The organism is Pseudomonas sp. A2 (genome assembly GCF_023100865.1).
Lineage (GTDB): Bacteria > Pseudomonadota > Gammaproteobacteria > Pseudomonadales > Pseudomonadaceae > Aquipseudomonas > Aquipseudomonas asiatica.
Window position 1 is genome coordinate 4,280,161 of record NZ_CP039127.1, and the last position, 113,757, is coordinate 4,393,917.

Annotated in this window: 106 protein-coding genes, 5 tRNA genes and 2 pseudogenes (1 of these 113 only partly in view); 25 read left to right on the plus strand and 88 right to left on the minus strand. The window is 62.0% G+C overall.

Annotated features, from left to right (window positions below; translation table 11 throughout):
- The 28 genes from flhA to E5221_RS19940 all read right to left on the minus strand — a co-directional run.
- Positions 1 to 874 carry the 5' portion of a flagellar biosynthesis protein FlhA gene (flhA, locus tag E5221_RS19805; RefSeq protein WP_013973588.1) on the minus strand. 1,256 nt of this gene lie to the left of the window's left edge, so the window shows 874 of its 2,130 coding nt (coding positions 1-874); its start codon is at positions 872 to 874; the stop codon falls past the left edge of the window.
- A gap of 218 nt (positions 875 to 1,092) precedes the next feature.
- Positions 1,093 to 2,235, minus strand: a complete 1,143-nt coding sequence (flhB, locus tag E5221_RS19810) for a flagellar biosynthesis protein FlhB (protein ID WP_015271208.1) — start codon at positions 2,233 to 2,235, stop codon at positions 1,093 to 1,095.
- A gap of 2 nt (positions 2,236 to 2,237) precedes the next feature.
- Positions 2,238 to 3,014 (minus strand): flagellar biosynthetic protein FliR, encoded by a 777-nt coding sequence (fliR, locus tag E5221_RS19815; RefSeq protein ID WP_015271209.1) that lies wholly within the window; start codon positions 3,012 to 3,014, stop codon positions 2,238 to 2,240.
- Positions 3,015 to 3,021: 7 nt separating this feature from the next.
- Positions 3,022 to 3,291 (minus strand): flagellar biosynthesis protein FliQ, encoded by a 270-nt coding sequence (fliQ, locus tag E5221_RS19820; RefSeq protein WP_003257294.1) that lies wholly within the window; start codon positions 3,289 to 3,291, stop codon positions 3,022 to 3,024.
- A 21-nt stretch (positions 3,292 to 3,312) separates the two neighbouring features.
- Positions 3,313 to 4,068 carry a flagellar type III secretion system pore protein FliP gene (gene fliP / locus E5221_RS19825; protein WP_038410037.1) on the minus strand — a complete coding sequence of 252 codons (756 nt, stop codon included), beginning with the start codon at positions 4,066 to 4,068 and terminating at the stop codon, positions 3,313 to 3,315.
- The gene (gene fliO, locus E5221_RS19830; RefSeq protein WP_043936227.1) at positions 4,068 to 4,502 is read right to left on the minus strand and encodes a flagellar biosynthetic protein FliO; all 435 of its coding nucleotides are present in this window, start codon (positions 4,500 to 4,502) and stop codon (positions 4,068 to 4,070) included. The genes fliP and fliO overlap by 1 nt, the downstream gene beginning before the upstream one ends.
- A gap of 12 nt (positions 4,503 to 4,514) precedes the next feature.
- Complete coding sequence (gene fliN, locus E5221_RS19835) at positions 4,515 to 4,985, minus strand: flagellar motor switch protein FliN (protein WP_189121289.1); 471 nt, start codon at positions 4,983 to 4,985, stop codon at positions 4,515 to 4,517.
- A gap of 47 nt (positions 4,986 to 5,032) precedes the next feature.
- The gene (gene fliM, locus E5221_RS19840; RefSeq protein ID WP_013973595.1) at positions 5,033 to 6,001 is read right to left on the minus strand and encodes a flagellar motor switch protein FliM; all 969 of its coding nucleotides are present in this window, start codon (positions 5,999 to 6,001) and stop codon (positions 5,033 to 5,035) included.
- Between the two features lie 9 nt (positions 6,002 to 6,010).
- Positions 6,011 to 6,508, minus strand: coding sequence for a flagellar basal body-associated protein FliL (gene fliL / locus E5221_RS19845; RefSeq protein ID WP_015271211.1), 498 nt, complete (start codon positions 6,506 to 6,508; stop codon positions 6,011 to 6,013).
- A gap of 188 nt (positions 6,509 to 6,696) precedes the next feature.
- Positions 6,697 to 7,959, minus strand: a complete 1,263-nt coding sequence (locus tag E5221_RS19850; protein ID WP_247846303.1) for a flagellar hook-length control protein FliK — start codon at positions 7,957 to 7,959, stop codon at positions 6,697 to 6,699.
- A 72-nt stretch (positions 7,960 to 8,031) separates the two neighbouring features.
- The gene (locus E5221_RS19855) at positions 8,032 to 8,379 is read right to left on the minus strand and encodes an Hpt domain-containing protein (protein ID WP_025340080.1); all 348 of its coding nucleotides are present in this window, start codon (positions 8,377 to 8,379) and stop codon (positions 8,032 to 8,034) included.
- A gap of 48 nt (positions 8,380 to 8,427) precedes the next feature.
- The gene (locus E5221_RS19860; protein WP_247846304.1) at positions 8,428 to 10,119 is read right to left on the minus strand and encodes a fused response regulator/phosphatase; all 1,692 of its coding nucleotides are present in this window, start codon (positions 10,117 to 10,119) and stop codon (positions 8,428 to 8,430) included.
- Between the two features lie 8 nt (positions 10,120 to 10,127).
- Positions 10,128 to 10,433 carry an STAS domain-containing protein gene (locus tag E5221_RS19865; RefSeq protein ID WP_061551802.1) on the minus strand — a complete coding sequence of 102 codons (306 nt, stop codon included), beginning with the start codon at positions 10,431 to 10,433 and terminating at the stop codon, positions 10,128 to 10,130.
- A gap of 191 nt (positions 10,434 to 10,624) precedes the next feature.
- Entirely contained in the window at positions 10,625 to 11,077 is a 453-nt protein-coding gene (gene fliJ / locus E5221_RS19870) for a flagellar export protein FliJ (RefSeq protein WP_039612694.1), read from the minus strand.
- A gap of 6 nt (positions 11,078 to 11,083) precedes the next feature.
- Entirely contained in the window at positions 11,084 to 12,442 is a 1,359-nt protein-coding gene (gene fliI / locus E5221_RS19875) for a flagellar protein export ATPase FliI (protein WP_247846305.1), read from the minus strand.
- A complete protein-coding gene (fliH, locus tag E5221_RS19880) occupies positions 12,432 to 13,226 on the minus strand; it encodes a flagellar assembly protein FliH (RefSeq protein WP_247846306.1) in 795 nt (264 codons plus the stop codon). The genes fliI and fliH overlap by 11 nt, the downstream gene beginning before the upstream one ends.
- A 161-nt stretch (positions 13,227 to 13,387) precedes the next feature.
- Complete coding sequence (gene fliG, locus E5221_RS19885) at positions 13,388 to 14,407, minus strand: flagellar motor switch protein FliG (RefSeq protein ID WP_003257289.1); 1,020 nt, start codon at positions 14,405 to 14,407, stop codon at positions 13,388 to 13,390.
- Positions 14,400 to 16,178, minus strand: coding sequence for a flagellar basal-body MS-ring/collar protein FliF (gene fliF / locus E5221_RS19890; RefSeq protein WP_247846307.1), 1,779 nt, complete (start codon positions 16,176 to 16,178; stop codon positions 14,400 to 14,402). Before fliF ends, fliG begins: the two co-directional genes overlap by 8 nt.
- A 15-nt stretch (positions 16,179 to 16,193) precedes the next feature.
- A complete protein-coding gene (fliE, locus tag E5221_RS19895; protein ID WP_013973606.1) occupies positions 16,194 to 16,526 on the minus strand; it encodes a flagellar hook-basal body complex protein FliE in 333 nt (110 codons plus the stop codon).
- A gap of 224 nt (positions 16,527 to 16,750) precedes the next feature.
- Positions 16,751 to 18,106: a sigma-54 dependent transcriptional regulator gene (locus tag E5221_RS19900; protein WP_047595711.1), complete on the minus strand. Its 1,356-nt coding sequence runs from the start codon at positions 18,104 to 18,106 to the stop codon at positions 16,751 to 16,753.
- Positions 18,106 to 19,323: an ATP-binding protein gene (locus tag E5221_RS19905; RefSeq protein WP_047595712.1), complete on the minus strand. Its 1,218-nt coding sequence runs from the start codon at positions 19,321 to 19,323 to the stop codon at positions 18,106 to 18,108. The genes E5221_RS19900 and E5221_RS19905 overlap by 1 nt, the downstream gene beginning before the upstream one ends.
- 265 nt (positions 19,324 to 19,588) lie before the next feature.
- On the minus strand, positions 19,589 to 20,044 hold the full coding sequence (locus E5221_RS19910) for a transposase (RefSeq protein ID WP_081951406.1): 456 nt from the start codon (positions 20,042 to 20,044) through the stop codon (positions 19,589 to 19,591).
- Between the two features lie 388 nt (positions 20,045 to 20,432).
- Positions 20,433 to 21,908: a transcriptional regulator FleQ gene (fleQ, locus tag E5221_RS19915; RefSeq protein ID WP_247846308.1), complete on the minus strand. Its 1,476-nt coding sequence runs from the start codon at positions 21,906 to 21,908 to the stop codon at positions 20,433 to 20,435.
- A 166-nt stretch (positions 21,909 to 22,074) separates the two neighbouring features.
- Positions 22,075 to 22,371 (minus strand): flagellar protein FliT, encoded by a 297-nt coding sequence (locus tag E5221_RS19920; protein WP_061305947.1) that lies wholly within the window; start codon positions 22,369 to 22,371, stop codon positions 22,075 to 22,077.
- Between the two features lie 14 nt (positions 22,372 to 22,385).
- On the minus strand, positions 22,386 to 22,781 hold the full coding sequence (gene fliS, locus E5221_RS19925; RefSeq protein ID WP_054573108.1) for a flagellar export chaperone FliS: 396 nt from the start codon (positions 22,779 to 22,781) through the stop codon (positions 22,386 to 22,388).
- A gap of 133 nt (positions 22,782 to 22,914) precedes the next feature.
- Positions 22,915 to 24,333 carry a flagellar filament capping protein FliD gene (gene fliD / locus E5221_RS19930; RefSeq protein ID WP_061551809.1) on the minus strand — a complete coding sequence of 473 codons (1,419 nt, stop codon included), beginning with the start codon at positions 24,331 to 24,333 and terminating at the stop codon, positions 22,915 to 22,917.
- 77 nt (positions 24,334 to 24,410) lie between these two features.
- The gene (locus E5221_RS19935; protein ID WP_061551810.1) at positions 24,411 to 24,773 is read right to left on the minus strand and encodes a flagellar protein FlaG; all 363 of its coding nucleotides are present in this window, start codon (positions 24,771 to 24,773) and stop codon (positions 24,411 to 24,413) included.
- Positions 24,774 to 24,842: 69 nt separating this feature from the next.
- Complete coding sequence (locus E5221_RS19940; protein ID WP_054573105.1) at positions 24,843 to 25,685, minus strand: flagellin domain-containing protein; 843 nt, start codon at positions 25,683 to 25,685, stop codon at positions 24,843 to 24,845.
- Between the two features lie 412 nt (positions 25,686 to 26,097).
- On the opposite strand from E5221_RS19940, the pseudogene E5221_RS19945 reads away from it, so the two are divergent.
- Positions 26,098 to 26,964 (plus strand): annotated as a pseudogene (locus E5221_RS19945) (hypothetical protein).
- Positions 26,961 to 27,683 (plus strand): TylF/MycF/NovP-related O-methyltransferase, encoded by a 723-nt coding sequence (locus E5221_RS19950; RefSeq protein ID WP_061305655.1) that lies wholly within the window; start codon positions 26,961 to 26,963, stop codon positions 27,681 to 27,683. The pseudogene E5221_RS19945 and the gene E5221_RS19950 overlap by 4 nt, the downstream one beginning before the upstream one ends.
- A gap of 57 nt (positions 27,684 to 27,740) precedes the next feature.
- On the opposite strand, the gene E5221_RS19955 is transcribed toward E5221_RS19950, so the two are convergent.
- The 23 genes from E5221_RS19955 to E5221_RS20065 all read right to left on the minus strand — a co-directional run bounded on the left by E5221_RS19955 (position 27,741) and on the right by E5221_RS20065 (position 55,010).
- Positions 27,741 to 28,679 (minus strand): ketoacyl-ACP synthase III, encoded by a 939-nt coding sequence (locus tag E5221_RS19955; protein ID WP_054573102.1) that lies wholly within the window; start codon positions 28,677 to 28,679, stop codon positions 27,741 to 27,743.
- A 264-nt stretch (positions 28,680 to 28,943) separates the two neighbouring features.
- Entirely contained in the window at positions 28,944 to 31,874 is a 2,931-nt protein-coding gene (locus E5221_RS19960; RefSeq protein WP_182330057.1) for a TIGR00180 family glycosyltransferase, read from the minus strand.
- Between the two features lie 24 nt (positions 31,875 to 31,898).
- Positions 31,899 to 32,636, minus strand: a complete 738-nt coding sequence (locus tag E5221_RS19965) for a cephalosporin hydroxylase family protein (RefSeq protein ID WP_054573100.1) — start codon at positions 32,634 to 32,636, stop codon at positions 31,899 to 31,901.
- 34 nt (positions 32,637 to 32,670) lie between these two features.
- Positions 32,671 to 33,549 (minus strand): NAD(P)-dependent oxidoreductase, encoded by an 879-nt coding sequence (locus tag E5221_RS19970; RefSeq protein ID WP_061551254.1) that lies wholly within the window; start codon positions 33,547 to 33,549, stop codon positions 32,671 to 32,673.
- On the minus strand, positions 33,546 to 34,772 hold the full coding sequence (locus tag E5221_RS19975) for a class I SAM-dependent methyltransferase (protein ID WP_123083739.1): 1,227 nt from the start codon (positions 34,770 to 34,772) through the stop codon (positions 33,546 to 33,548). Before E5221_RS19975 ends, E5221_RS19970 begins: the two co-directional genes overlap by 4 nt.
- A complete protein-coding gene (locus E5221_RS19980; RefSeq protein ID WP_061551256.1) occupies positions 34,769 to 35,329 on the minus strand; it encodes a dTDP-4-dehydrorhamnose 3,5-epimerase family protein in 561 nt (186 codons plus the stop codon). The genes E5221_RS19975 and E5221_RS19980 overlap by 4 nt, the downstream gene beginning before the upstream one ends.
- Positions 35,326 to 36,408, minus strand: coding sequence for a CDP-glucose 4,6-dehydratase (gene rfbG / locus E5221_RS19985; RefSeq protein WP_061551257.1), 1,083 nt, complete (start codon positions 36,406 to 36,408; stop codon positions 35,326 to 35,328). Before rfbG ends, E5221_RS19980 begins: the two co-directional genes overlap by 4 nt.
- The gene (gene rfbF, locus E5221_RS19990; protein ID WP_054573095.1) at positions 36,390 to 37,163 is read right to left on the minus strand and encodes a glucose-1-phosphate cytidylyltransferase; all 774 of its coding nucleotides are present in this window, start codon (positions 37,161 to 37,163) and stop codon (positions 36,390 to 36,392) included. Before rfbF ends, rfbG begins: the two co-directional genes overlap by 19 nt.
- Positions 37,164 to 37,442: 279 nt before the next feature.
- Positions 37,443 to 41,009, minus strand: a complete 3,567-nt coding sequence (locus tag E5221_RS19995) for a glycosyltransferase (protein WP_123083740.1) — start codon at positions 41,007 to 41,009, stop codon at positions 37,443 to 37,445.
- A 76-nt stretch (positions 41,010 to 41,085) separates the two neighbouring features.
- Complete coding sequence (locus E5221_RS20000; protein WP_123083741.1) at positions 41,086 to 42,669, minus strand: flagellar hook-associated protein 3; 1,584 nt, start codon at positions 42,667 to 42,669, stop codon at positions 41,086 to 41,088.
- A gap of 13 nt (positions 42,670 to 42,682) precedes the next feature.
- Entirely contained in the window at positions 42,683 to 44,716 is a 2,034-nt protein-coding gene (flgK, locus tag E5221_RS20005; protein ID WP_123083742.1) for a flagellar hook-associated protein FlgK, read from the minus strand.
- A gap of 12 nt (positions 44,717 to 44,728) precedes the next feature.
- Positions 44,729 to 45,883 carry a flagellar assembly peptidoglycan hydrolase FlgJ gene (gene flgJ, locus E5221_RS20010; protein WP_247846310.1) on the minus strand — a complete coding sequence of 385 codons (1,155 nt, stop codon included), beginning with the start codon at positions 45,881 to 45,883 and terminating at the stop codon, positions 44,729 to 44,731.
- A gap of 11 nt (positions 45,884 to 45,894) precedes the next feature.
- Complete coding sequence (locus tag E5221_RS20015; RefSeq protein WP_013973619.1) at positions 45,895 to 47,010, minus strand: flagellar basal body P-ring protein FlgI; 1,116 nt, start codon at positions 47,008 to 47,010, stop codon at positions 45,895 to 45,897.
- A gap of 6 nt (positions 47,011 to 47,016) precedes the next feature.
- A complete protein-coding gene (gene flgH / locus E5221_RS20020; RefSeq protein WP_015271238.1) occupies positions 47,017 to 47,712 on the minus strand; it encodes a flagellar basal body L-ring protein FlgH in 696 nt (231 codons plus the stop codon).
- Between the two features lie 50 nt (positions 47,713 to 47,762).
- Positions 47,763 to 48,548: a flagellar basal-body rod protein FlgG gene (gene flgG / locus E5221_RS20025; RefSeq protein ID WP_015271239.1), complete on the minus strand. Its 786-nt coding sequence runs from the start codon at positions 48,546 to 48,548 to the stop codon at positions 47,763 to 47,765.
- Positions 48,549 to 48,595: 47 nt separating this feature from the next.
- Positions 48,596 to 49,336 carry a flagellar basal body rod protein FlgF gene (locus E5221_RS20030; RefSeq protein ID WP_247846311.1) on the minus strand — a complete coding sequence of 247 codons (741 nt, stop codon included), beginning with the start codon at positions 49,334 to 49,336 and terminating at the stop codon, positions 48,596 to 48,598.
- Positions 49,337 to 49,610: 274 nt separating this feature from the next.
- The gene (locus tag E5221_RS20035) at positions 49,611 to 49,796 is read right to left on the minus strand and encodes a hypothetical protein (protein ID WP_015271241.1); all 186 of its coding nucleotides are present in this window, start codon (positions 49,794 to 49,796) and stop codon (positions 49,611 to 49,613) included.
- A gap of 72 nt (positions 49,797 to 49,868) precedes the next feature.
- Positions 49,869 to 51,224: a flagellar hook protein FlgE gene (flgE, locus tag E5221_RS20040; protein ID WP_015271242.1), complete on the minus strand. Its 1,356-nt coding sequence runs from the start codon at positions 51,222 to 51,224 to the stop codon at positions 49,869 to 49,871.
- 31 nt (positions 51,225 to 51,255) lie between these two features.
- The gene (gene flgD, locus E5221_RS20045) at positions 51,256 to 51,960 is read right to left on the minus strand and encodes a flagellar hook assembly protein FlgD (protein WP_003257261.1); all 705 of its coding nucleotides are present in this window, start codon (positions 51,958 to 51,960) and stop codon (positions 51,256 to 51,258) included.
- A 15-nt stretch (positions 51,961 to 51,975) separates the two neighbouring features.
- Positions 51,976 to 52,419: a flagellar basal body rod protein FlgC gene (gene flgC / locus E5221_RS20050; RefSeq protein ID WP_247846312.1), complete on the minus strand. Its 444-nt coding sequence runs from the start codon at positions 52,417 to 52,419 to the stop codon at positions 51,976 to 51,978.
- Positions 52,420 to 52,421: 2 nt separating this feature from the next.
- A complete protein-coding gene (gene flgB / locus E5221_RS20055) occupies positions 52,422 to 52,832 on the minus strand; it encodes a flagellar basal body rod protein FlgB (protein WP_061551262.1) in 411 nt (136 codons plus the stop codon).
- A gap of 368 nt (positions 52,833 to 53,200) precedes the next feature.
- A complete protein-coding gene (gene cheR, locus E5221_RS20060; RefSeq protein WP_015271244.1) occupies positions 53,201 to 54,028 on the minus strand; it encodes a protein-glutamate O-methyltransferase CheR in 828 nt (275 codons plus the stop codon).
- Positions 54,029 to 54,080: 52 nt separating this feature from the next.
- Positions 54,081 to 55,010 (minus strand): chemotaxis protein CheV, encoded by a 930-nt coding sequence (locus tag E5221_RS20065; RefSeq protein ID WP_039612677.1) that lies wholly within the window; start codon positions 55,008 to 55,010, stop codon positions 54,081 to 54,083.
- A 77-nt stretch (positions 55,011 to 55,087) separates the two neighbouring features.
- On the opposite strand from E5221_RS20065, the gene flgA reads away from it, so the two are divergent.
- The 5 genes from flgA to E5221_RS20090 all read left to right on the plus strand — a co-directional run bounded on the left by flgA (position 55,088) and on the right by E5221_RS20090 (position 58,358).
- Positions 55,088 to 55,840, plus strand: coding sequence for a flagellar basal body P-ring formation chaperone FlgA (flgA, locus tag E5221_RS20070; RefSeq protein WP_015271246.1), 753 nt, complete (start codon positions 55,088 to 55,090; stop codon positions 55,838 to 55,840).
- Positions 55,841 to 56,004: 164 nt separating this feature from the next.
- Positions 56,005 to 56,319, plus strand: coding sequence for a flagellar biosynthesis anti-sigma factor FlgM (gene flgM / locus E5221_RS20075; RefSeq protein WP_025340104.1), 315 nt, complete (start codon positions 56,005 to 56,007; stop codon positions 56,317 to 56,319).
- 49 nt (positions 56,320 to 56,368) lie between these two features.
- Positions 56,369 to 56,836: a flagellar protein FlgN gene (locus E5221_RS20080; RefSeq protein WP_061551264.1), complete on the plus strand. Its 468-nt coding sequence runs from the start codon at positions 56,369 to 56,371 to the stop codon at positions 56,834 to 56,836.
- An 80-nt stretch (positions 56,837 to 56,916) separates the two neighbouring features.
- Positions 56,917 to 57,660: a flagellar brake protein gene (locus tag E5221_RS20085; RefSeq protein ID WP_003257255.1), complete on the plus strand. Its 744-nt coding sequence runs from the start codon at positions 56,917 to 56,919 to the stop codon at positions 57,658 to 57,660.
- 119 nt (positions 57,661 to 57,779) lie between these two features.
- Positions 57,780 to 58,358 carry a hypothetical protein gene (locus tag E5221_RS20090; RefSeq protein WP_015271250.1) on the plus strand — a complete coding sequence of 193 codons (579 nt, stop codon included), beginning with the start codon at positions 57,780 to 57,782 and terminating at the stop codon, positions 58,356 to 58,358.
- A 56-nt stretch (positions 58,359 to 58,414) separates the two neighbouring features.
- Here E5221_RS20090 and E5221_RS20095 read toward each other — a convergent pair whose 3' ends face one another.
- A complete protein-coding gene (locus tag E5221_RS20095) occupies positions 58,415 to 59,755 on the minus strand; it encodes an MFS transporter (RefSeq protein WP_061551265.1) in 1,341 nt (446 codons plus the stop codon).
- A gap of 250 nt (positions 59,756 to 60,005) precedes the next feature.
- Here E5221_RS20095 and E5221_RS20100 point away from each other — a divergent pair, with 250 nt between their 5' ends.
- A complete protein-coding gene (locus tag E5221_RS20100; protein ID WP_247846313.1) occupies positions 60,006 to 60,590 on the plus strand; it encodes a hypothetical protein in 585 nt (194 codons plus the stop codon).
- Positions 60,591 to 60,614: 24 nt separating this feature from the next.
- Here the strand turns inward: E5221_RS20100 and bkdR are convergent, their stop codons facing one another.
- Entirely contained in the window at positions 60,615 to 61,100 is a 486-nt protein-coding gene (gene bkdR, locus E5221_RS20105; RefSeq protein WP_012273540.1) for a Bkd operon transcriptional regulator BkdR, read from the minus strand.
- A gap of 198 nt (positions 61,101 to 61,298) precedes the next feature.
- Between bkdR and E5221_RS20110 the strand changes: the two genes are divergently transcribed.
- Genes E5221_RS20110 through lpdA form a run of 4 tightly spaced genes read left to right on the plus strand, consistent with a single transcriptional unit; the run spans position 61,299 to position 66,260 of the window.
- Complete coding sequence (locus E5221_RS20110) at positions 61,299 to 62,531, plus strand: 3-methyl-2-oxobutanoate dehydrogenase (2-methylpropanoyl-transferring) subunit alpha (RefSeq protein WP_013973636.1); 1,233 nt, start codon at positions 61,299 to 61,301, stop codon at positions 62,529 to 62,531.
- Position 62,532: 1 nt separating this feature from the next.
- Positions 62,533 to 63,591, plus strand: coding sequence for an alpha-ketoacid dehydrogenase subunit beta (locus E5221_RS20115; protein WP_015271253.1), 1,059 nt, complete (start codon positions 62,533 to 62,535; stop codon positions 63,589 to 63,591).
- On the plus strand, positions 63,592 to 64,878 hold the full coding sequence (locus E5221_RS20120; protein WP_061551266.1) for a dihydrolipoamide acetyltransferase family protein: 1,287 nt from the start codon (positions 63,592 to 63,594) through the stop codon (positions 64,876 to 64,878).
- Positions 64,879 to 64,880: 2 nt separating this feature from the next.
- Positions 64,881 to 66,260 carry a dihydrolipoyl dehydrogenase gene (gene lpdA, locus E5221_RS20125; RefSeq protein WP_038410063.1) on the plus strand — a complete coding sequence of 460 codons (1,380 nt, stop codon included), beginning with the start codon at positions 64,881 to 64,883 and terminating at the stop codon, positions 66,258 to 66,260.
- A 179-nt stretch (positions 66,261 to 66,439) separates the two neighbouring features.
- Here lpdA and E5221_RS20130 read toward each other — a convergent pair whose 3' ends face one another.
- A complete protein-coding gene (locus E5221_RS20130) occupies positions 66,440 to 67,438 on the minus strand; it encodes a diguanylate cyclase (protein ID WP_061551267.1) in 999 nt (332 codons plus the stop codon).
- Between the two features lie 93 nt (positions 67,439 to 67,531).
- The gene (locus E5221_RS20135) at positions 67,532 to 68,410 is read right to left on the minus strand and encodes a LysR family transcriptional regulator (RefSeq protein ID WP_123083748.1); all 879 of its coding nucleotides are present in this window, start codon (positions 68,408 to 68,410) and stop codon (positions 67,532 to 67,534) included.
- A 115-nt stretch (positions 68,411 to 68,525) separates the two neighbouring features.
- Between E5221_RS20135 and E5221_RS20140 the strand changes: the two genes are divergently transcribed.
- Positions 68,526 to 69,260, plus strand: coding sequence for an AzlC family ABC transporter permease (locus E5221_RS20140; protein ID WP_247846315.1), 735 nt, complete (start codon positions 68,526 to 68,528; stop codon positions 69,258 to 69,260).
- Positions 69,257 to 69,583, plus strand: coding sequence for an AzlD domain-containing protein (locus E5221_RS20145; protein ID WP_003257245.1), 327 nt, complete (start codon positions 69,257 to 69,259; stop codon positions 69,581 to 69,583). The genes E5221_RS20140 and E5221_RS20145 overlap by 4 nt, the downstream gene beginning before the upstream one ends.
- 242 nt (positions 69,584 to 69,825) lie before the next feature.
- On the opposite strand, the gene E5221_RS20150 is transcribed toward E5221_RS20145, so the two are convergent.
- Positions 69,826 to 69,960: a hypothetical protein gene (locus E5221_RS20150; protein ID WP_311133369.1), complete on the minus strand. Its 135-nt coding sequence runs from the start codon at positions 69,958 to 69,960 to the stop codon at positions 69,826 to 69,828.
- Between the two features lie 157 nt (positions 69,961 to 70,117).
- Between E5221_RS20150 and E5221_RS20155 the strand changes: the two are divergent.
- Positions 70,118 to 70,219, plus strand: a pseudogene (locus E5221_RS20155) (serine recombinase); the annotation flags it as partial.
- A gap of 19 nt (positions 70,220 to 70,238) precedes the next feature.
- On the opposite strand, the gene E5221_RS20160 reads toward E5221_RS20155, so the two are convergent.
- The 3 genes from E5221_RS20160 to phnN form a co-directional block, all read right to left on the minus strand.
- Positions 70,239 to 71,024: a hypothetical protein gene (locus E5221_RS20160; protein WP_061551271.1), complete on the minus strand. Its 786-nt coding sequence runs from the start codon at positions 71,022 to 71,024 to the stop codon at positions 70,239 to 70,241.
- A 168-nt stretch (positions 71,025 to 71,192) separates the two neighbouring features.
- Positions 71,193 to 71,269, minus strand: a tRNA-Arg gene (locus tag E5221_RS20165).
- A gap of 111 nt (positions 71,270 to 71,380) precedes the next feature.
- On the minus strand, positions 71,381 to 71,974 hold the full coding sequence (gene phnN, locus E5221_RS20170) for a phosphonate metabolism protein/1,5-bisphosphokinase (PRPP-forming) PhnN (RefSeq protein ID WP_247846316.1): 594 nt from the start codon (positions 71,972 to 71,974) through the stop codon (positions 71,381 to 71,383).
- 345 nt (positions 71,975 to 72,319) lie between these two features.
- Here phnN and E5221_RS20175 point away from each other — a divergent pair, with 345 nt between their 5' ends.
- Positions 72,320 to 72,646 carry an Arc family DNA-binding protein gene (locus E5221_RS20175; RefSeq protein ID WP_015271261.1) on the plus strand — a complete coding sequence of 109 codons (327 nt, stop codon included), beginning with the start codon at positions 72,320 to 72,322 and terminating at the stop codon, positions 72,644 to 72,646.
- 81 nt (positions 72,647 to 72,727) lie between these two features.
- Here the strand turns inward: E5221_RS20175 and mgtE are convergent, their stop codons facing one another.
- The 8 genes from mgtE to alaS all read right to left on the minus strand — a co-directional run bounded on the left by mgtE (position 72,728) and on the right by alaS (position 79,730).
- Positions 72,728 to 74,170, minus strand: coding sequence for a magnesium transporter (gene mgtE, locus E5221_RS20180; protein WP_015271262.1), 1,443 nt, complete (start codon positions 74,168 to 74,170; stop codon positions 72,728 to 72,730).
- A 457-nt stretch (positions 74,171 to 74,627) separates the two neighbouring features.
- Positions 74,628 to 74,704: transfer RNA gene (locus tag E5221_RS20185), tRNA-Arg, on the minus strand.
- A 72-nt stretch (positions 74,705 to 74,776) separates the two neighbouring features.
- A tRNA-Arg gene (locus E5221_RS20190) sits at positions 74,777 to 74,853 on the minus strand.
- Between the two features lie 71 nt (positions 74,854 to 74,924).
- Positions 74,925 to 75,001 (minus strand) — tRNA-Arg (locus E5221_RS20195).
- Between the two features lie 106 nt (positions 75,002 to 75,107).
- Positions 75,108 to 75,198 (minus strand) — tRNA-Ser (locus E5221_RS20200).
- A gap of 72 nt (positions 75,199 to 75,270) precedes the next feature.
- A complete protein-coding gene (gene csrA, locus E5221_RS20205) occupies positions 75,271 to 75,459 on the minus strand; it encodes a carbon storage regulator CsrA (protein WP_003254503.1) in 189 nt (62 codons plus the stop codon).
- A 165-nt stretch (positions 75,460 to 75,624) separates the two neighbouring features.
- Positions 75,625 to 76,860: an aspartate kinase gene (locus tag E5221_RS20210; protein WP_013973645.1), complete on the minus strand. Its 1,236-nt coding sequence runs from the start codon at positions 76,858 to 76,860 to the stop codon at positions 75,625 to 75,627.
- A gap of 245 nt (positions 76,861 to 77,105) precedes the next feature.
- Positions 77,106 to 79,730, minus strand: coding sequence for an alanine--tRNA ligase (gene alaS, locus E5221_RS20215; RefSeq protein WP_015271263.1), 2,625 nt, complete (start codon positions 79,728 to 79,730; stop codon positions 77,106 to 77,108).
- 265 nt (positions 79,731 to 79,995) lie between these two features.
- On the opposite strand from alaS, the gene E5221_RS20220 reads away from it, so the two are divergent.
- Positions 79,996 to 81,276 (plus strand): M91 family zinc metallopeptidase, encoded by a 1,281-nt coding sequence (locus E5221_RS20220; protein WP_247846317.1) that lies wholly within the window; start codon positions 79,996 to 79,998, stop codon positions 81,274 to 81,276.
- Positions 81,277 to 81,297: 21 nt separating this feature from the next.
- On the opposite strand, the gene astE is transcribed toward E5221_RS20220, so the two are convergent.
- The 13 genes from astE to acs all read right to left on the minus strand — a co-directional run bounded on the left by astE (position 81,298) and on the right by acs (position 96,207).
- Positions 81,298 to 82,305, minus strand: coding sequence for a succinylglutamate desuccinylase (astE, locus tag E5221_RS20225; protein WP_039612612.1), 1,008 nt, complete (start codon positions 82,303 to 82,305; stop codon positions 81,298 to 81,300).
- 10 nt (positions 82,306 to 82,315) lie between these two features.
- On the minus strand, positions 82,316 to 82,606 hold the full coding sequence (locus E5221_RS20230) for a hypothetical protein (RefSeq protein WP_061551274.1): 291 nt from the start codon (positions 82,604 to 82,606) through the stop codon (positions 82,316 to 82,318).
- A gap of 14 nt (positions 82,607 to 82,620) precedes the next feature.
- On the minus strand, positions 82,621 to 83,970 hold the full coding sequence (astB, locus tag E5221_RS20235; protein ID WP_061551275.1) for an N-succinylarginine dihydrolase: 1,350 nt from the start codon (positions 83,968 to 83,970) through the stop codon (positions 82,621 to 82,623).
- Positions 83,971 to 83,993: 23 nt separating this feature from the next.
- Positions 83,994 to 85,457, minus strand: a complete 1,464-nt coding sequence (gene astD / locus E5221_RS20240) for a succinylglutamate-semialdehyde dehydrogenase (protein WP_024087500.1) — start codon at positions 85,455 to 85,457, stop codon at positions 83,994 to 83,996.
- Positions 85,458 to 86,486 (minus strand): arginine N-succinyltransferase, encoded by a 1,029-nt coding sequence (gene astA, locus E5221_RS20245; protein ID WP_013973651.1) that lies wholly within the window; start codon positions 86,484 to 86,486, stop codon positions 85,458 to 85,460. It lies immediately after the preceding gene.
- Between the two features lie 78 nt (positions 86,487 to 86,564).
- A complete protein-coding gene (gene aruF, locus E5221_RS20250; protein ID WP_013973652.1) occupies positions 86,565 to 87,584 on the minus strand; it encodes an arginine/ornithine succinyltransferase subunit alpha in 1,020 nt (339 codons plus the stop codon).
- 146 nt (positions 87,585 to 87,730) lie between these two features.
- Positions 87,731 to 88,951, minus strand: a complete 1,221-nt coding sequence (locus E5221_RS20255) for an aspartate aminotransferase family protein (protein WP_013973653.1) — start codon at positions 88,949 to 88,951, stop codon at positions 87,731 to 87,733.
- Between the two features lie 547 nt (positions 88,952 to 89,498).
- The gene (gene argR / locus E5221_RS20260; RefSeq protein ID WP_182329163.1) at positions 89,499 to 90,479 is read right to left on the minus strand and encodes a transcriptional regulator ArgR; all 981 of its coding nucleotides are present in this window, start codon (positions 90,477 to 90,479) and stop codon (positions 89,499 to 89,501) included.
- Between the two features lie 97 nt (positions 90,480 to 90,576).
- Positions 90,577 to 91,341 carry an ABC transporter ATP-binding protein gene (locus E5221_RS20265; RefSeq protein WP_025340127.1) on the minus strand — a complete coding sequence of 255 codons (765 nt, stop codon included), beginning with the start codon at positions 91,339 to 91,341 and terminating at the stop codon, positions 90,577 to 90,579.
- A 22-nt stretch (positions 91,342 to 91,363) separates the two neighbouring features.
- Positions 91,364 to 92,062 carry an ABC transporter permease gene (locus E5221_RS20270; protein WP_003260115.1) on the minus strand — a complete coding sequence of 233 codons (699 nt, stop codon included), beginning with the start codon at positions 92,060 to 92,062 and terminating at the stop codon, positions 91,364 to 91,366.
- On the minus strand, positions 92,059 to 92,748 hold the full coding sequence (locus E5221_RS20275) for an ABC transporter permease (protein ID WP_003260113.1): 690 nt from the start codon (positions 92,746 to 92,748) through the stop codon (positions 92,059 to 92,061). Before E5221_RS20275 ends, E5221_RS20270 begins: the two co-directional genes overlap by 4 nt.
- 88 nt (positions 92,749 to 92,836) lie before the next feature.
- A complete protein-coding gene (locus E5221_RS20280) occupies positions 92,837 to 93,622 on the minus strand; it encodes an ABC transporter substrate-binding protein (protein ID WP_023661364.1) in 786 nt (261 codons plus the stop codon).
- 623 nt (positions 93,623 to 94,245) lie between these two features.
- Positions 94,246 to 96,207, minus strand: coding sequence for an acetate--CoA ligase (acs, locus tag E5221_RS20285; protein WP_015271271.1), 1,962 nt, complete (start codon positions 96,205 to 96,207; stop codon positions 94,246 to 94,248).
- 398 nt (positions 96,208 to 96,605) lie between these two features.
- On the opposite strand from acs, the gene E5221_RS20290 reads away from it, so the two are divergent.
- Positions 96,606 to 96,860, plus strand: coding sequence for a DUF2790 domain-containing protein (locus tag E5221_RS20290; RefSeq protein WP_003260110.1), 255 nt, complete (start codon positions 96,606 to 96,608; stop codon positions 96,858 to 96,860).
- Positions 96,861 to 97,001: 141 nt separating this feature from the next.
- Here the strand turns inward: E5221_RS20290 and E5221_RS20295 are convergent, their stop codons facing one another.
- A complete protein-coding gene (locus E5221_RS20295) occupies positions 97,002 to 98,561 on the minus strand; it encodes a sigma-54-dependent phenylalanine hydroxylase transcriptional regulator PhhR (RefSeq protein ID WP_025340129.1) in 1,560 nt (519 codons plus the stop codon).
- Positions 98,562 to 98,817: 256 nt separating this feature from the next.
- Here E5221_RS20295 and phhA point away from each other — a divergent pair, with 256 nt between their 5' ends.
- From phhA to E5221_RS20310, 4 genes are all read left to right on the plus strand, one after another.
- A complete protein-coding gene (gene phhA, locus E5221_RS20300) occupies positions 98,818 to 99,606 on the plus strand; it encodes a phenylalanine 4-monooxygenase (RefSeq protein WP_003260109.1) in 789 nt (262 codons plus the stop codon).
- A 39-nt stretch (positions 99,607 to 99,645) separates the two neighbouring features.
- Positions 99,646 to 100,002, plus strand: a complete 357-nt coding sequence (locus tag E5221_RS20305) for a 4a-hydroxytetrahydrobiopterin dehydratase (protein WP_003254532.1) — start codon at positions 99,646 to 99,648, stop codon at positions 100,000 to 100,002.
- Positions 100,003 to 100,193: 191 nt separating this feature from the next.
- The gene (locus E5221_RS28830) at positions 100,194 to 100,322 is read left to right on the plus strand and encodes a hypothetical protein (protein WP_015271274.1); all 129 of its coding nucleotides are present in this window, start codon (positions 100,194 to 100,196) and stop codon (positions 100,320 to 100,322) included.
- 91 nt (positions 100,323 to 100,413) lie between these two features.
- The gene (locus E5221_RS20310; RefSeq protein WP_085721185.1) at positions 100,414 to 101,610 is read left to right on the plus strand and encodes an MFS transporter; all 1,197 of its coding nucleotides are present in this window, start codon (positions 100,414 to 100,416) and stop codon (positions 101,608 to 101,610) included.
- Positions 101,611 to 101,748: 138 nt separating this feature from the next.
- Here E5221_RS20310 and E5221_RS20315 read toward each other — a convergent pair whose 3' ends face one another.
- Positions 101,749 to 104,769, minus strand: a complete 3,021-nt coding sequence (locus tag E5221_RS20315) for an FAD-binding and (Fe-S)-binding domain-containing protein (protein ID WP_247846318.1) — start codon at positions 104,767 to 104,769, stop codon at positions 101,749 to 101,751.
- Between the two features lie 152 nt (positions 104,770 to 104,921).
- Between E5221_RS20315 and E5221_RS20320 the strand changes: the two genes are divergently transcribed.
- The gene (locus tag E5221_RS20320) at positions 104,922 to 105,806 is read left to right on the plus strand and encodes a LysR substrate-binding domain-containing protein (protein WP_247846320.1); all 885 of its coding nucleotides are present in this window, start codon (positions 104,922 to 104,924) and stop codon (positions 105,804 to 105,806) included.
- A 173-nt stretch (positions 105,807 to 105,979) separates the two neighbouring features.
- On the opposite strand, the gene E5221_RS20325 is transcribed toward E5221_RS20320, so the two are convergent.
- The 6 genes from E5221_RS20325 to E5221_RS20350 all read right to left on the minus strand — a co-directional run bounded on the left by E5221_RS20325 (position 105,980) and on the right by E5221_RS20350 (position 112,594).
- Entirely contained in the window at positions 105,980 to 107,398 is a 1,419-nt protein-coding gene (locus E5221_RS20325) for an amino acid permease (protein WP_161551429.1), read from the minus strand.
- A 742-nt stretch (positions 107,399 to 108,140) separates the two neighbouring features.
- Positions 108,141 to 109,208, minus strand: a complete 1,068-nt coding sequence (rluB, locus tag E5221_RS20330) for a 23S rRNA pseudouridine(2605) synthase RluB (protein WP_013973666.1) — start codon at positions 109,206 to 109,208, stop codon at positions 108,141 to 108,143.
- 274 nt (positions 109,209 to 109,482) lie between these two features.
- Entirely contained in the window at positions 109,483 to 110,253 is a 771-nt protein-coding gene (scpB, locus tag E5221_RS20335; RefSeq protein WP_247846322.1) for an SMC-Scp complex subunit ScpB, read from the minus strand.
- Positions 110,240 to 110,965, minus strand: a complete 726-nt coding sequence (locus E5221_RS20340; RefSeq protein ID WP_161551480.1) for a ScpA family protein — start codon at positions 110,963 to 110,965, stop codon at positions 110,240 to 110,242. Before E5221_RS20340 ends, scpB begins: the two co-directional genes overlap by 14 nt.
- Before the next feature lie 125 nt (positions 110,966 to 111,090).
- Positions 111,091 to 111,720, minus strand: a complete 630-nt coding sequence (locus tag E5221_RS20345) for an L-threonylcarbamoyladenylate synthase (protein ID WP_061551289.1) — start codon at positions 111,718 to 111,720, stop codon at positions 111,091 to 111,093.
- Positions 111,721 to 111,733: 13 nt separating this feature from the next.
- Positions 111,734 to 112,594: a PHP domain-containing protein gene (locus E5221_RS20350; protein ID WP_061551280.1), complete on the minus strand. Its 861-nt coding sequence runs from the start codon at positions 112,592 to 112,594 to the stop codon at positions 111,734 to 111,736.
- A gap of 67 nt (positions 112,595 to 112,661) precedes the next feature.
- On the opposite strand from E5221_RS20350, the gene E5221_RS20355 reads away from it, so the two are divergent.
- Positions 112,662 to 113,255: a septation protein A gene (locus tag E5221_RS20355; RefSeq protein ID WP_003259096.1), complete on the plus strand. Its 594-nt coding sequence runs from the start codon at positions 112,662 to 112,664 to the stop codon at positions 113,253 to 113,255.
- Position 113,256: 1 nt separating this feature from the next.
- A complete protein-coding gene (locus tag E5221_RS20360; RefSeq protein ID WP_015271283.1) occupies positions 113,257 to 113,556 on the plus strand; it encodes a YciI family protein in 300 nt (99 codons plus the stop codon).
- Positions 113,557 to 113,757: the final 201 nt, after the last annotated feature.

Genomic DNA, 113,757 nt, shown 5'->3' on the forward strand with positions numbered 1-113,757 from the left:
GGGCCTTGGGCGAATCGAACATCTGCCGGTTGATCAGCTTGCCCATGTCCTCGGAGCCCGAAGCACGGGTAACCATGATCGCGGCAGCGGTGGACAGCAACAGTGATGGCAATTGCGCCACCAAACCGTCACCGATGGTCAGCAAGGCGTACACCTTGCCGGCATCGCCAAAGCTCATGCCGTGCTGCAGCATGCCGATCAGCATGCCGCCGATCAGGTTGATGAACAGGATCAGCAGGCCGGCGATGGCGTCACCGCGGACGAACTTGCTGGCACCGTCCATCGAACCGTAGAACTCGGCTTCCTGCGCCACTTCGGCACGACGGTGCTTGGCCTGGGCCTGGTCGATCAGGCCGGCGTTGAGGTCGGCGTCGATGGCCATCTGCTTGCCGGGCATGGCGTCGAGGGTGAAACGCGCGCTCACTTCCGAGATACGCCCGGCACCCTTGGTCACCACCACGAAGTTGATGATCATGAGGATGGCGAACACCACGGCACCGACCACGTAGTTACCACCGATCACCACCTCGCCGAAGGCCTGGATCACCTTGCCGGCGGCGCCGTGGCCCTCCTGGCCATGCAGCATCACAACCCGGGTGGAGGCCACGTTCAGGGCCAGGCGCAACAGCGTGGCCACCAGCAGGATGGTGGGGAATGCGGCGAAGTCGAGCGGGCGCAGGGCGTAGACGCAGACCAGCAGGACCACGATCGACAGGGCGATGTTGAAAGTGAAGAACACATCGAGCAGGAACGGCGGTATCGGCAACATCATCATTGCCAACATCACCAGCAGCAACAGCGGCACACCCAGGTTGCCCCGACCGAGCCCGGCCAGGTTGTTACGGGCGTTGCTGATTAACTGAGTGCGATCCACCGCGAGTCCTCTTGATGCAAAACTTTGACGCACAGGGGGCGCCTGGCGCTGGCTTTGCAAGAAGCTTTCCAACTTTGCTCGATGGGGGATTTATGTTGCCTGTTCCGGCCTCTTCGCGGGTGAACCCGCTCCCACAGGGACCGCACAGCCTTCAAGGCCCGCAGAGGACCTGTGGGAGCGGGTTCACCCGCGAAAGGGCCAGAAGCCCTGACACAAGGTCAACTGTCGCGGCGCAGGTCCGGTGGAATCGGCAGGTCGTCCTTCAGCGGCTCTGGCCGCTTGCCCTTGCCAGCCCGGTACTGGCGGATCTGGAACACATAGGCCAGCACCTGCGCCACTGCCAGGTAAAGCCCGGCTGGGATTTCCTGCTCGAGTTCGGTGGAGTAGTAGATCGCCCGCGCCAACGCCGGCGATTCGAGGATCTGGACCTTGTGCTCCACGCCGATCTCGCGAATCTTCAAGGCAATGAAATCCGTCCCCTTGGCCAGCAGCAACGGCGCCGCCCCGCCTTTCTCAGGGTCGTATTGCAAGGCCACCGCATAATGCGTCGGGTTGGTAATGATCACGTCGGCTTCCGGGACAGCCGCCATCATGCGCCGCTGCGAAGCCTCACGCTGAAGCTGGCGGATACGCTGCTTGACCTCGGGCTTGCCTTCGCTGTCCTTGTACTCGTCCTTGATTTCCTGCTTGGTCATCTTCAGTTTGTTGTGCGTCTGCCACAGCTGGAACGGCACGTCCGCCGCCGCAATCAACAGCAGCCCGGCCGACATCCACAATGCGCTCCAGCCCACCACCTGCAGGCTATGGATGATCGCCTGCTCCAACGGCTCATTGGCGATCGCAAGCAGCGCCTGGCGGTCGTTGACCAGCACCACCACCGCCACGACCAGGATCACGAAAAACTTGGCGAGCGCCTTCAATAGCTCGGTCAAGGCGTTCATCGAGAACATGCGCTTGATCCCCGACAAGGGATTCATGCGGCTGAATTTCGGCTGCAGCAGGCTGCCGGAAAACAGGAAACCGCCCAAGACTATCGGCGCGACGAAGGAAATCACGAACAACAGGATCAAGATCGGCTGCACCGCCCAGATGGCCATCTTGCCCGAGGCCAGCAGGAAGGCACCCATGGCGCGCTCATCGACGATGAAGTCGCGGGTCAGGCTGAAGTTCATGCGCATGATCGCCAGCAGCGTCTCGGCCAGGTGGCCGCCGAACGCCAGCAGGCCACCGGCACCGGCCAAGGTCACCGCCACCGTGTTCAGCTCCTTGGAACGCGCGATCTCGCCTTTCTCGCGGGCATCGCGCTTGCGCTTGTCGGTGGGTTCTTCTGTCTTGTCCTGACCGCTTTCGCTTTCCGCCATGCTCAGCGCGCCCTTGCCAGATCACGCAGCCATTGCAGCGCTTCGCTGGCCAATGCCTGGTAATGGGAAAGTATGTCGGCCAGGCCGACCCAGAAAATGAACATGCCCATGACCAGGGTCAGCGGAAAACCGATGGAGAAAATGTTCAATTGCGGCGCGGCACGCGTCATCACGCCAAAAGCGATGTTCACCACCAGCAGCGCGGCGATAGCCGGCAGGATCAGCAGCAGGCCGGCACCGAACACCCAACCCAGGCGCCCCGCCAGTTCCCAGAACTGATTGACCACCAGCGCGTTGCCTACCGGCAAGGTGGTGAAGCTTTCGGTCAGTACCTCGAACGCCACCAGATGGCCGTTCATCAGCAGGAACAGCACACTCACCAGCATGGTCATGAACTGGCTGATCACCGCGACGTTGACGCCGTTGGCCGGGTCGACCATCGATGCGAAGGCCATGCCCATCTGCACCGCGACGATCTGGCCTGCGATCACGAAAGCCTGGAACAGCAACTGCAACGACAACCCGAACAACGCCCCGACGATGACCTGCTCGGCACACAGCAGCAGGCCGCGCAGGCTCAACGGGTCGAACTCGGGCAAGGGTGGCAGGGCCGGGACGATCACCACCGTGATGGCCACCGCCACGTACAGGCGCACCCGCGCCGGCAGCATACGGGTGCCGAAGATCGGCATGGTCATCAGCACCGCCGTCACCCGGAACAACGGCAGGATGAAGGTCGCGACCCAGGTGCCGATCTGCGTGTCGGTCAGCTCCAGCATCGGCGCGTCAACCGATCAGCTGAGGAATGTTGGTATAGAGACTGGTGAAGTACTCCATGAACTTCTGCACCAGCCACGGCCCGGCGATGATCAGCGTGACCAGCATCACAAGCAGGCGCGGCAGGAAACTCAAGGTCTGTTCGTTGATCTGGGTGGCGGCCTGGAACATGGCCACCACCAGGCCCACCAGCAGGCTGGGCACCACCAGTATGGCGACCATCAGGGTGGTCAGCCACAAGGCATCACGGAACAGATCGACAGCGACTTCAGGTGTCATCGGCGGCTCTCCTTGACGGCGTCAGACGCCGCCGAAACTGCTGGCCAGGGTACCCATGATCAGCGCCCAGCCATCGACCAGCACGAACAGCATGATCTTGAACGGCAGCGAGATGATCAGCGGCGACAGCATCATCATACCCATGGCCATCAGCACGCTGGCCACTACCATGTCGATGATCAGGAACGGGATGAAGATCATGAAACCGATCTGGAACGCGGTCTTCAGCTCGGATGTCACGAACGCCGGCACCAGGATCGTCAGCGGCACCTGGTCCGGGCCGGCGATGTCGGTACGCTTGGACAGGCGCATGAACAGGTCGAGGTCGCTTTGCCGGGTTTGTGCCAGCATGAAGTCCTTGAGCGGCCCTTGGGCCTTGTCGATGGCCTGCTGGGCGGTCATCTGCTCCTTCAGGTACGGCTGCAGGGCGTCCTGGTTCACCCGGTCGAACACCGGCGCCATGATGAACATGGTCAGGAACAGCGCCATGCCGGTCAGCAGCTGGTTCGACGGCGTCTGCTGCAGGCCCAGGGCCTGACGCAGGATCGAGAACACGATGATGATGCGGGTGAAGCTGGTCATCAGGATGACGAACGCCGGGATGAAGCTGAGCGCCGTCATGATCAGCAGAATCTGCAGGCTGACCGAATACTCCTGCTGCCCGTCCGGGGTATTGGACAGGGTAATGGCCGGGATCGACAGCGGGTCGGCACCCAGGGCCAGCGGCGCAGCCAGCAGCAGCGCCAGAGTCAACAACACACGCAGCGCGCCACTCATCACTTCTTGTCCTTAGGGTCCTTGCCCATCAGCTCCATCAGCCGCTGGGCAAACTCCGGCGTCGCCTGGCGGGCGTTTTCCGGCACTTCCACGGGTTCGGCCAGCACATGCAGGGCCTCGATGCTGCCAGGGGTATGGCCGATCAGGATCTGCTCCTTGCCCACCTGCACCAGCAGCAGCCGATCACGCGGGCCGATGGCCCGGCTGCCGACGATCTCGATCACCTGCCCGCCCTTTACCGCCGTGCTTTGCATGCGCCGCAGCAACCAGGCCAGGAAGAAGATCAGGCCGACCACCAGCAGCAGGCCGAAGACCATCTGCGCCAGCTGCCCACCGAGGCTGCCAGGCGCGGTTGCCGGGGTTGCCGCCGGTGTGGCCGCTGCCAGGCAAGCCTGGCTGGCGAGCAGCGCGGCAGCCGCCGCGATGGCGCGCATCGTGCCCTTCACTCAGCGCAGCTTCTTGATACGTTCGCTGGGGCTGATCACGTCGGTCAGGCGGATGCCGAACTTCTCGTTGACCACCACTACCTCGCCATGGGCGATCAGCGTGCCGTTGACCAGCACGTCGAGCGGCTCGCCGGCGAGGCGGTCGAGCTCGATCACCGAGCCCTGGTTGAGCTGCAGCAGGTTGCGGATGTTGATCTCGGTGCTGCCCACTTCCATGGAAATGTTCACCGGGATATCCAGGATCACATCCAGGTTAGGGCCTTCGAGGCTGACGTTTTCGTTCGGCTTCGGCGAGCTGGCGAACTCCTCCATCGGCAGGCGGCCCGCGCCGCCGGTGTTGCTACCGGTGTCACCACCCAGCAGTGCATCGATATCGGCCTGGCCGGCTGCACCGGTTTCTTCCAGTGCCGCAGCCCATTCATCGGCCAGTGCCTGATCCTCTGCGGAGGTGATCTCGTTTTCGTTAGCCATGGTTTCCTCGACAGGCATTCAATTCGTTATGTGCGACCGGCACGCCGTCAGCGGCGTTCGATCGGGTCGATGATCTGCAGCGCCAGGTTGCCCTTGTGCGAACCCAGGCGCGCCTTGAACGACGGCACACCGTTGGCACGCAGCACCAGGTGCTCGGGCAGCTCCACCGGGATCACGTCGCCAGGCTGCATATGCAGGATGTCGCGCAGCTTCAGCTGGCGCCGGGCGACGGTGGCGGTCAGCGGCACGGCCACGTCCAGCACATCCTCGCGCAGGGCCTTGACCCAGCGCTCGTCCTGGTCGTCCAGGTCGGACTGGAAACCGGCGTCGAGCATTTCCCGCACCGGCTCGATCATCGAGTACGGCATGGTCACGTGCAGGTCGCCACCACCGCCGTCCAGCTCGATGTGGAAGGTGGACACCACCACCGCCTCGCTGGGGCCGACGATGTTGGCCATGGCCGGGTTGACCTCGGAGTTCATGTATTCGAAGGTGACCGGCATGATTGCCTGCCAGGCTTCCTTGAGGTCGACGAAGCACTGGTCCAGCACCATGCGCACCACGCGCAACTCGGTGGGGGTGAACTCGCGGCCTTCGATCTTGGCGTGGCGGCCGTCGCCGCCGAAGAAGTTGTCCACCAGCTTGAACACCAGCTTGGCGTCGAGGATGAACAGCGAGGTACCGCGCAGCGGCTTGATCTTGACCAGGTTGAGGCTGGTCGGCACGTACAGCGAGTGCACGTATTCACCGAACTTCATCACCTGCACGCCACCCACCGCCACGTCGGCGGAGCGGCGCAGCAGGTTGAACATGCTGATACGGGTGTAACGGGCGAAGCGCTCGTTGATCATTTCCAGGGTCGGCATGCGACCCCGCACGATACGGTCCTGACTGGTCAGGTCGTAGCTTTTGATGCTGCCAGGCTCGGATGCACTCTCGGTCTGCACCAGCCCGTCGTCGACGCCATGCAACAGGGCATCGATTTCATCCTGGGACAGCAGGTCCTGTACGGCCATTGCGGACTCCTACTGCAATACGAAATTGGTGAACAGCAACTGGTCGACGACCGGCTTGCCGACTTCCTTCTGCGCCACTTCCTGGACCACTGCGGTGGCCTTCTGGCGCAGCATTTCCTGTCCCACCGGGCTACCGGCCAGGGTGTCGAAGCCTTGCCCGGAGAACATCATCACCAGGTTGTTGCGGATTACCGGCATGTGCACCTTGAGGGCGTCCAGATCAGCCTGGTTGCGCGCTTGCAGGGTGATGCTCACCTGCATGTAGCGCTGGCGACCGTTCTGGTTGAAGTTGACCACGAAGGCCGGGGCCAATGCTTCGTAGATAGCCGCTGGCTTGACGTTGCTGGCTGCAGGGTCGGCGGCCGGGGCTGGCTCGCTCTTGTGCATGATGAACCAGGTAGCGCCCACCGAAAGGCCGATCGCCAGCAACAGGCCCACTACTGCCAGCAGGATCAGCTTGAGTTTGCCTTTAGTGGCGGGGTCTTTGACTGCTTCGCTCTTCGCCATGCCAATAATCCGTCGTCCATCGGGGGTTCAAGGGAGGATGGCTTGGCTTGAGCAAGTGTTATGCCAGAATGGAACTGGAAAGCCTGAACCGACCTCTTCGCAGCACAAGGCTGCTCCTACAGGGAACGCATTCCCTTGTAGGAGCAGCCTTGTGCTGCGAAGAGGCCGGTTCGGAAAAAAAAGAAATATCAGGCGTAATAATCGACCGCACTGTCACCAACAACCACCTGCTGCTCCACAGGCCGGGCGCTATCGACTGCCTCGGCCCCGCCCTGCTCGGCCCGGCGCGCCGCCACCCCGGACAGGTTGCTGCCCTGCGCCTGACCCTGCTGCTGTTGCTGCTGCCCGCGCGACTGGTCGGCCACGTTGACATCCGGCTGTGCCAGCCCCTGCTGGGCGAACAGCTCGCGCAGGCGGTGCACCTGGCTGTCGAGGGCGTCACGCACGCCGGCGTGGCCGCTGATGAAGGTGACCTGGGTCGACTGGTCCGTCGCAACATTGACGCGAATGTCCAGGCGGCCCAGTTCAGCCGGCTCCAGCTGGATATCCGCCGACTTCAGGTTCTGGCTGGACAGGTACATGACCCGGTTGACCAGGCCCTCGGCCCAGGCGTTCTGGTTCATCGGCAGCGGTTGGTGCAATGGGCTGGCGTTGGCCGGCACGGCATTGGCGGTCTTGGCCGTGGCGGCCTGGGTCAGGTTGGCCAGGCGGTTGGCGAAATCGTCGATGCGCGTATCGCTGCCAGCGCCCTTGGTGTCCTTCAGGCCATCTTCGAGCAAGGCAGCAAAGGCCTTGTCGCCGGGCTCGCCCGCTTCACCCTCGGCATTCTCGACCAGATTCGCCAAGGTATTGACGGCCATCTGCCCCTCCTCGCCCTGAGCCTGCGAAGCGTCCAGGGCATGTGCCGAAGTCGCCCCTTTGGCCTGGGCGCTTTGCTCCAGCGCCAGACGCAAGGTCGGCAGGTTGGCCAGAGGGTCGGCGTCAGGATCGAAGGTTTCCTCGACGGCAGACTCCTCGGGCAGCACGGCCGTGACCTGCGCCGTGGCGGCCTGCAACACCGGCGCCACCGCCTCGGCCTGCGCCTGGATCAGTTGAGCGCCAGGCTGGGCGTCAGTTACCTGGCCGGCCACCAGGCTGGCATCGCGCAAGCCGGTGTCAGTCTGGGCCTGGTCGTCGGCTGGCAATTGTTTGCCGTCATCGGCAACCGCGGGTTTGTCGGCAGCGGCTTTCTTGCCGCCCTGCGCCGCCTCGGGCTTGTCCTTGGGCTTGGCCTGGGCGACCTTGTCGTCCTGCCCTGCGGCCTTGTCGCGGCCCTGCCTGGCCATCACCTGGCCGAAGCCGTCGCCCTTGTCGCCCAGCGCCTGCAGCGGCTTGTCGGCCTGTGCGGTGGCCGAACGCGAGGTATTGGCAATGGCGTTGCCTTGCAACAATGGGTTGGGTGCAACAGGCATCGAGCGGTCTCCGCGCCAGAAACAAAAAAATCATCCAGCCAGAGACAGGCAAGACTCGCGCCAAGTCGTGTATCAACCCGCCGAAATGCGTTGCTGCTCACCTCGGTAGAAGCGCTGCACCTCGACGAACTCCAGGTCGATGCGGTTGATCAGGTCCTCGATGCCATACAGCGGAGGCCGCCGCGCGCGCTCCTCCAGTTGCTGGCACAGGCTGGCCAGTGCAACCGCGCCCATGTTGCTGCTGCTGCCCTTGAAACTGTGGGCCGCAGAACCGAGCTCTTCGGCACTTTTGGCCGCATGCAGCTGGCCCAGGCGCCGCTCGGAGTCGTCAAGAAAGGTTTGCACCAACTGCAGGTAGCCATCTTCCATGACCTCACGCAGGTCGCTGAGTACCTTATGGTCAATATGCATGTCAGTCACTTGTTCACTCCTTGATCAAGCCAGATTATGCCCGAGCCAACCCGTGGCTCACCAGACGAACTCCACATGCGCGCAACGCCCACCCTCACTCCAGCAAGCGCTGCTGGCCAGCCGCCTTACCAAATTCAGGCCACGCCCACTCAGCCCCTGCTCCAGCGTGGGCCGCGACAGCACGCGCTGCACATCGAACCCGGCACCACTGTCACGGACCTCGATCATCAGACGCCCGCCGTCGGCATGCGGTTCAACCTTGAAATCGATGCGCACGTAACCGTCGGTCAGCACCCCGAGGCGCCGGGTGCGCTCTTGATAATAGTCTGCAAAGCCTTGGCCATCGCGCTTGAGCTGCGAATCCAGGCCCAGCACGCCATGCTCCAGCGCGTTTGAATAAAGCTCGCTGAGCACACTGTGCAGGTTGCCGGTGCGCGCACGCAGGCCGTGAATCTCCTGCAACAACTGCACCAGGTACGGCACCGGGTTGAAGCGTTTGAGGCTCTCGCCACGCACCTCGAACCCCAGCGACCAGTCCAGCGGGCTGGAGCGGCCGCTATCAGAGTAGATCATCGGCGCCGGTACCCGCTCCTCGGCACTGAACATACGAATGTCGCACAGACTGATGTCATCGCGCGGGCGCCCGCCAAAGCGCTCCAGAGCCTGCATCACTTCGTCGAACAGCCGCGCCGGGTCACGGTTGTCGGCCAGCACCCTGTGCAGGCGCTGCACACCGAACAGGCGCTCCTGGTCGTCGGCCGTGTCGAGCACGCCGTCCGATAGCAGCAGCAGGCGTTCACCCGGCGCCAGCGGCAACACTTCGGTACTGTCATCGAAACGCTCGGCGTTCAGGATGCCCAGCGGCAGGTGCCGCGAACCCAGCGCCGACAGCACCTGGCCATCCACTGCCAGGCGATAGCCATCAGGCATGCCACCATTCCACACTTCCACCGAACCGCGCTGCATGCTCAGGTTGAGCAGCAGCGCACAACAGAACATGTCCACCGGCAGGATGCGCTTGAGCTTGGCGTTCATCTCGCGCAGGACCTGCGCCATGCCGTAGCCCTTGGCAGTCATGCCGTAGAACACTTCAGCCAGCGGCATCGCCCCTACCGCCGCTGGCAGGCCGTGGCCGGTAAAATCGCCGAGAAGCACTCGCATGTCGCCGGACGGAGTGAACGCGGCCAGCATCAGGTCGCCATTGAACAGCGCATACGGCGATTGCAGGTAGCGGATGTTGGGCGCGGCAAGGCAGCCGGAATGGGCCACCTTGTCGAACACCGCCTTGGCCACCCGCTGCTCGTTGAGCAGGTGGTGGTGGTGCCGGGCAATCTGGTCGCGCTGCTCCAGCACGGTGGCCTGCAGCCGGCGCAGGCGGTCCATGGCGCGGATCTTGGCGCCGAGGATCACCGCACTGTAGGGCTTGGCCATGAAGTCGTCGCCCCCGGCCTCCAGGCAGCGCACCAGGCCTTCCTCCTCGTTCAATGACGTCAGGAAAATGATCGGCACCAGCGCTTCGCCGGCCAGGGCCTTAATCTGCCGCGCCGCCTCGAAGCCATCCATCACCGGCATCAGCGCATCCAGCAGCACCAGTTGCGGGCGCCGCTCGACGAACAACGCCACCGCCTGCTCGCCGTTTTCTGCGGTAAGTACCTGATGACCTTGACGGCGCACGATCTGCGCCAGGAGCAGGCGGTCGGCGGCACCGTCTTCAGCCACCAGCACGGTCAACGCCTGTTCGGCCGGCATGTCGGCGCTCAACTGATATCGAAGAGTTTTTCGAAATTGGAGATGGCGAGGATCTTGCGCACGTCGGAGCTGGCATGCACCACACGCACATCCGACTCATCGCCGCCCGCATGGTCACGTAGCAACAGCAGCATGCCGAGCGCGGAACTGTCGAGGTAGGTAGTGTCCTTCAGGTCGACGACCACCGAATCTGGCCGGCTGGTCTGGCGTTCGTAGGCGTCGCGAAATTCCTGGTGCTTGCCGAAATCGAAGCGCCCCTTGATCTTTATTGTCAGCTTTTTCCCGTCCTGCGAAAAATCCGTCTCGACTGCCATGCTAGCGATTCCTTCGATGATGGCGGATGCAACTCCATAAAGGTTTAGCAGGCGATGGCGGGGGTGGCAAGCATGTGGGCTGCCTGTCTCGGCCTCTTCGCGGGTGAACCCGCTCCCACAGGATCTCCACAAATTCGAATCCTGCGCCGTGCCTGTGGGAGCAGGTTTACCCGCGAAGAGGCCAGTACAGGCTATAGGTGGTTCTGCCGCGGCAGGCGTTGTGAAAGCTCGTCGAGCAGGCGCTGCTCGCGCTTGTCTTCGGCCCGCCGGGCTTCCTCCAGATAGCGCTGCACCAGCTTGCGCAGGCCTTCCACCCGGGCATAGGCCTGCTGCCAGGTGCCTCGGGCGTTGTTGAGGTTGTTCTGGTGCCAGACCAGGCTCTGGCGCTGCTGGGTCATGGCCGTTTCCAGCTGCCCGAGGAAGCGCTGGTAATTGACCAGCCAGCTACCGTTCACCCCCTGCCCGCCACGATTGATCCACTGCAGCTGGTAATCCTCGCGAAACCGCTCGAGCTCGGCCAGCTTGGCCTGTGCCGTGGCCACCTGCTGCTGGAACTGCCCAAGGCGCTGGGCCGCCTGGCGCTCGGCCTCTTCGGCCATGTCCACCACCGGCGCCAGGCGCGCGGCACGTCCGGGCAGTGCCATGGCCTATCAACCGCCCGCCGGGGGCGCAAAGATCGCCCCCAACTGTTCGCGGCTTTGCGCCATGCCCACGCTCTCGTGCAGGCCCTGGCGCAAAAACTCCACCAGCTTCGATTGCAGGGCGATGGCCAGGTCGGTTTCCGGGTCGCCACCCGCCACGTAGGCACCCACGCTGATCAGATCGCGGCTCTGCGACAGGCGCGACCACAACTGCTTGAACTTTTGCGCCTGGCGCAAATGGTCGGCATCGACCACCTGGGGCATGACCCGGCTGATCGAGGCTTCGATGTCGATGGCCGGGTAATGACCTTCCTCGGCCAGCCGCCGCGACAGCACGAAGTGGCCATCGAGCACACCGCGCGCCGCGTCGGCAATCGGGTCCTGCTGGTCGTCGCCCTCGGACAACACGGTATAGAACGCGGTGATCGAACCACCACCTGGCTCGCCGTTGCCGGCCCGCTCCACCAGCTTGGGCAGCTTGGCGAACACCGACGGCGGGTAACCCCGGGTGGCCGGCGGCTCGCCGATGGCCAGGGCGATTTCACGCTGGGCCTGGGCGAAACGGGTCAGCGAGTCCATCAGCAACAGCACGTTCTTGCCCTTGTCGCGGAAGTACTCGGCAATACGTGTGCAGTACATAGCGGCCCGCAGGCGCATCAGCGGCGCATCGTCGGCGGGCGAAGCGACCACCACCGAGCGCTTGAGGCCTTCCTCACCCAGGATATGCTCGATGAATTCCTTGACCTCGCGACCCCGCTCGCCGATCAGGCCGACAACGATGATTTCGGCTTCGGTGAAGCGGGTCATCATGCCCAGCAACACCGACTTGCCCACACCGGTACCGGCGAACAGGCCCAAGCGCTGGCCGCGACCGACCGTGAGCAGGCCATTGATGCTGCGAATTCCCACGTCCAGCGGCTTGCTGATGGGGTCGCGGTTCAACGGGTTGATCACCGGGCCATCCATCGGCACCCAGTCCTCGGCCTTCATCCCGCCCTTGCCATCCAGCGCGCGACCGGCGCCGTCGAGCACCCTGCCGAGCATGCTCATGCCCATGGGCAGGCGGCCGCTGTCATCCAGCGGCACCACCCGCGCGCCGGGGCCGATGCCGACAATGCTGCCGACCGGCATGAGGAATACCTTGGGCCCGGCAAAGCCCATGACTTCGGCCTCCACCTGCACCGGGTGGTAGCTGTCGTCGTTGATTACCAGGCAGCGGCTGCCGACTGCAGCGCGCAGGCCTTCGGCTTCCAGGGTGAGGCCGACCATGCGTAGCAGGCGGCCTTCGACGATGGGCTGGGCCGGCAGTTCGATGGCCTCGGCGTAACTGCCCAGGCGTTTGCCGAAGCTGGTGCGTTCAAGATGCATCCGGGCTACCCACGGCGCGCTCTGGCAGGCTGTCCAGGTCTACCGACATGTCTGGCGCTGCCGGGTGCAGCGAATGGTCGTGCAACTGGTCGAACAGTTGTGCCACGGCTTTCTCGATGCGGGTTTCCATGGTCGCGTCGATGCGGCTGTGCGCGGTCTCGATACGGCAGCCGCCTGGTAGCAGTGCGCTGTCCTCGAGCAGCCGCCAGCTTTCCTCATGGCGCTCGCGCAGGGCCTTGGCCAGCTCGAAATCCTGCGGGTTGAGGTGGATGCGGATATTGTCCGCGCCCATGGGCAGCAGCTTGAGCGCTTCGCGCAGTACCTGGGTGATCTGGCTGGAATCACTCCGCAGTTCGCGACCGATTACCTGGCGGGTCATGTGAGCAACCAGGTGGACCAGTGCCTTCTCGATCTGCGTGTCCTGCTCGGCGATCGGTTCCATCAGGTTGGTCATCAGCCGGTCGAGGCTTTCCAGCTTGGTCTTCAGGGCCTCTTCGGCTTCCTGGCGGACCTTGAGCTGGGTGCTATGGAAGCCCTCGCGCTCACCGGTGGCAAAGCCTTCGTTGTAGGCTTCCTGGCGGATGGCCTCGAGTTCTTCCAGGGTCAGCGGCTGGACTTCTTCCAGCGGCACTTCCTCGACCTCTTCCTCGACTACGTCGGGCTCCGGCTCCGGTTCGGGCTCAGGCTCGGGTTCCGGGTCGAAGCTGGGCAGCGCCCATACGTCCACGCCCTCGAGGTCGCGGGCGCGGATCAGGTCGCTGGGGTGATGTTCTTTGGTGGGCATGCTGTCATGTTCTCAAACCATGTTCAGCCGACACGGTCCCTGTGGGAGCGGGTTCACCCGCGAATGCGTCGGCAGCGACAACCTCTATCGCCAGGTCCGACGCCTTCGCGGGTAAACCCGCTCCCACAAGGGGCGGCGTCGGCTTTCAGATCGCGAAGACCTTAGATCATTTCCTCGGCGCCCTTGCCGCCGAGCACGATCTCGCCGGCCTCGGCCATGCGGCGGGCGATGGTGAGGATTTCCTTCTGCGCCGTTTCAACATCGCTGACCCGCACCGGCCCCTTGGCCTCCAGGTCGTCGCGCAACAGTTCCGAGGCACGTTTGGACATGTTCTTGAAGATCTTGTCCTTGACCCGCTCGTCGGCGCCCTTGAGCGACACCACCAGCACGTCGGACGAGACTTCGCGCAGCAGCGCCTGGATGCCTCGGTCGTCGACGTCGGCAAGGTTGTTGAAGACGAACATCAGGTCTTCGATCTGCTCCGACAGGTCGCTGTCGATTTCGCGGATCGCGTCCATCAGTGCACCTTCCACCGAGCTGTCGAGGAAGTTCATGATGTCGGCGGCGCGCTTGATGCCACCCAAGGTGGTACGCGCCGCGTTAGAGTTGCCCGAGAACTGCTTCTCGAGGATCTGGTTCAGCTCCTTCAGCGCCGCCGGCTGCACGGTGTTCAGCGACGACACGCGCAGGACGATGTCCAGGCGCACCTTGTGGTCGAAGTTGCTCAGCACTTCGCCGGCCTGGTCGGGGTCGAGGTAGGCGACCACGATGGCCTGGATCTGCGGGTGCTCGTAGCGGATCACGTCGGCAACGGCGCGCGGCTCCATCCACTTCAGGCTGTCCAGGCCGCTGGTGTTGCCACCGAGCAGGATGCGGTCGACCAGGCCATTGGCCTTGTCCTCGCCCAGGGCCTGATTGAGCATCTTGCGGATATAGGCATCGGAGCCCACGCCCAGGCTGGTCTGGTCGCCGACGATTTCGACGAACTCGCTCATCACCTGCTCGACCTGTTCACGGTGCACATTGCCCATCTGCGCCATGGCCACACCCACACGCTGCACTTCCTTGGGCCCCATGTGCCGCAGCACCTGGGCGGCATCGGTCTCGCCCAGCGAAAGCAGGAGGATCGCCGCCTTGTCGACGCGGCTCAGCTTGGCGGTAACGGCTCGGTTATCACTCATCGGCGTTGATCCACTCTTTCACGACCTGGGCAACGCGGCCCGGGTCTTCGGCCACCAGGCCTTTGATTGCGTTGAGCTGTGCCTCGTAACCCTCGTTCGGGCTAGGCAGCAGAATGCTTGTCGGGCCACCCAGAGTGACGCGGTCGTTGGCCAGTTCGCCATCCAGACCCATCATGCCGCCCAGCTCCATGTCGCTATCCGAGGCAGCCTGCTTGCCGCCCCCTGTAATGTTGTTCAGCACCGGGCGCAGCACACCGAACACCAGCACCAGGATGAACACCACGCCCAGCACTTGCTTGACGATGTCCCAGAACCACGGCTGCTGGTAGAAGGCGATATCGGCGATCTCTTCGCCACGGTCGGCGGCGAACGGCACGTTGATCACCGTCACACTGTCGCCACGGCTGGCATCGAAGCCGACCGCGTCCTGTACCAGGCGAGTGAAGCGTGCCAGGTCCTCGGTGCCCCATGGCGCACGGGTGGTGTCGCCGGTGGCCGGGTCGATCTTGACCTGGTCGTCCACCACCACCGCCACCGACAGGCGGGTCATGCGCCCCTGCTGCTGGCGGGTGTGGCTGATGGAGCGGTCCAGCTCGAAGTTCTTGGTGCTTTGCTGGCGCTTGTCCGACGGGTACGGCGCGAGCATCGGCTGGCCGGTGGCCGGGTCCATGATCTGCTGGCCGTTGGCATCCACCAGCGGTTGGCCAGGCTGGATGGCCGCGGCCGGGGTAGCGGCACCACCGGTGGTCTGCGGTGCCGAGGCCGGGCCTGGCGGCTGGTTGCTCAGTGCGCCGGGGACACCTTGCGGGCCCTGGCTGCTGGCACGCTGTTCGTCGACCGACTGCTCGCTGCGCAGTGCCGGCTGGTCGGGGTTGAACTGCTCGGAGGTGGATTCGACCGCGCTGAAGTCGAGGTCGGCAGACACTTCGGCCTTGTAGCGGTCATTCCCCAGCACCGGCTGCAGGATGTTGTGCACCCGCTGGGTGAGCATGCTTTCTACCCGGCGGCTGTAGTCGAACTGCTTGCCTGCCTGGGTCAGGGCGGTGTCCTGGATCTGCTCGGACAGCAGGTTGCCCTTCTGGTCGACCACGGTGACCTGGGACTTGTCCAGTTCCGGCACGCTGGTGGCGACCAGGTTGACGATGGCCATCACTTGCCCGGCTTCCAGGGCACGGCCCGGGTACAGCTCGACCAGTACCGAGGCGCTGGGCTTGCGTTCGTCACGCACGAACACCGAGCTTTTCGGGATGGCCAGGTGCACGCGCGCGCCCTTGACGTTGTTCAGGCTGGACACGGTACGCGCCAGCTCGCCTTCCAGGCTGCGACGGTAACGGGTGGCTTCCATGAACTGGCTGGTGCCCAGGCCCTGTTCCTTGTCGAGCAATTCGAAACCGACGTTGCCATCGCTTGGCGCCACGCCGGCGGCCGCCAGTTTCAGGCGCGCACGGGAGAGGTCGTCGGCCTTGACCAGCAGAGCCCCGGAGTTGGGCTCGACGTTGTAGGGGATATCGGCAGCGGCCAGGGTATCCATGACCTGCTTGGTGTCCATGCCCGCCAGGCTGCCGTACAGCGGACGGTAATCAGGTTGTTGCGACCACAGTACCACGGCAAAGCCGATCGCCACGCTGGCGGCCAGACCGACCAGAAGGCCGATCTGACGCAGCATGGGCATCTGCGCGATATTTTCCAGAAACGCCATGCCGAACAGCGGCGGCTTGGCCGCGGGCGGGCCGCTCTTGGCAGGGGCGTTGTCGACGACTGCTTCAGCCATGGTTTACGTCCGTCCTCAAACCGGCATCTGCATGATGTCCTGGTACGCCTGGACCAGCTTGTTGCGTACCTGGGTCAGGGCCTGCATCGACACGCTGGCCTTTTGCGAAGCGATCATCACATCGGTCAGGTCGACGCCACTCTTGCCGATCTCGAAGGCGTTGGCCAGCTGGGTCGAAGCCTGCTGAGTCTCATGCACCTTGCCGATGGCCTGGCCGAGCATGTCGGCAAAGGTACTCTGCCCCGGTGCCAGCTCGGGAGCGGCGGCCACCTTGGGCAGCGACATGGCATCGGCCTGCATGGCCCGCATGTCCAACATCAGACGATTGAATTCAACACCTTGGCTCATGACCCTTCTCTCTCCTGCGGCCGCATTTTTTTGACAGTGATGCGGCGGATAGCCAACGTAAAGCAACAAAGGTGCCAGCCTTGGCACGCGCACCTCGGTTCACTGTAGGAGCAGCCTTGTGCTGCGAAAGGGGCCTTTGATGCAACAGACCACCTTCTGCCTTGCTGGCCTCTTCGCAGCACAAGGCTGCTCCTACAAGGGCTGCGCAAGCTCTGAGGTTTTTGTCAGCCGAACAGGCTGGCCTCGACGTCAAACCCGGCATCGCGCATCTGCGCCAGCTTGTAGCGCAAGGTACGCGGGCTTATCCCCAGGCGTTCGGCCGCCTCCTTGCGGCGGCCGCGCTCGGCTCGCAGGGTGTCGATGATCATCTGGTACTCATGGCGACGCATGTCATCGCCCAGCCCGCCAGGCTCGGCCACCACCTCAGGTGATGGCTCGATGCCAGCTGACAATGGAATGGCGCCTGCCAGACAAAAATCCGCCGCCTCGATCACCCCGCCCTGCTGCAGGATCAGCGCCCGCTGCAGGGCGTTGTCCAGTTCGCGTACGTTGCCCGGCCAGGCATACGCCTGCAGGCAGGCCCGGGCCTGGGGCGACAGGTGCACCGGGGCGTGCTTCATCTTGGCCACGTGACGCGCCAACAGGCGCTCGGCCAGTTGCAGGATGTCACCCGGGCGTTCGCGCAGCGGACGCCAGGCCAGGGGGAACACCGAAAGGCGGTAGTAGAGGTCTTCACGGAAACGCCCGGCCGCCACTTCGCCAGCCAGGTCACGGTTGGTGGTGGCCAGCACACGGATATCCAGGCTAATCGGCTTGCGCCCGCCTACCCGCTCCACCTCGCGCTCCTGCAGCACGCGCAGCAGCTTGGCCTGCAAGGCCATCGGCATCTCCGAGATCTCATCAAGCAGCAAGGTGCCGCCTTCGGCCTGCTCGAACTTGCCGGCCTGGGCAGCGATGGCGCCAGTGAAGGCACCCTTTTCGTGGCCGAACAGCGTGGCCTCGAGCATGTTGTCGGGGATGGCAGCACAATTGATCGCCACGAAGGGCTGCGCCGCCCGCGACGATTGCTGATGAATGAAGCGCGCCAGCACTTCCTTGCCGGTGCCGGACTCGCCCGAAATCAGCACGGTCGAGTCACTGCGCGCCACCCGCGCGGCCAGCTCCAGCAACTGTCGACTGGCTGGTTCGCAGGCCACCGGGCCTTCTTCTTCAGCCACGCGCCCGGCGGCATGCCGCTCGACCAGGCTGAGCAACGCCTTGGGCTCGAACGGCTTGACCAGATAGTCGGCGGCGCCTTGGCGCATCGCCTCGACGGCACGCTCCACCGCGGCATGCGCAGTCATCAGCAACACGGGCAGTTGCGGCTGCTGGCGGCGCAGCTGGGCCAGCAGTTGGTGCCCATCCATGCCTGGCATGTTCACATCGCTGACTACCAGGCTGAAGGCCTCCTCCAGCACCGCTTCCAGCGCTTCTTCGGCACTGCCCACCGCCTGGTAGGCAAAGCCGCCGATTTCCAGGGTATCGCCCAGCGCCTGGCGCAATACGCGGTCGTCCTCGACCAGCAGCACCTTGATCGTCATTACATGCCCTCCGCCAGCTGCCCGTCGATCAACGGCAGTTCCACCCGCACACAGGTGCCACGGCCAACCCTGGAGCGCAGGCGCAGCGTACCTTGGTGCGCGCGCACCACGGCCTTGACCACGGCCAGGCCCAGGCCGGTGCCAGTGGCCTTGGTGGTCAGGAACGGCTCGCCCAGGCGGCCGAGCAGGTCGCCATCGATGCCACTGCCGGCGTCGCTTACACACAGGTGCAGGCTGCACTCGCGGCGGAACAGGTGCACCTTCAGTCGCGCCGGGCCGTCGCTGGCTTGCAGCGCATTTTCGATCAGGTTGAGCAATGCACCAACCAGGGTGTCGCGGTTGCACAGCAGCTCACCCAGGTGGCTGTCGCACTGCCAGCGCACGGCGTGCCCTTGCACATGCGCCTGGGCAGCCTGCTGCAGGGCCTGGAACAAGGCTTTTGGCGTGACTCGATCATTCAGCGGCAGCTCGCCACGGGCGAATACCAGCATGTCGCGCACTTGGTGTTCCAGCTCGTGCAAGCGTTCCTTCAGGGTACCGGCAAAGCGCTGGCGGGTTTCCGCGCTCAGCTCTTGTTCGGGATCAGCCAGGTGGCTGGCGTAGAGCATCGCCGCCGACAGTGGCGTGCGGATCTGGTGCGCCAGCGAGGCGACCATGCGCCCCAGCGAAGACAGGCGCTCGTGGCGAGCCAGCTGGTCCTGCAGGCGACGGGTTTCGGTCAGGTCGTTGAGCAACACCAACTGGCCAGGCTCGGCATCCAGCGAGCGAGTGGCAATGGACAGACGGCGGCCGTCGCGCAGCGAGACTTCGTGACCGTCATCCTTGCGCGGGGCAAAGCTGCGGGCGATCACCTGGCGCCACAGCTGGCCGACCAGCGGCTCGCCGAGCAGTTCGCAGGCGGCCGGGTTGGCTTCGCGCACCAGGCCCTGGCCATCGATCACGATCACCCCGCCGGGCAGCAGGTCCAGCAGGTTCTGCAGGCGGTTGGCGAGGCGCTCCTTTTCGCTCAGTTCATCGATGCGCTGGGCGCTGACCACCGCCAGCTCGCCCTTGAGTTCGCTGACCCTGGCTTCCAGCAGGCTATAGGACTGGCTCAGCTGGCTCGAGACCTGATTGAACAGGGCGAAGGCCTGCTCGACACCCTGGCGACTGTCCTGCTCGATCGGGGGCTGCCCCTGCAGATCGGGGGCTAGGGATATGTGGGCGGCCTGGGGCATCTTGCTCTCTCGCATGGCTGACCGTCATAAAAACGGTGTGTTGCCAGCGGTGTAGCAATAGCCGTGCCGGAGATGGGGTTTAATGCAGGGCTTGAGATTTGTGGTGGGGCGCAAATCGAGCGTCCCGCGGGTATACGCCTTGACACTTTCTGCGCCTGTGAGACCGAGCGCCGCGCGGGCGGAGCTCGGTCTCACAGGCGCAGAAAGTACAACGGCAAACACTCGAGAAGCGCCGCGCGGACGGCGCTCACCGCGTCCAGATGACTCAGACCCATACGGCGTCCCAATGTGGATAATCACCGACCCTGCTTGCCAACCCCGCCCGCAATGGGTTGCAAATTACATATTTCGCCACCCTGCGAATGTCTTCCTCTCGCCGAATGGCATGGTCCTGATAGCCCGCTTGCCACACTTTTTCGCGCCGCATTCCTCGGTGATACAGCGCATGACTGCTGCGCGACTTAAATCGTCGCATCAAGCTACATAATGTCGAGTCGTTCAGCTGAATCAACCAATGGAGATGGTCCGGCATCACAACCCAGGCCAATGACTGACACGCACCTTCGCGCTCAGCCTGCCGAAGTTGCTGAATCACCGCTCGGGCCAGCCAAAAATCCGTGAAGATTCGCTTTCGATTATTTGTTACGGTTGTTAACAGATACATGCCGCCGGGTATGGAGAAGCGGCCACGGCGCAAGAGATGGGATTGAGCACGCTCCATGTGGTTTCCTCGCACAAAGGTTCAGGAAACATAGGCGCATGCGAAGGATTGGAGCATTGAAAAGTATTGCGGAATGTGGGGTGTATGGGGTGCATCGAGCGCCGCCCGCGCGGCGCTTCGCGGGACAAGCCCGCTCCCACATTTGTTGCAACGTGGCCATGCCTGTGGGAGAGGCGTTGCCCGCTTTGGCGGAGAGTTTGAGACTGGAGAGACGGCGGTAGCGCCAGCCGGGAAACCGCGTCAAGGCAACAAGGCTGACAACCATGGCCTGACAGGTTCGGCACGTTGCAACAAATGTGGGAGCGGGCTTGTCCCGCGAAGCGCCGCGCGGGCGGCGCTCGATCTAACAGGCACCATCAACGCCAAGCCGAACACCCCGCCCCAGCCGTCAATCCTCCGCCTGTTCCTCGCCGCCCTGGCGGCTCATGCCGTACTTGCGCATCTTCTCGACCAGGGTGGTACGACGAATACGCAAACGTTCAGCTGCACGCGCAACGATACCGTTGGCATCGTCCAGCGCCTGCTGGATCAGGCCCTGCTCCAGGCTACCCAGGTAGTCCTTCAGGTCCAGGCCTTCAGGTGGCAGCATGGCATGGTTGCTGAAGTTCGGCGTATGGCCATTGATCGCCACGCGCTCTTCCAGCTCGCTGCGCAGGCTGTCGACCATCTGCTCGTCTTCGTCATCGACGTAACGGAATTTCTTCGGCAGCTCGGAAACGCCAATCACCCCGTACGGGTGCATGATCGCCATACGCTCGACCAGATTGGCCAGCTCGCGCACGTTACCCGGCCAGCCGTGGCGACACAGCGACATGATCGACGCGGAGTTGAAGCGGATGGACCCGCGCTTCTCGTGCTCCATGCGCGAGATCAGCTCGTTCATCAGCAGCGGGATGTCTTCCACCCGCTCACGCAGCGGCGCCATCTCGATAGGGAACACGTTCAGGCGGTAGTACAGGTCTTCGCGGAACGTGCCCTCCTCGATCATGGTCTCGAGGTTCTTGTGGGTCGCGGCAATGATGCGCACATCGATGCTCTGGGTCTTGTTGCTGCCCACGCGCTCGAAGGTACGCTCCTGCAGCACGCGCAACAGCTTGACCTGCATCGGCAACGGCATGTCGCCGATTTCGTCGAGGAACAGGGTACCGCCGTTGGCCAACTCGAAACGCCCGGCACGGCTGGTGATCGCCCCGGTGAAGGCACCCTTCTCGTGACCGAACAGTTCGCTTTCCAGCAACTCGGCCGGGATCGCGCCACAGTTGACCGGCACGAACGGCGCTTCGCGGCGTTTGGAATGGTAGTGCAGGTTGCGCGCGACCACTTCCTTGCCGGTGCCGGACTCACCCAAAATCAGCACGCTGGCATCGGTGTCGGCCACCTGCTGCATCATCTGCCGCACGTGCTGAATGGCACGACTGGTGCCGACCAGGCTGCGGAACAGGTTGGGTTCGCGCTGGCGGCCACGCTCGCGCGCCTGGTCGTACATCTCGCGATAGACCTGGGCACGGTGCAGTGAATCCAGCAGCTGGCTATAGCTTGGCGGCATCTCCAGGTTGGAAAGCACCCGGCGGCGAAGGTCTTCCGGGAACTCCGCAGAAGAAATTTCACCTAAAAGCAGAACCGGAAGGAACTCATCCCACCCAGTCACTGTCTTAACGAGCCCAAGCACACTGCCCGGGGCATTTACAGTGCCGATAAGCACGCACAGCACTTCGCGACTCGAAGACAACGGCTCGACCACTTGCTGCCAGTCCTGGCTGGAGCAAGCGAGGTTTTCTTCGCCGAGGAAGTTAAGCACCACCGCCAGGTCGCGGCGGCGTGCGCTGTCGTCGTCGATCAGCAGAATCTTGGTTTCACGCCACATGCAATAGCAACTTCCCTAGTCATATCGGCGCCCGAGGGCGTGCTCGACATCATTCCGACTGAATGGTCAGTGTTCGGACGTCTGAAATTCGAAAACAGCCACTAGTAAAGTCAAAAAACACCAGCCAGTCAAATTAATGGCGCATGGCTTTTGGCAACATCTGTGGTCAGGTGAACAAATGGTATACCTTTGCCGCGTTCTTCGCCTGACGGATTTTCGTCATTTCATCGACCAGGGATTGACGTTCGCCACTTGCAACTGCGATTAGTTGGCGGTAGACAGCCATCAACTGCTCTAGGCTACCACGTACTTCCGCTTCGTTTTCATGAGCCTCGGCAAGCACATCGTCGACACACAGCCGGCATTCCAGGTCGAGCTCGCCAACTGTACCCCAGTCGCGATCAGCCAGCGCCGCCAGCAAGGCTTCTCGGGTGTGCTCTATACGGGCGATAACCTCGCTCATGTCATCCTCCTGGCTTAGGAAGCCGCCGACGGATCGCCGATCGCGTCCCAACCTTCCTTGATGGTGATCAGCAGGCGCGCCACTTCGTCGATGATCTCCGGGTCATTTTTTGCATTGGCTTCGATCAAGCGACGACTCATGTAGGTATACAGGTTGTCCAGATCGGCCAGGGTGTCGGCATGGTTTTCCAGATCCAGGCCTTCACGCAGGCCGCCGATGATGTCGATGGCCTTGCCGATGAGGATACCCTTCTGGGCGATATCATTGCGCGCGATCGCGCCCTTCGCCTGCGCCATGCGATCAAGGCCGCCCTGCATGAGCATCTGCACCAGGCGGTGCGGACTGGCTTCGGATGTCTGTGCCACGCCGTTGACTTTCTGGTATTGCCGAAGGGCCAACATCGGGTTCATGGATCTGCCTCGTTGCTGCGAAAAAGGTTGCGTCTACCCTGTGTATCGCCGCCACGTCAAAAAACTTTAGGGTTAAAACGAAAAGCCCGGCGCGTATGGCAAACGCTGCCGGGCTTTTGTCACACGGAAAGAATCAGGACTTCTTGGCCTGCGCGTTGATCGCCTCGAAGATCGACGTGATCTGGTCGGCCTGGGCTTTCATCTTGCCTAGGGCAGTGTCCAAGGCCACGTATTTCTTGGTCAGTGATTCGGTCAACGAGTCGGTGCGCCGATCGAGGGCAGCCTGCTGCTCACTCAAGTTCTTTGCAACGTTGCTCAATGCGCTATTACGGCTAGCCAAACTACCATCAGTGGCATTGTACGGGTCAATGGCCTTGTTCATCCGCTCGAAAATGCCATTCGTGCCGGTGAACAACTCCTGCACTTCCGCCCCCAACTTCTTGTCATTCATCGCTGCGGCGAATTTGGTGCTGTTGAACTCCAGAGTGCCGTCTTTTTGTGTGTTGATACCCAACTGACTCAGAGTGGTCAGCTGATCGCCTGCCCCCACTTCGGAAAGCACCTTACGAATATCACCCAACAGCGACCGGGTGGTAGGGTCGTTGGTCAGCGGCCCCAGCACCAGGTTGTCATCGTCATCACGGCTGGTCGAAGTCAGCGACGTAATAGCCTTCTGCAGCGTGTTGTAGGCATCGACAAAACTTTGGATGGAGGTCTTCAGGCCATCATTGTTGGCCGCTACGGTGACCTTGGTTGCCGCCGCGCTCTCACTGATCAACTCCAGGCTCAAACCACTGATCGAATCACTGATGGTATTGGTGGCGCTGGTGATCTTCAGGCCATCGATCGTCAGCTCGGCGTCCTGAGCTATATCGGTAATATAGCCTGCCCCCGTCCCTACCATCTTCTGGGTGCCGACAATATTCAGCTCAGTCTGATCGACATCCCCCTTCAATGAGAGATCATTGCCCGCGCCAGTCTTTGAGGACGTCAACACCAGACGAGCGCCATCCTCACCCGTAATGATGTTGGCACTGATGCCGTTGGCACTCATTTCCTTGTTGATCTGGTCGCGCACGCTTTGCAGCGTGGCGCCAGCACCGACCTCGATCGTGTAGGCCGTGCCGCCATCTGCGGGATCACCTTGTTCGATCGTCAGGGTTCCCGCGGCAATCGCTTTGGAGGCACCTTCGACAAACGCCTGGCTAGCCACTTTCGAACCTGTTGCCAGCTTTGCTACCTGAATGTCGTAACTACCGGCGACTGCGGTGTTGCCCGAGGTGACCTTGACGACCTTGTCATTGGCCGAAGTAGCCGCATAGGCATTGAACGACGGCGCGGTCTTGTCGTTGAGCTTGGTCATGGCAGTCTGGAAGGCCGTGAGGGCACTACGCAGCGACCCGATTCCGGAGATCATCGCACTGTTGTTACTGGTCTGCCGGGTAATCTGCGCCTGCTTGGCGGCAGTGTCGGACTGGACCAGGACCTTGACGATCGAACCGATGTCCAGACCGGACCCGAGGCCAGTACTGGAGGCGATTGGGCTTGCCATGCTGTTCTCCCTCTCGTTAACCGCCAGCCCACTCCTGCGGGGCCGACATGCTTTACTTCATTGGTGCTCGCCGCCAGTCAAACCTTGGCGTCGAACAGAACACTGTTGGCATCACTCAGGCTGCGGGCAATTCGCAACGCCTCTTCCGAGGGCAATTGGCGAATCAACTCACCACTGTCGCTGGCGATGACTTTGACGACGATCTTGCCGGATTCTTCGTCCGTGGAGAACTCCAGATTGCGCTGTGACGCTTTCAAAAATTTTTCGATTTCAGAGACGGCATTCTTGACCTTATCGGCATCCTTCGCCGCCAGCGAGTCTTTCTTGTCGTCTTCACTGGGTACTGCAGCTTCAACTGCCCGGGTAACCGGCTTTTCGGCAACCTGCTCAACCGAACGTGCGACCGGGTAACTCAGGTTCAGCTTGGCACTCATGTCCATGCCCACCACCTCACGATGAAAAGGCGGAGAAGCGCCACGCATGCGCTTCCCCGCCAGCGACTAGGCAGATTAGCCCAGCAGCTTCAGTACTGCCGACGGCAGCTGGTTGGCCTGAGCCAGAACCGAGGTCGAAGCTTGCTGCAGAGTCTGCTGCTTGGTCAGCTGGGCAGTTTCAGCAGCAAAGTCGGTGTCCTGTACACGGCCACGAGCGGCTTCAGCGTTCTCGTTGATGTTCTGCAGGTTGTTGATGGTGCTGGTCAGACGGTTCTGAGCAGCACCCAGATCAGCACGGGTGCTGTTGATGGTTTGCAGAGCGGAGTCGATAGCGTTCACAGCAGCGCTGAAGTTAGCGCTGATGGTGCTGTCAGCACCAGAAATCGCGATAGCACCCGAGTTAACACCCAGGGCGGAAGCAGTCAGGTTAGCCAGCTTGATGGAGATCTGGTTTTCAGTACCAGTGTTGGAACCAACCTGGAAGCTCAAGGTGGCAGTGGTGTTGAGCAGGTTCTTGCCGTTCAGCTGGGTGCTGTTGGCGATACGAGTCAGCTCGTCGGACATCGAGGCGAACTCAGTGTTCAGAGCATCACGGTCCTTGTCGCTGTTCGAAGCGTTGTTGGCCTGGATGGCCAGTTCACGCATGCGCTGCAGGATGTTGGTCTGCTCTTGCATCGCACCTTCAGCGGTCTGGGCGATGGAGATACCGTCGTTGGCGTTCTTGATAGCCATGGTCTGACCGCGAATCTGCGAGGTCATACGAGTGGCAATTTGCAGGCCGGCGGCGTCGTCCTTGGCGCTGTTGATTTTCAGGCCGGAAGACAGGCGGGTCATCGAGGTGCTCAGTGCATCGGTAGCACGGTTCAGGTTTTTCTGAACACCCAGAGAGGTGGTGTTGGTGTTAACGGTCAAAGCCATGACGAATTCCTCGTTGGATTGGGTACTACGGCTTCCGGCCTTGGCAATTCGCCGGGTGTGGCACAGAGAACCTTCGTCATGGTTATCGTCGTCAGGGCGCGTTGCTTGAGGTTTTTTTTAAAAAAATTTACTGGCCACCTGCCAGCCCAAGAAAATCAATACGTTGACGCCAAAAAATCTTCGCACGCGTGAAGCATCACCTCAGAGATAGCATCAGCCGTGACAAATGACGCCTCACTCCACCTCCCTGTGAAAATGGTCAACATACTCTAAAGTTGCCCGCCACGCGGCCGATCCCAATTTCACTCTCCGCTGTCAGCACGCGAAAGCCCGCGCCTGGCAGCCAGGACCCAAATAGAGCCGCGCAATAAAGGCTCGATACCTTCTGGAACCCTCCAAGAGCTGATCAGCCATGAATTTATACGTAAACCAGACGAAGAGCAGGCCGGCGCTGCGAGATGACATTTACCAGGGCGACATTTTTCTCGACACATCCCTGCGCAGTGCATACGACCTGTGCGCCCTTGCCCGGGCCTCTATCACTCAAGCGTTCGATGGAGAAACCGATCACCAATCGCTGCATAAAATGATGCCGGTGGAAAGTTTCGTTGAGCGGGTAACCGCCCTCAAACGCCATTTCACCAATGGCGGAGAAGCCAAGGCGCTGATCCAGGCGTTCATTCTGGAAATCGGGGCCGATCCAGGCGAATACTTGTTCGATGTGCCACGCGTACGGGTAGTGCCACATTACGATTACCTGCATGCAGGCGTCAGTTATGCCTACAAACCCCACCGGGACACCTGGTACGGCAATGTCGACTGCCAGATCAATACCTGGATGCCGCTGTACTCGCTCAAGCCCGAACAAACCATGATGATCAACCCTGCCTACTTCAACCGCCCGGTGAACAACTCATCCGACGGCTGAAGCCTGGAGCACTGGATCACCGAACAACGCTTCAAAGCCAAGGAAAACATCACGCAGGAAAACCGCGTGCACCCGGTTCCCTTGGAAGAAATTGATGACCGCTCAGAACTGCGCATTGCCAGCAACAGCGGCGAGATGCTGATATTCAGTGGCTCCCACTTGCATGGCACCGTGGCCAACACCACCGATCAAGTGCGTTTCAGTGTCGATTTCCGCCTGATTCACTTGCAAGATCTGATCAACAAGCGCGGCGCACCCAACGTAGACAATGGCTGCGTCGACGCCCACGCCGGTTTTAAAGACCTTTTCCACGCCAAAGATTTTTCCAGATTCCAGGGAGTCAACCCATGACAAAGCGCCGCCTGACTGCTGCGGAAGTTGAGTACAACGAAAAACGCGCCACCGTGCTGAGCAAGGTAGACGCGCAGTACGTTGCCGATGCACCGTTCGTGTTTGCCAACCGAATCACCGTGACAGCCGCGCTATCGCGCATGGAGCTGTTCAAGATGGTGCAGGACGTACCCGGCGCAATCGTCGAATGCGGCGTCTACAAGGGCAACTCATTGATGCTCTACATGCACCTGTCAATGATTCTGGAACCATATGCAATCAATCGCTCGATCATTGGTTTCGATACTTTCCAAGGATTTGCCAGCATCGACAAAGAGAATGATCCGACGGACATCAACGAAACGATGTTCTCCGACACCGATGACTCGATTCTTCAGGAAATGATCGACACTAATGACCTGGTGCGCCCGGTCAATCGCATTCCGCGCTGCGAGATCATCAAAGGCGACATCCTCGAGACCGTACCTGCCTTCGTCAAGACCCGCCCCGACCTTGTGGTGGCGATGCTGATTCTTGACACCGACCTGTATTCTTCGACCAAAGTAGCCTTGGAAACCTTCCTGCCTTACATGCCAAAAGGTGCGATCGTTGTACTCGACGAAGTCGCCTACCGTAACTTCCCCGGCGAGACCGCTGCATTGCGCGACGTGCTGGATCTGAACAAAATCGAACTCAAGCGTCTCCCGTTCGATTCAACCGTGGGCTATTTCCGCGTCTGATACCGCAACAATCGTCCGATGCCTTGCAGTGGCATCGGACGATCCATCGGCACAATCTTACTCAGGCGCCCTTTCGAGGATCGCCGACCCCCAAGACAGCCCCACACCAAAGCCGCTGAGCGCCACGCGCCTGTGCTGCGAACCGAGCACGTGCTTTTCGAGCAGTAGTGGAATGCTTGACGACACCGTGTTGCCGGTTTCCACCATATCCTTGACGAACTTCTGCTTATATTCGCCCTCGACAAAGCGCGACGACACCGCGTCGACGATCGCGGCGCTCCCCTGATGCAAGCAGTACAGATCGATATCGTCAGCCTGCAACTTGCTGGCTTCGAGCAACTGCTGCAGGTGTGCAGGCACCTTGACCAAGGCGAAGTTGTAAACCTGGCGACCATTCATGAAGAACTTGCCGTCGGTGGTACGTAGGTGCTCGGCACCGGCACCATCGCTGCCGAACAACGACCTGCCCAACTGCCAGGCGGCACCCTCACCCATCCAAGTGGCCGTGGCGGCATCACCAAACAACATGGTGGTGTTGCGATCCTCCGGGTCGACGATCTTCGAATAGGGGTCGGCGGTGATCAACAAGCCGTTTCTCAGGCCTGCGGCCTCCATGAAGCCTTTCATCGCATAAAGGCCGTAGACATAACCCGAACAGCCCAGCGAGATGTCAAAAGCGGCAACCGCTGTCGACAGGCCGAGCTTGTGCTGGACGATCGCCGCCGTATGCGGCAAACCTTCGGCATCACCGTTCTGAGTGACCACGATCACCACATCGATGGATGCCGGGTCCAGGGATGGATTGACAGCGAACAGGTTTTTCGCGGCCTCTACGCAGAGGTCGGACGTTTCCTGGGCAGCATCCTTGCGTGGCAAAAAGGTCGAACCGATCTTGCCGAAGATAAAATCCTGGTCCTTGCCGAATTTCGCGCCCTGGGCGTAGTTGTCCACGCCGTCAGTCGGCACGTAACTGGCGATACTTTTAATGCCAATCATATGGCTTCCCAATTCAGTAACAGCGAAATACCCGCCACGGAACCAAACGGCAAAACGCCAGGCGATGCGGTGGTTTCCGATCCCTGACAATTTGTTCGGAGCGGCGCGGCGGTTCCCGGTTTCGACAATATACAGTGAAGATGCGCGTTCTGACTCTCAAGTCACGCTCTTTTTGTCGAATCGACAAACCGGTGCGGCTGCGCCCACAAAAAAGCCATAACCGCCGCGAGGCGGTCATGGCCTGGCGTAGTTCCGCAACAGATGTCAGGCGATCAACGCCTGCCAATCAACCCGGCCTTCCAGATCAAGACTGAACAGCTTGCCGTCCAGACTATGGTTGGCGTTATAGCAAGTGTCCTGAGCCAATGCGTGCGCCCAGCGCTCACGCATGTGTGGGCAGGCCATCGCATCGTCGCCCACCAGAACATGCCGTACGGCCTGGGCCTGTGGTGTCCACACTATCAATAGGCCCGCCGCCACTGCTTGCAGGCACAGGTCGACGTGCGCGGCGCGCAGATTCGGTGACTGCTCTTCGAGCCCACCGACAGCGTGCAACAGTTCCGCACGTAGCATGATACAACCCGACACCGCCGAAACACCGTGTTCCACCTGAAGGCGCTGCATGTAACCAGGCGCATCCCTGGATTCGCCGACGAACGCGGCACGTACACCCGCCTGCCCTGCCAGCACAAGCCCAGCCTCGACCACCCGTCCCTCGGGGTTCAGCAACTTGCCACCCACCACACCCACTTCCGGACGCTGGGCGTGATTGAGCATACCTTCCAGCCAGTTGGCGTTAAGCACCTCGAGCTCGCTGTCCAGCAGCACCAGATACTCGCCCTGCGCCTGCTGAATGGCCAGATTGAGCATCGCAACCGGCGCCAGGGCGCGCTCGCTACGGACCACCCGCAACCGGCTCCCTCCTACCTGCAAGCTAGCCAGCCAATCGCACAGCTCGGGCGACTGGCTGGCATTGTCAGCAACGAGAATTTCATGCTGCTGATAGCGGGTGCGCTGCAACAGGCTGAGCAGGCATGCTTGCAACGCTGTGAAGTTGTCCTGGCAGTGCACGATGATCGAAACCATCGGCCGCGCCTCATGCCGATAGTCAACGGCCAACGTTCCCGGACGGACCGACCCGACCGACACCGCATACCCCCGCTGGGCCACATGCTGTACCAGCACGGCACGCTCTTGATCGTGCCGGCTATTGTCAGGCGCAGAGCAGAGCAACAGTGGCTCCGCCAGGTGGGCAAGGCCCGCCATACCTCCTTTGCCGATCAAGCGCAGTAACAGATCGAACTCCAGCGCCTGCGGGTAACGCGCGTCGAACCCACCTGCCTCCAACCACAGGTCGCGACGCACCAGCCAGTGCCGAGCCATCAGCCCAGGCACGCTCTGCAGCATATCCAAGTTGATGCCTGGACGCATGACATCGCTCAGCAAGCCGTTGGCCTGTTCCTGCAATTCGTCCATCGCCACGGCACGCACCCCTTCGACGCCTAGCAACTCGAGCCCAGCACGCATCAGGCCGCCGGCGGTGAACTGATCACCACTTTCGGCCAGCATGATCCAGTCAGTGCCCAGTTGCCTGGCCGCCTCGTTCATGCGCTGAACATGATCCTGCTCGGTAACCTTGATGAAATGCACAGTCTGCTGCGGCTTTGTCACCGACGGCAGCTCTCCAGTGGTCAATACAACCACCTTGAAGGCGCGCGAGTAGCCGTTCATGAGACTGTCGAAGGTAGCCTGGAGCTTGACGATGTCGGCTTCCAGATCGAGCAATAAAATGCCAAAGCTTGGACCGCCATGATGCTTGTCCAGACGCTTGGCAGCCTGGCGTACCAACTCGTCGCCTGGCTCACGAGCCTTGAGCCAATTAAGCAGCCGCCCCGAGGACATACTGCTTAACAACACCTCGTTGTCGAAGCCAGGAAGCGAGTCCAACCGGCACAACCAGTCACGTAATTGCTCCGCTTCGGCCTGGGCTTGGTCGTCCTGCTCCAGTTGCATCAACAGGCGCTCGACCACCGTCCGGTTGAACGGGTTGATGACAAGCGCCTCCCAGAGGCGAGTGCGCAGGGCAGTGGTATCATCACTGGCACGCGCCTGGAGCAAACGCCATTGCCTTTGCAGGATCGATTCCAGTTCGGTGAGCTGATGACGCCCGGCCGGCATGGCATGGATATGGAATTCGATCTCGGTCAGCAAGTCGAAGAACGCCTTGTTGTAGAACGGAAGTTCCACGAACTGCTGCTCGCCAAAGATTCGTTTAGGTTCGTACATCGGTCGCTGCCATTCGGAGCGAACAATCGGGCAAGCTTGTAGCGCACGCCCCGTCAGCAACCCGTCGGCCATGCTCTTGAAGCTTTCGAGGGCGATCTGCTTGACCGCAGCGGCGCCCCTGCTGCTCAACTCGGTAGGAATCGATGCAAGAAACTCTGCAAAGACTTCACGCCCCTGGCGTGACTTCTCGTCCTGCAAGGCAAGCACCGTGAGTACGTTGGTGCCATGCTCAGAACCGCCATAGTTGCCCTCTCGAACCGCAAAGGGAATCGGCAGAATTCGAGCCTTGGCATTGGCCAGCAGGTAGAAAGCGTGGCCGATTTCCTGCCATTCGAAGCTGGTGCCCAACGGCAGCAGCTCATACCACTGCTGCAACAGGTCAGTGCGGGTAACGGCGTAAAAAGGCGGGAGGAACTGGCCCATGAACTCCAGCAAGCGCTGCTCTGGATCTTGCGAACAGTAGTCTTCCTGCACCCGATTATCACGTTTGTAGTACTCGACCTGCGCGCCACCGGGCACATACATCATCCCGTAACCATGGCAAAGACCATAATCAGAGTGCTGCTCAAGGAACTCCACGGAGCGGGTTATGCTGTCATGCAGCAGGAAGTCGTCGACCGCAATGAAGAGCATGAACGGCGTGACGACCTGCTTGACCCCGAAAGCCAGCTTTTCCAGCAATGCAGTGTAAGAAAACTGCGGTAGATGGCGGTAATCGACATCTGGGTAATCGCGAGCAATTTCATCGTCAGCCTTCAGCGACGAATCCAGCACCAGGATGCTGGCCGGGTAGTTGCGGTAGTAGCACAAGGCCCGGCGCAAAAAATCTGGGCGGTTGTGGGTAAGCAACACCAATGTGAGGCGATCCTTGAGCGATGCGTCGCCCCGGTGCTGTACATGTGCTTGCATATCTGCTTCTGCCTGTTGGTTGGTTCAGCGCACTCGGCGCAGGTAGCCATCACGCGCCACGGTGATCAGCAGCTTGTCATGGATTTCGGCATCAATGACGAAGTCCTCGGTTTCCTTCAGGTAAGCCCACACAGCAGTGCGCGGGTTGTCGCCAACACCCCATGGCCGATCAGGGAAGGCATCGGCAGGCATGTCCTCGACCACCGTATCCATCACCACGCAGTAGCAGTCTTGCGACACCAACGGCGCGTAGGCGCGCAGTTCTGCCAGCACGTGGTCGTGGGTGTGGTTGGAATCGAGCACGACGATGACCTTCTTGCCCTCAGCCAGCATCCGCACCCGCTCGACAACGGCCGGGTCGATGCTGGAGCCTTCGATCATGCTGATACGCTTGAACATTGGGTGACTTTCGATGGCTTCGCGATTATGTGGACGGATATCGCGATCGATGCCAAGGACCTCACCATGCCCCACCAACTCCATCATCGACGCGTAATAGATGATCGAACCGCCATGAGCGATGCCACATTCGATGATCAAGTCAGGCTTGAGTTTCCAGATCAGCTCCTGCATGGCAACCATGTCCTGGGGCAGCTGGATGATCGGGCGGCCCATCCAGCTGAAGTGGTAGGTGTATTTGTGCTTGGCCGATTCGTTGTAGAAGACCTGGGCCAGTTCGCCCAGCGCCGCATCGTTGCCTTGGGCACGGATCTCGGCCTGGCATTCTTCGGCGAATACCTGTAGTGGCGTTTTGTCGCTCATTTGCAGCCTCTTGAAAAGTGTTGGCCCGACAGCGTCAGCGGTGCAAGGGCTCGATAGTGGATTGCAGCATGCGCTGCAAACGATCGGTCACCGCCCAGAACGCCATCGGCTCATGGGTTGGATAAGGGTAATAACCAAGATTCAGGCTCAGGCTGGCACCTCGCTCACGCAGACGCTGCTCGACCAGACTGCGCACTGCAACCGGCTGACCACTGGCGCAATTGACCACCCCTGAGAATTCGCGACAGTGCAACACACCAGCCAACTGGCGGGCAGCATCGGTAATCGGCTGAAAGTCGCGCAACTGCTCGCCACCGGACATGGCAAACGATGCCTCGCCGCTATCAATGGCTCGATCGAGCCCTGCCAGCAGGCTTTTGGGGTTCTGCCCCTGACCATACAGGTAGAACAGTCGCGCCCATTGCAGAGTGAATGGCCGATGCAACTGCAATGCCTGGAGGAACTGGTGCAGGCTGTGCTTGGCCAAGCCATAGGGGTTGGCCGGGCGCGCCGGACATTGTTCGTCCAGCGGGCCGCTCTGCATCCCGTACTCGAAGCAGGTGCCGGTGACCAGCACCTGTCGTACACCAGCCTCGACCGCGTGCTTGATGAAGCGGTAGTCGGCCATCAGGTTCTGCTCCAGATGGAACAGCGCCTGGTAGTTGGGCAGTCCCGGCCAGGCCAGGTGAGCAAGGGCATCGATACCATCGACCCAACTGGCCACCGCTGCGGCGTCGGCCAACTGCAGGTCACCGGCAACGAACTCCACTTGGTCGAACCACGCCATCCCCCGCGCGCGCTCGACGTCACGCGCCAAGGCGCGCACGCGACAACCGCGTGCCAGCAGTTCGGCCACCAGATGGCGGCCAACGAAACCTGTGGCGCCGGTTACCAGTACATGCAATGCGGTCATAGCACGGTCAACTCGGGGACGGCGATGACGAACTGCCCGCCCCACTCACGGATGCCGGCCTGCTGCTCGCTGATTTCGTGCAGCAGATTCCACGGCAGCACCAGCACATAGTCCGGCTGTTCCTCGGCCAGACGCTCGGGCGCCACTATCGGAATGCGGCTACCAGGCAGGAACTTGCCCTGCTTGTGCGGGCTGGCGTCGGCCACCCAGGCCAACAGGTCAGCCTTGACCCCGGCATAGTTGAGTAAGGTGTTGCCCTTGGCGGCAGCGCCGTAACCCACCACGCGCTTGCCAGCAGCCTTGGCGTCGAGCAGGAAACGCAGCAACTGCAGCTTGATACGCTCGGCGGCAGGCGCCAAGGTGGAGTAGAAGCCAGCGCTGCGCACGCCCACGTCGTTCTCCAGCGCCAGCAGGCCGGTGACGGCCGGCTCCACCGTACGGCGCTGGCCATCAGTGCGTTGCACGAACACCCGCAGTGAACCACCGTGAGTCGGCAGCTCCTGCACGTCGAATATTTCCAGGCCGTTGCGCTGGCAGAGGATCTGCACCGCCGTGAGCGACAAATAGGAATAGTGCTCGTGATAAAGCGTATCGAACTGGTGCTCGGCGATCAGCGACAGCAAATGCGGGAATTCGAACGTGGCCACGCCGGTCGGCTTAAGCAAGGTGGCGAAGCCACCGAGGAAGTCATTGATGTCCGGCACATGGGCGAGCACGTTGTTGGCCGCCATCAGGTCGGCACTCCAGCCTTCGGCCACCAGTTGCGTCGCCACGTCGCGACCGAAGAACACCTCGCGTATCTCCAGCCCTTTGGCACGCGCCGCATCGGCAGTGCTGCGGGTCGGCTCGACCCCGAGGCAGGGAATACCGCGCCGGGCAACGTACTGCAACAAGTAGCCATCGTTGGCAGCGATCTCCACCACACGGCTGTCGGCGCTCAGCGCGAAGCGCTCGGCCATGCCAGCCACATAGGCTTCGGCATGGCCCAGCCAGGAACTGGAATAGGAACTGAAGTAGGCATAGTCCGCATCGAACAGCTGCTCGGCGCGGGTATAATCCTCGGTCTGTACCAGCCAGCATTGCTCGCACACTGACACCTTCAGCGGTACCCACTGTTCAGCCCCGGCCAGTTGCTCGGCACGCAGGTAGGCGTTGGAAGGCGGCGCTGTGCCCAGATCGATCAACGGCAGGTGCAGGGCGCTGCCACAACCACGGCAATTCATACGGTCACTCCGGTAAAGCGGCTGTCCAGCCAAGGATGCATTTCATCCCGGGCCGAGAGGTTGATCACGGGCAACGGCCAGGCGATGGCCAAGCGCGGGTCCAGCACCGACAGCCCCCCCTCATGCTCCGGGGCATAGTCGGCGCTGTGCAGGTAAAGCAGCTCGGCATCGTCGCTCAGTGCCTGGAAACCGTGGGCGAAACCGGCCGGTACCAGCAAGCTGTTGCCCTCACCGGCCTTGAGGTGCTCGGCATGCCATTGCAGGAAAGTCGGCGAATCGGCACGCAGGTCAACCACCACGTCCCACACTTCACCCTGCAGGCAGGTGATGTACTTGCTCTCCGGCTGCGGCCCGACCTGATAATGTAAACCACGCACGCTACCGCGCCCGCGAGTCAGCGAGCGGTTGATCTGGCGGATGTGGAACGGCGCTCCGAAACGCTCCAGGCTACCTTCACAGTAAAGCCGCGAGAATGCACCACGGGCATCCTCATGGCGGCGATGATCGACGCGGGCTAGGCCCTGCAATGGCAAGGGGTGCAAGGTGTACTCGCTCACAACGACTCCTGATACAAGCTCAACTGGGTCAGACAGACTGCACGCATGTCCATACCCTTACGCCAGGCCAGGTGCCAGCCCAGGGTTCGCTCCAGGCATTCGTTGAGCGTCCAGCGTGGTCGCCAGCCAAGCAGCTGGCGGGCTCGAGAGCTGTCCAGGCGTAGCAGCCCGGCTTCGTGCAGGTCGCTCGTCTCGACCTTGACCCCTGGGGCCAGAGGCCACTGCCCAGCCAGCAACTGGACCACCTCACCGACACTGCGCATGTCGTCGTCACCCGGGCCGAAGTTCCATGCACCTGCATAGCGCTGGCCCTGCTCGTATAGACTGGCGGCCAGCAGCAGGTATCCGGCCAGCGGCTCCAGGGCATGCTGCCAAGGGCGCACCGCCTGGGGAAAACGCAGCGTCACCTGCTCGTCAGCAGACCACGCCTTGAGCACGTCGGGGATCAGCCGATCGGGCGAGAAGTCTCCTCCGCCCAGCACATTGCCGGCGCGTGCGGTTGCCAGGCTCAGGCCATGCTCGGCGTACCGCTCGGCCGGGAAGAATGACGCCGCGTAGGACTGTGCAAGAATTTCGCAGCAGGCCTTGCTGCTGCTGTACGGATCATGACCACCGAGCGCTTCGTTCTCGCGGTAGGACCAGACCCACTCCTGGTTGGCGTAGACCTTGTCGGTGGTGACCACCACGCAGGCGCGCACGCCGCCTACCTGCCGCACGGCCTCTAGCAGATTGAGGGTCCCCATGACATTGCTCGAATAGGTGCCCAACGGGTCGCGGTACCCTTCACGCACCAGCGGCTGGGCTGCCAGGTGCAAGACAATTTCCGGCTGCACTTCGGCGACCAGTTCCAGCAGAACGCCAAGATCACGCACATCACCACGGCGATCATCGATGCCCTCGCCAACCCGTGCCAGATCGAACAGGTTCGGCTCGGTCGATGGGTCGAGGGCGAAACCGGTGACCTGAGCGCCCAGGCTCTGCAGCCAGAGCACCAGCCAGCTGCCCTTGAAACCAGTGTGACCAGTGACCAGGACGCGCTTACCGGCCCAGAACGCGGGACTCAAGCCCACTGTTTCCATGGCGCCTCCCCGCTGCTCCACAACTGTTCGAGGTGGTTCTTGTCGCGCAAGGTATCCATGGGGTGCCAGAAGCCGTCGTGCTCGAACGACATCAGCTGGCCTTGCTGGGCCAGGGTGGCCAACGGTTCGGCCTCCCACGGCATCGCATCACCGACAATATAGGGGATGACCTTGGGAGAGAGCACGAAGAAGCCGCCATTGATCCAACCTCCATCACCGCGCGGTTTCTCGCTGAAACCTCGCACCCGGTCGCCCTCGCGCTCCAGTGCTCCGTATCGACCTGGTGGCTGTACCGCTGTGACAGTGGCGAGTTTGCCGTGACCGAGATGGAAGTCAACCAACGCACCGATGTTCAGATCAGAGACGCCATCACCATAGGTGAAGCAAAAGGACTCCTCGTCTTCCAGGTATCTGGCAACACGACGCAAGCGGCCACCGGTCATGGTATCGTCACCAGTATCCACCAACGTCACACGCCATGGCTCGCTGTAGTTCTGATGCACATCCATACGGTTGGCACGCATGTCGAATGTGACGTCGGAGGTATGCAGGAAGTAGTTGGCGAAGAAGTCCTTGATCGCGTACCCCTTGTAGCCGAGGCAGATCACGAAGTCGTGGATGCCGTGCGCCGAATACTGCTTCATGATGTGCCAAAGAATTGGCTTGCCACCGATCTCGATCATCGGTTTGGGCTTGAGGTGTGACTCTTCGCTGATACGCGTGCCGAGCCCACCCGCCAGAATGACTGCCTTCATCGATTTCCTCATGTGCTTCGCGCCCCAGGTCCGCCCGGGTGAAGGATTTATGGCGATATCGATGGGTATTTGCAGGAAATGCGCCAACCCGCTTAAAGGGCCAACAGTTTTTTAATCCGATGTGGTAGACAACGCAGGCCTTTCCGGCAGCGGCGCCGGCCATGAAAGATGACTGCCCGCAACGACACACTGACGTTTAACAGAGCAGCAAACCGAAAGGGCCATAAGGCAGCCTTATCACAATACACAGAGCGCTATCACGGTGACCAGAAAGCCGTATCAATCCGCCAACCAGCCCCACTCCCAATGGCGCAGGTTGTCATCGCGCAAAACGAAATCACGCATCACCGCCTCGCGCAACTCATCCCCCATGCGATAACTGGAGGCCGGGTCTGCGAGATGCGAGCGAATCGCTTCGACCCATTCCTTGGTGCTGTTGCCATACACCCGCGTGCAAGGCAAATAACCGCGGTACGCCTCGGTATCGGTACAGATAACCGGGTAACCACAGGCGCCGTATTCCAGCAAGCGCAGGTTGCTCTTGCAGTCGTTGAAGATATGGAACTCCAGCGGGGCCAGGGCCAGATCCAGATTCAGGCTGGCAAGCTTGGCCGGATAGTTGGCCAAGGCTACCGGCGGATGAAACTCATGCACGTACGGGCGAAGCTCATCTGGGCACATGCCGAAGAACACCCAATGAACCTCATCCGCCAAAAGCCGAACTGTTTCAGCAATGATTTCCAGGTCTCCCGAATGACTGGTGCCGCCACCCCAACCCACACGTGGTTTCGAGGCCGTTGCCCTCTCGCACTTGAAAGCGCCCCAGACCTCCGGGTCGAGCATGTTCGGGACTACGCGGAAATCACTGTGCATCGAGCCCAGCGCATCTGCCAGCGCCTGGGTGGTAACGACGACACGATCACACAACCCGATTGCGCGGCGCAGGTGCTGCTCGATATCTGCCGGCTTGTTACGGGCATGCTTGTTCTTCTTCGGCGCCTTGAGCACATAGTCGTCGATCTCGTAGATACGCCGCGCACTGGAAAACCTGGCCAGCCGTTCAAGGTCGCTGACCGAGTTTTCGTTATGCCGCAACTGCACCACGATGATATCGGGATTCATGCGGGCGAGTTGGACGGTATCCGGGGACTCGTACGAAACCCGTCCGACAATACGCCCGCCAGCCTCCAGCCGGGCGAACGGTTCGGTGACCCTATACGCGCCAACTGCCGAGGCGTTCACAGGTAAAGCGAGCACCGAAGGCAGCGTCCGCGCGCAGAACGGGTCCCAACTGCCTTGCTGGCTGGCATCCAGGTCGAAATTGACACGCCCCAGCCCCAGGTTAGGATTATATGCGGGATCGCGCACGACCAACGAACGCCAACGCTCGAAAAAGACCGACTGCTGCTCGAACGTCGCGTTTGCGTGAGGCTCGCCAGAGGCTGCTCCAATCGCATACAAACACGCATAGGGCGTCCAGACGACCAGATAACCCAGGCTTCTCGCGCGCAGGCACAGATCGACTTCACCCAACCCCGCGGAAAACTGGGTGAGATCCAGACCATCTAATGCGTCAAAAACTGACTTGCGCACAATCAGACAGTCACCTGCCACCGCACTCCAGTTCTGAGTGACCTGCAGACGTTGCAAATAGCCTCGACTTTGTCCTTCTTCACCCGCACATACCAGCCCTACGCCACCACTGCCGCCTAGAACCAGGCCTGCGTGAACGACCCTGTCATGCACATCCACCAATTTGGCGCCCACGATTGCCACCTCTGGACGCTGAGCATGGTTGAGCAACTCACCTAGCCATTGGCCCTCGCGAACTTGCAGCCCCGATGAAAGCATCAGCAGGTAATCGCCGCGCGCTGTCTTAGCGGCTTCGTTGATCATCCGCCCGACATCGGCAGCCCCACTCAAACGCAATACCCGAAGTATCGCGCCGCCCACCTCGGCCATTGCATGAAGCCAGTTGCCTGCAGCGGGCTCGATATCATCAGCCGCGACCAGTACCAATTCATAGCGCGAATACGTGGTCTGCTCCAGCACCGACATGACGCAGCGCTGAACTATCTGAAACGGCTGGTTACAGGGCAGCACAAGCGTGACGAGTGGCTGCTCGGTGTGCAGATAGTCGACTCGGTTAAGTACAGGCACTTCATCGTGGCGTATCTGGTGAGCGACACCCAGACGATTCAAGTGCTCGTGAAGCACGGGCTCGCTCTGGGCAATTACCGAATCTTGCGACAGCCACTGCGCGAATCCGAGGGTCGAATGCACCTGAATCTCGGCAATATGCTCAACTGCCTGAGGGCCTTTGGCCTCCACCAACCGCCAGAGCAGATCATGCGCCGCCAGGTCTGCAAAACGTGAATCTAGGCCGCCCAGCGTAGCGAACGCTGCTCGATCGAAAGCTAGAGTACGCCCGACGTACGGATAGCTACGCATCAGGTCGATGTTGAAAGCAGGTTTGAAAATCGGCTCGCAGAGCGCGCCATCCACCCAATTATCTTCATCGCTGTAGATACAGCCCAACCCCGGCATGACGGCGATGCGCTCCGCCAGCAACAGCAACGCGGCGTCGACAAGCCTGTCACCCGCATGCAACAGGTAGACCCAATCGCTTTCAGGCAAAGCGGCTACGACTCGATTGATCTGGCCGACCCAGTCCCCCTCCAGCGCATGCTGGGCAACCCCCGACCACACACAGCCTTTGACATCAGATAACACAACGCAATCCTGGGCTGCGTAGCACTGCGCCTGAACGCTGTACACAGTCTGACTGAGCTCATCCAGGCTACCGGCCAGATCCAGTATCACTACGGCAACTCGGGGTTTGCGGGGCCAGGACTCGAAGGTACGGGGCAGCCGCTTGAGCTGTGCAGCACTCAGTTGACGCTCATCCACCCAGGCCTGATAAAGCTCGGCGTAACTTTCACTGTCACTACCGATACGGCAACGCATGGTCTGCTGCCAGTTGCCCAACAGCAACACCAGATTCATCTCGCGCCATTGACCCGGCATGAGCGAGGTGTCCGACAGTGCCCGATAACGTACCCACCCTTGCGCCGGCGCTTGCTCGCCACCACGCTGCTCCAGCATCTGACGCAGCCAGCCCCATTCGCGCACGAGCGATGCCCTCACCGCTGACTGTTTGCTCAAGCGCTGGGCATGCAGGCGTTCAATCACCAGGACATCGCCGACCAGCATCAACTGCCCGGTGCGCATCAAACAGCAGAAGAGCACCATATCCAGCAATGCCACGAACCCCTGATCATCCTGCGTCAATGCGCACAAGAAGCTCAAGACCTGCTCACGCCGCATCATCGCTGAGGAGAAGTTGCCGAGGAAATTAGCCGGGCTATCGTTCAGGATCGACAATATGTCGTTGCCATTGAACAGGCTGTCGGTGTCAACAAACCGGGCATTGGCCAAGCGCATCGGCAGCACATAGCTGTTCTCGTCGACGAACATGCGCTGAGCGAGAACCAGGCTGACCTCGCTATCATCTGCCAGACACTTTGCCTGGCGCGCCACGCATAGCGGCATCAGCCGGTCATCGTCACACAACACCTTGACCAGCTCGCCAGATGCCATCTGCACAGCTTGGACCAGATTGCCGACAAACCCAAGACGGCGCTCGTTACGAACATAACGCACCGTCCTACCGCTCTGCTCTTCAACGCAACGCACGATCGTTTCGATCTCATCCCCTTCACTGTCATCACAGACCAGGACCTCGAGGTTCTCGTAGGATTGCCCCACCGCGCTCTGCAACGCCACGGCGAAAAAGCGCGCGCTGTAGGCAGGAATGACGATGCTGACGAGGGGTTGTTCGTTCACGTTGGAGCCTTGAAAAAAGGGGCTGCGTCAGAGCGGGCACACTGACACAGCGAAGTTGAAACAGGAGGGGAAAGAATCAGATGTAATTGACCAGCGAAAGCCCGGCGACTTTCGCATACGCTTGTAGCGAAGCTTGCAGCATGTTGGTCTGCATCTGCAGGCGCAGCATCACTTCTGCCGGGTCGCTTTCACGGATCGAGCTCTGAGTCTTGGTGTTCTCGGTACTCAGCGCCTCGTTGGTCTCCGACTGAACGTCCAGCGCCTGTCCACGGCCACCGATGGCGCTGACGGACGACGAAACCTGATTGATAGCGCTGGTAATGTTACCCACGGCCGAATCCAGCGAAGCCAGGAAGTTCTGTCGAGCAACCGGATCATTATCCATCGGCGTGGTCAATGCGGTACGCAGCTTGCTGATGGTGTCCAGCGGGTTCTGGGTCTGGTGGGTATCGACCTTGACCGCAAACGAATCGCCCGCACTTGGCGCGCCCGACAATTCGAAACTGACGCCAGCCGCTGTCGCGGTAGTGCCACTCGCCCCGCCGAGCGCCCCAGACGCTATAGGGCGGCTATTGGCAGTAACCGGAGTTGCATACAGCTCGAAGGTGCTGCTGCCGGTGAACTTGAGCACCGCGCCACCGCCCGGGAAAGCGGCCTTGTAGGCAGCCTGATCGGTGATGGTCGCGCCCGTCACCTGCTCGGAGGAGGTATTGCCAGGGCTGCGGGTGCCGGAAACCTCATCGGCCTTGGAACTCAGGTTGAACGTATGCCCTGCGATAGCGGCATCTTCATTACCCTTGTCGCCGTCCTTGAAGGTGATGTCCAGGCGCAGATCGACACCGCGGAAGCTGATGCTGGTGTTGTCGCCATTGGGGTCGAACTTGCCGCCCTGGCTGGCCTCGAGCGTGACGTCATTGCCGTCGACATCGGTGATCTTGTATTCGGTGCTGCTGAGGAATTCGATGGTGTACGGCTCGCCACTGCGGAAGCGATCGTTGTACAGGCTGTTGCCGGATACCTGGCCGTTGGACAGGCTGACGCGGCCATCGTCGGTGGCCGGCGCGGTCAGGCTGGTCTGGCTACGGCTGGTGTTGAGCGCCTGCTCGAAGGCGTCGTAGCCGGTTTCATTGGCCGCCAGGCTGAGCATGTCACCCACCTGCAGGTTGAGCTTGCCCTGGTCGCCCTGGTAGCTGTAGGTGCCATCGGCATTGCGCGCGTAAGGCGGGGTATCGCCCTTGGAGCCGGAGAAGATGTACTTGCCGTTCTCGTCCTTGCTGTTCATCAACGAGAACAGCTGGTCTTCCAGCGACGCCAGTTCGTCGGCGTTGGCCTTGCGGTCGGCATCGGTGAACGTACCGTTGCCAGAGCTCACCGCCAGCTCGTTGACCCGCTGCAGGATGGTGCCGATGGAGTTCAGGGTGCTTTCGGCAGTGCCCAGGGCGTTACGTACGTTGACGATGTTGCCGCTGTACTGCTTCAGCATGTTCTGCTGTTGTTCCAGTTGCAGCAGACGCGCCGCCCCCACCGGGTCATCCTTGGCCGAACGCACGCGAATGCCATCGCTTGCCTCCTGCTGGCTCTTCACCGTCTTGGCAAAGTTGCTCTGGTAGTTGGCCTGGTTGGTGTTGTAGAACTGCGAAGTAGAGATGCGTACGCTCACGATCTACGGCTCCTTAAAGACTGTTGATCAGGGTGGCGAAGGTTTCCTGGGCCGCCTTGATGATCTGCGACGACGCGGTGTAGTACTGCTGGAACTTGACCAGGTTGCCGGTCTCTTCATCGATCGACACACCCGAAAGGCCGTTACGGCTTTCCACTGCCGAGGCATGCAGGGCAGTGGTGGCATCGCTGTCCATCTGCGCCTGGCCGGCCTTGCCGCCAACATTGGACACCAGCTTGGCGTAGGCATCGGTGAAGCTGATGCCCTTGCCGTTGGCGCCAACCTCGACCGTGGACTTGGTCTGCAGGTCGATCACCGACAAGGCGTTGCGGTTGTCTGCCGAACCTGCGCCGCTCAGCGCCACGGTATAGCTGTCGCCGTTCTTCGGCGCGCCGGAAACGCTCATCTCGAAGGTGAAATTGCCACCCAGCGAATTGCCGCTGCCATCGACCATCGGCACCGACAGCTGCAACTTGTTCTCCTGCCCCGGCACGATGGTGCCACTGCCGATTTCGGTGCCCTTGGCGTCGTACATCTTGTAGGCCTGGGGCGAACTGGTGTCATCGCCGAACACCAGCTTGACCGGGGTCGAATACTTCAGGCCAGCCTGCAATTGCGAACGCTGGGCGGCATCGTAGATGTCCATCTCCGAGGTCAGCGTCGGCTGGGTGATGACGCCGGTACCTTTGTTGCCCGATCCACTGGTGGCGGTCAGCGGCGAAGCCAAGGCCAGGCGCTTCGGGTCGGTCAGGACAGTGTCGATGCCTGCGGCGGCATTGCGGGTCGGGGTGATCTTGAAGCTGTCGCCAGCACTCAGGCCACCACCATTGAGCGACAGGGTGAACCCGTCGATCACCGGAGGCGGCGTGTCGGTTAGGTCGAAACTGCCCATGTCGGTGCCTTCCGGCAACTTGCGGACGCTGTAGCCAGTGGCGCTGGTGAAGGTCACCTGGTAATCGCTGGTGCTGAGCTTGCCGGTGTCCTTGATGGTCACATCGAGGTTGCCGGAACCGGCGCTGTTGCCGGTCTTGGCGACACTGCGCTGGCTGATGGCAGCGGCGCTGTTGATATCGCCGAACAGGGTGGCACCGAAGTCACCGTTCTTGTCGATGCCCTGGGCCAGCTGACTGTTAATCGCATCGGCTACTACCAGGGCCACGCGACCGAGCTCGTTGAGCGCCGGGTCGAGGGTATCCTTGCGGTAGCGGATCAGGCCGCCAAGTTCACCACCGGTAGTGGTGCTGGTGATGTCCATCTTGGTCGAGCCGCGATTGAGGATCAGGCTCATGCGGGTCGGGTCGGTGGCGCTCGGCTGCACGCCGATGGTCTGGGTGGTGTTGCCCAGCACCAGGGCCTGGCCGTTCTTCAGGTAGATGTCGTAGTTGCCGTTCTTCTGTTCTACAACGTCGGCACCGATCAGCGCCGACAATTCGCGCACCGCACCGTCGCGCTGGTCGAGCAGGTCGTTGGGCTGGCCATTGACGGCCGTCATCTTGGAGATCTGGCCGTTGAGGTCGGCAATCGACTGGGTCAGGGCGTTGACCTTGTCAGCGATCGACGCCATGTTGGCATTGATGTCGCTGTTCTGCTGGTTGAGCTGCGCCGACAGGGTATTGAAGCGCTTGGCCAGGGACTGCGCGCTGGTCAGCAGCAGTTGGCGCGAGGCGTCCTCGCTCGGCTTGGCCGCAGCATCCTGCATCGCACTGAAGAAGCTTTTCAGTGCAGCAGTGATACCGGTGTCGCTACTCGACAGGGCGGTATCCAGCGGCGTGATCTGGTTCAGGTACGAGGTGGCATCGCTGCTCAGCGAGGTGGTGCTGCGCAGCTGGTTCTCGAGGAACGCGTTATAGACCCGGCGCACATCCGCCAGGGTAGTACCGCTGCCGATGAACACCTGGCCGACTTGCTGCCCGCCCTTGGTCTTCTGCACGTTCTGCTGGCGCGAGTAGCTTTCGACATCGGCGTTGGCAATGTTGTTACCGAGGGTGTACATCCCCGATTGCGCGGCGCCAAGCCCCGACATACCAATGTTGATCAGACTCGCCATGGTTCCATGCCCTTAAAGTTTCGTTGCGGTACCGAGCATTGCGTAGTGCTCGTACGACTTCATCTGTCTTGCGATCTGCGAGATCTTGCTGGCGTAATTCGGGTCGGTGGCGTACCCGGCCTTTTGCAACTCTTGCACGAACTGTTCTGGTTTATCGGCGGCCTTCACTGCATCTTGATAGCGCGAATTGTTCTGCAGCAGGCTGACCAGGTCGTGGAAGCTGTCCTGGTAGGAATCGTAGGAGCGGAACGCCGCCGTCTCCTTGACGAACTGGCCATCGCGGAACTCGCTGGTGATCGCCCGCGCCTCGCCACCTTCCCAGTTGCCGGTTGCCTTGATGCCGAACAGGTTGTGGCTGCTGCTGCCATCGGTGTTGCGCATGACCGACTTGCCCCAGCCGGTTTCCAGGGCGGCCTGTGCCACCAGGTAGCGTGGGTCGATACCGATGCGCTTGGCCGCCTGCTCGGCCATCGGCAGCATGGTGGCGACGAACTCGTCGCTGTCGGCAAAGGCCTTTTTCGGTGCCAGCGGTGGCTGGGCCACGGCGCGCCCGAGGATGCGCAGGCCGTTGTCCGGCACGGCGAAGGCCTTGGCCACCTGCTGGCCGTCACGGGCAGGCACGGCTGTGGTATTGGTGCTGGCCGCCGACGGCACGATGCCGGCCATCAGGCGGTCGGTGAGCTTGCTCGGCAGCGCCAGGCGTCGCGAATTGAGCGCGGCGACGTCGTTGCGGGTGGCGGTCGACTGCGCGGCATGCACGGGCTCGGCCACCTTGTTGCCCCACAGCGTCGGGGCATTGCCCTCGATGCGCGGAAACGGGCTGGTGTTGGCCGGCGTGCCCTTGTTCTTCGACAGCTGGCGCACCAGTACGTCCTGCAGCCCGATACCGCCGCCTTCGCGGGACATGCTCACGGCCAGCTGCTGGTCGTACATGTCGCGGTACTGCTTCACCGTTTCGGTGTTCATCGGGTTGTCGTCGGCCAGCACGTCGCTGGCCTTGCGCGAGGCCTTGAGCATTTCGCTGATGAACAGCGACTCGAACTCCTGGGCCACCTTGCGCACGTTGGCGTCGCTGTCGCGATCGCCATGCTTGAGCGAGCTCAGGCGGTTGAGGTCGGTGTAGGCGCCGCTGTCGGCGCTGCCGGAAACCAGGCTTTTGCTGTTCATCCGCGCCGTCCTCAGATCACGATCAGGTCGGCCTGCAAGGCGCCGGCCTGTTTCAGGGCTTCGAGGATGGCCATCAGGTCGCTGGGCGCTGCGCCCACCTGGTTCACCGCACGGACGATTTCATCCAGCGTGGTGCCCGGGCCGAACTTGAACATCGGCTTGGCTTCCTGCTCGGCGTTGACCCGCGAGCGCGGCACCACGGCGGTCTGGCCATTGGAGAACGGCCCCGGCTGGCTGACGATCGGGTCTTCGGTAATGGTCACGGTCAGGCTGCCGTGGGTCACCGCGGCCGGCGACACCTTGACGTTCTGGCCGATGACGATGGTGCCGGTGCGCGAGTTGATGATGACCTTGGCGACCGCCTGGCCCGGGTCGATCTCGAGGTTCTCGAGGATCGACAGGTAGTCCACGCGCTGGCTCGGGTCCATCGGCGCAGTGACCCGTACCGAACCGCCGTCCACGGCCTGGGCCACGCCCGGGCCGAGCAGGTCGTTGACCTTGTCGACGATACGCTTGGCAGTGGTGAAGTCGGGGCGGTTGAGGTTCAGGGTCAGGCTGTTGCCCTGGTTGAAGCCGCTCGGCACTGCACGCTCGACGGTAGCACCGCCAGGGATACGACCGGCTGACGGAACGTTGACGGTGATCTTCGAACCGTCACGGCCCTCGGCATCGAAGCCGCCCACCACCAGGTTACCCTGGGCCACGGCATAGACGTTGCCATCGATACCCTTGAGCGGGGTCATCAGCAGGCTGCCGCCGCGCAGGCTCTTGGAGTTACCGATCGAGGACACGGTAATGTCCACCACCTGGCCTGGCTTGGCGAACGCCGGCAGGTCGGCATGCACCGACACTGCCGCAACGTTTTTCAGCTGCACGTTGCCGGAGCCGGCCGGCACCTTGATGCCGAACTGCGACAGCATGTTGTTGAAGGTCTGCAGGGTGAACGGCGTCTGGGTGGTCTGGTCACCCGTGCCATTGAGCCCCACCACCAGGCCGTAACCGATCAGCTGGTTGGAGCGCACGCCAGAAATGCTGGCGATGTCCTTCAGGCGCTCGGCCTGGGCGCCGAAGGCACAGGACAGGAGCAGGGTTGCGGCAATCAGCTGCCTCACGTTGAACATGGTCATCCGTACTCAGAAAGGCCAAAGCGGGCTGATGAAGAAGCGGTCCAGCCACCCGGGCTGGCTGGCATCGGCGAACGAGCCGGTACCGGAATAGGTGATGCGCGCGTCGGCCACGCGAGTGGACGGCACGGTGTTGTCAGTGGCGATGTCGTCGGCGCGGATCATGCCGGCTATGCGCACCAGCTCTTCGCCGGTGTTCAGGGTCAGCCACTTCTCACCACGCACGGCGATGATGCCGTTGGGCAGCACTTCGGCTACGGTCACGGTGATGGAACCGGTCAGGGTGTTGCCCTGAGTGGCCTTGCTGTCGCCCTTGGTGGCGCGCTCGCCACTGTAGCCGGCCTCCAGCGACAGGTCACCACTGCCGAACGGGTTGTTGGTGTTCGGCGTAGTGCCGAACAACGATGTCAGGCCGATGTTGGCGTTGCTGTTTTTCTGGATCTGCGAACCGGCGTTCTTGCTGGCCGATGTGCGCTCGTTGAGGGTGATGGTGATGATGTCACCCACCCGGAACGCCTTGCGGTCGCTGTACAGGTTCTGCTCGAAGCCGGCCTGGTAGATCGAACCGTTGTTGGCCGCTGCCGGCAGCGGGGTGCGCGGCAGTACCGGCGCGTAGTACGGGTCGTTGGGCTTGGGCGTCGGCGCGACGCAACCTGCCAGCAACACCGCCCCCCCCAGGGCGAAAACGGACAACAGACGATTCATGACGCTTACCTCACGGGTGCAACGGAGTGACGGGGTTAGAGCTGCCTGCTTCAGAGCTGTTGAGTAACGAACGACAGCATCTGGTCAGCCGTGGAAATGACCTTGGAGTTCATCTCGTAGGCACGCTGGGTGGTGATCATGTTCACCAGCTCTTCCACGGTGCTGACGTTGGAGTTTTCCAGGGTCTGCTGCAGGGTGGTGCCGAAACCGTTCAGGCCCGGGGTGCCGACTTGCGGCGCGCCACTGGCGGCGGTTTCGAGGAACAGGTTGTCGCCAATCGCCTGCAGGCCGGCCGGGTTGATGAAGTCGGCGGTCTGGATGTTGCCGATCACCTGCGCAGCCGGGTTGCCGGCGGTGGTGATCGACACGGTGCCGTCCTGGCCGACGGTGAAGGTCTGCGCGTCGTTCGGCACGACGATGGCAGGTTCCAGGGCGAAACCGTTGGCGGTGACGATCTGGCCGTCGGAGTTCAGGTGGAAGGTACCGTCACGGGTATACGAAACGGTGCCGTCCGGCTGCAATACCTGGAAGAAACCGCGGCCGTTGACCGCCATGTCCAGCGGGTTTTCCGTGGTTTGCAGGCTGCCGGTCTGGAAGTTCTTCTGGGTGCCGACAATGCGCACACCAGTACCGACCTGCAGGCCGGAAGGCAGCTCGCTGTCCTGGGTGGACTGCGCGCCCGGCTGGCGTTTGATCTGGTACAGCAAGTCCTGGAACTCGGCGCGATCACGCTTGAAGCCGGTGGTCGAGACGTTGGCCAGGTTGTTGGAGATGACCGTCAGGTTGGTGTCCTGGGCGGACAGGCCGGTTTTAGCGACCCAAAGAGCCGGAAGCATGTAAGTTCTCCTCGTGCGCCTGTTTTACGGCACTCGTTCAAAAGTGATTAGCCGATTTGCAAAACACGCGCCATGGCTTCGTCGCCTTCCTTGGCCGCGTTCATCATCTTCACGTGCAGTTCGAATTGACGGGACAGCGCCAGCACCGAGGTCATTTCTTCCACGGCGTTGACATTGCTGCCTTCCAGGAAGCCCGACACCACCCGCACGTTGACGTCGGCGTCTGCCGGCTGGCCGTCGCGGGTATGGATCAGGCCATCCAGGCCCTTGGTCAGGCCTTTGGTATCGGGGTTGACCAGCTTGATGCGGTCGACTTCGGCCATCACGCGCGGGTCTTCCCCCAGGGAGCGGATGCTGATGGTGCCATCGGCGCCGACTTCGACCTTCTGCTCTGGCGGAATCGCAATCGGGCCGCCGTTGCCGATCACCGGCATGCCGTTGCCGGCACGCAGCACACCGAGGGCATCGATGTTCAGGCTACCGGTGCGTACGTAGGCTTCACTGCCATCGGGTGCCTGCACGGCGATGAAGCCCTTGCCGGTTACCGTCACATCCAGATCGCGGCCGGTTTCAACCATCGGACCTTCGCTGAAGTCGGTGGCCGGGCGCTCGGTCATGGCAAAGGCGCGCGACGGAAAGCTGTCGCCGAACACCGGCATCGAGCGGGCCTGCTCCAGGTCTCGCTGGAAACCGTTGGTGGAAATGTTCGCCAGGTTGTTGGCGTGCGCCTTCTGGGCCAGCGCATTCTGGCTCGCGCCGGTCATGGCCACGTAAAGCATCTTGTCCACAGTCATCCTCCATTGCACTGGCGGTCGTTTGCCGCTCGCCGTTGCTATGCGAGCTAGAAAGCAAGTTCCGAACCAACTTTGCGAAATCATGAAAAAGCCCGTGGATACGGGCTTTCGAGGGGGCAGTCGACGTGTTGGACGCCGGTTATCCGGCGCTTGGTTGCCGATGACGGCAAACCTGTACCGGCCTCTTCGCGGGTGAACCCGCTCCCACAGGCACAGCGCGACACCTGTGGGAGCGGGTTTACCCGCGAAAAGGCCAGTACAGGTTTATTCAAGGCTCGCGGCAAGCGCCGTTGCTGTAGGGGCCGGCGAACTTCTTCCAGCCATCCCCCGGCGGCCATTGCGAGCAGACCAGGCGCCCGTCCACCTGGCTTTCCCAGCGCCACCAGGGCGCGGTACCGGCCTGAGCCTGGTACAGGCAGAAAGCAGCGACCAATGTGACAACCAGCCTTTTCATGACCCCTCCGGCAAAGACGACGAACCCCTTCATGACAAAGGGGTTCGCCCACATACACTCAGCCAGCAACCATCAGGCCATCTGGATGACGGTCTGCATGATGGTGCTTTCAGTGGAGATAGTCTTGGCGTTCGCCTGGTAGTTGCTCTGCGCCTTGATCAGCTCGACCAATTCCTGAGTCAGGTTCACGTTCGAGCCTTCCAGCGCGTTGGACTCGACGCTGCCCAGGGTACCTGTCTTCGGCGCATCGATGCCCGGGATACCGGACGTGTAGGTTTCGGTCCAGCGGGTACCACCAATCTGCTGCAGGCCCTGCTCGTTGGCGAAGCTGGCCAGGGCCACCTGGCCGATGGCGCGGGATTGCTGGTTGCTGAAGCTGGCGAACAGCACACCCGTCGAGTCGATGCTCAGGCTCGACAGGATACCGGTCGCGTAGCCGTCCTGGGACTGCGACATCCGCGCGGTCTCGGTGTTGTAGGAGGTAGTGCTGTTCATCGCCAGGCGCATGCCATCGGCATTGCCCACCGCGCCGTTGGAGATCCAGTTACCCGCAGAATCTTCCACCGCCGGCACCCAGCCGGTCATGGTGAAGGTGTTGTTGGTCACGGTGAACGACGAGCCCGCCGGGTGCCCGGTATTGTCCGCAGTCATGCTCTTGACCGAGCCATCGCTGTTGAAGCTGATGGTGCCAGTCAGCGGCACGGTGGAGGATGGGGAAAACGGGTTGCGCCCATCGACCAGGGTGTACATGGTCCACTCATTGGTGCCAGTTTTGCGATAGAACTGCTCCATGGTGTGCTCGTTACCCTGGCTGTCATACACCTTGGTCGGGAAAGACTTGGTGTAAGTCGTCTGATCGGAAGGATCGAACGGCAGGTTCGGCACCATCACGCCAGTGCCATCGTCCACTTCCAGCGGGATGTCGGCGGCCGAGGAATTCAGGTTGATGCCCTGGTCGATCAGCGATGTTGCCTTTGGCTGCAGCGCCGATGTATCGATCTGCAGATCGGTCAGCACGCCCTTCTGGATCTTGCCAGTCGAGTCGGCGGCGTAGCCCTGCAGGCGCAGGCCGTCCGAGGTAACCACGAAGTTGTCCTTGCTGGCCTGGAAAGCACCCGCACGGGTGTACACGCGCGAGCCGTTATCGGACAGCACGAAGAAGCCCTGCCCCTGGATCCCCATATCCAGCACGTTGCCGGTGGTGTTGACGTCACCCTGGGTGAACTGCTGGGAAACCGCTGCCAGGCGCACGCCGTTACCCACCTGGTTCTTGCCAACACCCAGGCGGTTGGAACCTGCATAGACATCGGCGAACTCGGCACGCGACGACTTGAAGCCATTGGTGTTGACGTTGGCGATGTTGTTGCCGGTGACATCCAGTTGCTTGTTTGCTGCGTACAGACCGCTAAGGCCGATATTGAAAGACATGAATTCGCTCCTTTTGCCGCTCTAGCGGGCCTTAGATACCGATGGTTTGCACGTCGGAGAGGGACACTTTGCCAACACCGGCGAGGTTGAGCACCATTTCGCCGGCGGCACTGAAACTGACGCTGGTCACCTTGGCTGGCAACAGCGTGTTCATCTGCACCGACTTGCCATCCACCGTGGTGGTAGCAGTGAAGGTGTAAGTACCAGGGTCGACTTTCTCGCCACTGCTGTTGGTACCGTCCCAGATGAAATCGGCGTAACCGGCTTTCTGCTCGCCCAGCTCGATGGTCTTGACGGTATTGCCGTCCTTGTCCTTGATGGTGATCTTCGCTTCGCCGATGGCTTGCGGCACGACGAACTGCGCATTGAAGCTTTCTGCGGTGTCGACCACGGCCTTGTCGTTCTGCACTACCACCGAACGCCCGACCAGCGAGGACGCCTGCAGGGCCTGGGACGAGGCCATGGCGCTGGTGATGGAGTTGACCGATTCGTTCAGCGAGGTAATGCCTTCCAGGCTGCTGAACTGCGCCAACTGGGCAACGAACTCACCGTTGTCCTGTGGGTCCAGCGGGTTCTGGTGCTGCATCTGGGTGACCAGCAATTGCAGGAACGCGTCCTTGCCGAGCGAGTCGTTGCCGGTCTTGGATGCGGTGTCCGTGGTCTTCTTGGTGCTGGTGCCTACACCCGACGCCGCGAGCACGTCGTTGAGGTTCACACCGTTGGTATCGATTGCCATGCTCTGGTTTCCTTATCACTGACCGAGGGTCAGGACCTTCTGCATCATGGCCTTGGCCGTATTCATCAGCTCGGCGTTGGTCTGGAACGCGCGGCTGGCGGAGATCATGTCAGCCATCTCTTCAACCACGTTGACGTTCGGGTAGTAGACGTAGCCGTCCTTGTTCGCCGCCGGGTGGTTGGGCTCGTAACGGGCCTCCAGATTGCTCTGGTCCTCGACGATGCCTTTTACCTGCACGCCCTGCCCTGCTTCGCCCTGATCTTCGAACAGCGACTGGCTGCCGCCGGCCTGTGCGTCGTGGAAGGTGGTGGCGAACACCGGGTGGCGGGCGCGATAGGTCTGATCGATGCTCGAAGACACGGTCTCGGCGTTGGCGATGTTGGAAGCAACGGTGTTCAGGCGCGTGTTCTGCGCACTCATGCCGCTACCGGCAATGTTGAAGACACTGGAAAGGGACATGATCATTCTCCCCGCAGGGCCGAAACCAGCCCTTTGAATTTACTGTTGAGCAAGGTGAAGCTGGCCTGGAAGCCGACGGCGTTTTCGGTGTAGTTCGATTGCTCGATCTGCGCGTCCACGGTGTTCTGGTCGATCGACGGCTGCGTTGGCGTGCGGTACTTGAGGGTATCGTCGGCCATGGCCAGGCCCTCGGCCTCGATATGGCGGCTGTTGGTACGGTCGAGACTGAAACGGCCGCCACTCTGCTGCCTGTCGCTTTCGGCAGCGAGCACCGAGGCGAAGTCCATGTCGCGCGCCTTGTAGTTGGGCGTGTCGGCGTTGGCGATGTTGTTGGCCAGCACTTCGGCGCGCTGGGCGCGGAAGCCCAGGGCCTTTTCGTGAATACCAAGCGCCTTGTCGAAGCTGATGCTCATGTCGGGGAAACCTTCGGAGGTTGACCGGAATATCGTTGGGCAAGGTATAGCAAGGGCTGTGCCAACCAACAGAAAGCCCGGAAATACGGGCTTGCAGGGCAAGGTGCTGTCAGAGTGATGCCAGAAAAGCGGCAAAGGCCTTCCGCCTTCGGGCGCGAAAGCGGCAATTGCCGGGCGGCAAAAGCGGCAAAACAAAAAATTGACGTCAGCATTTCTCCTGCGCCGGCCTCTTCGCGGGTAAACCCGCTCCCACCGGGTTCTGCACAGCTTTCAAGGTCGGCGCGGTACCTGTGGGAGCGGGTTTACCCGCGAAGAGGCCGGCACAGGCAAACAAAAAGGCCGGCAACTTTCGCTGCCGGCCCTCTTGGTTACTTCGCCTGGTAAATGATCCCCGGGCTGCACTGCACCATCTGATAATGGTCCGGCAACCCGTTCAGCGCCTCGGAAGCCCCGAGGAACAGATACCCACCCGGCTTCAAGGTACTGTGGATACGCAACAGAATGTCCTTCTTCACCTGCGCCGAAAAATAGATCAGCACGTTACGGCAGAACACCACATCGAACTTGCCCAGGCTGGCATAGCTGTCGAGCAGGTTGAACGAGCGGAACTCGACGCGGCTGCGAATCGCCGGCTTGACCGCCCAGCGCCCCGGCCCCTTGGTGTCGAAGTAGCGCTGCAGGCGCTCCTGGGACAAGCCACGGGCAATCGCCAGGCTGTCGTACTCGCCGGTCTTGCAGTTGGTCAGCATGGTGCCGGACAAGTCGGTGGCAACGATCTGCGCGCCCATCTTCAACTGGCCGAGGTTGCTACGCTCGAACTCGTCGATGGCCATCGAGATGGAATACGGTTCCTGCCCCGACGAACAGGCCGCCGACCACATGCGCAGGCGCTGGCCGGGGTTGTTGCGGATGAACTCGGGGATGACCTTGTTCTTCAGCACCTCGAACGGGTAGGTATCGCGAAACCACAGGGTCTCGTTGGTGGTCATGGCATCGACCACCTGCTCGCGCAAACCGCCGCGCGGCTGGGCCTGGATGCGCTGCACCAGCTCGCCCAGGCTCTTGATGCCCTGTTGCTCCATCAGCTTGTTGAGACGGCTGGAGACCAGGTACTGCTTATTCTCGCCCAGCAGGATGCCACAGGCTTTCTCCAGGAAGACCCGGAACTGTTCGAAATCCAAATTACCCGTAGACACTACTGCCGCCTCTTTTAAATCACTGGTGCCGGGGGGCCTGCCCCCGGCTGCTTCAATGCGTTGCCTTGATCCGGTCGACCACCCGCTGGGCCAGGTCGTCCGGCTTGAACTTGGCCAGGAAGTCATCGGCACCGACCTTCTTGACCATCGCCTGGTTGAACACCCCGGAAAGCGAAGTATGCAGGCAGATGTGCAATTTTTGCATGCGCGGATCGCTGCGGATCTCCGCCGTTAGCGTATAGCCGTCCATTTCCGGCATTTCAATGTCCGAGATCATCATCAGGAACTCTTCTTCCGGCTTCTTGCCCTCATCCACCAGCTGGCGCAGGTAGTTCAGGGCCTGACGGCCGTCATTGAGCGCCACCACCTCGACCCCCACCGTCTGCAGGCAGCGGCTGACCTGCTTGCGCGCCACCGACGAATCGTCGACGGTGAGCACCCGCAGCAGCACGGCCTTGTCCTGCACCTCGGCATCGATCACCCCGGCCGACACCGACTCGGACGACGGCGCCACTTCGGCCAGCACCTTCTCCACATCGATGATCTCGACCATGCGGTTGTCCACCCGGGTGACCGCGGTCAGGTAGTGGTCGCGGCCGGTGCCCTTGGGTGGCGGATGGATCTCTTCCCAGTTCATGTTGACGATGCGCTCCACCGAGTGCACCAGGAAGCCTTGGGTCTTGGTGTTGTACTCGGTGATGATCACGAAACTGTTGCGCGTGTCTTCCTGCAGCGGCCGCAAGCCGGTGGCCATCGACAGGTCGAGGATCGGGATGGTCGCCCCGCGAATATTGGCAACACCGCGCACCACCGGGTGCGCCTTGGGCAGCAGGGTCAGCGCAGGGCATTGCAGCACTTCCCTGACCTTGAATACGTTGATGCCGTAAAGCTGCTCGCCATTGAGGCGGAACAGCAGCAATTCCAGGCGATTCTGCCCCACCAGCTGCGTGCGCTGGTTGACCGAATCCATAACACCTGCCATGCCAGACTCCTTTATGTTTCAGCCTTTCGTTGCAACTCAGTTAGCGAGTCGGCACGGGCTTTGCTTTTTTGAGCGCCATGTACACGAAAACGACATTTTTCCGACGATTGACGCGCCTGCTGACTGGCTCGCTGGCCATGCTGTGCCTTCTGGTGCCCGGCGTTCGCACGGTAGCGGACGCGTTTACCTTGCCTGAACAGCTTATCGGTGTCACTCAAGGGTTTCTTGAATTCAGCGTCGAAGATTATCTGGCCACCACCCAGACCGCCGGCCGTTACGAGATCCAGGTCAACCCGCTGGACCCGCGCCTGCGCATGCCGCTGTGCAGCCAGCAGCTGGACGCCTCGCTGGAAAGCCCGGCTCAGCCGCTGGGCCGCGTCACGGTGAAGGTACGCTGCGAAGGCTCAGCGCCCTGGACCGTGTTCGTGCCGGCCACCGTGCGGCTGTTCCGCGACGTGGTGGTGGTGACCCGGCCGCTCAAGCGCGACAACGTGGTGGGCGAAGGCGATGTGGCCCTGCGCGAGCGGGATGTCGGCACCCTGGGCCAAGGCTTCCTGACCGAACTGGAACAGGCGGTAGGCATGAAGATGCTGCGCCCCACGGTGATCGACCAGGTACTCACCCCGCAACACCTGGAACAGGCCGAGGTGGTGCGCAAGGGTGACCACGTGGTGATCATCGCCCGCAGTGGCAGCCTGAGTGTACGCATGCCCGGGGAAGCCCTGAGTAAGGGTGGCCTGAGCGAACAGATCCGGGTGCGCAACCTCAATTCCAAACGGGTGATCAAGGCCAGGGTGACCGGCCCTGGGCAGGTCGAGGTAAGTATGTAGCCAGCCCACTGATTTGCGCTGGCGGTGAGGAACCGCTTTTCCTAAACTGTGTCAGAAAACGGGTTCGCGAGCTTGCTGACAGGCGGCTATGCATTTGTGCCTAAAGTTTCTTTCGGGTTGGCCGAAAACAAGGCAAGCGTCCAAATACCCAGAGGTTTCTGATCATGGTCATCGACTTCAGTCGTTTGAATAACTCTCCGTCCGTCACGGGCGGCGTGCGCGGCAACACCGCGAACGGCAGCGCCGAAAAACCGGCAGCCAGCCAGGAAGCGGCAACCGCCACCAGCGCCAGCGGAGAAGCGGTACACCTCAGCCAAGAGGCCCAGCAGTTGCAGAAGATCAGCGACAAGCTGCGCGACGAGCCGGTGGTCAACAGTGCCCGTGTGGCCCAGTTGAAACAGGCGATCGCCGACGGCAGCTACCAGGTCGATGCCGGCCGGGTCGCCAGCAAACTGCTCGATTTCGAAGCCCAGCGCTGACCGTTCGGCGCGCTGACTTCACGGACGCTAGAAAAGCCAAGAGTTAGCCATGCACGACACCACCTTGCTGCAACTGATCGAAGATGACATTGCCCCGATGCAGGAACTGCTGGACCTTCTGCAAAAGGAAGCGGTCGCCCTGCATGGCCGCGACATGGCGCCACTGGAGAATATCCTGGCCCGCAAGCAGTCTTTGATCGTGCTGCTGGAGCAGCAAGGTCTGCGGCGCAACAACCTGCTTTCCAGCCTTGGCCTGAGCCCTGATCGCGCCGGAGTGGAGGCCGTGGCGGCACAATCGCCGAACGGTGAACTGCTGCTGCAGCAACTCGATGTGATCAGCCAGTTGATGCAAGCCTGCCAGCAGCTCAACGAGACCAATGGCCGGATCATCCAGGTGCAGCAACACGTCACCAACAACCAGATCCGGATCCTCATGGGCGGCGATTCTCCGTCGCTCTACGACAGCCGCGGCAGCACCTCGCCGCTGGCCAAGCCACGGGCGCTCAGCCAAGTGTGATTTTTTCTATCAAGGCACGGAACATACTGGCAAAATGCCGTTAATTGCGTGTGTCGCTTTTGCCTGGAGAACGATAAGCCGTGTTCAATGAATCCGATGCCCCGCAGCCGCCAAAGGTGCTGAACACCCCTTTGGAGATTGCGGCCAACTTGCGGCAGCTGCAGGAAAGCCACGACCCCCTGATCATCACCTTCCACGACCGCAGCCAGCGCTTCCAGAGCTACGTGGTGCACGTGGACCGTGAAAGCAATACCCTGGCGCTGGACGAAATGATCCCGCGCGACGGTGAGAAGTTCATCGAGAACGGCGAACACTTCCGCGTCGAAGGCTTCCACGATGGTGTGCGCATCGCCTGGGACTGCAACCACGAGTTGAAGATCAGCGAAGTCGACGGCCACCGCTGCTACCGCGGCGCCATGCCTCTGGAGATGACCTACCACCAGCGCCGCAATGCCTTCCGCGCCGCGCTGAAGCTGTCGCAGCTGGTCGATATCATCCTCGATGGCACCCACCTCAAGGGCAACGGCGCCCTGCGTGGCAAGCTGCTGGACATCTCCGCCACCGGCTGCAAACTGCGCTTCGAAGGCAATGTCGAGGATCGCCTGCAACTGGGCCAGGTGTACGAGCGTTTCAAGGCGGGGAACCCGCTGGGCCTGGTCGACACCATGGTCGAGCTGCGCCACCTGCATTACGAAGAGCGGATCAACACCACCTTTGCCGGCGTGCGCTTCCATAACCTTACCGGGCAGGCGCAGCGCAAGGTCGAGAGCTTTGTCTACCAGCTGCAGCGTGAGGCACGGCGCTTCGACAAAGACGATTATTGAGTGCAGGCCCACTGTGCGGGTGTAGCGCACAGCACCTGGGCGTGGTGCGCTTCCAGGTTACCTATGGCTCCGCGGCTGCTTAGTGTACTTGTACCCAAGCGACCGCCGAGGAGCCCACAATGATCCAAGCCAATTTCACCGCCGAACTCCACTGCCAGCATGGCCAGGTGGGAGTGGTCGACACCCCGCTGTACGTTCACCCCCTATTCTCCCTCGATCAGGATGGCTGGCTATGCACAGAGCACCAGCGCGGGGACAGCCCGAGCTTCAAGCCCATCACTTTCGCGTTCCGTTTCCTGAAGCACCAGGGCGAGCGAACGCACTATGCGATCAACGGCGCCGAGACCTGGGAATATTTTGGTTCGAGCCTGGAGCGCAACCGCAATGGCTGGGTAGGCTTTTATGCGACGCATATCGTTGGCCGGATCATCGGCAACGCCAATCTCGCAGAGGCTTTCTATGAGGCCATAGAGGGCAAAGGGCAATGGAAGATCGAAACGCTCAGCCCCTGGGACGGCCGCCTGGAAACAGCCGAAGAAGTGCCCTTCTACCTGCGTGACCTGAACGGTTACCGGGTGGCGCTGGCCAGGTCCACCTATACCCGGGACAAGGTCAAGCGCCATTACTGGTTCCTCAATGCCAGTACCAAAGAGGGCGAGATACTGGTCTTCAACCTGAAGAACATAAAGCCAGCCTGACTCGCCAGGGGCACCGGACATGACCGGCACCCTTCGAGGGGCAGGCCAACAGGCCGTCAGACCGCAGAGTTGATCTCGGCCTGGGGCTTGCCCTGCTCCTCATTCTGGCGGGGCTCGTCTTCGGTATCCTCCGCCGCCACCGGTGCCTGCATCACCTCCTGTACCGTCTGCTCATCCACCCGTGGGTCCAGCGCCGCCGACAGTGGCGAACCGGCAGCCGGCATCGCAACGTGGCCCAAAGGCGCATCCTGCACCTGGTGCAGCCCGGTGACCGCCTTCGGCCGAATGCGCCACACCAGCACCAGGGCAAAGAACACGAAGAAGGCATACAGCATCTGCGGGCCCAGCACCTTCATCAGCACGCCTGCCGCCAGCGGCCCGATACACGCGCCCACACCGTAGGTCACCAGCAGCATCGCGGTCAGCGACACCCGCCGCTCGCTTTCCACATGGTCGTTGGAAAACGCCACCGCCAGCGGGTACAGGCAGAACTGCAGCAACGAAATCACGAAGCCTATGGCGAACAGCAACTCCAGCGGAACGCTGGGCAGCATCGCCAGTGGCGCCGAGGCCAGCGCAAGCCCCACGGCCACGCTGCGGATCAGCACCGCCCGATCGTAGCGGTCAGACAACCAGCCCAGCGGCCACTGCACCAGCAGGCCGGCAAAAATGCAGCTACCCATGAACAGACCGACCTGCTCGGTAGTCATGCCCTGACTGGAGGCATACAAAGGCGCCAGACCATAGAACGAGCCGACGATAAGCCCCGAACCCAGCACCGTGCTGAGCGACTGCGGCACCCGCTTGATGAAGAACTTCGGCTCCATCGGTGCCGGGCGCAACGGTGCGGGGTGAATGCGCCGGGTCATGGCCACCGGCACCAGGCACAGGGTGAAACACATGGCCACCAGCATCAGCAGCTCCAGGCCAAGCTGTGGGTGCACCACCAGGATCAGCTGGCCGAGCACCAGGCCCAGGTAAGAGGCGATCATGTAGCCGCTGAACACCGCGCCGCGGTGCTTCACATCGGCCTGCTCGTTCAGCCAGCTCTCGATGACCATGTACTGGCACATCATCCCCAGGCCGACGATCATCCGCAGCCCGACCCAGGCCGGCAACCAGCTGGTCAAACCATGGCCGAGCACCGCCGCACCGACGATGCCAGCGCAAGTGGCGTAGGCGCGAATGTGCCCTACCCGGCCAATCAACCGGTGGCCGACCTTGCCGCCGACCGCCAGGCCAAAGTAGTTGGCCGCCATCAAGGCACCCACCCACAGGCTGTCGACATGATCGGCTGCCAGGCGCAGGGCCAGGTAGGTACTGAGCAGGCCCGAGCCGATCAACATCATCAGCGCGGCGAAATACAACGACTGAAACGGCTTCCAGATATTTCGCATAAGTCCCTTGCGGCTCCCGGGTCAGGTGGCGATGGGTTGCAGACAAGCATAAGGGCAAATGCCAGGGAATGAGTGCGGTGGCGAGTAAAATGCTGTTGCCGGGGCGCGTCCGGTGCAGGTCATGTCGCGATCAGGCCTGTACAGCAGGCTGACAGGCACCCTCTTCCGTTGGCTGAAACGCATCCATGTCCCAAGTCGACAGGCAGTGCCTTAGCCTGGGCTACCGCCTCAGCAATCACCGGAGACTTACATGATAAGGGCCAATTTCACCGCTACACTTCATAACGTCCACCGTGGCCAGATCGTTGTTGCAGACAACAACGTACACCCAGTGCTTGGCCTGGATGAAGACGGCTGGCTGTGCACGACTGCCGCGCGCAGGAGCGTGCCACGCAGTGCGGATGAATTCCAACGACTTGCATTCCATTTCGAATTCATCGAGCACCGTGAAGACCGCACGCACTACTACATTACCTGCGCAGAACACTGGGCCTATATTGGCGCCAGGCTTGAAAGCAGTTCCAATGGCTGGCTAGGCCTGTATGGTACGCATGTGGCCGGGCGGGTCCGGGATGTGCTCAACGCCCCACATCCGTACAACCTGCTACGTACCCGGCCCTACTGGAAAATCGAAACGCTCCAGCCATGGGACGGCACAGTGGAAAGCGCCGGCTTGGTTCCCTTCTACCTGCGGGACATGAACGGCTACCGTGTTGCGGAGTCGCTCTCGGACAATGTCCCGGTACTTGACCTGGGCCGCCAGTACTACCTCAACGCCGGCGAGCGTAGCGGTGACGTGCTCGAATTCTTCCTGCGCGATATTCAGCTGACCTGACCAGCAAGTGCAGTACTCGGACGGCTACTCCCGCAAGGTCATGCCATTGGCCGGCAGCGGCAAGGCCGTCTTGTAGCGCACCTGCTTCAAGGCAAAACTGGAACGGATGTTGGCCACCCCTGGCAACCGCGTCAGGTAATCCAGGAACCGTTCCAGCGCCTGGATGCTGGGCAGCAGTACCCGCAACAGGTAGTCCGGATCGCCCGTCATCAGGTAGCACTCCATCACTTCGGGCCGCTCGGCAATTTCTTCCTCGAAACGGTGCAACGACTGCTCGACCTGTTTTTCCAGGCTCACATGGATGAACACGTTCACGTCCAGCCCCAACGCCTCGGGCGACAGCAAGGTCACCTGCTGGCGGATCACCCCCAGCTCCTCCATGGCCCGAACCCGGTTGAAGCAGGGCGTGGGAGACAGGTTCACCGAGCGGGCCAGTTCGGCGTTGGTGATGCGGGCATTTTCCTGCAGGCTGTTGAGAATGCCGATATCGGTACGATCGAGTTTGCGCATGAGACAAAATCACCGGTTTTTTGTGTTTATGCGGAATGTTTATCTGCCCTGCTCGGCAAAGGCAACCAACTTGAGAGAAAAATTCTCCTGCCGGACCACTAAGATGTAGGGGACGCTGACCTACCAGTCACAAGCCGGTACTCAGCGGCGGCCGCTTCAGAGCTCACAAAAACAAATACCCGAGCGAGCGTAAAAAGCATGAACGAGTACGCCCCCCTGCGTTTGCATGTGCCCGAGCCTACCGGCCGGCCAGGCTGCCAGACCGATTTCTCCTACCTGCGCCTGAACGATGCAGGTCAAGCCCGTAAACCCCCAGTCGATGTCGACGCTGCCGACACCGCCGACCTGTCCTACAGCCTTATCCGCGTGCTCGACGAGCAAGGCGATGCACAAGGCCCGTGGGCCGAAGACATCGACCCGCAGGTTCTCCGCCAGGGCATGCGCGCCATGCTCAAGACGCGGATTTTCGACAGCCGCATGGTGGTCGCCCAGCGCCAGAAGAAGATGTCTTTCTACATGCAGAGCCTGGGTGAAGAAGCCATCGGCAGCGGCCAGGCCCTGGCGCTGAACCGCACCGACATGTGCTTCCCCACCTACCGCCAGCAAAGCATCCTGATGGCCCGCGACGTGTCGCTGGTCGAGATGATCTGCCAGTTGCTGTCCAACGAGCGCGACCCGCTCAAGGGCCGCCAACTGCCGATCATGTATTCGGTGCGCGAGGCCGGTTTCTTCACCATCAGCGGCAACCTGGCGACCCAGTTCGTGCAGGCGGTCGGCTGGGCCATGGCCTCGGCGATCAAGGGCGATACCAAAATCGCCTCGGCGTGGATCGGCGACGGCGCAACCGCCGAGTCGGACTTCCACACCGCCCTCACCTTTGCCCACGTGTACCGCGCCCCGGTGATCCTCAACGTGGTCAACAACCAGTGGGCGATCTCCACCTTCCAGGCCATCGCCGGTGGCGAGTCGACCACCTTCGCCGGCCGTGGCGTGGGTTGCGGCATTGCCTCGCTGCGGGTCGATGGCAACGACTTCGTCGCCGTGTACGCAGCCTCGCGCTGGGCCGCCGAACGCGCCCGCCGTGGCCTGGGCCCGAGCCTGATCGAGTGGGTCACCTACCGTGCAGGCCCGCACTCGACCTCGGACGACCCGTCCAAGTACCGCCCGGCCGATGACTGGAGCCACTTCCCGCTTGGCGACCCGATCGCCCGCCTGAAGCAGCACCTGATCAAGATCGGCCACTGGTCCGAGGAAGAACACCAGGCCACCACTGCCGAGCTGGAAGCCGCGGTGATCGCCGCGCAGAAGGAAGCCGAGCAGTACGGCACGCTGGCCAACGGTCACATCCCGAGTGCTGCCTCGATGTTCGAGGACGTGTACAAGGAAATGCCCGACCACCTGCGCCGTCAACGCCAGGAACTGGGGGTTTGAGATGAACGACCACAACAACAGCATCAACCCGGAAACCGCCATGGCCACCACTACCATGACCATGATCCAGGCCCTGCGCTCGGCCATGGATGTCATGCTCGAGCGCGACGACAATGTGGTGATCTACGGCCAGGACGTCGGTTACTTCGGCGGCGTGTTCCGCTGCACCGAAGGCCTGCAGAACAAGTACGGCAAGTCCCGTGTGTTCGACGCGCCGATCTCCGAGAGCGGCATCGTCGGCACCGCCGTGGGCATGGGTGCCTATGGCCTGCGCCCGGTGGTGGAAATCCAGTTCGCCGACTACTTCTACCCGGCCTCCGACCAGATCGTTTCCGAGATGGCGCGCCTGCGTTACCGCTCGGCCGGCGAGTTCATCGCCCCGTTGACCCTGCGCATGCCCTGCGGTGGCGGGATCTATGGCGGCCAGACCCACAGCCAGAGCCCGGAAGCGATGTTCACCCAGGTGTGCGGCCTGCGCACTGTCATGCCGTCCAACCCGTATGATGCCAAGGGCCTGCTGATCGCCTCGATCGAATGCGATGACCCGGTGATCTTCCTGGAACCCAAGCGCCTGTACAACGGCCCGTTCGACGGCCACCACGACCGCCCTGTCACCCCATGGTCGAAGCACCCGCAAAGCGCCGTACCCGATGGCTACTACAGCGTGCCGCTGGACAAGGCGGCCATTACCCGCCCCGGCAATGACGTGACCGTGCTGACCTACGGCACCACGGTGTACGTGGCCCAGGTGGCCGCCGAAGAGACCGGCGTCGACGCCGAGGTGATCGACCTGCGCAGCCTGTGGCCGCTGGACCTGGAGACCATCGTCGAGTCGGTTAAAAAGACCGGCCGCTGCGTGGTGGTACACGAAGCTACCCGCACCTGCGGCTTCGGCGCCGAACTGGTGTCGCTGGTACAGGAACACTGCTTCCACCACCTGGAGGCGCCGATCGAGCGCGTCACCGGTTGGGACACCCCCTACCCCCACGCACAGGAATGGGCTTACTTCCCAGGGCCTTCGCGGGTAGGTGCGGCATTGAAAAAGGTCATGGAGGTCTGAATGGGCACGCACGTCATCAAGATGCCTGACATTGGCGAAGGCATCGCGCAGGTCGAGTTGGTCGAGTGGTTCGTCAAGGTCGGCGACATGATCGCCGAAGACCAGGTGGTGGCCGACGTCATGACCGACAAGGCCACCGTGGAAATCCCTTCGCCGGTCAGCGGCAAGGTGCTGGCCCTGGGTGGGCAGCCCGGTGAAGTGATGGCGGTCGGCAGCGAGCTGATCCGCATCGAAGTGGAAGGCAGCGGCAACCATGTGGATGTGCCCACCAAGGATGTGCCCAAGCGCGAACAGGTCGAGGCCCCCGCTGCCCCGGTAGCCGCCAAGCCCGAGCCGCAGAAGGAAGCAAGACCGGCCGCGTGCCAGGCGCCCGTCAACCACGAGGCAGCCCCGATCGTGCCTCGCCAGCCAGGCGACAAGCCGCTGGCCTCGCCGGCGGTGCGCAAGCGCGCCCTGGATGCCGGTATCGAACTGCGTTACGTGCATGGCAGCGGCCCGGCCGGGCGTATCCTGCACGAAGATCTCGACGCCTTCATGAGCAAGCCGCACAGCGCTGGCGGGCAAGCGCCGAGCGGCTATGCCAAGCGCACCGACAGCGAGCAGGTACCGGTGATCGGCCTGCGCCGCAAGATCGCCCAGCGCATGCAGGACGCCAAGCGCCGGGTCGCGCACTTCAGTTATGTGGAAGAAATCGACGTCACCGCCCTGGAAGCTCTGCGCCAGCAACTCAACAGCAAGCACGGCGACAGCCGCGGCAAGCTGACCCTGCTGCCGTTCCTGGTTCGCGCTCTGGTCGTGGCACTGCGCGATTTCCCGCAGATCAACGCCACCTATGATGACGAAGCCCAGGTCATCACCCGCCATGGCGCGGTGCATGTGGGCATCGCCACCCAGGGTGACAACGGCCTGATGGTGCCGGTGCTGCGCCATGCCGAAGCTGGCAGCCTGTGGAGCAATGCCGGCGAGATCTCGCGCCTGGCCAACGCTGCTCGCAACAACAAGGCCAGCCGCGATGAGCTGTCCGGTTCGACCATCACCCTGACCAGCCTGGGCGCACTGGGCGGCATCGTTAGCACGCCGGTGGTCAACACCCCGGAAGTGGCGATCGTCGGCGTCAACCGCATGGTCGAGCGGCCTGTGGTGATCGACGGCCAGATCGTCGTGCGCAAGATGATGAACCTGTCCAGCTCGTTCGACCACCGCGTGGTCGATGGCATGGACGCCGCGCTGTTCATCCAGGCCGTGCGCGGCCTGCTCGAACAACCCGCCTGCCTGTTCGTGGAGTGAGCATGCAACAGACTATCCAGACTACCCTGTTGATCATCGGCGGCGGCCCTGGCGGCTACGTGGCTGCCATCCGTGCCGGGCAACTGGGCATCCCCACCGTGCTGGTGGAAGGCCAGGCACTGGGCGGTACCTGCCTGAACATCGGCTGCATCCCGTCCAAGGCGCTGATCCACGTGGCCGAGCAGTTCCACCAGACCTCGCGCTTTGCCGGCCCGTCGGAGCTGGGCATCAGCGTCGCCTCGCCGCGCCTGGACATCGGCCAGAGCGTGGCCTGGAAGGACGGCATTGTCGACCGCCTGACCACCGGCGTCGCCGCGCTGCTGAAAAAGCACGGGGTCAAGGTGATCCATGGCTGGGCGAAGGTGCTCGACGGCAAGCAGGTCGAGGTCGATGGCCAGCGTATCCAGTGCGAGCACCTGTTGCTGGCCACAGGCTCCAGCAGCGTCGAACTGCCAATGCTGCCGCTGGGTGGGCCGATCATTTCCTCGACCGAAGCCCTGGCGCCGAAAACCCTGCCGCAGCACCTGGTAGTGGTGGGCGGCGGCTACATCGGCCTCGAGCTGGGCATCGCCTACCGCAAGCTGGGCGCCCGGGTCAGCGTGGTGGAGGCGCGCGAGCGCATCCTGCCAACCTACGACAGCGAGCTGACCGCCCCGGTGGCCGAATCGCTGAAGAAGCTGGGCATCACCCTGCACCTGGGCCATAGCGTCGAAGGTTACGAAGGCGGCTGCCTGCTGGCCCGTGATGGCCAGGGCGGCCAATTGCGCCTGGAAGCCGACCAGGTGCTGGTGGCCGTGGGCCGCCGGCCACGCACGCAAGGTTTCAACCTTGAGTGCCTGGACCTGAAGATGAACGGCGCCGCCGTCGCCATCGACGAGCGCTGCCAGACCAGCATGCGCAACGTCTGGGCCATCGGCGACGTGGCCGGCGAACCGATGCTGGCGCACCGGGCCATGGCACAGGGCGAGATGGTCGCCGAGATCATCGCCGGCAAGGCGCGCCGTTTCGAACCCAGCGCGATCGCCGCGGTGTGTTTCACCGACCCGGAAGTGGTGGTGGTCGGCAAGACCCCGGAGCAAGCCAGCCAGCAAGGGCTGGACTGCATCGTCGCGCAGTTCCCGTTCGCCGCCAATGGCCGGGCCATGAGTCTGGAATCGAAAAGCGGTTTCGTGCGGGTGGTGGCGCGCCGTGACAACCACCTGATCCTGGGTTGGCAGGCGGTTGGCGTGGCGGTTTCCGAGTTGTCGACGGCGTTTGCCCAGTCGCTGGAAATGGGCGCGTGCCTGGAGGATGTGGCCGGCACCATCCATGCCCACCCCACACTGGGTGAGGCGGTACAGGAAGCGGCGCTGCGCGCGCTGGGCCACGCCCTGCATATCTGACACTGAAGCGGCCGAGGCCGATTTGGCCCGCAGCGCCCCAGGCGTTGCGGGTCTTTTTTCATGGGCGAGTCAGTGCCGGCCTCTTCGCGGGTAAACCCGCTCCCACAGGGACATCACTGCCCGTGAGAGCAGTGGCGCACCTGTGGGAGCGGGTTTACCCGCGAAGAGGCCGGCACAAGCTACTCGGCTATGGCGTTCTTGCCGTTCCCCTTGGCCCGGTACAGCGCCTTGTCGGCACGCGCCAGCAGTGCATGCTGGTCCTCCCCTTCCTCCCATTGCACCACACCGTAGCTCATGGTCAGCCGGCAATCGCCCACCGGCTCTATCTGCGCCATCGCCTGGCGCAAGCGTGCAGCCACCTCCAGCGCCTCGCCCAGCGAGGCCTGCGGCAATACGATGACGAACTCGTCCCCACCCCAGCGCGCCAGCAGGTCCTGCTCCCGCAGGCAGGCACGCAGGACGTCGACCACCCGCAACAGCGCCGCATCGCCATGGGCATGGCCATAGCGGTCATTGATCGGCTTGAAGTCGTCCAGGTCCATGGCTATCAGCGACAACGGCTGGCGAAAGCGCTGGGCACGCTCGCACTCGAGTTGCAGCGCCTTCTCCAGCCGATAGCGGTTGGCAATGCGGGTCAACGCATCACGCTCGGCCAGTTCGCGGTTTTCGTCCAACTGCCGCTGCAACTGCTGGTTCACCCAGGACAGCTCGCGAGTGCGTTCGGCCACCTGGCTTTCCAGCGACTGGTTCCTCTGCTGCAGTTGTGCCACCAGGCGCTTGTTGGCGTCAATGTTGCGGTGGGCACCAAGCATGCGCGCCACCGAGCCGTCCTCGTTATGGGCGATGATGTAACCGCTGTCTTCTATCCACAGATAGCTGCCATCCTGGCAACGGCAGCGGTATTCGACCAGATAGTGCTCGTTACGCTGGTTGATGTACGCCTCGAAATGCGCCATCACCCGTGGGTAGTCCTCCGGGTGGATCACGCTTTCCCACGTGAGCACCGAGTTGGCCATGGAGTGGCTGGGGTAGCCAAGCATGGCGTACCAGCCCGGGTTGCGATAGACGTAGCCGGTATTGGCATTCCAGTCCCAGATACCATCGCTGATAAGATCGAACAACGTACGCAACTGCTGCGCACTGAAGCCGGCAGGTACCGGCCGGGTTTCCTGACTCATTGACGCTCTCCCTGACGGCTGGCGCACCCGAACAGAATAGCCCCGACGCCCTGTTTTTGCGGCGCTGTGAGAGCAGGCATGGATCGAGGACGCTCAAGCCAGATGCAACAGCGCCTCCTCCACCGCGGCAACCACCTGGTTGCCCTTGGCACCCGGCAGCCGCCATGCGGCGATGGTCACACCCAGTGGCACAGCGCGGTCGATGGGGGCGACCAGTTCACCGCTGTCCAGGTAGCGCTGCACCAGGCTTCTGCGCCCTATCAGCACCCCTGCAGCCAGCAAGGCTTGCTGCAGGGCGATCGAGTACAGGGAAAAACCCGGCCCACGGGCAACGAACTTGTGCCCGGGCATCACCGCCCCCGTCCACACCGCCCAGTCGTTCCAGCCCACGTCGGCGATGCAACGGGCGTCGGCAAGATCCTCGGGCTTGGTGATGCTGGTGGCCAGGGCCGGCACGCACACGGGCAGGATTTCTTCCGTGGCTATCCTGCGTTGCCAGCGCTCGGGCTTTTCGGTGTAGAACAGGCACAGATCGAACGGGCTGCGCTTCAGGTTGGGCGGCTCATCCACCGCAGTCACCGAGATCTCGATGGGTGCCAGCAAGCGCGTCAGTTCCGGCAAGCGTGGCCCGATCCACAACTGCGCCAGAGCAGGCGATGTGACGATATGCACCCGCTGTGGTGCCGCCAGGCGGCGCAGTGCGCGCGCAGCGGCTTCCACGGCGTCGAATGCCTCGGTGAACTGGCCTTTCACGCTTTGGCCCAAGGGCGTCAGCCGTACGCCTTTGGCATGGCGCTCGAACAAGGCCGCGCCGTATTCGTTCTCCAGGGTCTTGACCAGGGCGGCGATGGCCCCCGGTGTCACCTTCAGTTCGAGTGCAGCACGGGCGAAACCGCCCAGGCGGGCTGACGCTTCGAAGGCACGCAAGGCATTGAGCTGCAGCGAGTGCCGGGTAGAAGTATCGAGGTACACGGTTTCAGGCCTATTTTTTTTAGGCCTACTATTCCAGAAATCTGGCGTTGTGGCCAACTGTCGCGCGCATTAACGTGCCGCCCCTGTACCGCCTGCACACTTTCAAGGATTTCAAATGCCGTATCCAAGCGCGCCCCAAGCGTTCAGGCAAGGTGCCCGCAGCGCCCTGCCATTGACCTCCGGCATCGTGCCCTTCGGCCTGATCACCGGGGTCACGGCGATCGGCATGGGCCTGTCGCCAACCGATGCCATCGGCATGACCTTGCTGTTCTACTCCGGTTCGGCGCAGATGGTGGTGATGCAGTTGATGCAAAGCGCCGCCCTGCCGGTGACCATGGTAGTCACCGCGCTGGTGATCAACCTGCGCTTCCTGATGTACAGCGCCAGCCTGGCCCCGCACCTGGGCCAGTTGCCCCGCCGCCGCAAGTGGCCGATGGCGTACATGCTGTCGGACCAGTCCTTCGCCCTGTGCATGCTGAAGATGGGCACGGGCGGGCTGGGACAGTATGCCTACCCCTACTATGCCGGTACGGCAATCACCATGTTCTTCGGCTGGAACCTCTCGGTGCTGGCGGGCATGTACCTGGGCGCGAGCATCCCTGAAGACTGGTCGCTCGGCTTTGCCATCCCCCTGTCGTTCCTGGCCCTGTTGATACCTGGCATTCGCAATGCAGCCACGCTTGGCGCAGCGCTGACCGGCGGTGTGCTCGCCGTACTGGCCGTCGACCTGCCCTACAACCTCGGCCTGCTGGCTGGCGCGCTGGGCGGCATCATCGCCGGGCTTGCCATCGAGAACTGGCAAAAACAGCAAACTGCGGCAGAAACCAATACCGAGCAGGAAGCATCATGAGCGAAACGACCCAGTGGATGACCTTCATTCTTATCGGCCTGGGCACCTTCGCCATCCGCCTGTCGTTCATCGAGTTGCACACGGCATTGCGCATCCCCCCACTGTTTCGCCGCGCCCTGGCGTATGTGCCAGCCAGCGTGTTGGCCGCATTGGTACTGCCGGCCGTGGTATTCCCGGACCGGCAGGCGGGGTTCGACTGGATGAACCCACAGATACCAGCGGCGATACTTGCCGCGCTGGTGGCGTGGCGTACGCGCAGCACGATGCTGACGCTAATTGTAGGCATGGGAGTGCTGTGGGCCTTGAAGCATCTGGGGATGTAGGAATACGCAGCTTCAAGGCGGAACGTGGCGGGGTACTTCGTGGTGCGTCAGCGCTTGGCCGGTAAACTGATATTCCTGCTCTACGCGGCCCCTGTAGGAGCGGCCTTGTGTCGCGAAAGGGCCGCAAGGCGGCCCCAGGATTTTGGCTTCACAGCTGATATGGCCGGGGCTGCTGCGCAGCCCTTTCGCGACACAAGGCCGCTCTTACACGGCCAGCGTCAGCTCGGCGACTGCTTGCAGTATCAGACTGCGCTGGCCTTGGCCAGGTCCAGCGAGCGTGTCTCCGGCGCCATCAGCCAGGTGCAGAGCAGCCCGACCATCGAAATGCCAAACGCCACGATCATGGTGTTGGCAATGCCGAGCGACTCCAGCGACATGGGCACCAGGTAGGTGCCGATGGCGGCACCGATACGCGACAGGGAAGTTGCCAGGCCAGCCGAACCCCGGGCTACAGGCCGGCAACAAACCGGCCACGAGCGCAGGGCAATCAGTGCGGCGGCTGATGTGACCCAGAACTGGCCGAGGGGAAACAGCCCAGTGGACGAGGAAGTACACAAGCGGGTGAGGGAGTTGCTGAACGCCGGCCTAGGCATCCGAGCAACGGCCAGACACGCTGACTGCTCAACCACCACAGTCTGCGTATACGGGGTAACCTCTAATTTTCACCCGCCGGTACTTCGGCTTTTTTCTTGTCACGAAGAAAATATACCGCCACCCCCCCGAGAATTAGTAGAGCCGAAATCCAGACAAAAAGAGTGCCTGACTTGGCGACAATGAAAAAAGTAGGTTCTTCTAACGTGGCAAACACCTTCCTGCCGACAGCCGACGCAAGCAGCGCAGCAGTAACGCCGGCCAAGGCAGCGGTAAACCAACTCAATTTTGAGTTTTCGCCAACTAGCTTTATGAGTTCGCCGTGATTGCTCACAAGCTCACTAAGCGACGCTAAAACACCCAGTTTTTCCTCAACCTCCGGACGTTTTTCCTCCGGAACCAGAGAAACTACCTCTTCAATAATGGCCTTAGCATCTGAAGTCATTGTTTCCCACGTCAGAGGCGTCATTTCCATTTTTACTTGCCGGATTAGCGCGTCAATTTTCACCGAGTACTCGGACTTCTGCGGTATGTCGAGATGCCTACTTCTCTGCAATCTCAAGGCCACATCCTGGAGCAACGTGATCGCTGTGCAGTTCGGGCGCAGCACAACCGAATGAAAGCGCTCAGATGCGTCTATCAGATTGTTAATAACACTCCGCGAAATTTCTTGCTTGTTGATAATGTAGCTTTCGACTACATCGATGAGCTCCGCATTTGCATGCTTTTTTCGCTCGGCAGATGCAGACGCGGAATCCTTTTTTTGCAATCGATAGAAAATGTAGGCAACGAAAAAACCGATAACGATGGAGAATATCGATAGCCAGTTATTGCTCAGGAATTCCTGCATTTTCCACCTTCAGATCCATTGTTCCCCCGCACCGAAGTGGCTATCAGGGTGATCCTAGTAAAGCATTCGATAGGGGTAGCATCGGTAGAAAAAACACTGATTACACCCATCCTGCACCCAGGGTGCATAATGAAAAAATCCTGAAATCGCCACGAGCCTTGAGAAATATGGCGTCCCAGGGCAGGTTCGAACTGCCAACCTTCCCCTTAGGAGGGGGATGCTCTATCCAATTGAGCTACTGAGACGCAAGTGCCGGCAGCGAACGCTGCATAGCGGGACGGCCAGCATGTTAACCAGCATGCTGGCGTTTGTCATGCCTCAAGCGGGCTTTTTCGCGTAATCCTTTTCTGCCAATGCTACACCTGCGCCAGCACACCTTCATCATGCAGCAGCGTGAACAATGCCGCGACTGCGGTTTCCAGGGTGGTGGAGTTGTCCAGCACATGCAGCGACGGATCTGCCAGCGCCTGCAAGCGTGCATTACGTGCCAGGCGCTGCTCAATTTCCTCTGCGCTTTCCCGGCCGCGGGCCAACAGGCGCTCGCGCAGCACTCCGTGCCTGACCTCCACCAGCACTGCCAACAGGTTCGGGTAGCGCCGGCGCGCCTCGGCGAGATAAGCCCGCGAACCATTCACCAGCACCGACCTGCCCGCCGCCAGCCACTGATCCACCTGCAATGGAATGCCGTAATCCAACCCATTGGCGCGCCAATGCATGGCGAACGCGCCCTGCGCGCGCATTGCTTCGAACTGTTCGGCCGTTACGCCATGGGCGGCTTCACCCTTGGCTTCAGCCGAACGGGTAATGACGCGACGAGCGATTTCCACCCCGGCGGTTGAAAGCCGCTCACGGGAAGCGTCAATCAGGGAATCTTTCCCGGAACCCGACGGTCCTACCAGATATATCAACCGGCCTGTGCCTGATTGGCGGTCGCTTGCGTCATGTTGCATAGCCACTATGCTCTATGGAGGAAAACCCGCACATTCTAGGGACTTTCCCAGCCTTTTGCTGCGTTTTACCAGTTTTTGACGGCAAAAGTCTGACGATTGGGCAAGCCGGTGGATGTAAAACTTTTCAAACCAGTACTCATTTCTGATAATTGGTACTGGCACAAAGCCTTTATCCGGCTCACTATTTGTCACAGAATTGACGCCAAGGAAACGGCGACCATGAGGCAAGATGAGCATCCATTTTTCACAGACGGTTGAACATTTCGTCGTCGCCACGGTCGTACTACCACCCCGTGCGGCCAATTTGAGAACCGCTTCCCCTGAACCAAAATCCGGTCAATTTATATGCGCCCAATGAAACAGGCTATTTATTCGAGCCGCACCGCTGACAAGTTCGTCGTCCGCCTGCCCGACGGGATGCGTGAGCGCATTGCCGAGGTAGCGCGCAACCATCACCGCAGCATGAACTCCGAAATCATCGCGCGCCTGGAACAGAGCCTTATCCAGGAAGGTGCGCTGGGTGACGATTTGAGCATGCGCCTGGACAGCCCCGAACTGTCCCTGCATGAACGCGAATTGCTGCAACGCTTCCGCCAACTGTCGCACCGCCAGCAGAACGCGCTGGTGGCCCTCATCGCTCACGATGTGGAAATGGCTGCCGACGCCTCCTGAGGTTTGCAACCGAACACAAAAAAGCCAGCGTAAGCTGGCTTTTTTGCAGGTGGTGTCTCTGCAAGAAACGCGATCCGCGGGTTACAGCAGAAACACTGTGGCCAGCCCGAGGAAGATGAAGAACCCACCACTGTCGGTCACCGCGGTAATCATCACGCTGGAGCCCATCGCCGGGTCGCGCCCCAGGCGTGTCAGGGTCATCGGGATCAACACCCCCATCAAGGCCGCCAACAGCAGGTTCAAGGTCATCGCCGCAGTCATCACCAGGCCCAACGACCAGCTGCCATACAGCCAGAACGCCACCGCACCGATCACCCCGCCCCAGATCAGGCCGTTGAGCAGCGATACCGCCAGCTCCTTGCGCATCAGGCGGCTGGTGTTGCCTGGCGACACCTGGTCCAGCGCCATGGCGCGCACGATCATGGTGATGGTCTGGTTACCGGAGTTGCCGCCAATGCCTGCCACGATCGGCATCAGTGCGGCCAGGGCCACCAGTTTCTCGATCGAACCTTCGAACAGGCCGATCACTCGCGAGGCAACGAAAGCGGTAATCAGGTTGATGGCCAACCAGGCCCAGCGGTTGCGCAGCGAACGCCAGACCGAGGCGAAGATGTCTTCTTCCTCGCGCAAACCGGCCATGTTCAGCACTTCGCTTTCGCTTTCCTCACGAATCAGGTCGACCATCTCGTCGATGGTCAAGCGGCCGATCAGGCGTTCGTTCTTGTCCACAACTGGCGCAGATACCAGGTCATAACGCTCGAAGGCCTGCGCCGCATCATAGGCATCCTCCTCGGGGTGGAAGGAGACCGGATCGGTCGCCATGACCTCCGCCACCTTCTTCTCCGGGTCGTTGACCAGCAGGCGCTTGATCGGCAATACGCCCTTGAGAATGCCGTCATAGTCGACCACGAAGAGTTTGTCGGTGTGGTTCGGCAGCTCTTTCAGGCGGCGAAGGTAGCGCAACACCACTTCCAGGCTGACGTCTTCGCGGATGGTGACCATCTCGAAGTCCATCAGCGCACCAACCTGCTCCTCGTCGTAGCTAAGCGCCGAACGCACGCGCTCGCGTTGCTGGGCATCGAGGGTTTCCATCAGCTCGTGAACAACGTCACGCGGCAGCTCTGGAGCCAGGTCCGCCAGCTCGTCGGCGTCCATTTCCTTGGCGGCGGCGAGCAGCTCGTGATCGTCCATGTCGGCGATCAGCGATTGCCGCACGGCGTCGGACACTTCCAGCAGGATGTCGCCATCGCGATCCGAGCGCACCAGCTGCCAGACCGTCAGGCGGTCTTCCAGGGGCAAGGCTTCGAGGATGTAGGCGATGTCGGCGGGGTGCAGGTCGTCGAGTTTGCGCTGCAGCTCGACGAGGTTCTGGCGGTGGACCAGGTTTTCCACCAGGTCGTGGTGGGCGCCTTCCTGACGATGGGTCAGGTCTTCTACCACGCGCTGGCGCTGCAGCAGTTCGACCACCTGGGCCAGGCGGTCCTGCAGGCTTTCCTGCGCTTTTTTTACTTCTACTTCAGTCATAGGCGAACTCCACTCCCAGCAGCGGAGCACGCCGGGAGAATCAATCGGTCAGATCTTTCTGTATGAATCTTGTTAGCGAGTAACTACTGGGTAAGTCCATGGTGGTTTTCCACAAGCCCCGGCGGGGCTGACGGGCGCAATCATACACTGCTAAAGCTGTCAGATCGCTTAAAATTTTTGGCCAGAACAATCGTTTGCGTGATAAAGCTGGGACAACGCTCGAAGCTATCAGTGCGACGGTTGTCATGGGTGGGAAAGCACATTCATTTCAGAAGTGTGGCGCCTGGTCGATTTTGGGGCCGCTGCGCGCCCCATCGCGACACAAGGCCGCTCCCACAGAAGAGCGCGGCACCTGCACCACAATCATTACAGAAGAGCTTAGATCGACATCAGCAACAATTCATTGGCGCAGAAAAACAAAAAGCCCGCTCAATTGAGCGGGCTTCTTGATTTGGTGTGGCGGACTCAGGAGGATTCGAACCTCCGACCGCTCGGTTCGTAGCCGAGTACTCTATCCAGCTGAGCTATGAGTCCGTGGTGGTATTTTTAGACCAGATTACCACTGGTTGGTTGAAGTGCCTTTGCAAGCAGAGCCACTTCAAAAAGTGGCGGACTCAGCAGGATTCGAACCTGCGACCGCTCGGTTCGTAGCCGAGTACTCTATCCAGCTGAGCTATGAGTCCGCGATGGTAGTTTTAGACCAGATTACCACTGGTTGATTGAAGCAGCCTTGCAAGCAAAGCCACTTCAAAAGTGGCGGACTCAGGAGGATTCGAACCTCCGACCGCTCGGTTCGTAGCCGAGTACTCTATCCAGCTGAGCTATGAGTCCGTGTCTTGCCGCGCATTATAGGTCGCTGAAACATTTTTGCAAGAACTTTTTCGTTTAAAATCAACTACTTAGCGTTCTTACCGTTTACAGCGCCCTAAGCGAATAATGGCGGTGAAGGGGGGATTCGAACCCCCGATACCCTTATGAGGTATACTCCCTTAGCAGGGGAGCGCCTTCGGCCACTCGGCCACCTCACCGCAACACGAGGCGAATATTAAACAGGCTCTTCCTCGTTTGCAACCCTTTTTTTGAAAAAAACTTCAAAAAAATTAAAGGCTTGGCTCCTCGTCCTTCTCTTTCTTGATCCGCAGGTAGATTTCCTCGCGGTGCACAGCCACTTCTTTCGGGGCGCTGACGCCAATACGCACCTGGTTGCCTTTTACGCCGAGCACCGTCACGGTGATCTCGCCGTCTCCAATGATCAGGCTCTCGGCGCACCGACGAGTCAGAATCAACATAGCTTTCTCCTTACGCAAAACATTCAGGGGTAACAGTCTTGGGTGTCGCGGCCTGGTCGTGGACGACGACCTGGGCCTGGTTGATCGCCACACAGGGCTGGACGGGCCTGCATGGCGAGCAGAAACGCGAAGGGCGCGGCAAGCCGCGCCCTTCCAGGCAGCGTATTACTCGCTCTGTCGTGCCGGGGCGTCGAGCTCGAACGCGGTGTGCAGCGCGCGTACGGCCAGCTCCAGGTACTTCTCTTCGATCACGACCGAAACCTTGATCTCGGAGGTGGAGATCATCTGGATGTTGATGCTCTCCTTGGCCAGGGCTTCGAACATGCGGCTGGCAACACCGGCGTGCGAACGCATGCCGACGCCGACGATCGAGACCTTGGCGATCTTGGTGTCGCCGATCACTTCACGGGCACCGATTTCGCGGGCAGTGTTTTCCAGCACGCTCTGCGCCTTCTCGTACTCGTTGCGGTGCACGGTGAAGGTGAAGTCGGTGGTGTTATCGTGGGCAACGTTCTGCACGATCATGTCGACCTCGATGTTCGAGGCACTGATCGGGCCGAGGATCTTGAAGGCCACGCCCGGGGTGTCCGGCACGCCGCGAATGGTCAGCTTGGCTTCATCACGGTTGAAGGCGATACCGGAAATGATCGGCTGTTCCATGGATTCCTCTTCATCAATGGTAATGAGGGTACCCGGACCCTCCTTGAAGCTGTGCAGCACGCGCAGCGGAACGTTGTACTTGCCGGCGAATTCCACCGAACGGATCTGCAGCACCTTGGAACCGAGGCTGGCCATTTCCAGCATCTCTTCGAAGGTGATCTTCTCCAGGCGCTGGGCCTGCGGCACAACACGCGGGTCGGTGGTGTAGACGCCATCGACGTCGGTGTAGATCTGGCACTCGTCAGCCTTCAGCGCAGCCGCCAGGGCCACACCCGTGGTGTCGGAGCCGCCACGGCCAAGCGTGGTGATGCTGCCGTGCTCGTCTACGCCCTGGAAGCCTGCTACCACGACCACGCGGCCTTCCTTGAGGTCGGCACGAATCTTCTGGTCGTCGATCTGCAGGATGCGCGCCTTGTTGTGTGCGCTGTCGGTGAGAATGCGCACCTGGTTGCCGGTGTAGGACACCGCTGGCACACCGCGCTTGATCAAGGCCATGGTCAGCAAGGCAATGGTGACCTGCTCACCGGTCGACACGATCACGTCCAGTTCACGCGGAACCGGCTGATCGGTGATCTGCTTGGCCAGGTCGATCAGGCGATTGGTTTCACCGCTCATTGCCGACAGCACAACCACCAGGTCGTCGCCCGCTTCACGGTGTTTCTTGACCTTATCGGCTACCTGCTCGATCCGCTCGATGGAACCGACAGAGGTGCCGCCAAATTTCTGTACGATCAACGCCATTTCAATGGTGCCTCAGCCCATACAGGGCCCCAAAAAACAATCCAACATGAAGAGGCCGGATGGGAGTGGCCTGTGTGGCTAATTCTTGCACCCAAATTCGGCACCAGGATTCGCCTCGCTGCGTTGCCACTCCTCGCCGTAGCCCGGCTACGACTCGTCGCGGCGCCTTGCGCGGCAAACCCTGGCACTCGAATTTGAGCGCAAGAATTAGCCGTACAGGCCACTAGACCGCCGGCCCCCTCATCTCAAAGTCCCTGCTCTGCGAATGGCACGGCCAGCGCCAGGGCCTGGTCCAGTGCGGCGACGTCGACGCCGCCACCCTGAGCCATGTCCGGACGACCACCACCCTTGCCACCCACCGCCGCAGCGGCTTGTTTCATCAGATCGCCAGCCTTGAGTTGGCTGGAGAGGTCCTTGGTCACGCCGGCCACCAGCACAACCTTGCCCTCATGCTCGCTGCCCAGCAGGATCACTGCGTGGCCGAGCTTGTTCTTCAGCTGATCGACCAGCGCCAGCAGTGCCTTGCCGTCCTGTCCATCCAGGCGGGCGGCGAGCACCTTGGCGCCCTTGACCTCAACGGCCGCGTTGGAGAGATCATCCCCGGCGGCGCTGGCGGCCTTGGCCTGCAGCTGTTCCAGCTGCTTCTCCAGCTGGCGGTTGCGCTCGAGCACAGCCGACAGCTTGTCGATCAGGTTGTCGCGGTTACCCTTCACCAGCTGCGCGGCTTCCTTGACCTGCTCTTCGGCAGCGTTCAGGTAGGCCAGCGCAGCAGCCCCGGTGACCGCTTCGATACGGCGCACGCCAGAGGCCACGCCGCCTTCGCTGATGATCTTGAACAGGCTGATGTCACCGGTGCGCTTGGCGTGGATACCGCCGCACAGCTCCACCGAGAAATCGCCGCCCATGCTCAGCACACGCACGGTGTCGCCGTACTTCTCGCCGAACAGCGCCATGGCACCCTTGGCCTTGGCGGTTTCGATGTCGGTCAGTTCGGTTTCCACCGCAGTGTTCTTGCGCACTTCACGGTTGACGATGTCTTCCAGGGCCTTGATCTGCTCCGGTTTCACCGCCTCGAAGTGGCTGAAGTCGAAACGCAGGCGCTGGCTGTCGACCAGCGAGCCTTTCTGCTGTACGTGTTCGCCCAGTACCTGGCGCAGCGCTTCGTGCAGCAGGTGGGTGGCGGAGTGGTTCAGCGAGGTGGCGTGCTGCACGTCGGCATCGACCTTGGCCTCCACCGGGGAGCCGATCACCAGCGCACCGCTGGCAACCACGCCGTGGTGCAGGAAGGCACCACCGGTCTTGGTGGTGTCGCGCACATCGAAGCGCGCAGCGCCAGCCTGCAGGTAGCCGGTGTCGCCCACCTGGCCACCGGATTCGGCGTAGAACGGCGTGCGGTCGAGCACGACCACGCCCTGCTCGCCTTCACCCAGCTGGTCGACGGCCTGGCCGTCCTTGTACAGGGCGATTATCTTGCCCTGGCCTTCGGTGGCCTCGTAGCCGAGGAACTCGGTGGCGCTGTCGACCTTGACCAGGCTGTTGTAGTCCATGCCGAAGGCGCTGGCGGAACGGGCACGTTCACGCTGGGCGTCCATCTCGCGCTCGAAACCGGCTTCGTCGATGGTCAGCTCGCGCTCACGGGCGATGTCGGCGGTCAGGTCCATCGGGAAGCCGTAGGTGTCGTACAGCTTGAACACCACGTCGCCCGGCACCACGTCGCCCTCGAGCTGGGCCAGGTCCTGCTCGAGGATGCGCAGGCCCTGTTCCAAGGTCTTGGCGAACTGTTCTTCTTCAGCCTTGAGCACGCGCTCGATGTGCGCCTGCTGGCTGTTTAGTTCCGGGAAGGCCTCGCCCATTTCAGCGACCAGCGCGGCAACGATCTGGTAGAAGAAGCTGCCTTTGGCGCCCAGCTTGTTACCGTGGCGGCAGGCGCGGCGAATGATGCGGCGCAGCACGTAGCCACGGCCTTCGTTGGACGGCAGCACGCCGTCGGCGATCAGGAAGCCGCACGAACGGATGTGGTCGGCGACCACTTTCAGCGAGGCCTGGCCCTCATTGCTGCAACCGATGGCCTTGGCCGCGGCCGACAGCAGGTTCTGGAACAGGTCGATCTCGTAGTTCGAGTGCACGTGCTGCAGCACGGCGCTGACGCGCTCCAGGCCCATGCCGGTGTCCACCGACGGCGCTGGCAGCGGGTGCAGCACGCCGTCGGCGGTACGGTTGAACTGCATGAAGACGTTGTTCCAGATCTCGATGTAGCGATCGCCGTCTTCTTCCGGCGAGCCGGGTGGGCCGCCCCAGATGTCCGGGCCGTGGTCGTAGAAGATCTCGGTGCACGGGCCGCATGGGCCGGTGTCGCCCATGGTCCAGAAGTTGTCGGAAGCGTACGGGGCGCCCTTGTTGTCGCCGATACGCACCATGCGCTCGGCCGGCACGCCGACTTCCTTGGTCCAGATATCGTAGGCTTCGTCGTCAGTGGCGTAGACGGTGACCCAGAGCTTTTCCTTTGGCAGGTTCAGCCATTTTTCCGAAGTCAGGAAGGTCCAGGCGAAAGTGATCGCGTCGCGCTTGAAGTAGTCACCGAAGCTGAAGTTGCCCAGCATTTCAAAGAAAGTGTGGTGACGCGCGGTGTAACCGACGTTTTCCAGGTCGTTGTGCTTGCCGCCTGCGCGCACGCACTTCTGGCTACTGACGGCACGCGTGTAGGCACGCTTCTCCGCACCGAGGAAGCAGTCCTTGAACTGGTTCATGCCGGCATTGGTGAACAGCAGGGTCGGGTCGTTGTTCGGGATCAGCGAACTGGAGGCGACTCGGGTATGTCCCTGCTCTTCGAAGAAGCGAAGGAAGGCTTCACGGATTTCTGCGCTTTTCATAGGTTCTTCCACGGAAACGGCGGCCGTTTGGGCTAATACGTCGAATCGACGAAACGACGGCAAAGGGCGCCATTATATCCAGCCTGAACGGGAGATACAGTGTGTTTGTACACCAGAACAGCAATCGGCGGATGAAAAGCCGTTCATTAGCACGGCCAGGGCGGAAAAGCAGACCTGCGGGCCCACCCATGCGGTACATAAGCAACACCTGACCCGCGCAGTGGAACGGGATCCTGCCGACCCACCCTCGCTGCCGGAGCACTCCATGCCTGAGCTGAACATATCCAAACTCCATTCGGACCCGCATCCGCTACCCCACGGCACCATGCAGGCCAACCCGAGACCGATCTACTACATCGACGCCCGGGAACCCGGCCACTCGCAAACCGCCTTCGACAATAACGAAGACAACCCTCGGCAGCAGACCGAGGTCAAGTACATCCAGGCCGACGAAAATGTGCGAATCACCCTCGAGCGCGCCTATCCATTGGGGCGGCGCTATCGCCGCAGCACCCAGAACAGCGAGCTGCTGGTCTTCAACGTGGCCCCGCGTGCGCTGCGCGCGAATGAACAGCAAAAGCGCGTACGTATCGCCCCTCGCGAATGCCTGCTGGAAGTGACCATCAACGATGCGGTATTCATGGTCCCCGCGCATACCGCCCAAGCCATTGCCATTCGCCTCACCGATGGCAATCACCACGTGGTCATAGCCCCGGAGGTGAAGAAGACGGTGCTGATCGACATGATAGGGACCGGCAACAGGATCGAGACCGGCGCAGGTATCGTCCACATCGACGCCCATACCGGCACGCACCAGATTGTGGTCGGTAGCGGCCCGGTACTCATCGACAAGGGCGACGCGGTTGTCAACGTCACGGGGCACCGCCTGCTTGGCCGCGAGTCCTCCAGGGTCGAGCTCTACCGCAATGCCGAAAACGATGCACGACTGGCCCGGCCCGTGATGGCCGAACATCAGGCCCTGGGCAATATCGGCGTGCGAGTGACGGGTAGCGACCAGTTCAGCCAAGCGGCAGAGGATGCGCTGGAACTGCTGCGCAAACTACCCTGCGGTCAGGCGCTACTGGCGGCCCTGGATAAAAAGGCCGGGCAGTCCGGAGCCCCGATCAGCGTGATCGAAGCAGCCAGACACCAATTCACGACCTATACACCCAGCGACCACGAAGAAGATGAAGACGAAGGCCACTTCATCATCGACGAAAACCAGAGTAGCTGGGGCTACAGCGGCGGCACCCTGGCATACAACCCAGGCTGGTCGACCGCAGCGCAACTGCCACTACTCGACCTGTATCGTTGCCTGTGCCAAGGCTGGAACTCGATGTCAGGCACCGTCTTTCCGGGCCAGACCGAGGTTCAAGGCAAAAACGGCGCCTATCCGGTGGACAACCTGCTGCTACAGAGCATCGGCTTGCCCACCGATTGCAGGTTCACATTCGGCGGCAGCACCGCCCTGAACACCAACCCACCCGCCTTCACTGAAAACGGGCTCCGTCAGGCGTTGCAACTGGAACTGCGCACACAGCCGTGAACCCAGGCTATCGGGGCCAGCTCAGCCTAATCGCTGGCCGGAGTCGGGAACGATCAGAATCCCCGCCCTGAGGCCATTCTTGACCTTGGGGTTGGGGAAGATGATGCGCGCGCCCTCCTCCTCGACCACCCAACGCGTCTCGGCCAGGTCCTCGGCCAGCAAGTAGCCCTTGCTCAGCTCGGAGAAGTTCTCGATGTCTGCAGGCAGGTGCAGGTGGAAGCTGTCGCTGTGCTTGATGATCTCGCGGGAAACGCTGAACAGCTGCAGGCCATCCAGCGAACCTTCGCCTTCGGGCTCGGTGTTTTCGATGATGCGGATCAGCCGCTCCTCCAGCTTGTCGAGGTTGACCTCCTCGTTCTGGCCGAACGGGCGGGCCTTGCCCAACTCCAGGGTGAAGGCTTCGGCCTCCAACTGCTCGTAGGTGAAGGCGCTGAAAGTGATGGAAGACTTGCTCTGCAACAACACCGCCTCCATGCCCGCCGCCGCCAGGCGTGCCAGCTCGCGACGGGAATGCTTGCGCCCCTCTTTATAAGGGTACAAGGCGAACTGCTCGATCTTCGAGCCGCGGATGGCGGTATGCAAGTCGTAGTGCAGGCGGCTGCGCCCCGCCTTGCTGAAGAACACCCGGGCGAACTGTTCCAGCTCGGCGGCACGCAATGCCTCGAAGCCACTGGACAGCTCGTGGCGGCCGTTGAACAGGCGGTTGATGTCCTGCTCGATGAAGCGCTCGCCCTTGCGGATCGCTGCGGGGTTGCCAAACAGGAAAAGCACCCGGGCCTTGGGTTTGATCTTGCCGTTGGCCACGCCATGCAACAGCCGCTCGAGCAACTCGATCGGCGCCGTTTCGTTGCCGTGGATGCCGGCGGACAGCAGCAGGTCCAGCCCGCAATCCTCGTTTTCGGCCGGGCGCACTTCGAGCGCGCCCTCCCCCAGCCAGCGCAAACGCGCGCCCTTGGGTGTCACTTGGGTCTTCTCGGCCGGTTCGTGATCGGTGAGGGTCAGCTCAAGCAATTTGCCAAGGGCGAGCATAGGTACTTCCTTAGTGGTGGTGGTCGCAATCGGGGCCATGGACGTGATCGTCGTCTTCGCCGACCTCCGCCGGTTCCATTTCCAGCTGCAGGCTGACCAGGTTGGTGGCCATCGGGCGCAGCAGCAGGTTGGCGTACTCGGTGTCGTCTTCCTCGACATCCACGCCGATCAGCAGCTGGCCACGACCATCCTGCTGAATCCACACTTCCTTGCCTTGCCAGACCACGGCAAAGCGGGTGCAGGAAGTTTCCAGCTGGGTGCCGTCTTCATCTTCCAGGATAAGGCGCAGGGCGTCGGTCATTGCAAAGTCTCTCTTCAAGGTTGGCGTTGGAACGGATACACCGAGCCCAACTTCAGGATCTGGGTCAATTCGTCCAGTGCCGTACGGCATTCCACCAGCAATTGCGGGTCGGCCAGGTCCGCCTCGCCAAGGCGATCGCGGTAATGCTTGTCGACCCACTGCAACAGGGTGTCGTACAGCGAGGCGGTCATGATAACGCCTTGGTTGACCGCTGCCAGTTCCGTTTCCTTCAACGCCACGCGCAAACGCAGGCAAGCCGGCCCACCGCCGTTCTGCATGCTCTGCTTGAGGTCGAACACTTTCACCTCCCGCACCGGGCCGCCCTGGCTGGTCAACTGGCCCAGATAGGCCCAGACCCGCTCGTTGTTGCGGCACTCTTCCGGCACCACCAGCAGCATGGAGCCGTCGTCGCGGCTGAGCAGCTGGCTGTTGAACAGGTAGGAACGCACCGCGTCCTCCACCGTCACCGCTGCCCGCGGCACGCAGATGGCCTGGAAGTTGCCACCCTTGCTGGCCAGTTTAGCTCGCAGTTGGCCAAGTACCGCGTCCGTCTCGAGGAAGGCGTCCTCGTGGTAGAACAGCACCTCGCCGTTGCCCACAGCAATCACATCGTTGTGGAACACGCCCTGGTCGATTACCGACGGGTTCTGTTGAGCGTAGACCACGCCGTCATCGCTCAGGCCATGCAGCCGGGCCACGGCCTGGGAGGCTTCCAGGGTCTGCCGGGCCGGGTACTTCTGCGGCGCCGGGTAGCGGCTGTCGAAGGCGCTGCGGCCGTAGACGAAGAACTCCACGCCGGCCTCGCCATAGGTACGGCAGAAGCGCGTGTGGTTGGCCGCCCCCTCGTCACCGAACTGTGCCACGGCAGGCAGTGCCGCGTGGTGGGCAAAGTGCTTGTCGTTGCTGAACATGGCCCCCAGCACGCGACTGGTGGTCGGGTGCTCGATGCTGCGGTGGTACTTGCAGTTGAGGTTGGCAGCAGTGAAATGCACGCGGCCATCGGCAGTGTCGGCACTGGGGCTGACCGTGGCGGCGTTGGCCACCCACATGCTCGAAGCCGAGCAACTGGCCACCAGCAATGGCATGGCCTCCTTGGCGGCACGCTGGATCACTTCGGCATCGCTGCCGCTGAAGCCCAGGCGGCGCAGTGCAGCCACGTCCGGGCGCTCCTGCGGCGCCAGCACGCCCTGCTTGAAGCCCATGTCGGCCAGCGCTTTCATCTTTGCCAGGCCCTGGCGCGCGGCTTCGCGCGGGTTGGAACCCTGCTGGCTGTTGCTCTGCGAAGCCACGTTGCCGTAGGACAGGCCGCCATAGTTGTGGGTAGGCCCCACCAGGCCATCAAAATTCACTTCGTAGGATTTCATCGGCTAGGCTCCGTGACCTGTTGTTATAGGGTGACGCCCGGCGTCAAGGTTGCCGGCAAGGCAAGGCTGGCGGTCTCCAGCGAAGCCACGGGGTAAGCGCAGTAGTCCGCTGCGTAATAGGCGCTGGCGCGGTGGTTGCCACTGGCACCCACGCCGCCGAACGGCGCACTGCTGGCGGCACCGGTCAGTTGCTTGTTCCAGTTGACGATGCCGGCGCGGCTGCGCAGCCAGAAGTACTGGTAACGGGCGTGGGAGTCGGACAGCAAGCCAGCGGCCAGGCCGTACTGGGTGTTGTTGGCCTCATCGATGGCGGCATCGAAGTCGGCATAGCGGATCACCTGTAGCAGCGGGCCGAAGAACTCTTCGTCCGGGCGCTCGGCCACAGCGGTGACATCGACAATGCCTGGGGTCAGCAGTGCGGCATCGGCCTGCGGCTGGGTCATTTCCAGCAGCTTCACGGCACCCTTGGCGACCAGTTCGGCCTGGGCCGCAATCAGCGCCCGCGCCGCCTGCAGCGAGATCACCGAACCCATGAACGGCGCCGGCTGCTGGTCGAACGCCCCGACCGTGATGGATCTGCTCACCTCGACCAGGCGCGCGATCAGCGCATCACCCCAGGCGCCTTGCGGCACCAGCAGACGACGGGCGCAGGTGCAGCGCTGGCCGGCGGAAATGAACGCCGACTGGATAATGGTGTACACCGCCGCATCGAGGTCCTTGACCTCGTCCACCACCAGCGGGTTGTTACCACCCATTTCCAGGGCCAGGATCTTGTCCGGGCGGCCGGCGAACTGCTGGTGCAGCAGGTTGCCGGTGCGACTGGAGCCAGTGAAGAACAAGCCATCGATACCTGGGTTGGCGGCCAGTGCCACACCCGTTTCGCGCGCGCCCTGCACCAGGTTGAGCACACCCGCCGGCAACCCGGCGGCAATCCAGCAATTGACGGTCAGTTCGGCCACCTTGGGCGTCAGCTCACTGGGCTTGAACACCACGCAGTTGCCAGCCAGCAGCGCTGGCACGATATGGCCGTTGGGCAGGTGACCAGGGAAGTTGTACGGGCCGAACACCGCCACCACGCCGTGGGGCTTGTGCCGCAGCACGGCCGTGGCATCGGCCAGCGGGCCGCTCTTTTCGCCGGTGCGCTCGCGGTAGCTCTGCACCGAGATCGCGACCTTGTTGATCATGCTGGTGACTTCGGTCGCCGACTCCCACAGGGGCTTGCCGGTTTCCTCGCCGATGCACTGGGCCATGGCTTCGGCATGCGCTTTCAGTTGCGCGGCGAACTTCTCCAGCACATCGATACGCGCCTCCAGGCTCAATTGCGCCCAGGCCGGGAAGGCCTGACGCGCAGCCTGCACGGCGGCATCCACCTGGCTGGCGTCAGCGCCCTGTCCCTGCCAGACGACGGCTTGCGTCACCGGGTTGAGCGACTGCAGGGTTTCGCCCTGGCCAACCTGCCAATTGCCTGCGATGTAATGCGTGGTCATTTACTGGGCCTCCCGGCTTGCCGACAGCGGCACGGCGCGCACGTTGTCGCCGGCGCCCATGCGCAGGCGCTTGGCGGTCAAGGGGTCGACCACCAGGGTACCGGCAGCCAGCCGCGCAGGTGCGGCCGTGATGCGGCAGTCGTCGCGCTTGCGGTTGTGGATGATGTAAGGCGTCGCGTCATCGCCCGGCGTGCCCACCGCCAGCACCAGGGTCTGGCTCTCGCGCACGGCGCGGATCCTGGAGGTGTCGCACTCGATGGCGGGGCCGGCGTCGAAGATGTCGACGTAGCCCTGGTAGTTGAAGCCTTCCTGCTTGAGCATGGCCAGCGCCGGCTCGGTGTCCTTGTGCACGCGGCCGATCACGTTGCGCGCCGCCTCGGACAGGAAGCAGGTGTACAGCGGGAACTTCGGCATCAGTTCGGCAATGAACGACTTGTTGCCCACGCCGGTGAGGTAGTCGGCCTGGCTGAACTCCATCTTGAAGAAGTGCCGGCCCAGGCTTTCCCAGAACGGCGAGCGGCCCTGCTCGTCGGACATGCCGCGCATTTCGGCGATGATCTTCTTGCCGAACAGCTCGGGGAACTCGGCGATGAACAGCATGCGCGCCCGCGACAGCAGGCGGCCGTTGAGGCCGGAGCGATAGTCGCTGCGCAGGAACAGCGAGCACAGCTCGGAGTTGCCGGTCAGGTCGTTGGCCAGGAACAGGGTGGGGATTTCGCGGTAGATCTTCAGCTCCTGCGAGGCGCTGACGGTCAGGCCGACCCGATAGTTGTACCAGGGCTCGCGCAGGCCGACGGCACCGGCGATGGCACTGATGCCCACCACCATGCCTTCGTCGTTTTCCAGCACGAACAGGTAGTCGGTGTCTCCACGCTCGGCTTCGCCGCGGAAGCTCTTCTCCGCCCAGCCAACGCGATGCCCCAGGCGCTCTTCGTTGGCCGGCAGCGTGGTCAGCCCGGTGGTACCGGTGCTGCGTGCCAATTCGATCAACGCAGGCAAATCGCTGCTGCGTACAGGACGAACGATCATGCTATCTCCTTTTGCGGCGGCGGCGGCCGGCGCGAAACTCTTCTAACGCATCAATCCCGAAACGTCTGTTGCCAGACCTCAGACCGCAACCAGGCGCACGCTGGCACCCTCGCCCACCCCCAGCGCCTCGGCGGCTGCCGGGCTCAGGCTGACCGGTTTGCCCGGCACCCAGTCCAGGTCCAGCAGCACCGCGCGGTAGTCCTGCAACTGGCCGTTGCACACCAGGTACGGGCGCCCGCCCTTGACCGGGGCTTCCTCGAGCCTCACCGGCACAACCCGGCTCTGGGCGATCGAGCGGATACCCGAGGTACGCGCATGCAGGGTCGGGCCACCGTCGAAGATGTCGATGTAGTGCTCGGTCTCGAAGCCTTCGCGCATGAGGATGTCGAAGGTAATCTGCGCCCGCGGGTGCACCTGGCCCATGGCTTCCTGAGCCAGGTCAGGCAGCAGCGGCACGTAGATCGGGTAGTGCGGCATCAGTTCGGCGAGGAAGGTGCGGCTCTTCAGGCCGCACAGGCGCTCGGCGTCGGCGTAGTTGAGGTCGAAGAAGTTGCGGCCGATGGCATCCCAGAACGGCGATTCGCCCTGCTCGTCGCTGTAGCCGACGATCTCGGTCACCACCGAGTCGGCGAAACGCTCCGGGTGAGCGGCCATGAACAGCAGGCGGCCACGCGAATTGAGCTCGGCCCAGCCACTGTTCACCAGTTCCGGCAGCACATAGAAGCTGGTCAGCAAGCTGTTGCCGGTCAGGTCATGGCACAGCGACAGCACATGGATCTTGTTGTGGATCTTCAGCTCGCGCGAGGCGTGCACGAAGGTCTCGTTACGAAAGCTGTAGAACGGCTCGGAGTAGCCGGCCGAAGCGACGATGGCCGAGCACCCGGCCAACTTGCCGGTTTCGCTGTCCTCGAGCACGAAGAAGTAGCTTTCTTCACCGTTGAAGCTGACCTCGGCGGCGAAGGAAGTCTCGGATGCGGCGATCTTGTCGCCCAGGCGAGCGGTGTCGTCCGGCAGCGAGGTGACACCAATGGGGCTGTCTGCAGCCATGCGCTGCACTTCGTTCAGATCAGCCATTTGCGCGGGGCGCATCACCAGCATGGTGTCACTCCTTTGGAATCGGGCCGCTCACGGCGGCACGGAAAAACGGCAGGTGCACTGGCACCTGCACTGGAATCGGGTATCACCGGCCCGGTGCAGACTCGGGTTGAGCCTGCACCGTGGCCGGCAAAGGGGCCGCGGGCGGATCAGCCCTTGGTCAGGGTAGCCACGGCGCGCTCGAAGCGGTCCAGGCCTTCGTCGATGTCGGCGTCTTCAACTACCAGACTTGGCGCGAAACGGACTACGTCCGGGCCGGCCTGCAGCACCATCACGCCTTCTTTCTCGGCGGCGTTGAGCACGTCCTTGGCCTTGCCTTTCCAGGCCTCGGTCAGCACGCAGCCCAGCAGCAGGCCAACGCCACGCACCTGGCTGAACAGGTTGTACTTCTGGCCGATCTGCTCCAGGCGGACCTTGAAGCGCTCATGCTTGGCCTTGATACCGGCCAGGGTTTCCGGGGTGTTGACCACGTCCAGCACCGCGCAGGCGACGGCGCAGCCCAGCGGGTTGCCGCCGTAGGTGGTGCCGTGGGTGCCGACAGCCAAGTGCTTGGCCAGCTCGGTGGTGGTCAGCATGGCACCGATCGGGAAACCGCCGCCCAGGCTCTTGGCGCTGGTCAGGATGTCCGGGGTAACGCCGTAGTGCTGGTAGGCATACAGCGAACCGGTACGGCCAACGCCGGTCTGCACTTCGTCGAAGATCAGCAGGGCGTTGTGTTCGTCACACAGTTTGCGCGCGCCTTCCAGGTAGGCCTTGTCGGCCGGCACCACGCCGCTCTCGCCCTGGATCGGCTCGATCACCACGGCGCAGGTCTTGTCGGAAATCTGTGCCTTCAGCGCTTCCAGGTCGTTGTACGGCACATGGCTGATGCCGGTGATCTTCGGGCCGAAACCATCGGAGTACTTCGGCTGGCCACCGACGCTTACGGTGAACAAAGTACGGCCGTGGAAGCTGTTCACGGTGGCGATGATTTCGTGCTTTTCCGGGCCGAAGCGGTCGTGGGCAACACGACGGGCCAGCTTGAAGGCGGCCTCGTTGGACTCAGCGCCGGAGTTGCAGAAGAACGCACGGTCGGCAAAGGTGGCGTCCACCAGCTTGTGGGCCAGCCGCAGGGCCGGCTCGTTGGTGAACACGTTGGATACGTGCCAGAGGGTATTGGCCTGCTCGGTCAGGGCCTTGACCAGTGCCGGGTGGCAGTGGCCCAGAGCGTTGACCGCGATGCCACCGGCAAAATCGATCAATTCGCGACCCGACTGGTCCCAGACACGGGAGCCCTCGCCTCGCACAGGAATGAAGGCCGCCGGAGAATAGTTGGGGACCATGACCTGGTCGAAATCGGCACGTTGCACCGGGGCTTGCTCAACGGACATCTGAGTCTCCTGAAGAGGAACGCTGGCCTGGAAGTGGCGAGCGATGGGGGGATTGTAAGGACTGATCCGCGCCTGTCCTTGCGGCCAAGCGACAACTTGTTACAGCGCAAAACCCAGTTTTGACAAGGCTTTCGGCAATGCGACAAACACTGTCGCAATCGCGCAGTGTACGGGAGAGAGGGGGCTGGGTGAACGGGTGTACACGAAGGTTTGTGAGGGGCTGGCTGCCTGGTGAATCGTGCAGGATGTCCGGCGAGGTTCGTGTGGCGCCTGTGAGATCGAGCGCCGCCCGCGCGGCGCTTCGCAGCACAAGGCTGCTCCTACATCTGTTTCGGGCCAGTTATTCCTGAGGCGAGGGCGCGCGACCCCTTGGTATCCACCTAGATATCGCGTCAGGCAACCCAGGCGGTCGCGTGCGATGGTGCAGGCGTGACTGGCCGGAAACAGATGTAGGAGCAGCCTTGTGCTGCGAAGCGCCGCGCGGGCGGCGCTCGATTTCCGCCGCACCATCAAACCCAAGGCATACGCCCCGAACCCACCCGAAATATCAGCCTTTTTCGGCAGGCGCTGAGCTCAGTTCGAATGGGCTGCTGCTACGCCGCTGGTTGCGGTCCTCCCGCGGCGTTGCGCCAAAGAAGTTGCGGTAGGCACTGGAAAAATGCGGCCCTGAGGAGAAGCCGCAGGACAGCCCGATCTGGATGATCGACTTGCTGGTCTGCATCAGCATCTGCCGCGCCTTGTTCAGCCGCAGCTCCAGGTAATACTGGCTCGGCACGCGGTTCAGGTACTGCTTGAAGATGCGCTCCAGCTGCCGGCGCGACACGCACACGTGCTGGGCAATTTCGTCGGTGGTCAGCGGCTCTTCGATGTTGGCTTCCATCAGCAGCACCGCCTGGGTCAGCTTGGGGTGGCTGGAGCCCAGGCGGTTCTGCAGCGGAATACGCTGGCGCTCGCCACCCTCGCGAATGCGCTCGACCACCAGTTCCTCCGACACCGCCCCGGCCAGCTCCGCCCCGTGATCACGGGCCAACACTGCCAGCAGCAGGTCGGTCACGGCCATGCCGCCACAAGCGGTCAGGCGATCGCGGTCCCAGTCGAACAGGTGGCTGGTGGCGATGACCTTGGGGAAGCGCTCGGCAAAATCATCCTGCCAGCGCCAGTGCACCGCAGCCCGGTAACCGTCGAGCAGGCCCAGCATCGCCAGAGGGTAGACCCCGGCCGACAGGCCGCCAATCATGCAGCCACTGCGCGCCAACTGCTTGAGCGCCGCCGACAACGCAGCCCCCACCGCCAATGGCTGCTCGTCAGCCAACAGGAACAGCTTGTGACACCCCTCCAGGCGACCGTTCCACGGCTCGCCCGGCAAGCGCCAGCTACCCTCTTGCGCCGGCTCCGCCTGCAGGAAGACCAGATCGTAGACCACTTCCGGGTGCACCCGCTGCGCCACCTGCAACACTTCCTCGGCCAGCGCCAGAGTCAAGGGCTTGGTGCTTGGCCAGATGAGAAAACCGATTCGCTGGGTGGTCATAGGTGCGGTCCGAAACCTGAGGTCGTTCGAGTCTGTGCGCCGGGTCAGGCTGCGCTCGCCGCGCAGCATGCCCTATTCTGGTGCAAAAATGCAGCTTTTACTTCAGGCTGCCGGAGAGGAACTGCTTCAGGCGCTCCGACTGCGGGTTGGCCAGCACTTCGCGTGGGCAGCCGGTTTCTTCCACCAGGCCCTTGTGCAGGAACACCAGCTGGTTGGAAACCTCACGGGCAAAGCCCATTTCGTGGGTCACCACCACCATGGTGCGGCCTTCCTGGGCCAGCGCCTGCATCACCTTGAGCACATCGCCCACCAGTTCCGGATCCAGCGCCGAGGTCGGCTCGTCGAACAGCATGACCTCCGGCTCCATGGCCAGCGCCCGGGCAATTGCCACGCGTTGCTGCTCGCCACCGGACATGTGCCCCGGGAAGGCATCCTTGCGATGAGCGACACCCACCTTGGCCAGGTAGTGCTCGGCCTTTTCCAGGGCCTCCTTGCGATTCACACCCAGCACATGCACCGGCGCTTCGATGATGTTTTCCAGCGCGGTCATGTGCGACCACAGGTTGAAGTGCTGGAAAACCATCGACAGGCGCGAGCGCATGCGCTGCAGCTGACGCGGGTCGGCGGCCTTGAGCGCGCCGTCCTTGCCCGGTACCAGCTTCAACTCTTCGTTGTTGAGCAGGATCTTGCCAGCGTGCGGCTGCTCCAGCAGGTTGATGCAGCGCAGGAAGGTCGACTTGCCCGAACCGCTGGAGCCGATGATGCTGATGACATCGCCTGCCTTGGCCGACAGGGACACGCCCTTGAGCACTTCATGGCTGCCGTAGCGCTTGTGCAGGTCTTGGACTTCGAGTTTGTACATGCTGTCGATTCTCACAAAGCGGTCAGTGCTTGCGCGGCGCCAGGTAGCCGAGCCAGCGGCGTTCGGCCATCTTGAACAGGCGCACCAGGATGAAGGTCAGGCACAGGTAGAACACGCCCGCCGTGATATAGGCCTCGAAAGGCAGGTAGTACTGGGCATTGACCGTGCGCGCAGCGCCAGTGATGTCGATCAGGGTAACGATCGACGCCAGGCTGGTGGTCTGCAGCATCATGATCACTTCGTTGCTGTACTGCGGCAGCGCCCGGCGCAGGGCCGACGGTAGCAGGATGCGCCGGTACATCTTCATGCGCGACATGCCCATGGCCTTGGCCGCCTCGATTTCGCCATGCGGCGTGGCCTTGAGGCTGCCAGCGATGATTTCGGCGGTGTAGGCACTGGTGTTGATGCCGAACGCCAGGCAAGCGCAGAAGGTAGCGCTGGACAGCAGCGGCCACAGGAAGCTTTCGCGCACCGCCTCGAACTGCGCCAGGCCGTAGTAGATCAGGAACAGCTGCACCAGCATCGGCGTGCCGCGGATCACGTAGGTGTAAAGCCACGCCACGAGATTGACCGCTGGCTGCTTGGACACCCGCATCAGGCCCAGCGGAATGGCCGCCAGCAGCCCGAAGAACAGCGAAATCGCCAGCAGCTTGAGGGTGGTCAGCAGGCCGCCGAAGTACATCGGCAGTGCCTCCCAGACGACGTTGTAGTCGAAGATCATAGTTCAGCCACCTTGACGCCAACCGAGTAGCGGCGCTCGAGATACTTCAGGGCCAGCAGCGAGATGCTGGTCAGCACCAGGTAAAGGGCCGCCACCGCCAGGAAGAAGGTGAAAGGCTCACGGGTGGCATCGGCCGCCTGCTTGGCCTTGAACATCATGTCCTGCAGGCCCACTACCGAAATCAGCGCGGTGGCCTTGGTCAGCACCAGCCAGTTGTTGGTGAAGCCCGGAATCGCCAGGCGAATCATTTGCGGCACCTGGATGCGGAAGAACACCTGGCGGTTGCTCATGCCATACGCCACGCCGGCTTCGGCCTGGCCTTTGGGAATACCGAGAAACGCACCGCGGAAGGTTTCCGACAGGTAGGCACCGAAGATGAAGCCCAGGGTACCGATACCCGCGATCAGCGGATTCAGGTCGATGTAGTCTTCATAACCGAGCAGCGGCGCAACCCGGTTGATGATGTCCTGCCCGCCGTAGAAGATCAGCAGGATCAGGACCAGGTCCGGAATACCACGAATCACCGTGGAATACAGATCGCCCAGCCAGGCCAGCCAGCGCACCGGCGACAAGCGCAGTGCCACACCGATCAGGCCGAGCACGATGGCCAGGGCCATCGACGACAGGGCGAGCTGAAGCGTCAGCCACGCCCCGTCGAGGATGACTGCCCCGTAGCCTTTCAACATGATGAGGTCCTCGACCTAGAGAATGAAAAATGGTGCAAACCTCAGAGCCTCTGCTGTTTGCACCATTGCACAGGTGAAACCCGACGTCTTAGTTCGAGTCTGGACCGTAGATATCGAAGTTGAAGTACTTCTTCTCGATTTCTTTGTACTTGCCGTTGGCACGGATGGCGTCGATGGCCGCGTTGATGCGGTCGACGTTGGCCTTGTCACCCTTGCGCACGGCAATGCCGATGCCGTCACCGAAGTACTTGGCGTCGGTGAAGGCCGGGCCTACGAAGGCGAAGCCCTTGCCGGCGTCGGTCTTGAGGAAGCCGTCTTCCAGCAGGGTGGCGTCGGCCACGGTGCCATCGAGGCGGCCAGCCGCCACGTCCAGGTAGATTTCGTTCTGGGTGCCGTAAGGAACCACGGTGGCACCTTTGGCGCCCAGTACTTCCTTGGCGAAGCGGTCGTGGATCGAGCCGCGCTGCACACCAATCTTCTTGCCCTTGAGCTCATCCAGGCTGTCGCTGACGGCGGTACCTTCCTTCATCACCAGGCGCGCAGGGGTCAGGTAGTAGCGCTTGGTGAAGTCGACCGATTTCTTGCGGTCTTCGGTAATCGACATGGACGACAGGATGGCGTCGATCTTGCGCACTTTCAGCGCCGGGATCAGGCCGTCGAACTCCTGCTCGACCCAGGTGCACTTGGTCTTCATCTCTTCGCACAGGGCGTTGCCGATGTCGTAGTCAAAACCGGCAATGCTGCCGTCTGGCTGCTTGAAGGCGAAGGGTGGGTAGGCGGCTTCGATGCCGATTTTCAGCGGTTTTTCATCGGCCTGCGACACCAGGGAAAACACGGACAGCGCCAGGGCGCCAAGCAGTGCGAGCTTCTTCATCAGGTAACTCCATCGGTACGGGGCAATACAAGGCAGGTAACGGCTGCCCGATATGCGAATGGGTACAACGCGAGCCGCGCAGGGTTCGACCAAGGCCGCAGACCACGAGCGAGTGAGTGGCATTTTAACGACAGCCCGGTAGTCGATATTTCTTCAAAGCGACAACTACTTACAGAAGCGCTTGAAACGGCAACGGGCGATGTTGACAGCCATTGCAAAATATGCAAGAGCGCAAGAAATAGAACCTATAGTACTAGCAATTCCCGGGCCTATTATTGGCAAAGCCTTGTATTACGGCAAGTGCAGCGTGCCGGGTCGCAAAAAACACTGCGAAAACGCACCGAAACAGGCCGGATTTGTTTCCTGGCGCCCCGATATTGTGCGACGCCGGTGACAGAACAGTTACCGATGAATGTCGGGTAACAGTAAAGCAAAAACCCCGCCGGTTGCCCGGGCGGGGTTCTTGTTGGCTGGCACACGCCCCTGCAGAAGCGGCCTTGTGTGGGAGCGGGCGCGCCCGCGAAGCAGGCGGCGCGGTGGATGGCACCGGCTGCGCCGGTGTTCGCGGGCATGCCCGCTCCCACCCAAAGCGGCGCCTACAGGGGCCGCGCCCTGCCTCGATATCAGGCCGAAGCCAGGCTCATGGCCTTGTGGGTATCGATCAGGTGCTGCACCACACCCGGGTCGGCCAAGGTCGAGATATCACCCAGGGCATCGTACTCACCGGTGGCAATCTTGCGCAGGATGCGGCGCATGATTTTGCCCGACCGGGTCTTCGGCAGCCCCGGCGCCCACTGGATCACATCCGGCGAGGCGATCGGGCCGATTTCCTTGCGCACCCAGTTCTTCAGCTCCAGGCGCAGCTGCTCGCTGGCCTCGATACCGGCATTGAGGGTGACATACACATAGATGCCCTGCCCCTTGATGTCGTGCGGCACACCCACCACCGCAGCTTCGGCCACTTTCGCATGCGCCACCATGGCGCTTTCGATTTCGGCAGTACCCATGCGGTGACCGGACACGTTCAGCACATCATCCACGCGACCGGTGATCCAGTAGTAGCCATCCTCGTCGCGGCGCGCACCGTCGCCGGTGAAGTACATGCCACGGAAGGTCTTGAAGTAGGTATCGACGAAACGGTCGTGGTCGCCGTACAGCGAACGCGACTGGCCCGGCCAGGAATCGAGGATCACCAGGTTGCCCTCGGCAGCGCCCTCGATCAGGTTGCCCAGGTTATCCACCAGCGCCGGTACCACGCCGAAGAACGGACGCGTTGCCGAGCCCGGCTTGAGGCCGGTGGCGCCCGGCAGCGGGCTGATCAGGATGCCGCCGGTCTCGGTCTGCCACCAGGTGTCGACGATCGGGCAACGCTCCTTGCCCACGGTCTTGTAGTACCAGTTCCAGGCTTCGGGGTTGATCGGCTCACCCACCGAGCCCAGCAGGCGCAGGCTGGAGCCATCGGCACCTTCAACAGCAGCCTGCCCTTCGGCCATCATCGCGCGGATGGCGGTTGGCGCGGTGTACAGGATGTTGACCTTGTGCTTGTCAACGATCTTCGACACGCGCGTGATGTCGGGGTAGTTCGGCACGCCTTCGAACAGCAAGGTAGTGGCGCCGTTGGCCAGCGGGCCGTAAACGATGTAGCTGTGGCCGGTGACCCAACCCACGTCGGCGGTGCACCAGTACACCTCGCCCGGACGATAGTCGAACACGCGCTCATGGGTGAGCGCGGCGTACACCAGGTAGCCACCGGTGGTGTGCAGCACGCCCTTCGGCTTGCCGGTGGAGCCGGAGGTATAAAGGATGAACAGCGCTTCCTCGGCACCCATCTCTTTCGGCGCGCAATGGCTGGAGGCGACTTTCATCAGGTCTTCGTACCAGATGTCGCGGTGCTGGTGCCAGGCAATGTCGCCACCGGTGCGCTTGCACACGATGATCTTCTGCACGCTATTGGTTTCAGGGTTGGTCAGCGCCAGGTCGACGTTGGCCTTGAGCGGGGTACGCCGGCCACCGCGTACGCCTTCGTCGGCGGTAATCACGACCTTGGACTTGCAGTCGATGATGCGACCGGCCAGCGCCTCGGGCGAGAAGCCGCCGAACACCACTGAATGGATCGCACCGATACGGGCACAGGCCAGCATGGCGACCACGGCTTCGGGGATCATCGGCATGTAGATGGTGACCACGTCACCCCGGTGCACATCCTGGCCACGCAGGGCGTTGGCGAACTTGCAGACCTGCTCGTGCAGTTCGCGGTAGGTGATGTTGCGGTGTTCGGAAGGGTCGTCGCCTTCCCAGATGATGGCCAACTGGTCACCGCGCTCTTCGAGATGGCGGTCCAGGCAGTTGGAGGAAACGTTCAGAGTGCCGTCGGCGAACCATTTGATATCGACGTGATGGTCGTCGAAGGAGGTCTGCTTGACCTTGGTGAACGGCTTGATCCAGTCGATGCGCTGGGCCTGCTCGCGCCAGAAGCCGTCCGGGTTGATCACCGATTGCTGGTACATGGCCTTGTAGGTGGCCTCGTCGGTCAGGGTGGTGGCCGCAACCTCGGGACGAACGGGATACAGTGGAGCCGCACTCATCTGTGTTACCTCGGTGTAATAGTTGTTTTTGTATGGAACCGTTTGTAACTGTACCAGAGCGACAAAAGCCATTCGACGTTGGTAGTAATTTGGTACGCCCGTTCTGACAAAACGCTCTGGCACGCACCTTACAGCCCAGGCGAGAAATTACGGGCGCGGTTTACCAGAGGATTGTTACAGATTCTGTCAAAACACTTTATCAAAAGACCCACTGTTTCGGCCTTGGCCCCAGCCATAAAATTCACCTCGCCAGCAACGGCAAGGCGATTAACAACTGGTAACAGCCCCCACGAAGGCAAGCGTTAATCCCCCTCCAAACCTGATAGTTAAAACTAGCAATACTCGCGGCGCCATAAGCGCCGCGTGCCCCCTCACGACCTTAGACAGGTAAATTGAAAATGAAAGCTTTACTGGTATTGGTACTTGGCAGTCTTTGCGGCGCGGCGATGGCCGGCGAAGCCAAAGATGCCGAGCAGATTCCGGTTGAACAGTACAGTTACTCGCAGCACCTGGACATTGCCCGCGTCATTTCCATGAGCGAAGTGCCCAATGTGTGCGAAGTCGTGCCAGCCCGCATGACCTACGAGGACTCCAAGGGCCAGAAGCACATTCTCGAATACCGCGTGATGGGGAACGGCTGCTCGAACGGCTGATACCTTGTGAATTTGGGGCCCTGCGGGCCCCTTTCGCGACACAAGGCCGCTCCTACATTGATAGGCGTACGCAGGCCTTTGTAGGAGCGGCCTTGTGTCGCGAAAGGACTGCGCAGCAGTCCCGCCTTTTATAAAGGCGGATTAATCTGCAGACTTGCCAAGTGAATAATCCCTCAACTTGTTGGCAATAGTAGTATGCGAAACACCCAGTCTTTTACCTAAAGCCCGACTACTCGGGAATTCCCCCATCAAACTTTCCAGTACCGCTTTTTCAAAACGCCCGACAATCTGCGAAAGATCCCCATCCAGCGAAAATTCACCCAGCGGTTGGCGCACGCCGTAATCCGGCAAACGTATATGTTCACTTTTGACCACGCCGCCTTCGCATAACGAAACCGCCTGGAACAACACGTTTTCCAACTGCCTTACATTACCCGGCCAATGATACTGGCCGAGTTTGTCCATCGCCGCCGGCGCCAGGCGCGGCATGGCGCAGCCGATCTGCCGGCTGGCCTGGTCGAGAAAGTGCTGCACCAGCCCTTCCAGGCCATCCATGCATTCGCGCAATGGTGGAATGTGCAGCGACAACACATTGAGCCGGTGATACAGGTCCTGACGAAACTCGCCCCGGGCACACAATTCGGACAAATCCACCTGGGTCGCGCAGATCACTCGCACATCCAGGTACACCTCTTCATCGCTGCCTACGCGGCGGAAGCAGCCATCTTGCAGAAAACGCAGCAGCTTCACCTGCAAGCGCGGGCTCATCTCCCCTACCCCGTCGAGAAACAGCGTGCCACCGGCGGTCAGCTCCAGCAGCCCCAGCTTGCCCTCGGCCCGCGCCCCTTCGAATGCCCCGGGGCCGTAGCCGAACAGCTCGGTCTCGGCCATCGACTCGGGCAACCCGGCGCAGTTGAGCGCCATCAACGGCGACTGGCCGCGCGGGCTTGCCAGGTGGCAGGCACGCGCCAGCAACTCCTTGCCGGTGCCGGTCTCGCCCTCGATCAGCAATGGTGCGTCCAGCGGCGCCATGCGCCGCGCCTCGCGCACCACCGCAGCCATCACCCGCGAGCTCTGGAAGATACTGTCGAAACCGCGCAGCTCCTGCTTGCGCACGTTATAGATGCGCTCACCGATACGGTCGGCGCGGTGCAGGGTCAGCACCGCGCCGGCCAGCGCCTCGCTGTCGTCGTGCTCGGACTGCAGCGGCGCGATATCGGCCAGGAACACATCGCCCTTGACCTTGATGCGCAGGCCGTTGATGCGCGACTTGTTGGCGCGCACCAGCTCTGGCAGGTCGAAGTCCTCCACATAGCGCGCCAGCGGCATGCCCGGCACCTCGTCCACCCGCACCCCCAGCAGCTGCGCAGCGGCACGGTTGGCGGCGACGATGCTGCCGCCCATGTCGATCGACAGCACCGGGAAGTCCAGCGCCCCCAGCAGCGCATTCAGCTCCATGTGCCGGCGCTCGCTGGGCATCAGCCCCACGCGCTTGACACCGAATACCCCGGCAATCGCCTCGAACTTCGGCCGCAGCGCCTGGAACTGCAGATTGATCAGGTTCGGGCAATGCAGGTAGATGGCGTTGCCATGGTCACCACCCACCTCGCCGCGCAGCACGTTGATGCCGTACTCCACCAGCAGGTTGAGGATGTCGCGCAGGATGCCAATACGGTTCTGGCAATGCACTTTGATACGCATGAGGGCTCTCGAAGCGCCAATGTTTTTCAACACCGCGCGGAAAAGTCGTAAAGATAAGCTGACAAAAACAGCCGAAGCTTCAGCCAGATGCCTCGGATTTTCCGACACCTGCGCCTTTTTGTAAAATTATCGTTACGAAACCGTCGTCCAAAACCAGCCCCGCCCACTGGCTTACCCCGTGCAAAGTGGCCAGCGAAGGGATATTCCTTAGGCATGTCCTGCACATAACAAGAAAAGCCCTCACCAGGAGAGCCACATGAAACAGACGCAGTACGTGGCACGCGAGCCCGATGCGCATGGTTTTATCGATTACCCGCAGCAAGAGCATGCGGTGTGGAACACCCTGATCACCCGTCAGCTGAAAGTGATCGAAGGCCGCGCGTGCCAGGAATACCTGGACGGCATCGACCAGCTCAAGCTGCCCCATGACCGTATTCCGCAACTGGGCGAGATCAACAAGGTGCTGGGCGCCACCACCGGGTGGCAGGTTGCCCGGGTCCCGGCGCTGATCCCCTTCCAGACCTTCTTCGAACTGCTGGCCAGCAAGCGCTTCCCGGTGGCCACCTTCATCCGCACCCCGGAAGAGCTGGACTACCTGCAAGAGCCCGATATCTTCCACGAGATCTTCGGCCACTGCCCGCTGCTGACCAACCCCTGGTTCGCCGAATTCACCCATACCTACGGCAAGCTCGGCCTGGCCGCGACCAAGGAACAACGTGTGTACCTGGCGCGCCTGTACTGGATGACCATCGAGTTCGGCCTGATGGAAACCGCGCAGGGCCGCAAGATCTATGGCGGCGGCATCCTCTCGTCGCCAAAGGAGACCGTCTACAGTCTGTCTGGCGAGCCCGAGCACCAGGCCTTCGACCCGATCGAGGCCATGCGCACACCGTACCGCATCGACATCCTGCAGCCGCTGTATTTCGTGCTACCGAACATGAAGCGCCTGTTCGACCTGGCCCACGAAGACATCATGGGCATGGTTCACAAAGCCATGCAGCTGGGCCTGCACGCACCGAAGTTTCCACCCAAGGTCGCTGCCTGAGCGACCTTGCCGATAACAACTCGAACCGGAAAACACCACATGAATGCCTTGAACCAAGCCCATTGCGAAGCCTGCCGCGCCGACGCACCAAAGGTCACCGACGAAGAGCTGGCCGAGCTGATTCGCGAAATCCCGGACTGGAACATCGAAGTACGTGACGGCCACATGGAGCTGGAACGCGTGTTCCTGTTCAAGAACTTCAAGCACGCCCTGGCGTTCACCAATGCCGTGGGTGAAATCGCCGAAGCCGAAGGCCACCACCCGGGCCTGCTGACCGAGTGGGGCAAGGTCACCGTGACCTGGTGGAGCCACTCTATCAAAGGCCTGCACCGCAATGACTTCATCATGTGCGCACGCACCGACAAGGTGGCGGAGACGGCTGAAGGCCGCAAGTAAGCACTGAGAAAATGGGGCCCGGTGGCCCCATTTTTTATGGAAATAATGTCCGCTGTTCGCCCGCAAAACCGACAAGCGACCGCCAAAAAAACCCAAACTGTCATCCAGACTTGTGTATCCTGCCCCAGCTTTGCAAAGCTTCAAACGCGCCTGGCGCAGACTTTTCACTCACACTTGCGAGGAACGACGAGATGCATGAAATCCCGAATCTTCCCTTCCCAAGCCTGAACCCAGAAGAGCCAACCGTGACCGTTCACGCCGAACCGGCAGCTGCCGTCGAGCAGGATGGTGACGATCAATCCAGCGCTGACCAGGAATAACCGCGCATCCCCGACAGTGTGAAAACGGCTGACCTGCGGGCTACCCCCCGTCATCACGTTTTCACACCGTCCAGAACCCACGTAGGCCCTCATGCCCCACTCACCGCGCCCCCTTGCGGTCACCCTGCAAGTCGTCTCCATCGTCCTCTTCACCTTCATCGGCTACCTGAACATCGGCATCCCGCTGGCCGTATTGCCCGGCTATGTGCACAACGACCTGGGCTTCAGTGCCGTGGTCGCGGGCCTGGTGATCAGCGTGCAGTATCTGGCCACCCTGCTCAGCCGCCCCACCGCCAGCCGCATCATCGACAACCACGGCAGCAAGAAGGCGGTCATGTATGGCCTGGCCGGCTGCGGGCTCAGCGGGGTGTTCATGCTGGCCTGCGCCTTCCTCACCCACCTCCCCTGGCTCAGCCTGGCCTGCCTGCTGGTCGGCCGCCTGGTACTCGGCAGTGCGGAAAGCCTGGTGGGCTCCGGTTCCATTGGCTGGGGCATTGGCCGCGTAGGTGCTGAAAACACGGCCAAGGTCATTTCCTGGAACGGCATCGCCAGCTATGGCGCGCTGGCCATCGGCGCTCCGTTGGGCGTGCTGATGGTCAAGAGCCTGGGCCTGTGGAGCATGGGCGTGAGCATCATCCTGCTGTGTGCGCTCGGGTTGCTGCTGGCCTGGCCCAAACAGGCCGCACCGATCGTCAGTGGCGTGCGCCTGCCGTTCCTGCGGGTGCTGGGCAAGGTGTTCCCGCACGGCTCGGGGCTTGCCTTGGGCTCGATCGGCTTTGGCACCATCGCTACCTTCATCACCTTGTATTACGCCAGCCGTGGCTGGGCCAATGCGGCACTGACCCTGAGCCTGTTCGGCGCCAGCTTCATCAGTGCGCGACTACTGTTCGGCAATCTGATCAACCGGCTTGGCGGGTTCCGGGTGGCGATCGCCTGCCTGTCGGTGGAAACGCTCGGGCTGCTGATGCTGTGGCTGGCGCCTAGCGCCGAACTGGCGTTGGCGGGGGCCGCACTGAGCGGGTTCGGCTTCTCGCTGGTGTTCCCGGCACTGGGGGTGGAGGCGGTGAACCAGGTGTCGGCGGCCAACCGCGGGGCGGCGGTGGGGGCTTATTCGCTGTTCATCGATTTGTCGCTGGGGGTGACCGGGCCACTGGTGGGCGCGGTGGCGGCGGGGTTCGGGTTTGCTTCGATGTTTCTGTTCGCGGCAGCGGCGGCGGCTTGCGGGCTGGTGTTGAGCCTGTATCTGTATCGGCAGGCATCATCTTCAAGGCATGCACGGGACTTGTAGGAGCAGCCTTGTGCTGCGAAGAGGCCATTACTGCCGAAGAAAACCTATTGGCTCTACCAGCCTCTTCGCAGCGCAAGGCTGCTCCTACAGGGACGGCGTAAACCAGGGGGCTGCAAGGCAGCCCCGAGGCCCTGAAGGTCAGCGCTTGGCGTACTGCAGCACCACTTCCAGCGGGTGGCGCATCTGCCGCTCGGTCATGCGCTTGACCTGACTGCGGCACGAGTAACCGGTCGCCAGCGGCTCGCCTTCCTTGTCCAGCTTGGTAGCCCACGACTGCTCGAAGATGGTCCGCGAGGTGTCCTGGTTGCGCGCCTCGTGCCCATAGGTACCGGACATACCGCAGCAGCCAGTCGCCTCGGTCACCAGCTTCAGGCCAAGGCGGGCAAACACCTGCTCCCACTGCTTGGTGCTGGCCGGCACGTTGGTCTTCTCGGTGCAGTGCGCCATCAGGCGGAAAGTGCCCGGCGCAGTCGGTGCCTGCTCCGGCAGCACGTCCATCAACCACTCCTGCGGCAACAGCACCTGCGGGCAGCCATCCAGGCCCGGCACTTTCTGGTACTCCTGGCGATACACCAGGGTCATCGCCGGGTCCAGGCCCACCAGCGGCACGCCGCACTCGGCCAGGGCCTTGAGCTGGGTGGCATTGCGGATCGCCGCCTTGGCGAACGCACCGAGGAAGCCCTGAACGTGCAGTGGCTTGCCGTTGGCACTATACGGCGCCAGGAACACCCGGTGGCCCAGGCGGTGCGCCAGGTCGATGAAGGCCGACAGCAGCGGTGTCTCGAAGTAACGGGTAAAGGCATCCTGCACCAGCACTATGCTGCGCTCGCGCTGGGCCGGGGTCAGTTCACGCAGGGCCGGCACGCTGGCCACGCCGACGCGGCAGCGGGTCAGGGTGGCCTGGAAGTTGAAGCGGCTGATCAGCGGGCTGTCGACCATGCCGACCTTGTCGGCCAGCAGCTTGCTCACCCACTTCGAGCCCATCACCGCGTTGTACAGCCCGGGCGCGTGAGCCAGGTACGGGATGGTGAACTCCAGCGAACCGATCAGGTAGTCACGCAGCGGGCGCTGGTAGCGGCCGTGGTACAGCTCGAGGAAGCGCGAGCGGAAGTCCGGCACGTTGACCTTGATCGGGCACTGACCGGCGCACGACTTGCACGCAAGGCAGCCGGCCATGGCGTCGTACACCTCATGAGAGAAGTCTTCCTGGCCCTGGCTGCGCGCACGGTTGTTGCGCAGGCGTGCCGGCAGGCCCTTGAGCCACGACACTTTGTTGCGTGCCGCCGCCAGCACGTCGATGTTGGCCTCGCCCTGCAGGCGCAGCCATTCGCGCATCAGCGAGGCACGGCCCTTGGGTGAGTGCTGGCGCTCGCGGGTGGCCTTCCACGACGGGCACATGGCGTCGTTGGGGTCGTAGTTGTAGCAGGCGCCGTTGCCGTTGCAGTGCACGGCGCTAGGGAAGTCCTGCCACACGCGTTCGTCGATGGTGCGGTCGAGGTCACCGCGCAGGGTCACGCCATCGACCTTGGTCAGGCCCTCGGCGCTCCCTGGCGGGGTGCAGATCTTGCCGGGGTTGAGCTGGTTATGCGGGTCGAAAGCGCCCTTCAGGCGCTGCAGCGCCGGGTACAGCTCGCCAAAGTACTCCGGCACGTATTCAGAACGCAGGCCCTTGCCGTGCTCGCCCCACAGCAAGCCGCCATAGCTTTTGGTCAGCGCCGCCACGGCGTCGGAAATCGGCTTGACCAGTGCGGCCTGGGCCGGGTCCTTCATGTCCAGCGCCGGGCGCACGTGCAGCACGCCGGCATCGACGTGGCCGAACATGCCGTAGGCCAGGCCGTAGCCATCGAGCAGTGCACGGAAGTCGGCGATGTAGTCGGCCAGTTGCTCCGGCGGTACCGCGGTGTCTTCCACGAACGGTTGCGGGCGCACTTCGCCCTCGACGTTGCCCAGCAGGCCGACCGAACGTTTACGCATGGTGTAGACGCGGGTCACCGCCTCGGCACCCTCGGCCAGGGTATGGCCCAGGCGCTCGACGCTGGTGTCGCTCTGCAGGTGCTGGATGAACGCTTGAACCTTGGCATTGACCTCGGCCGGCTCGTCGCCGCAGAACTCCACCAGGTTGATGCCCAGGGTCGGGCGCTCGGGGTCGGCCGGGAAGTATTCGGCGACGCTGTGCCAGACGATGTCCTTCATCGCCAGCATCAGCACCTTGGAGTCGACGGTCTCGATCGACAGCGGCTTGTGCGCCATCAGCGCGTTGGCGTCACGCAGGGCATCCATGAAGCTGGTGTAGCGCACGTTGACCAGCACGGCGTACTTGGGGATCGGCAGCACATTGAGCTTGGCTTCGACCACATAGCCCAGCGAGCCCTCGGCACCGCACAGCACGCTGTTGAGGTTGAAGCGGCCCTGCTCGTCGCGCAGGTGGGCCAGGTCATAGCCGGTCAGGCAACGGTTGAGCTTGGGGAAAGTGGCTTCGATGAGATCGGCCTGGGTTTCCTGGATCTCCCGCGCCATGCGGTACACCTCGCCGACCCGCCCAGGCGCGACACAGGCCTGTTCCAGCGCGGCATCGTCGATCGGCAGGCTGTGCAGGCGCTCGCCACCGAGCAGCACGCTGTGCAGCTCCAGTACGTGGTCGCGGGTCTTGCCATAGGTGCAGCTGCCCTGACCGCTGGCGTCGGTGTTGATCATGCCGCCGACAGTGGCACGGTTGGAGGTGGACAGCTCGGGGGCGAAGAACAGCCCGTGCGGCTTGAGCGCAGCGTTGAGCTGGTCCTTGACAGTACCGGCCTGCACCCGCACCCAGCGTTCCTCGACGTTGATTTCGAGGATCTTGTTCATGTGCCGCGACAGGTCGACGACGATACCGTCGGTCAGCGACTGCCCGTTGGTGCCGGTACCACCACCGCGCGGGGTCAGCTTGACCTGCTGGAAGCGCCCCTCGGCCATCAGCGTGGCGACCCGCGCCACATCGTCGGCGTCCAGCGGGAACACCGCCGCCTGTGGCAAGCGCTGGTAGATCGAGTTGTCGGTGGCCAGCACCGTGCGGGTGCCGTAGTCGGCACTGATCTGGCCACGGAAGCCGCTGTTGCGCAGGGCTTCGAGGAATTCGGGGTAGTTGGCGCTCGGGGCAACGGTCGGCAGCTGGGCGATCATCGAAGGATGGCCTCTTGATATTGGCTAATTCACGGGATTCCTGTCGTTCCGGCATGGGTGATGACATGCGGAGGTGACGTGCAGGCCAATGTTCCTGTAGTTTCGCTTCAGGGGCAAACGGATAATCCTGCCGCTATTAATGACTTTCATGAATGAATTACCGCCATCTCACCCCGTCCATGTCGCTGCTACTGGCTTTCGAGGCTGCCGCCCGGCATGAAAGCTACACCCGAGCCGCCGCCGAGCTATCGCTGACCCAGAGCGCGGTCAGCCGCCAGGTGCAGGCGCTGGAGCAGCAACTGGGCCTGACCCTGTTCCGCCGCGAGGGGCGCCAGGTGCAGCTGACCGATGTCGGCCGCCTGTACCAGCGCGAGCTCAGCGAGGCACTGGGGCGCATCCGCAGCGCCACCTTGCAGGCGTTGGCCTACCAGTCGGGGGTAGGCACCTTGCGCCTGGCCACCCTGCCCACCTTCGGTTCGAAATGGCTGCTGCCGCGGTTGCATGCCTTCTACAGCGCACACCCGGGCATGCTGGTGCACATACATTCACGCATCGAAGCCATCAACTTCGACACCAGCGAGATCGATGCCGCCATCGGCGTGGCCAGCCACGACCTGCCGGGGTTGATCTGCCATCGCCTGCATGCCGAGGAACTGGTGGTGATATTGCCGCCTGAGGCTGGTGCGGACAGCCAAGGCTGGAGCCCTGCACGCATCAGTGAAGAGGTGCTGCTGAATGTGGCCAACAACCCGCATGCCTGGGGCGAGTGGTTCTCGCACCATGGCCTGGCGCACCGGGCGATGCGCCTGGGGCCGAGCTTCGAGCTGACCTCGCACCTGATCCAGGCGGTACGGGCCGGGATCGGCATCGGCCTGGTGCCGCGCATACTGGTGGAGGAAGAACTGGCCAAGGGTGAGCTCTGCAGCCCAGGGGTGGCATTTGCCAGCCAGCGCAGTTATTACCTGATCTACCCGCCGCGCAATGAGGCGTTGCCGTCGCTACGGGCGTTTCGCAGCTGGTTGCTGGAGCAGATCTGATTTTTGCCTGTGCCGGCCTCTTCGCGGGTAAACCCGCTCCCACAGGTATAGCGCTGCTTTCAGGTCAGGTGATGTCCCTGTGGGAGCGGGTTTACCCGCGAAGGGGCCGGCACAGGCAACAAAAAACCCGAAGCCAGTCACCCGGCTTCGGGTTTTTCTATCGCCGCAGCGCCTTACTTGGCCACGCTACCAGCAGCCCCAAGGGCCTGCGCCTTGCGACGCGGCTTGACCATGTAGACCACGAACATGGCAAACAGCCACACCGGGATCGCATACACGGAAACCTGGATACCCGGGATCATCGCCATGATGCCCAGGATCAGCACCACGAACGCCAGGCAGATGTAGTTGCCATAGGGGTACCACAGCGCCTTGAACAGCGGCTTCTGGCCAGTGCGGTCCAGGTGCTGGCGGAACTTCAGGTGCGAGTAACTGATCATCGCCCAGTTGATCACCAGGGTAGCCACCACCAGCGACATCAGAAGTTCCAGGGCGTTTTGCGGCATCAGGTAGTTGAGCAGCACCGCGATCAGCGTCACGCCTGCCGACGCCAGGATCGAGCGCACCGGCACACCGCGGCTGTCGACCTTGGCCAGCGACGCCGGAGCGTCACCTTGTTCGGCCATGCCCAGCAGCATGCGGGCGTTGCAGTAGGTGCCGCTGTTGTACACCGACAGCGCTGCAGTCAGGACCACGAAGTTCAGCAGGTGCGCGGCCACGTCACTGCCCAGCAGCGAGAACACCTGCACGAACGGGCTGCTGCCATAGCTGCCACCGGAGGCATCGATACTGGCTACCAGGTTGTCCCATGGGGTCAGCGACAGCAGCACCACCAGGGCACCGACATAGAAGATCAGGATACGGTAGATGACCTGGTTGATTGCCTTGGGGATCACGGTCTTCGGCTTGTCGGCCTCGGCTGCGGTGAAGCCGAGCATTTCCAGGCCACCGAAGGAGAACATGATGAACGCCAGGGCCATCACCAGCCCGCTGACACCGTTCGGGAAGAAGCCGCCGTGCGACCACAGGTTGGCCACGGTGGCTTCCGGGCCGCCGCTGCCGCTGGTCAGCAGGTAGGCACCCAGGCCGATCATGCTGACGATGGCCACCACCTTGATGATGGCAAACCAGAATTCGGCCTCACCGAAGAACTTCACGTTCATCAGGTTGATGGCGTTGATCAGCACGAAGAACGCTGCCGCCGTGACCCAGGTGGGGATCTCCGGCCACCAGTAGTGGACGTACTTGCCGACCGCCGAAAGCTCCGACATGCCCACCAGGATGTACAGCACCCAGCAGTTCCAGCCCGACAGGAAGCCGGCGAAACCACCCCAGTAGGTGTGGGCGAAATGGCTGAACGAGCCGGCCACCGGCTCTTCGACGATCATTTCGCCGAGCTGGCGCATGATCATGAAGGCGATGAAGCCGCAGATGGCGTAGCCAAGGATCATCGACGGACCAGCGGATTTCATCACGCCTGCCGAGCCGAGGAACAGGCCGGTACCAATCGCACCGCCGAGGGCGATCAACTGGATATGGCGGTTCTTCAGGCCGCGCTTGAGCTCGCCTGAATGCATGTTTTGTCCACTCATGAACGAAGTCACCTGCATTGTTTTTATCTGTGACGGAATCGGACCCACCGCGCTCGTGGCGCAGCGGAATGGGCAAGGTGGTTACCTTGGGTTTCCTGACCTCAGGTGCCGCCGGAGCGGATCAACCAGGCGTGATCAAGAGTGCGCGGTACGCAAAGGAGTCACAGGTAAAACGCGGCGCACTGTATACCCCTGCAAACGCGCAGGCGTCAACGCGTTGCATCCTTTCCTCGGGAAAAAACGCAGCGATCCTGTGGTGTGGGCCTTGAAAGGCGAAGTGATCGGCGTACATGGCGCCTCCATTTGTTGTTTTGTCAGCCCGGCTCTGTGGACAGGCTTTTGCACACGGCAATGGCGGCTATAACACCGTGGGGCGGGGCTTTGGGCAAGGGTGGGCGGGGCTTGGCTGGCTGTTTTGATGGGGAGTCGGCGGCAAGGTTTGTTTACACGATTCGACCTAATCTGAAATCCGGGCTGAAACCGACCACATACGTACATTTTTCTTTACAAGGTGGTTCGAGAACTTGCCAGTCGTCCGAAAATTCTTTTTGTTCAATATCTTGGGGCCGCTTTGCGGCCCATCGCGACACAAGGCCGCTCCTACATGGACCGCGTCAATTTCAAATATTGCGCGGCCCTGTAGGAGCGGCCTTGTGTCGCGATGGGCTGCGCAGCAGCCCCAAATTCTCACAGCCATAAAAAACCAGCCCGAAGGCTGGTTCTCTTTCAACGCACAGGCCAATCAGCCACGCGGTTTGCCGCGGCCACGGCCTGCCGGCTTGTCACCTTCAGGCTTGGCCGGACGCTTGCGCATCTCGCTCGGGCGTTCGGCCACGGTGCTGCCACGGCCGGTCTTGCGCGGGGCCTCTTCACGCGCCTGGCGCGCCGGGCGTTCGCCGGCAGCAGCACCTTCGTGGGCCGGGCGCAGGCTGCGCACGCGCTCGCCACGGCCCAGCGGGCGGGTCGATTTGCGCTGCAGGCGCTCCATCTTGTCCTTGGCCTTGAGCTTCATGGCTGGCAGCGCCACCGGCTGCAGGCCCACTTCAGCAGCGAGGATGTCGATTTCGCCCTGGGTCATTTCACGCCAGCGGCCCATCGGCAGGTCGGAGTTGAGGAACACCGGGCCGAAACGCACGCGCTTCAGGCGGCTGACCACCATGCCCTGGGACTCCCACAGGCGACGCACTTCACGGTTACGGCCTTCCATCACCACGCAGTGGTACCAGTGGTTGAAGCCTTCGCCACCGGGTGCCTTCTGGATGTCGGTGAACTTGGCAGGGCCATCTTCCAGCATCACGCCGGCCTTCAGGCGCTCGATCATCTCGTCGTCGACCTCACCACGCACACGTACCGCGTACTCACGGTCCATCTCGTAGGACGGGTGCATCAGGCGGTTGGCCAGTTCACCGTCGGTGGTGAACAGCAGCAGGCCGGTGGTGTTGATATCGAGGCGGCCGATGTTGATCCAGCGGCCTTCTTTCGGACGTGGCAGGCGGTCGAACACGGTCGGGCGGCCTTCCGGGTCGTCACGGGTGCAGATTTCGCCATCGGGCTTGTTGTACATGATCACCCGGCGGGTGGCCTCGGCGGCCTCTTCGCGCTTGATCAGCTTGCCATCCACGGCAATGGCGTCGTGCAGGTCGACGCGCTGGCCGAGGGTGGCCTCGACGCCGTTGACCTTGATGCGGCCCTGGCTGATCCAGGCCTCGACGTCACGGCGCGAGCCAACGCCAATGCGCGCCAGCACTTTCTGCAGCTTTTCGCCGGATGGAGGGGTGATCTCGGTATCTTGCAGGTCTTGCTCACTCATCTGGGCACCTCCCGGTGTAGGAATGAAATAAGGGTTCTGGCGACGAACGCGCCAAAAGGCCGCGCATCATACGCGGTTCGGCGGGGGAACGCACTGGAGGGTAGAGGGTTTTGTGGGCTTTGCGAGGGGTTTCTGCCTAATGGTTATGTATTGGCAGTACCGGCCTCTTCGCGGGTAAACCCGTTCCCACAGGTACCGCATCACTCTCAGGGCCTGTGATATCCCTGTGGGAGCGGGTTTACCCGCGAAAGGGCCAGTACAGACAACAGAAGATTCAAGGCTGCACCTTGCCCTCTTCTTCAACAGCAGCCTCAGGCTCTTCCTCGCGCAAATCATCGAAATCGGTCTTCAGCCCCTCTTCCATCGCATCCAGCTCCACCAGCAGGCTACGGAAGCTGGTCTCCTCCTTCGGCTCGGCAACCTCTTCCTCTTCCCCAAGGCTGGCATCCGCCAATGCCTGCAGGTGCGCCGGCACTGGCGCATCATCCGGGTCGAGCAGCGGCTCGGGCTCCATCTCCCGCAGCTCGGCCAAGGCTGGCAGCTCGTCCAGGCTCTTGAGGTTGAAATGGTCGAGAAACGCCTTGGTAGTGGCAAACATCGCCGGCCGCCCGGGCACTTCGCGGTAGCCGACCACGCGGATCCACTCGCGCTCCATCAGGGTCTTGATGATGTTGCTGTTCACCGCCACGCCGCGCACATCCTCGATTTCGCCACGGGTGATGGGCTGGCGGTAGGCGATCAGGGCCAGGGTTTCCAGCAGCGCGCGCGAGTAGCGCTGCGGGCGTTCTTCCCACAGGCGCCCGACCCACGGCGCAAAGTCCTCGCGAATCTGCAGGCGGTAACCGCTGGCCACCTCCTTGAGTTCGAAGGCGCGGCCGTTGCACGACTTGCCCAGCAGCTCCAGAGCCTGCCTGAAGACCTTGGGCTCCGGTCGCTCGGCTTCCTCGAACAGTTCGTACAGGCGCTCCAGGGATTGCGGCTTGCCCGAAGCCAGCAGGAAGGCTTCGATCAGCGACGCCAGGTCGCGGGGTTCATTCAGGTTCATCAGGGTCTTCAACAAGCGCCGGGCGAAGCCGCACGTGGATGGCGGCAAAGGGTTCATTCTGCACCAGTTCGATCAGCGATTCCTTCACCAGCTCGAGAATCGCCATGAAGGTCACCACCACGCCCAGCTTGCCCTCCTCGGCGGCGAACAGCTCGACGAACGGCACGAAACCGCCACCCTTCAGGCGTTCCAGCACCTGGCTCATGCGTTCGCGGGTGGACAAGGTCTCGCGGGTGATCTGATGGCTTTCGAACAGGTCGTTGCGGCGCATCACCTCGGCCATCGACACCAGCAGCTCTTCCAGGCTGACCTGGGGCAACAGCTTGCGCACCTTGGCCTGTGGCGCCTCCAGGCGCGGCACCACCACCTCGCGGCCGACCCGTGGCAATTCATCGATACCTTCGGCGGCAGCCTTGAAGCGCTCGTACTCCTGCAGCCGGCGAATCAGTTCGGCGCGCGGGTCACCCTCCTCCTCCTCGACCTCGGCCGAGCGCGGCAGCAACATGCGCGACTTGATCTCGGCGAGCATGGCAGCCATCACCAGGTATTCGGCGGCCAGCTCCAGGCGCACGCTCTTCATCAGCTCCACGTAGCCCATGTACTGGCGGGTGATTTCCGCCACCGGGATGTCGAGGATGTCGATGTTCTGCTTGCGGATCAGGTACAGCAACAGGTCCAGCGGCCCTTCGAAGGCTTCGAGGATGACTTCCAGGGCGTCCGGCGGGATGTACAGGTCCAGCGGCAGCTCGGTCAGGGCTTCGCCATAGACCAGGGCCAATTGCAGTTGGCGAGGCACCTCGGCCTGTTCGGCCGGCGCCTCGGGCGCTTCCACCTGGCTCACGCGTTGACCAGGAACGGCGTGGGGTCGCCGCAGCCTTCACGGACCAGAGCAGGCTCATCACCAGTCAGATCGATGATGGTCGAAGCCTTGAGGTCGCCGTAGCCGCCATCGATGATCAGGTCGACATGGTGCTCCAGACGCTGACGTATCTCATAGGGGTCGGTCATCGGCTCTTCTTCGGGCGGCAAAATCAGGCTCACGCTCATCAGCGGCTCGCCCAACTCCTCCAACAACGCCAGAACAATGGGGTTGGACGGTACGCGCAACCCGATAGTACGGCGCTTCTCGTGCATCAAAAGCCGTGGCACTTCACGGGTGGCATTGAGGATGAACGTATAAGGCCCAGGAATATGCGCTTTGAGCAGGCGGAAGGTGGACGTATCAATCTTGGCAAACAACCCCATTTGCGAAAGGTCGCAGCATAGCAAGGTGAAGTTGTGCTGCTTGTCCAGTTGGCGCAAGCGCCGGACCCTCTCGATGGCGCCCTTGTCGCCGATCTGGCAGCCGAGCGCGTATGCCGAGTCGGTCGGATAAACCACCACGCCGCCCTTGCGGATGATCTCGACGGCCTGTTTGATCAGGCGCACCTGCGGATTCTCCGCATGAATCTGGAAAAATTGGCTCACGTAGTCGTCCTGTTCATACCGCCAAAGGCTGTTCATGGCTGAATCGGCGCCACAGAGGTGGCAGGTCCTCGGGCAAAGGCCGGTAGGCACCGATCTCGCCCCAGGTGCCGGGGCCGTGGAAGTCACTGCCAGCGCTTGCCAGCAGGCCGAACTCACGGGTGAGGATGGACATGGTGCCCACCTGCTCGGCAGGCATCATCCCGTTGACCACTTCAAGCGCCTGCCCGCCTGCCTGAATATAGTCGGCAATCAGCCTTCTGCGCTTGCTGCGGGTCAGATCGTAGTGCATGGGATGCGCCAGGCTCACCCAAGCGTTGGACTGGCGCAAGGTCGCGACGGTTTCATCAAGGGTCGGCCAGTGCTGCTTGACGTCCCCCAGCTTGCCGGCGCCCAGCCATTTGCGAAACGCCTCGCCGCGATCCTTGACGTGCCCGGCACGCACCAGGTACTCGGCAAAATGCGGGCGCGCCGGGGCGTTGCCGCTATCGCCCAGTTCGTGCTGCACGGCGCGAGCGCCGTCGAGGGTACCGCGCATGCCCTTGGCCGCCAGCCGTTTGTCGATTTCTTCGGCGCGTAGCCAGCGGCCACGGTGCAGCGCTTCGATCGCCGCCAGCAGGGGCGGTGCGTCGAGCGGGAAGTCATAGCCCAGCACATGGATGGTCGCGCCACCCCAGGTGCACGATAGCTCCACCCCGCTGACCCAGTGCATGCCCTTGTCGCGGCACGCCTGGCGCGCCTCGGGCAGGCCTTCGATGGTGTCATGGTCAGTCAGTGCCAGCGTTTGCACCCCATGCTCATGGGCCCGGGCGACCAGTATCGAGGGCGACAGGGCGCCGTCGGAGGCCGTGCTGTGACAGTGCAGATCAACATTCATGGAGGAGCGCTTTCGCTGGAATCGATGTTTGTTATTATGCCGTCACATCCCGATTCTGGCTGCCATTGTGAAACAATTCATCGATTTCATCCCGCTGCTGCTGTTCTTCATCGTCTACAAGCTCGACCCGCGCCCCATGGAAGTCGCCGGCCACAGCTTCGAATTCGGCGGCATCTACAGCGCCACGGCCATGCTGATCATCAGCTCGCTGGTGGTCTACGGCGCGCTGTTCCTGCGCCAGCGCAAGCTGGAAAAGGGCCAGTGGCTCACCCTGGTGGCCTGCCTGGTGTTCGGCGGCCTGACCCTGACCTTCCACAGCGAAACCTTCCTCAAGTGGAAGGCACCGGTGGTGAACTGGCTGTTCGCCCTGGGCTTCGCCGGCAGCCACTTCATCGGCGACCGGGTGCTGATCAAGCGCATCATGGGCCACGCCCTGAGCCTGCCCGATGCCATCTGGACCCGCCTGAACCTGGCCTGGATCGGCTTCTTCCTGTTCTGTGGCGCGGCCAACCTGTTCGTCGCCTTCACCTTCCAGGACTTCTGGGTCGACTTCAAGGTGTTTGGCAGCCTGGGCATGACCGTGATGTTCCTGGTAGCGCAGGGCGTGTACCTGTCGCGCCACCTGCACGACGACCCTTCTACCTCCAAACCCAAGGATTGACATGCTCTACGCCATCATCGCCAGCGACGTCGCAAACTCCCTGGAAAAGCGCCTGGCTGCCCGCCCGGCGCACATCGAACGCCTGCAGCAGCTGAAGGCCGAGGGCCGCGTGGTACTGGCCGGCCCGCACCCGGCCATCGACAGCAACGACCCGGGCGAAGCGGGTTTCAGCGGTAGCCTGATCGTTGCCGAGTTCGACTCCCTTGCCGCGGCCCAGGCCTGGGCCGACGCCGACCCTTACATTGCCGCGGGCGTGTACGACAAGGTGGTGGTCAAGCCGTTCAAGCAAGTGCTGCCTTGATCTGAGACCGCGTGGGCTTCTTCGCGGGTAAACCCGCTCCTACAGGCGCAGTGCAAGCTTGAAGCCTGCGCCGTCCCTGTGGGAGCGGGTTTACCCGCGAAGAAGGCCACGCGGTACCAGCAGTTATACTGTTGCCATCAGTCTGCGGTATCTTTGCCACTGGCGGGCCGAATAGCCGCCGTCAATGGTTGAATTGAGTGA

Bases quoted from the DNA above. Each gene is read 5' to 3' on its own strand.
- flhB (WP_015271208.1), bottom strand. From the start codon at position 2,235: ATGGCGGAAAGCGAAAGCGGTCAGGACAAGACAGAAGAACCCACCGAC.
- fliR (WP_015271209.1), bottom strand. From the start codon at position 3,014: ATGCTGGAGCTGACCGACACGCAGATCGGCACCTGGGTCGCGACCTTC.
- fliQ (WP_003257294.1), bottom strand. From the start codon at position 3,291: ATGACACCTGAAGTCGCTGTCGATCTGTTCCGTGATGCCTTGTGGCTG.
- fliP (WP_038410037.1), bottom strand. From the start codon at position 4,068: ATGAGTGGCGCGCTGCGTGTGTTGTTGACTCTGGCGCTGCTGCTGGCT.
- fliO (WP_043936227.1), bottom strand. From the start codon at position 4,502: ATGCGCGCCATCGCGGCGGCTGCCGCGCTGCTCGCCAGCCAGGCTTGC.
- fliN (WP_189121289.1), bottom strand. From the start codon at position 4,985: ATGGCTAACGAAAACGAGATCACCTCCGCAGAGGATCAGGCACTGGCC.
- fliM (WP_013973595.1), bottom strand. From the start codon at position 6,001: ATGGCCGTACAGGACCTGCTGTCCCAGGATGAAATCGATGCCCTGTTG.
- fliL (WP_015271211.1), bottom strand. From the start codon at position 6,508: ATGGCGAAGAGCGAAGCAGTCAAAGACCCCGCCACTAAAGGCAAACTC.
- E5221_RS19850 (WP_247846303.1), bottom strand. From the start codon at position 7,959: ATGCCTGTTGCACCCAACCCATTGTTGCAAGGCAACGCCATTGCCAAT.
- E5221_RS19860 (WP_247846304.1), bottom strand. From the start codon at position 10,119: ATGCCGGCCGAACAGGCGTTGACCGTGCTGGTGGCTGAAGACGGTGCC.
- E5221_RS19865 (WP_061551802.1), bottom strand. From the start codon at position 10,433: ATGGCAGTCGAGACGGATTTTTCGCAGGACGGGAAAAAGCTGACAATA.
- fliJ (WP_039612694.1), bottom strand. From the start codon at position 11,077: ATGGCACTGCCCGGACGTGCCGCGCGCCTGGCGCCGGTGGTGGACATG.
- fliI (WP_247846305.1), bottom strand. From the start codon at position 12,442: ATGCATCTTGAACGCACCAGCTTCGGCAAACGCCTGGGCAGTTACGCC.
- fliH (WP_247846306.1), bottom strand. From the start codon at position 13,226: ATGCCCACCAAAGAACATCACCCCAGCGACCTGATCCGCGCCCGCGAC.
- fliG (WP_003257289.1), bottom strand. From the start codon at position 14,407: ATGAGTGATAACCGAGCCGTTACCGCCAAGCTGAGCCGCGTCGACAAG.
- fliF (WP_247846307.1), bottom strand. From the start codon at position 16,178: ATGGCTGAAGCAGTCGTCGACAACGCCCCTGCCAAGAGCGGCCCGCCC.
- fliE (WP_013973606.1), bottom strand. From the start codon at position 16,526: ATGAGCCAAGGTGTTGAATTCAATCGTCTGATGTTGGACATGCGGGCC.
- E5221_RS19900 (WP_047595711.1), bottom strand. From the start codon at position 18,106: ATGACGATCAAGGTGCTGCTGGTCGAGGACGACCGCGTATTGCGCCAG.
- E5221_RS19905 (WP_047595712.1), bottom strand. From the start codon at position 19,323: ATGCCCCAGGCCGCCCACATATCCCTAGCCCCCGATCTGCAGGGGCAG.
- E5221_RS19910 (WP_081951406.1), bottom strand. From the start codon at position 20,044: ATGGAGCGTGCTCAATCCCATCTCTTGCGCCGTGGCCGCTTCTCCATA.
- fleQ (WP_247846308.1), bottom strand. From the start codon at position 21,908: ATGTGGCGTGAAACCAAGATTCTGCTGATCGACGACGACAGCGCACGC.
- E5221_RS19920 (WP_061305947.1), bottom strand. From the start codon at position 22,371: ATGAGCGAGGTTATCGCCCGTATAGAGCACACCCGAGAAGCCTTGCTG.
- fliS (WP_054573108.1), bottom strand. From the start codon at position 22,781: ATGAACCCGATGTTGGCCCTTCGGCAATACCAGAAAGTCAACGGCGTG.
- fliD (WP_061551809.1), bottom strand. From the start codon at position 24,333: ATGGCAAGCCCAATCGCCTCCAGTACTGGCCTCGGGTCCGGTCTGGAC.
- E5221_RS19935 (WP_061551810.1), bottom strand. From the start codon at position 24,773: ATGGACATGAGTGCCAAGCTGAACCTGAGTTACCCGGTCGCACGTTCG.
- E5221_RS19940 (WP_054573105.1), bottom strand. From the start codon at position 25,685: ATGGCTTTGACCGTTAACACCAACACCACCTCTCTGGGTGTTCAGAAA.
- E5221_RS19950 (WP_061305655.1), top strand. From the start codon at position 26,961: ATGACAAAGCGCCGCCTGACTGCTGCGGAAGTTGAGTACAACGAAAAA.
- E5221_RS19955 (WP_054573102.1), bottom strand. From the start codon at position 28,679: ATGATTGGCATTAAAAGTATCGCCAGTTACGTGCCGACTGACGGCGTG.
- E5221_RS19960 (WP_182330057.1), bottom strand. From the start codon at position 31,874: ATGCAAGCACATGTACAGCACCGGGGCGACGCATCGCTCAAGGATCGC.
- E5221_RS19965 (WP_054573100.1), bottom strand. From the start codon at position 32,636: ATGAGCGACAAAACGCCACTACAGGTATTCGCCGAAGAATGCCAGGCC.
- E5221_RS19970 (WP_061551254.1), bottom strand. From the start codon at position 33,549: ATGACCGCATTGCATGTACTGGTAACCGGCGCCACAGGTTTCGTTGGC.
- E5221_RS19975 (WP_123083739.1), bottom strand. From the start codon at position 34,772: ATGAATTGCCGTGGTTGTGGCAGCGCCCTGCACCTGCCGTTGATCGAT.
- rfbG (WP_061551257.1), bottom strand. From the start codon at position 36,408: ATGGAAACAGTGGGCTTGAGTCCCGCGTTCTGGGCCGGTAAGCGCGTC.
- rfbF (WP_054573095.1), bottom strand. From the start codon at position 37,163: ATGAAGGCAGTCATTCTGGCGGGTGGGCTCGGCACGCGTATCAGCGAA.
- flgK (WP_123083742.1), bottom strand. From the start codon at position 44,716: ATGGCGAGTCTGATCAACATTGGTATGTCGGGGCTTGGCGCCGCGCAA.
- flgJ (WP_247846310.1), bottom strand. From the start codon at position 45,883: ATGAACAGCAAAAGCCTGGTTTCCGGCAGCGCCGACAGCGGCGCCTAC.
- E5221_RS20015 (WP_013973619.1), bottom strand. From the start codon at position 47,010: ATGACCATGTTCAACGTGAGGCAGCTGATTGCCGCAACCCTGCTCCTG.
- flgH (WP_015271238.1), bottom strand. From the start codon at position 47,712: ATGAATCGTCTGTTGTCCGTTTTCGCCCTGGGGGGGGCGGTGTTGCTG.
- flgG (WP_015271239.1), bottom strand. From the start codon at position 48,548: ATGCTTCCGGCTCTTTGGGTCGCTAAAACCGGCCTGTCCGCCCAGGAC.
- E5221_RS20035 (WP_015271241.1), bottom strand. From the start codon at position 49,796: ATGAAAAGGCTGGTTGTCACATTGGTCGCTGCTTTCTGCCTGTACCAG.
- flgE (WP_015271242.1), bottom strand. From the start codon at position 51,224: ATGTCTTTCAATATCGGCCTTAGCGGTCTGTACGCAGCAAACAAGCAA.
- flgD (WP_003257261.1), bottom strand. From the start codon at position 51,960: ATGGCAATCGATACCAACGGTGTGAACCTCAACGACGTGCTCGCGGCG.
- flgC (WP_247846312.1), bottom strand. From the start codon at position 52,419: ATGTCCCTTTCCAGTGTCTTCAACATTGCCGGTAGCGGCATGAGTGCG.
- flgB (WP_061551262.1), bottom strand. From the start codon at position 52,832: ATGAGCATCAGCTTCGACAAGGCGCTTGGTATTCACGAAAAGGCCCTG.
- E5221_RS20065 (WP_039612677.1), bottom strand. From the start codon at position 55,010: ATGGCAGGTGTTATGGATTCGGTCAACCAGCGCACGCAGCTGGTGGGG.
- flgA (WP_015271246.1), top strand. From the start codon at position 55,088: ATGTACACGAAAACGACATTTTTCCGACGATTGACGCGCCTGCTGACT.
- flgM (WP_025340104.1), top strand. From the start codon at position 56,005: ATGGTCATCGACTTCAGTCGTTTGAATAACTCTCCGTCCGTCACGGGC.
- E5221_RS20080 (WP_061551264.1), top strand. From the start codon at position 56,369: ATGCACGACACCACCTTGCTGCAACTGATCGAAGATGACATTGCCCCG.
- E5221_RS20090 (WP_015271250.1), top strand. From the start codon at position 57,780: ATGATCCAAGCCAATTTCACCGCCGAACTCCACTGCCAGCATGGCCAG.
- E5221_RS20095 (WP_061551265.1), bottom strand. From the start codon at position 59,755: ATGCGAAATATCTGGAAGCCGTTTCAGTCGTTGTATTTCGCCGCGCTG.
- E5221_RS20100 (WP_247846313.1), top strand. From the start codon at position 60,006: ATGATAAGGGCCAATTTCACCGCTACACTTCATAACGTCCACCGTGGC.
- bkdR (WP_012273540.1), bottom strand. From the start codon at position 61,100: ATGCGCAAACTCGATCGTACCGATATCGGCATTCTCAACAGCCTGCAG.
- E5221_RS20110 (WP_013973636.1), top strand. From the start codon at position 61,299: ATGAACGAGTACGCCCCCCTGCGTTTGCATGTGCCCGAGCCTACCGGC.
- E5221_RS20115 (WP_015271253.1), top strand. From the start codon at position 62,533: ATGAACGACCACAACAACAGCATCAACCCGGAAACCGCCATGGCCACC.
- E5221_RS20120 (WP_061551266.1), top strand. From the start codon at position 63,592: ATGGGCACGCACGTCATCAAGATGCCTGACATTGGCGAAGGCATCGCG.
- lpdA (WP_038410063.1), top strand. From the start codon at position 64,881: ATGCAACAGACTATCCAGACTACCCTGTTGATCATCGGCGGCGGCCCT.
- E5221_RS20130 (WP_061551267.1), bottom strand. From the start codon at position 67,438: ATGAGTCAGGAAACCCGGCCGGTACCTGCCGGCTTCAGTGCGCAGCAG.
- E5221_RS20140 (WP_247846315.1), top strand. From the start codon at position 68,526: ATGCCGTATCCAAGCGCGCCCCAAGCGTTCAGGCAAGGTGCCCGCAGC.
- E5221_RS20145 (WP_003257245.1), top strand. From the start codon at position 69,257: ATGAGCGAAACGACCCAGTGGATGACCTTCATTCTTATCGGCCTGGGC.
- E5221_RS20150 (WP_311133369.1), bottom strand. From the start codon at position 69,960: ATGTCGCTGGAGTCGCTCGGCATTGCCAACACCATGATCGTGGCGTTT.
- E5221_RS20160 (WP_061551271.1), bottom strand. From the start codon at position 71,024: ATGCAGGAATTCCTGAGCAATAACTGGCTATCGATATTCTCCATCGTT.
- phnN (WP_247846316.1), bottom strand. From the start codon at position 71,974: ATGCAACATGACGCAAGCGACCGCCAATCAGGCACAGGCCGGTTGATA.
- E5221_RS20175 (WP_015271261.1), top strand. From the start codon at position 72,320: ATGCGCCCAATGAAACAGGCTATTTATTCGAGCCGCACCGCTGACAAG.
- mgtE (WP_015271262.1), bottom strand. From the start codon at position 74,170: ATGACTGAAGTAGAAGTAAAAAAAGCGCAGGAAAGCCTGCAGGACCGC.
- csrA (WP_003254503.1), bottom strand. From the start codon at position 75,459: ATGTTGATTCTGACTCGTCGGTGCGCCGAGAGCCTGATCATTGGAGAC.
- E5221_RS20210 (WP_013973645.1), bottom strand. From the start codon at position 76,860: ATGGCGTTGATCGTACAGAAATTTGGCGGCACCTCTGTCGGTTCCATC.
- alaS (WP_015271263.1), bottom strand. From the start codon at position 79,730: ATGAAAAGCGCAGAAATCCGTGAAGCCTTCCTTCGCTTCTTCGAAGAG.
- E5221_RS20220 (WP_247846317.1), top strand. From the start codon at position 79,996: ATGCCTGAGCTGAACATATCCAAACTCCATTCGGACCCGCATCCGCTA.
- astE (WP_039612612.1), bottom strand. From the start codon at position 82,305: ATGCTCGCCCTTGGCAAATTGCTTGAGCTGACCCTCACCGATCACGAA.
- E5221_RS20230 (WP_061551274.1), bottom strand. From the start codon at position 82,606: ATGACCGACGCCCTGCGCCTTATCCTGGAAGATGAAGACGGCACCCAG.
- astB (WP_061551275.1), bottom strand. From the start codon at position 83,970: ATGAAATCCTACGAAGTGAATTTTGATGGCCTGGTGGGGCCTACCCAC.
- astD (WP_024087500.1), bottom strand. From the start codon at position 85,457: ATGACCACGCATTACATCGCAGGCAATTGGCAGGTTGGCCAGGGCGAA.
- astA (WP_013973651.1), bottom strand. From the start codon at position 86,486: ATGATCGTTCGTCCTGTACGCAGCAGCGATTTGCCTGCGTTGATCGAA.
- aruF (WP_013973652.1), bottom strand. From the start codon at position 87,584: ATGCTGGTGATGCGCCCCGCGCAAATGGCTGATCTGAACGAAGTGCAG.
- E5221_RS20255 (WP_013973653.1), bottom strand. From the start codon at position 88,951: ATGTCCGTTGAGCAAGCCCCGGTGCAACGTGCCGATTTCGACCAGGTC.
- argR (WP_182329163.1), bottom strand. From the start codon at position 90,479: ATGACCACCCAGCGAATCGGTTTTCTCATCTGGCCAAGCACCAAGCCC.
- E5221_RS20265 (WP_025340127.1), bottom strand. From the start codon at position 91,341: ATGTACAAACTCGAAGTCCAAGACCTGCACAAGCGCTACGGCAGCCAT.
- E5221_RS20270 (WP_003260115.1), bottom strand. From the start codon at position 92,062: ATGATCTTCGACTACAACGTCGTCTGGGAGGCACTGCCGATGTACTTC.
- E5221_RS20275 (WP_003260113.1), bottom strand. From the start codon at position 92,748: ATGTTGAAAGGCTACGGGGCAGTCATCCTCGACGGGGCGTGGCTGACG.
- E5221_RS20280 (WP_023661364.1), bottom strand. From the start codon at position 93,622: ATGAAGAAGCTCGCACTGCTTGGCGCCCTGGCGCTGTCCGTGTTTTCC.
- acs (WP_015271271.1), bottom strand. From the start codon at position 96,207: ATGAGTGCGGCTCCACTGTATCCCGTTCGTCCCGAGGTTGCGGCCACC.
- E5221_RS20290 (WP_003260110.1), top strand. From the start codon at position 96,606: ATGAAAGCTTTACTGGTATTGGTACTTGGCAGTCTTTGCGGCGCGGCG.
- E5221_RS20295 (WP_025340129.1), bottom strand. From the start codon at position 98,561: ATGCGTATCAAAGTGCATTGCCAGAACCGTATTGGCATCCTGCGCGAC.
- phhA (WP_003260109.1), top strand. From the start codon at position 98,818: ATGAAACAGACGCAGTACGTGGCACGCGAGCCCGATGCGCATGGTTTT.
- E5221_RS20305 (WP_003254532.1), top strand. From the start codon at position 99,646: ATGAATGCCTTGAACCAAGCCCATTGCGAAGCCTGCCGCGCCGACGCA.
- E5221_RS28830 (WP_015271274.1), top strand. From the start codon at position 100,194: ATGCATGAAATCCCGAATCTTCCCTTCCCAAGCCTGAACCCAGAAGAG.
- E5221_RS20310 (WP_085721185.1), top strand. From the start codon at position 100,414: ATGCCCCACTCACCGCGCCCCCTTGCGGTCACCCTGCAAGTCGTCTCC.
- E5221_RS20315 (WP_247846318.1), bottom strand. From the start codon at position 104,769: ATGATCGCCCAGCTGCCGACCGTTGCCCCGAGCGCCAACTACCCCGAA.
- E5221_RS20320 (WP_247846320.1), top strand. From the start codon at position 104,922: ATGAATTACCGCCATCTCACCCCGTCCATGTCGCTGCTACTGGCTTTC.
- E5221_RS20325 (WP_161551429.1), bottom strand. From the start codon at position 107,398: ATGAGTGGACAAAACATGCATTCAGGCGAGCTCAAGCGCGGCCTGAAG.
- rluB (WP_013973666.1), bottom strand. From the start codon at position 109,208: ATGAGTGAGCAAGACCTGCAAGATACCGAGATCACCCCTCCATCCGGC.
- scpB (WP_247846322.1), bottom strand. From the start codon at position 110,253: ATGAACCTGAATGAACCCCGCGACCTGGCGTCGCTGATCGAAGCCTTC.
- E5221_RS20350 (WP_061551280.1), bottom strand. From the start codon at position 112,594: ATGAATGTTGATCTGCACTGTCACAGCACGGCCTCCGACGGCGCCCTG.
- E5221_RS20360 (WP_015271283.1), top strand. From the start codon at position 113,257: ATGCTCTACGCCATCATCGCCAGCGACGTCGCAAACTCCCTGGAAAAG.